Origin of the sequence: Enterobacter cloacae complex sp. SHL018, from assembly GCF_049237905.1 — a bacterium.
Lineage (GTDB): Bacteria > Pseudomonadota > Gammaproteobacteria > Enterobacterales > Enterobacteriaceae > Enterobacter > Enterobacter hormaechei_C.
Genome location: NZ_JBMKJE010000001.1, coordinates 1,649,872 through 1,765,214 on the forward strand (window position 1 = coordinate 1,649,872; position 115,343 = coordinate 1,765,214).

Annotated in this window: 103 protein-coding genes, 2 pseudogenes and 1 riboswitch (1 of these 106 running past the window's edge); of the genes and pseudogenes, 36 read left to right on the forward strand and 69 right to left on the reverse strand. The window is 56.4% G+C overall.

The genetic code is table 11. From position 1 onward, the window contains the following. From ACOTY5_RS08010 to ACOTY5_RS08145, 28 genes are all read right to left on the reverse strand, one after another. Positions 1-3,745, reverse strand: partial view of an RHS repeat-associated core domain-containing protein gene (locus ACOTY5_RS08010; protein ID WP_072044153.1) — the 5' portion only. Its footprint begins 614 nt before the window's first position; only the first 3,745 of its 4,359 coding nucleotides appear in the window; its start codon is at positions 3,743-3,745; its stop codon lies off the left edge, out of view. Positions 3,746-3,748: 3 nt separating this feature from the next. Then, entirely contained in the window at positions 3,749-4,189 is a 441-nt protein-coding gene (locus tag ACOTY5_RS08015; protein ID WP_045142089.1) for a DcrB-related protein, read from the reverse strand. Positions 4,190-4,264: 75 nt separating this feature from the next. After that, on the reverse strand, positions 4,265-6,187 hold the full coding sequence (locus ACOTY5_RS08020; RefSeq protein WP_045142090.1) for a type VI secretion system Vgr family protein: 1,923 nt from the start codon (positions 6,185-6,187) through the stop codon (positions 4,265-4,267). 197 nt (positions 6,188-6,384) lie between these two features. Then, positions 6,385-7,146 (reverse strand): ankyrin repeat domain-containing protein, encoded by a 762-nt coding sequence (locus ACOTY5_RS08025; RefSeq protein ID WP_023303867.1) that lies wholly within the window; start codon positions 7,144-7,146, stop codon positions 6,385-6,387. Continuing rightward, the gene (locus ACOTY5_RS08030; RefSeq protein ID WP_045142091.1) at positions 7,143-8,609 is read right to left on the reverse strand and encodes a hypothetical protein; all 1,467 of its coding nucleotides are present in this window, start codon (positions 8,607-8,609) and stop codon (positions 7,143-7,145) included. The genes ACOTY5_RS08025 and ACOTY5_RS08030 overlap by 4 nt, the downstream gene beginning before the upstream one ends. Before the next feature lie 25 nt (positions 8,610-8,634). Next, positions 8,635-10,068 carry a serine/threonine protein kinase gene (locus ACOTY5_RS08035; protein ID WP_045142092.1) on the reverse strand — a complete coding sequence of 478 codons (1,434 nt, stop codon included), beginning with the start codon at positions 10,066-10,068 and terminating at the stop codon, positions 8,635-8,637. Positions 10,069-10,092: 24 nt separating this feature from the next. Continuing rightward, positions 10,093-12,708, reverse strand: coding sequence for a type VI secretion system ATPase TssH (gene tssH, locus ACOTY5_RS08040; protein WP_045142093.1), 2,616 nt, complete (start codon positions 12,706-12,708; stop codon positions 10,093-10,095). A gap of 38 nt (positions 12,709-12,746) precedes the next feature. Then, a complete protein-coding gene (gene tssG, locus ACOTY5_RS08045; protein ID WP_032653904.1) occupies positions 12,747-13,790 on the reverse strand; it encodes a type VI secretion system baseplate subunit TssG in 1,044 nt (347 codons plus the stop codon). After that, positions 13,787-15,658 carry a type VI secretion system baseplate subunit TssF gene (gene tssF / locus ACOTY5_RS08050; RefSeq protein WP_017384293.1) on the reverse strand — a complete coding sequence of 624 codons (1,872 nt, stop codon included), beginning with the start codon at positions 15,656-15,658 and terminating at the stop codon, positions 13,787-13,789. The genes tssG and tssF overlap by 4 nt, the downstream gene beginning before the upstream one ends. Before the next feature lie 2 nt (positions 15,659-15,660). After that, positions 15,661-16,224: a type VI secretion system baseplate subunit TssE gene (tssE, locus tag ACOTY5_RS08055; protein WP_015570336.1), complete on the reverse strand. Its 564-nt coding sequence runs from the start codon at positions 16,222-16,224 to the stop codon at positions 15,661-15,663. Further along, positions 16,217-17,029, reverse strand: coding sequence for a type VI secretion system accessory protein TagJ (locus ACOTY5_RS08060; RefSeq protein WP_045142094.1), 813 nt, complete (start codon positions 17,027-17,029; stop codon positions 16,217-16,219). The genes tssE and ACOTY5_RS08060 overlap by 8 nt, the downstream gene beginning before the upstream one ends. A gap of 9 nt (positions 17,030-17,038) precedes the next feature. Beyond that, positions 17,039-18,025, reverse strand: a complete 987-nt coding sequence (locus tag ACOTY5_RS08065; protein ID WP_045142095.1) for a hypothetical protein — start codon at positions 18,023-18,025, stop codon at positions 17,039-17,041. 16 nt (positions 18,026-18,041) lie between these two features. After that, positions 18,042-18,839: a PP2C family protein-serine/threonine phosphatase gene (locus ACOTY5_RS08070; RefSeq protein ID WP_003859969.1), complete on the reverse strand. Its 798-nt coding sequence runs from the start codon at positions 18,837-18,839 to the stop codon at positions 18,042-18,044. Next, a complete protein-coding gene (tagH, locus tag ACOTY5_RS08075) occupies positions 18,836-20,611 on the reverse strand; it encodes a type VI secretion system-associated FHA domain protein TagH (protein WP_017384296.1) in 1,776 nt (591 codons plus the stop codon). The genes ACOTY5_RS08070 and tagH overlap by 4 nt, the downstream gene beginning before the upstream one ends. A gap of 90 nt (positions 20,612-20,701) precedes the next feature. Next, complete coding sequence (locus tag ACOTY5_RS08080) at positions 20,702-21,118, reverse strand: hypothetical protein (protein WP_015570334.1); 417 nt, start codon at positions 21,116-21,118, stop codon at positions 20,702-20,704. Next, on the reverse strand, positions 21,112-22,101 hold the full coding sequence (locus tag ACOTY5_RS08085) for a hypothetical protein (RefSeq protein ID WP_045142097.1): 990 nt from the start codon (positions 22,099-22,101) through the stop codon (positions 21,112-21,114). The genes ACOTY5_RS08080 and ACOTY5_RS08085 overlap by 7 nt, the downstream gene beginning before the upstream one ends. A 75-nt stretch (positions 22,102-22,176) precedes the next feature. Then, entirely contained in the window at positions 22,177-22,659 is a 483-nt protein-coding gene (locus tag ACOTY5_RS08090; RefSeq protein ID WP_014884229.1) for an Hcp family type VI secretion system effector, read from the reverse strand. A 180-nt stretch (positions 22,660-22,839) separates the two neighbouring features. Next, positions 22,840-23,265, reverse strand: coding sequence for a T6SS amidase immunity protein Tai4 family protein (locus ACOTY5_RS08095; RefSeq protein WP_017693279.1), 426 nt, complete (start codon positions 23,263-23,265; stop codon positions 22,840-22,842). After that, complete coding sequence (locus tag ACOTY5_RS08100; RefSeq protein ID WP_017384301.1) at positions 23,262-23,768, reverse strand: type VI secretion system amidase effector protein Tae4; 507 nt, start codon at positions 23,766-23,768, stop codon at positions 23,262-23,264. Before ACOTY5_RS08100 ends, ACOTY5_RS08095 begins: the two co-directional genes overlap by 4 nt. 65 nt (positions 23,769-23,833) lie before the next feature. Further along, positions 23,834-25,333 carry a type VI secretion system contractile sheath large subunit gene (gene tssC, locus ACOTY5_RS08105; RefSeq protein ID WP_006810956.1) on the reverse strand — a complete coding sequence of 500 codons (1,500 nt, stop codon included), beginning with the start codon at positions 25,331-25,333 and terminating at the stop codon, positions 23,834-23,836. 3 nt (positions 25,334-25,336) lie between these two features. Next, complete coding sequence (tssB, locus tag ACOTY5_RS08110) at positions 25,337-25,861, reverse strand: type VI secretion system contractile sheath small subunit (RefSeq protein ID WP_008502644.1); 525 nt, start codon at positions 25,859-25,861, stop codon at positions 25,337-25,339. A gap of 75 nt (positions 25,862-25,936) precedes the next feature. After that, positions 25,937-26,953, reverse strand: a complete 1,017-nt coding sequence (gene tssA, locus ACOTY5_RS08115) for a type VI secretion system protein TssA (RefSeq protein ID WP_015570331.1) — start codon at positions 26,951-26,953, stop codon at positions 25,937-25,939. Positions 26,954-26,964: 11 nt separating this feature from the next. Then, positions 26,965-27,681 (reverse strand): type VI secretion system-associated protein TagF, encoded by a 717-nt coding sequence (gene tagF / locus ACOTY5_RS08120; RefSeq protein WP_015570330.1) that lies wholly within the window; start codon positions 27,679-27,681, stop codon positions 26,965-26,967. A gap of 16 nt (positions 27,682-27,697) precedes the next feature. Beyond that, a complete protein-coding gene (gene tssM, locus ACOTY5_RS08125) occupies positions 27,698-31,318 on the reverse strand; it encodes a type VI secretion system membrane subunit TssM (RefSeq protein WP_045142099.1) in 3,621 nt (1,206 codons plus the stop codon). A gap of 2 nt (positions 31,319-31,320) precedes the next feature. Then, the gene (locus ACOTY5_RS08130; RefSeq protein WP_421631891.1) at positions 31,321-32,559 is read right to left on the reverse strand and encodes a DotU family type VI secretion system protein; all 1,239 of its coding nucleotides are present in this window, start codon (positions 32,557-32,559) and stop codon (positions 31,321-31,323) included. Between the two features lie 17 nt (positions 32,560-32,576). Continuing rightward, on the reverse strand, positions 32,577-33,920 hold the full coding sequence (gene tssK, locus ACOTY5_RS08135) for a type VI secretion system baseplate subunit TssK (protein ID WP_015570328.1): 1,344 nt from the start codon (positions 33,918-33,920) through the stop codon (positions 32,577-32,579). A gap of 28 nt (positions 33,921-33,948) precedes the next feature. Next, positions 33,949-34,452, reverse strand: coding sequence for a type VI secretion system lipoprotein TssJ (tssJ, locus tag ACOTY5_RS08140; RefSeq protein ID WP_015570327.1), 504 nt, complete (start codon positions 34,450-34,452; stop codon positions 33,949-33,951). A 23-nt stretch (positions 34,453-34,475) separates the two neighbouring features. After that, complete coding sequence (locus ACOTY5_RS08145) at positions 34,476-34,970, reverse strand: hypothetical protein (RefSeq protein ID WP_006810964.1); 495 nt, start codon at positions 34,968-34,970, stop codon at positions 34,476-34,478. A gap of 847 nt (positions 34,971-35,817) precedes the next feature. On the opposite strand from ACOTY5_RS08145, the gene ACOTY5_RS08150 reads away from it, so the two are divergent. Both ACOTY5_RS08150 and gap read left to right on the forward strand, forming a co-directional pair. Then, positions 35,818-36,798 carry a GlxA family transcriptional regulator gene (locus ACOTY5_RS08150; protein ID WP_045142100.1) on the forward strand — a complete coding sequence of 327 codons (981 nt, stop codon included), beginning with the start codon at positions 35,818-35,820 and terminating at the stop codon, positions 36,796-36,798. Positions 36,799-36,876: 78 nt separating this feature from the next. Beyond that, positions 36,877-37,887, forward strand: coding sequence for a type I glyceraldehyde-3-phosphate dehydrogenase (gene gap / locus ACOTY5_RS08155; RefSeq protein ID WP_015570325.1), 1,011 nt, complete (start codon positions 36,877-36,879; stop codon positions 37,885-37,887). Between the two features lie 87 nt (positions 37,888-37,974). Here the strand turns inward: gap and ACOTY5_RS08160 are convergent, their stop codons facing one another. After that, positions 37,975-39,312 carry a carbohydrate porin gene (locus tag ACOTY5_RS08160; RefSeq protein ID WP_023303875.1) on the reverse strand — a complete coding sequence of 446 codons (1,338 nt, stop codon included), beginning with the start codon at positions 39,310-39,312 and terminating at the stop codon, positions 37,975-37,977. A gap of 437 nt (positions 39,313-39,749) precedes the next feature. Here ACOTY5_RS08160 and ACOTY5_RS08165 point away from each other — a divergent pair, with 437 nt between their 5' ends. Beyond that, positions 39,750-41,432 (forward strand): alpha,alpha-trehalase, encoded by a 1,683-nt coding sequence (locus ACOTY5_RS08165; protein ID WP_017384307.1) that lies wholly within the window; start codon positions 39,750-39,752, stop codon positions 41,430-41,432. 90 nt (positions 41,433-41,522) lie between these two features. Here the strand turns inward: ACOTY5_RS08165 and ACOTY5_RS08170 are convergent, their stop codons facing one another. Continuing rightward, complete coding sequence (locus ACOTY5_RS08170; protein ID WP_045142101.1) at positions 41,523-43,625, reverse strand: TonB-dependent siderophore receptor; 2,103 nt, start codon at positions 43,623-43,625, stop codon at positions 41,523-41,525. Positions 43,626-43,785: 160 nt separating this feature from the next. Here ACOTY5_RS08170 and ycgR point away from each other — a divergent pair, with 160 nt between their 5' ends. Next, positions 43,786-44,517, forward strand: a complete 732-nt coding sequence (gene ycgR / locus ACOTY5_RS08175; protein ID WP_017384309.1) for a flagellar brake protein YcgR — start codon at positions 43,786-43,788, stop codon at positions 44,515-44,517. Between the two features lie 37 nt (positions 44,518-44,554). On the opposite strand, the gene emtA is transcribed toward ycgR, so the two are convergent. Further along, a complete protein-coding gene (gene emtA, locus ACOTY5_RS08180) occupies positions 44,555-45,166 on the reverse strand; it encodes a membrane-bound lytic murein transglycosylase EmtA (protein WP_017384310.1) in 612 nt (203 codons plus the stop codon). Positions 45,167-45,273: 107 nt separating this feature from the next. On the opposite strand from emtA, the gene ldcA reads away from it, so the two are divergent. Both ldcA and ACOTY5_RS08190 read left to right on the forward strand, forming a co-directional pair. After that, the gene (gene ldcA, locus ACOTY5_RS08185; protein WP_032648575.1) at positions 45,274-46,188 is read left to right on the forward strand and encodes a muramoyltetrapeptide carboxypeptidase; all 915 of its coding nucleotides are present in this window, start codon (positions 45,274-45,276) and stop codon (positions 46,186-46,188) included. A 97-nt stretch (positions 46,189-46,285) separates the two neighbouring features. Continuing rightward, positions 46,286-48,019, forward strand: coding sequence for a potassium/proton antiporter (locus ACOTY5_RS08190; protein ID WP_017384312.1), 1,734 nt, complete (start codon positions 46,286-46,288; stop codon positions 48,017-48,019). Here the strand turns inward: ACOTY5_RS08190 and ACOTY5_RS08195 are convergent. From ACOTY5_RS08195 to ACOTY5_RS08205, 3 genes and pseudogenes are all read right to left on the reverse strand, one after another. After that, a pseudogene (locus ACOTY5_RS08195) lies at positions 47,954-48,106 on the reverse strand (hypothetical protein); the annotation flags it as partial. The gene ACOTY5_RS08190 and the pseudogene ACOTY5_RS08195 overlap by 66 nt on opposite strands. A gap of 7 nt (positions 48,107-48,113) precedes the next feature. Continuing rightward, positions 48,114-49,184, reverse strand: coding sequence for a catabolic alanine racemase DadX (dadX, locus tag ACOTY5_RS08200; protein ID WP_015570318.1), 1,071 nt, complete (start codon positions 49,182-49,184; stop codon positions 48,114-48,116). A gap of 9 nt (positions 49,185-49,193) precedes the next feature. Then, the gene (locus ACOTY5_RS08205) at positions 49,194-50,492 is read right to left on the reverse strand and encodes a D-amino acid dehydrogenase (RefSeq protein ID WP_015570317.1); all 1,299 of its coding nucleotides are present in this window, start codon (positions 50,490-50,492) and stop codon (positions 49,194-49,196) included. Positions 50,493-50,813: 321 nt separating this feature from the next. On the opposite strand from ACOTY5_RS08205, the gene ACOTY5_RS08210 reads away from it, so the two are divergent. Then, positions 50,814-52,346 (forward strand): SpoVR family protein, encoded by a 1,533-nt coding sequence (locus ACOTY5_RS08210; RefSeq protein ID WP_017384314.1) that lies wholly within the window; start codon positions 50,814-50,816, stop codon positions 52,344-52,346. 109 nt (positions 52,347-52,455) lie between these two features. Here ACOTY5_RS08210 and fadR read toward each other — a convergent pair whose 3' ends face one another. Then, positions 52,456-53,175: a fatty acid metabolism transcriptional regulator FadR gene (gene fadR, locus ACOTY5_RS08215; protein WP_015570315.1), complete on the reverse strand. Its 720-nt coding sequence runs from the start codon at positions 53,173-53,175 to the stop codon at positions 52,456-52,458. 201 nt (positions 53,176-53,376) lie between these two features. Between fadR and nhaB the strand changes: the two genes are divergently transcribed. After that, positions 53,377-54,915 carry a Na(+)/H(+) antiporter NhaB gene (nhaB, locus tag ACOTY5_RS08220; RefSeq protein WP_017693269.1) on the forward strand — a complete coding sequence of 513 codons (1,539 nt, stop codon included), beginning with the start codon at positions 53,377-53,379 and terminating at the stop codon, positions 54,913-54,915. A gap of 46 nt (positions 54,916-54,961) precedes the next feature. Next, positions 54,962-55,492: a disulfide bond formation protein DsbB gene (dsbB, locus tag ACOTY5_RS08225; RefSeq protein WP_017693268.1), complete on the forward strand. Its 531-nt coding sequence runs from the start codon at positions 54,962-54,964 to the stop codon at positions 55,490-55,492. Positions 55,493-55,591: 99 nt separating this feature from the next. On the opposite strand, the gene ACOTY5_RS08230 is transcribed toward dsbB, so the two are convergent. The 3 genes from ACOTY5_RS08230 to ACOTY5_RS08240 all read right to left on the reverse strand — a co-directional run bounded on the left by ACOTY5_RS08230 (position 55,592) and on the right by ACOTY5_RS08240 (position 57,108). Then, positions 55,592-56,032: a YcgN family cysteine cluster protein gene (locus ACOTY5_RS08230; RefSeq protein ID WP_015570314.1), complete on the reverse strand. Its 441-nt coding sequence runs from the start codon at positions 56,030-56,032 to the stop codon at positions 55,592-55,594. Between the two features lie 93 nt (positions 56,033-56,125). Then, on the reverse strand, positions 56,126-56,785 hold the full coding sequence (locus ACOTY5_RS08235; RefSeq protein ID WP_032619529.1) for a fumarylacetoacetate hydrolase family protein: 660 nt from the start codon (positions 56,783-56,785) through the stop codon (positions 56,126-56,128). 47 nt (positions 56,786-56,832) lie between these two features. Next, the gene (locus ACOTY5_RS08240; protein WP_032653932.1) at positions 56,833-57,108 is read right to left on the reverse strand and encodes a YcgL domain-containing protein; all 276 of its coding nucleotides are present in this window, start codon (positions 57,106-57,108) and stop codon (positions 56,833-56,835) included. Positions 57,109-57,231: 123 nt separating this feature from the next. On the opposite strand from ACOTY5_RS08240, the gene minC reads away from it, so the two are divergent. The 3 genes from minC to minE are packed head-to-tail and all read left to right on the forward strand — an operon-like array spanning position 57,232 to position 59,044. Next, positions 57,232-57,939, forward strand: a complete 708-nt coding sequence (gene minC, locus ACOTY5_RS08245; RefSeq protein ID WP_017384318.1) for a septum site-determining protein MinC — start codon at positions 57,232-57,234, stop codon at positions 57,937-57,939. 22 nt (positions 57,940-57,961) lie between these two features. Then, positions 57,962-58,774 carry a septum site-determining protein MinD gene (gene minD / locus ACOTY5_RS08250; protein WP_003859938.1) on the forward strand — a complete coding sequence of 271 codons (813 nt, stop codon included), beginning with the start codon at positions 57,962-57,964 and terminating at the stop codon, positions 58,772-58,774. 3 nt (positions 58,775-58,777) lie between these two features. Next, positions 58,778-59,044 (forward strand): cell division topological specificity factor MinE, encoded by a 267-nt coding sequence (gene minE, locus ACOTY5_RS08255; protein WP_003859937.1) that lies wholly within the window; start codon positions 58,778-58,780, stop codon positions 59,042-59,044. A gap of 86 nt (positions 59,045-59,130) precedes the next feature. Here the strand turns inward: minE and rnd are convergent, their stop codons facing one another. The 5 genes from rnd to ACOTY5_RS08280 form a co-directional block, all read right to left on the reverse strand. After that, complete coding sequence (gene rnd, locus ACOTY5_RS08260) at positions 59,131-60,246, reverse strand: ribonuclease D (protein ID WP_122959317.1); 1,116 nt, start codon at positions 60,244-60,246, stop codon at positions 59,131-59,133. Between the two features lie 83 nt (positions 60,247-60,329). Continuing rightward, positions 60,330-62,015 carry a long-chain-fatty-acid--CoA ligase FadD gene (fadD, locus tag ACOTY5_RS08265; RefSeq protein ID WP_017693264.1) on the reverse strand — a complete coding sequence of 562 codons (1,686 nt, stop codon included), beginning with the start codon at positions 62,013-62,015 and terminating at the stop codon, positions 60,330-60,332. A 203-nt stretch (positions 62,016-62,218) separates the two neighbouring features. Beyond that, on the reverse strand, positions 62,219-62,800 hold the full coding sequence (locus ACOTY5_RS08270) for a Slp family lipoprotein (RefSeq protein ID WP_015570309.1): 582 nt from the start codon (positions 62,798-62,800) through the stop codon (positions 62,219-62,221). Between the two features lie 37 nt (positions 62,801-62,837). Further along, on the reverse strand, positions 62,838-63,533 hold the full coding sequence (tsaB, locus tag ACOTY5_RS08275; RefSeq protein ID WP_015570308.1) for a tRNA (adenosine(37)-N6)-threonylcarbamoyltransferase complex dimerization subunit type 1 TsaB: 696 nt from the start codon (positions 63,531-63,533) through the stop codon (positions 62,838-62,840). A gap of 66 nt (positions 63,534-63,599) precedes the next feature. Further along, positions 63,600-65,510: an ATP-dependent DNA helicase gene (locus tag ACOTY5_RS08280; protein WP_045142102.1), complete on the reverse strand. Its 1,911-nt coding sequence runs from the start codon at positions 65,508-65,510 to the stop codon at positions 63,600-63,602. Between the two features lie 133 nt (positions 65,511-65,643). Here ACOTY5_RS08280 and ACOTY5_RS08285 point away from each other — a divergent pair, with 133 nt between their 5' ends. Beyond that, on the forward strand, positions 65,644-65,988 hold the full coding sequence (locus ACOTY5_RS08285) for a RidA family protein (RefSeq protein WP_003859927.1): 345 nt from the start codon (positions 65,644-65,646) through the stop codon (positions 65,986-65,988). Positions 65,989-65,993: 5 nt separating this feature from the next. Here ACOTY5_RS08285 and ACOTY5_RS08290 read toward each other — a convergent pair whose 3' ends face one another. Next, on the reverse strand, positions 65,994-66,176 hold the full coding sequence (locus ACOTY5_RS08290) for a YoaH family protein (protein WP_003859925.1): 183 nt from the start codon (positions 66,174-66,176) through the stop codon (positions 65,994-65,996). Between the two features lie 61 nt (positions 66,177-66,237). Here ACOTY5_RS08290 and pabB point away from each other — a divergent pair, with 61 nt between their 5' ends. The 4 genes from pabB to ACOTY5_RS08310 all read left to right on the forward strand — a co-directional run bounded on the left by pabB (position 66,238) and on the right by ACOTY5_RS08310 (position 71,424). Further along, positions 66,238-67,572 carry an aminodeoxychorismate synthase component 1 gene (gene pabB / locus ACOTY5_RS08295; protein ID WP_045142103.1) on the forward strand — a complete coding sequence of 445 codons (1,335 nt, stop codon included), beginning with the start codon at positions 66,238-66,240 and terminating at the stop codon, positions 67,570-67,572. Continuing rightward, positions 67,569-68,147: a CoA pyrophosphatase gene (locus tag ACOTY5_RS08300; protein WP_032671651.1), complete on the forward strand. Its 579-nt coding sequence runs from the start codon at positions 67,569-67,571 to the stop codon at positions 68,145-68,147. Before pabB ends, ACOTY5_RS08300 begins: the two co-directional genes overlap by 4 nt. A gap of 184 nt (positions 68,148-68,331) precedes the next feature. Beyond that, on the forward strand, positions 68,332-69,696 hold the full coding sequence (gene sdaA, locus ACOTY5_RS08305) for an L-serine ammonia-lyase (RefSeq protein ID WP_003859920.1): 1,365 nt from the start codon (positions 68,332-68,334) through the stop codon (positions 69,694-69,696). A gap of 129 nt (positions 69,697-69,825) precedes the next feature. Next, positions 69,826-71,424 carry an EAL domain-containing protein gene (locus tag ACOTY5_RS08310; protein ID WP_015570305.1) on the forward strand — a complete coding sequence of 533 codons (1,599 nt, stop codon included), beginning with the start codon at positions 69,826-69,828 and terminating at the stop codon, positions 71,422-71,424. Between the two features lie 6 nt (positions 71,425-71,430). On the opposite strand, the gene yoaE is transcribed toward ACOTY5_RS08310, so the two are convergent. Both yoaE and ACOTY5_RS08320 read right to left on the reverse strand, forming a co-directional pair. Next, positions 71,431-72,990 (reverse strand): CNNM family cation transport protein YoaE, encoded by a 1,560-nt coding sequence (gene yoaE / locus ACOTY5_RS08315; protein WP_006810992.1) that lies wholly within the window; start codon positions 72,988-72,990, stop codon positions 71,431-71,433. After that, on the reverse strand, positions 72,978-73,187 hold the full coding sequence (locus ACOTY5_RS08320) for a protein YoaL (protein ID WP_077579975.1): 210 nt from the start codon (positions 73,185-73,187) through the stop codon (positions 72,978-72,980). The genes yoaE and ACOTY5_RS08320 overlap by 13 nt, the downstream gene beginning before the upstream one ends. A gap of 265 nt (positions 73,188-73,452) precedes the next feature. Here ACOTY5_RS08320 and manX point away from each other — a divergent pair, with 265 nt between their 5' ends. The 5 genes from manX (at position 73,453) to mntP (ending at position 77,607) form a co-directional block, all read left to right on the forward strand. Further along, entirely contained in the window at positions 73,453-74,415 is a 963-nt protein-coding gene (manX, locus tag ACOTY5_RS08325; RefSeq protein WP_017384327.1) for a PTS mannose transporter subunit IIAB, read from the forward strand. Between the two features lie 47 nt (positions 74,416-74,462). After that, positions 74,463-75,263, forward strand: a complete 801-nt coding sequence (gene manY, locus ACOTY5_RS08330; protein ID WP_032653954.1) for a PTS mannose transporter subunit IIC — start codon at positions 74,463-74,465, stop codon at positions 75,261-75,263. 12 nt (positions 75,264-75,275) lie between these two features. Continuing rightward, positions 75,276-76,127, forward strand: coding sequence for a PTS mannose transporter subunit IID (locus ACOTY5_RS08335; RefSeq protein WP_006810994.1), 852 nt, complete (start codon positions 75,276-75,278; stop codon positions 76,125-76,127). A gap of 54 nt (positions 76,128-76,181) precedes the next feature. Next, complete coding sequence (locus tag ACOTY5_RS08340) at positions 76,182-76,640, forward strand: DUF986 family protein (RefSeq protein WP_015570303.1); 459 nt, start codon at positions 76,182-76,184, stop codon at positions 76,638-76,640. A 198-nt stretch (positions 76,641-76,838) separates the two neighbouring features. Then, positions 76,839-77,039, forward strand: a riboswitch (yybP-ykoY riboswitch). 1 nt (position 77,040) lies between these two features. Continuing rightward, on the forward strand, positions 77,041-77,607 hold the full coding sequence (gene mntP / locus ACOTY5_RS08345) for a manganese efflux pump MntP (RefSeq protein ID WP_023296797.1): 567 nt from the start codon (positions 77,041-77,043) through the stop codon (positions 77,605-77,607). On the opposite strand, the gene rlmA is transcribed toward mntP, so the two are convergent. The 6 genes and pseudogenes from rlmA to mgrB all read right to left on the reverse strand — a co-directional run bounded on the left by rlmA (position 77,604) and on the right by mgrB (position 81,963). Then, the gene (gene rlmA, locus ACOTY5_RS08350) at positions 77,604-78,419 is read right to left on the reverse strand and encodes a 23S rRNA (guanine(745)-N(1))-methyltransferase (protein ID WP_015570301.1); all 816 of its coding nucleotides are present in this window, start codon (positions 78,417-78,419) and stop codon (positions 77,604-77,606) included. The two genes, mntP and rlmA, sit on opposite strands and share 4 nt — an antisense overlap. Before the next feature lie 39 nt (positions 78,420-78,458). Beyond that, positions 78,459-80,204, reverse strand: coding sequence for a peptidoglycan glycosyltransferase FtsI (gene ftsI, locus ACOTY5_RS08355; RefSeq protein WP_045142105.1), 1,746 nt, complete (start codon positions 80,202-80,204; stop codon positions 78,459-78,461). Between the two features lie 217 nt (positions 80,205-80,421). Then, entirely contained in the window at positions 80,422-80,631 is a 210-nt protein-coding gene (cspE, locus tag ACOTY5_RS08360) for a transcription antiterminator/RNA stability regulator CspE (protein WP_001062678.1), read from the reverse strand. A gap of 12 nt (positions 80,632-80,643) precedes the next feature. After that, positions 80,644-80,788, reverse strand: a pseudogene (locus ACOTY5_RS08365) (DUF2627 domain-containing protein). Positions 80,789-81,457: 669 nt separating this feature from the next. Then, positions 81,458-81,745: a YebO family protein gene (locus ACOTY5_RS08370; RefSeq protein ID WP_032648590.1), complete on the reverse strand. Its 288-nt coding sequence runs from the start codon at positions 81,743-81,745 to the stop codon at positions 81,458-81,460. A 74-nt stretch (positions 81,746-81,819) separates the two neighbouring features. Further along, complete coding sequence (gene mgrB / locus ACOTY5_RS08375; protein WP_003859906.1) at positions 81,820-81,963, reverse strand: PhoP/PhoQ regulator MgrB; 144 nt, start codon at positions 81,961-81,963, stop codon at positions 81,820-81,822. 160 nt (positions 81,964-82,123) lie between these two features. Here mgrB and ACOTY5_RS08380 point away from each other — a divergent pair, with 160 nt between their 5' ends. Further along, the gene (locus tag ACOTY5_RS08380; protein ID WP_017384332.1) at positions 82,124-82,363 is read left to right on the forward strand and encodes a YobH family protein; all 240 of its coding nucleotides are present in this window, start codon (positions 82,124-82,126) and stop codon (positions 82,361-82,363) included. A 63-nt stretch (positions 82,364-82,426) separates the two neighbouring features. Here the strand turns inward: ACOTY5_RS08380 and kdgR are convergent, their stop codons facing one another. Beyond that, positions 82,427-83,218 (reverse strand): DNA-binding transcriptional regulator KdgR, encoded by a 792-nt coding sequence (gene kdgR, locus ACOTY5_RS08385; RefSeq protein WP_015570299.1) that lies wholly within the window; start codon positions 83,216-83,218, stop codon positions 82,427-82,429. 178 nt (positions 83,219-83,396) lie between these two features. On the opposite strand from kdgR, the gene ACOTY5_RS08390 reads away from it, so the two are divergent. Next, the gene (locus ACOTY5_RS08390; RefSeq protein ID WP_039270566.1) at positions 83,397-84,770 is read left to right on the forward strand and encodes an MFS transporter; all 1,374 of its coding nucleotides are present in this window, start codon (positions 83,397-83,399) and stop codon (positions 84,768-84,770) included. Positions 84,771-84,821: 51 nt separating this feature from the next. Here ACOTY5_RS08390 and htpX read toward each other — a convergent pair whose 3' ends face one another. The 4 genes from htpX to ACOTY5_RS08410 form a co-directional block, all read right to left on the reverse strand. Then, a complete protein-coding gene (htpX, locus tag ACOTY5_RS08395; protein ID WP_003859899.1) occupies positions 84,822-85,703 on the reverse strand; it encodes a protease HtpX in 882 nt (293 codons plus the stop codon). A gap of 193 nt (positions 85,704-85,896) precedes the next feature. After that, the gene (gene prc, locus ACOTY5_RS08400; RefSeq protein ID WP_015570296.1) at positions 85,897-87,945 is read right to left on the reverse strand and encodes a carboxy terminal-processing peptidase; all 2,049 of its coding nucleotides are present in this window, start codon (positions 87,943-87,945) and stop codon (positions 85,897-85,899) included. 19 nt (positions 87,946-87,964) lie between these two features. Next, positions 87,965-88,651: an RNA chaperone ProQ gene (gene proQ / locus ACOTY5_RS08405; RefSeq protein WP_003859895.1), complete on the reverse strand. Its 687-nt coding sequence runs from the start codon at positions 88,649-88,651 to the stop codon at positions 87,965-87,967. Between the two features lie 96 nt (positions 88,652-88,747). Beyond that, positions 88,748-89,245: a GAF domain-containing protein gene (locus ACOTY5_RS08410; RefSeq protein ID WP_006811006.1), complete on the reverse strand. Its 498-nt coding sequence runs from the start codon at positions 89,243-89,245 to the stop codon at positions 88,748-88,750. A 132-nt stretch (positions 89,246-89,377) separates the two neighbouring features. On the opposite strand from ACOTY5_RS08410, the gene yebS reads away from it, so the two are divergent. From yebS to ACOTY5_RS08430, 4 genes are all read left to right on the forward strand, one after another. Continuing rightward, the gene (gene yebS, locus ACOTY5_RS08415) at positions 89,378-90,661 is read left to right on the forward strand and encodes a membrane integrity lipid transport subunit YebS (RefSeq protein WP_020480541.1); all 1,284 of its coding nucleotides are present in this window, start codon (positions 89,378-89,380) and stop codon (positions 90,659-90,661) included. Then, on the forward strand, positions 90,630-93,263 hold the full coding sequence (locus ACOTY5_RS08420) for a PqiB family protein (RefSeq protein WP_017693254.1): 2,634 nt from the start codon (positions 90,630-90,632) through the stop codon (positions 93,261-93,263). The genes yebS and ACOTY5_RS08420 overlap by 32 nt, the downstream gene beginning before the upstream one ends. A gap of 56 nt (positions 93,264-93,319) precedes the next feature. Beyond that, the gene (rsmF, locus tag ACOTY5_RS08425) at positions 93,320-94,783 is read left to right on the forward strand and encodes a 16S rRNA (cytosine(1407)-C(5))-methyltransferase RsmF (RefSeq protein WP_017693253.1); all 1,464 of its coding nucleotides are present in this window, start codon (positions 93,320-93,322) and stop codon (positions 94,781-94,783) included. A gap of 106 nt (positions 94,784-94,889) precedes the next feature. Next, positions 94,890-95,129: a YebV family protein gene (locus ACOTY5_RS08430; RefSeq protein ID WP_003859885.1), complete on the forward strand. Its 240-nt coding sequence runs from the start codon at positions 94,890-94,892 to the stop codon at positions 95,127-95,129. A gap of 34 nt (positions 95,130-95,163) precedes the next feature. Here the strand turns inward: ACOTY5_RS08430 and pphA are convergent, their stop codons facing one another. Then, a complete protein-coding gene (gene pphA / locus ACOTY5_RS08435; protein WP_017384338.1) occupies positions 95,164-95,808 on the reverse strand; it encodes a protein-serine/threonine phosphatase in 645 nt (214 codons plus the stop codon). A 167-nt stretch (positions 95,809-95,975) separates the two neighbouring features. Between pphA and ACOTY5_RS08440 the strand changes: the two genes are divergently transcribed. Both ACOTY5_RS08440 and ACOTY5_RS08445 read left to right on the forward strand, forming a co-directional pair. Continuing rightward, positions 95,976-96,956, forward strand: a complete 981-nt coding sequence (locus ACOTY5_RS08440; RefSeq protein WP_045142106.1) for a VirK/YbjX family protein — start codon at positions 95,976-95,978, stop codon at positions 96,954-96,956. Between the two features lie 45 nt (positions 96,957-97,001). Further along, positions 97,002-97,199, forward strand: coding sequence for a hypothetical protein (locus tag ACOTY5_RS08445; protein WP_017693250.1), 198 nt, complete (start codon positions 97,002-97,004; stop codon positions 97,197-97,199). Positions 97,200-97,324: 125 nt separating this feature from the next. Here the strand turns inward: ACOTY5_RS08445 and ACOTY5_RS08450 are convergent, their stop codons facing one another. The 3 genes from ACOTY5_RS08450 to yobA are packed head-to-tail and all read right to left on the reverse strand — an operon-like array spanning position 97,325 to position 98,922. Next, the gene (locus tag ACOTY5_RS08450; protein ID WP_003859787.1) at positions 97,325-97,663 is read right to left on the reverse strand and encodes a YebY family protein; all 339 of its coding nucleotides are present in this window, start codon (positions 97,661-97,663) and stop codon (positions 97,325-97,327) included. A gap of 16 nt (positions 97,664-97,679) precedes the next feature. Beyond that, positions 97,680-98,549 (reverse strand): copper homeostasis membrane protein CopD, encoded by an 870-nt coding sequence (gene copD, locus ACOTY5_RS08455; protein ID WP_045142107.1) that lies wholly within the window; start codon positions 98,547-98,549, stop codon positions 97,680-97,682. 1 nt (position 98,550) lies between these two features. After that, a complete protein-coding gene (yobA, locus tag ACOTY5_RS08460; protein WP_045142108.1) occupies positions 98,551-98,922 on the reverse strand; it encodes a CopC domain-containing protein YobA in 372 nt (123 codons plus the stop codon). 137 nt (positions 98,923-99,059) lie between these two features. Between yobA and ACOTY5_RS08465 the strand changes: the two genes are divergently transcribed. The 3 genes from ACOTY5_RS08465 to exoX all read left to right on the forward strand — a co-directional run bounded on the left by ACOTY5_RS08465 (position 99,060) and on the right by exoX (position 100,739). Beyond that, positions 99,060-99,290: a DNA polymerase III subunit theta gene (locus ACOTY5_RS08465; protein WP_003859784.1), complete on the forward strand. Its 231-nt coding sequence runs from the start codon at positions 99,060-99,062 to the stop codon at positions 99,288-99,290. 111 nt (positions 99,291-99,401) lie between these two features. Continuing rightward, positions 99,402-100,052 (forward strand): carbon-nitrogen hydrolase family protein, encoded by a 651-nt coding sequence (locus ACOTY5_RS08470; RefSeq protein WP_045142109.1) that lies wholly within the window; start codon positions 99,402-99,404, stop codon positions 100,050-100,052. A 24-nt stretch (positions 100,053-100,076) separates the two neighbouring features. Next, positions 100,077-100,739, forward strand: coding sequence for an exodeoxyribonuclease X (gene exoX, locus ACOTY5_RS08475; protein WP_039270549.1), 663 nt, complete (start codon positions 100,077-100,079; stop codon positions 100,737-100,739). On the opposite strand, the gene ptrB is transcribed toward exoX, so the two are convergent. Together ptrB and ACOTY5_RS08485 are read right to left on the reverse strand one after the other, a co-directional pair. Beyond that, positions 100,721-102,796 carry an oligopeptidase B gene (ptrB, locus tag ACOTY5_RS08480; RefSeq protein ID WP_017693247.1) on the reverse strand — a complete coding sequence of 692 codons (2,076 nt, stop codon included), beginning with the start codon at positions 102,794-102,796 and terminating at the stop codon, positions 100,721-100,723. The genes exoX and ptrB overlap by 19 nt on opposite strands. 75 nt (positions 102,797-102,871) lie before the next feature. Beyond that, positions 102,872-103,522 carry a tellurite resistance TerB family protein gene (locus ACOTY5_RS08485; RefSeq protein WP_015570286.1) on the reverse strand — a complete coding sequence of 217 codons (651 nt, stop codon included), beginning with the start codon at positions 103,520-103,522 and terminating at the stop codon, positions 102,872-102,874. Positions 103,523-103,693: 171 nt separating this feature from the next. Between ACOTY5_RS08485 and purT the strand changes: the two genes are divergently transcribed. Beyond that, positions 103,694-104,872 (forward strand): formate-dependent phosphoribosylglycinamide formyltransferase, encoded by a 1,179-nt coding sequence (gene purT / locus ACOTY5_RS08490; protein ID WP_015570285.1) that lies wholly within the window; start codon positions 103,694-103,696, stop codon positions 104,870-104,872. Positions 104,873-104,946: 74 nt separating this feature from the next. On the opposite strand, the gene kdgA is transcribed toward purT, so the two are convergent. From kdgA to zwf, 3 genes are all read right to left on the reverse strand, one after another. After that, on the reverse strand, positions 104,947-105,588 hold the full coding sequence (gene kdgA, locus ACOTY5_RS08495) for a bifunctional 4-hydroxy-2-oxoglutarate aldolase/2-dehydro-3-deoxy-phosphogluconate aldolase (RefSeq protein ID WP_003859774.1): 642 nt from the start codon (positions 105,586-105,588) through the stop codon (positions 104,947-104,949). Between the two features lie 39 nt (positions 105,589-105,627). Further along, positions 105,628-107,439: a phosphogluconate dehydratase gene (gene edd, locus ACOTY5_RS08500; protein ID WP_017384346.1), complete on the reverse strand. Its 1,812-nt coding sequence runs from the start codon at positions 107,437-107,439 to the stop codon at positions 105,628-105,630. Between the two features lie 233 nt (positions 107,440-107,672). Next, complete coding sequence (zwf, locus tag ACOTY5_RS08505) at positions 107,673-109,148, reverse strand: glucose-6-phosphate dehydrogenase (protein ID WP_003859771.1); 1,476 nt, start codon at positions 109,146-109,148, stop codon at positions 107,673-107,675. Between the two features lie 356 nt (positions 109,149-109,504). Here zwf and ACOTY5_RS08510 point away from each other — a divergent pair, with 356 nt between their 5' ends. Together ACOTY5_RS08510 and pyk are read left to right on the forward strand one after the other, a co-directional pair. Next, positions 109,505-110,374 (forward strand): MurR/RpiR family transcriptional regulator, encoded by an 870-nt coding sequence (locus ACOTY5_RS08510; RefSeq protein ID WP_003859769.1) that lies wholly within the window; start codon positions 109,505-109,507, stop codon positions 110,372-110,374. Between the two features lie 114 nt (positions 110,375-110,488). Next, complete coding sequence (pyk, locus tag ACOTY5_RS08515; RefSeq protein WP_003859767.1) at positions 110,489-111,931, forward strand: pyruvate kinase; 1,443 nt, start codon at positions 110,489-110,491, stop codon at positions 111,929-111,931. Positions 111,932-111,974: 43 nt separating this feature from the next. Here the strand turns inward: pyk and lpxM are convergent, their stop codons facing one another. From lpxM to znuA, 3 genes are all read right to left on the reverse strand, one after another. Next, positions 111,975-112,946, reverse strand: a complete 972-nt coding sequence (gene lpxM / locus ACOTY5_RS08520; protein ID WP_015570283.1) for a lauroyl-Kdo(2)-lipid IV(A) myristoyltransferase — start codon at positions 112,944-112,946, stop codon at positions 111,975-111,977. 117 nt (positions 112,947-113,063) lie between these two features. Continuing rightward, entirely contained in the window at positions 113,064-114,383 is a 1,320-nt protein-coding gene (gene mepM / locus ACOTY5_RS08525; protein ID WP_003859762.1) for a murein DD-endopeptidase MepM, read from the reverse strand. A 15-nt stretch (positions 114,384-114,398) separates the two neighbouring features. Further along, entirely contained in the window at positions 114,399-115,343 is a 945-nt protein-coding gene (gene znuA / locus ACOTY5_RS08530; protein WP_032103662.1) for a zinc ABC transporter substrate-binding protein ZnuA, read from the reverse strand.

The following is a 115,343-nucleotide window of genomic DNA, read 5'->3' on the forward strand; positions in this document are numbered from 1 at the left end:
TCACCCCTTCCCAGCGTACCTGCCCTTCGATATCCGTCATCCGCTCCGGCGTGCCGTTGGGCTGGCAGTGGAACCAGAAGATCTCCGGGGCATCAACGCCGTCAATACGCGCCAGCGGATCGTAGCTGTCCTGATCGCTGTAGACGTAGGTCAGCGGCACATCCCCGAGCACTTCCTGCAACAGCCGGAACCCTTCCCAGACAAACCGGGTGGTGACCGGCTTGCCGGTCGGCTGCCCAAACAGCATCTGGCGGCGCGTTTTGCTGATGCGTCGCCCGAGCGGGTCATAGCGGAAGCTGACCTGCGTCTGCGGCCTGTTGCGGTCCCGCGGCTGGCTGATGACCTCCGTCAGGCGGTGCTCGCCGTCGTAGCGGTAGTGCCAGCGGGTCTGACCGTTATCCTTCTCCACGGTGCGGCCGTGGATGTCATAGCGCCAGCGAATGCCGTTCAGCTGCGTCAGGCGGTTGTGAGTGACCTTCTCAGCCGAGCCTTCAAGCGGGTTACCGGCTGCATCCCAGCGCCACTGCTCCTGGCCGGGCAGCGTGCCGTCCTGAACCAGCAGACGTCCGGCGCTGTCGTACTGCCAGCGGTACCAGCTGAACGGGTTATCGTCCCGCTCTTCGCGGACCAGATTATTGCGATAGTCGTAATCCCAGCGGCGGGACCATCGGCGCGGCGACGGGCGCTGGGCATTGCCGGTAAAGACGTCCCGGCGATGCAGTCGTCCAAGACGATCGTATTCGCTGCGGGTGGTCAGCAGCCCCTGGGTGCGGCTGGTTTCACGGTGAAGTTCGTCGCGGGTAAAGTCGGAGACCGACAGCTTATCAAGGGCAATGCTGAGCAAATGTCCGCTACCGTAGTAAAACTGCTTCAGCTCCCGGCCATCGGGCAGCGTGACAGAGGTGCGGTTGCCCAGCGCATCATACTCCCACGCCAGCTCCCCGTGATCGCCCGTTTCGCGCGTGACGCGTCCGAGCGCGTCATACTCAAACACCAGCTCCTGCTCTGCCTCGGCGCTCCAGGCATCGGCTGAAAGCGCGGGATGCAGCCCAATCCGACTCAGAAGGCCGGACGGGGTGTAGTGGTAGCGGGTCTGCCCTTCCGGCGTGGTGCGGGCGACCAACTGGCCGCTCGCGCTCCAGGCGAAAGCGTGGGTGATGGCCTCCGGATGACCGGCGGCAAAGGTGCGCGCTATCGTACGCCCGCAGGCATCGTAGCGATACTGCGAGGCCACGCCATCAAGCCCTACCTCTTCCAGCAGTAGCGAGTCCGCACCCCAGCGGAACAGATACGCTTCGCCGTTTTCGTTTTCCAGGGCAATCAGACGCCCGCGGCTGTCCCAGCGGCGGTGCACCTCTTCACCCTGCGTATTACGGGTGGCGGTTAAGCGCCCTGCCTCGTCGTATCTGAACTCGCTCTCTTTCCCGTCGGCGCCCGCATGCTTCACCGGCAGACCACGTTCGTTCCATTTGAGCGACTCGGTCCAACCTTCTGGTCGGTCGAGCTGCACCGGACGCCCCGCGGCGTCGTAGCGGTAACGCGTCTCTTCGCCGTCGGCGCTTATCTCAGCCACCAGCCAGCCCAGCGGATGATAACGGTATTGTGTTACACGGCCCGAACAGTCCGTCGCACGCACCATCTGCCCGGCTTCGTTGTACTCCTGGTAGCGGCTGTTCCCGGCGGCATCAACTTCTTCAACCACCTGACCAAACTCGTCCCGACGCAGCAGCGTGGTCTGCCCCATCGGATCCACCACGCGTTTCAGCCCGTGATGTTCGTCATACAGGAACCGGGTGGCGCTACCGTCGGCTTCGATGATGGACGCCGGAAGCGCACGGTGCTCCAGCCAGGTGGTGGTGCGGGTATTGCCGTCGGCGTCGATCTCCTGCACCCGGTTGCCCATCTCGTCATAGACGAAGGTAACGGCATTACCCAGCGGATCGATGCGACGCGTGAGGAGTTCGTTGTCATCCCACTCGTAGCGCCAGTTCTCACCGCGCTCGTCAACGTAGCGAACAATCAGGTTTTGCGCGTTCCAGTAATGCTTTCGCGTCTGACCGTCGTAGTGATCGACGGTCGTCAGCCCGGCGGCTAAATCGTAGGTAAAGCGACAGCCGTCGCCGGTGCTGGTGCGATTTTCCACCACGCGCCAGTGGTCGAATTTTTGCCAGCGGTATTCGCTCTCCAGCCCGCCCGGCAGACGGTGCCAGACCATCAGGCCATCATCGTTATAACGGTATTCACGGGTTACCACGCCGGAGGCATCCGTTGCGCTGGCCAGCTGGCCGCGCGCGTCGTACCCCCACTGCATCAGCGGCCATGTCTGGTTGCCGTCAAAATGGCTGGCAGCGGTAACGCGCTGCGGGAAACGTTCATCGTCATAGCGCAGGGTGACATCGATCGCTCGCGGCTCATCGTGCAGACCGACCAGCCGCCCGTGCTCATCCCATTCCGTCAGCAACGCGTTGCCGTACTCGTCGCTGAGGGAGGCCAGGCGCAGGATGGAGGGGTTAGCGCGGGTCGGTTTATACAGACGCCACACCGCGCCGTCATCGTCAGCTATCGCCACGTCGCCGCTCTCATTGCGGCGGATAATGATGCCTTCGCTGATGCTGTAAAACGCGCGGTCGACCGGCGGCAGTTCAAAGCTCAGCTCGCGCCCGGTTTCATCGAACCAGGTGGCGTTGTTTTCTTCCAGCGTCAGATAGCTGTCAAAGGTGGTAGCCCAGCCCAGACCAAACAGCCCTTCGCGGGTGGTCAGGCTGTTGTAGCTGCGCTGCCAGCGCAGTGGAAAGCGCCCCGGCAGCGAGAAATCGAGTTCGTCGTCGTCATTCAGCACCTTCACGCCGGTAGCGGCATGAACCGGGTGCGAGGAGCCGAACACGGCGTTGACGGCCATATCAGCCAGCATCCCGCCACCGGCAGCAGCCAGCGCGCAGGGCATGTTTTTCAGGATCTTGCCTGGCCGCCCGCGCAGCAGGGAGAGCGCAATCATCCCCAGCGCCAGACCCGGCGTTTTACCGCTTTTGATATCGCGGACCGTGAGCGTGTCGCCGCCGATGATCACGTTCGGGGATACGTCGTCGGAAACGGTGCCCTCGCAGGTGGTGCGATCTTTTGCGCGCACCGCAGGCTGTCCGTTGATGAAGACGCTTTTCGAGCCTTCCGCCAGATACTGCGGCCCGGAGTGTTTATCACACGCCACCTTGTCTTCTTCCAGCGGCGAGGTCCCAGCGGCGGCAGAGGCGACGCTGGGCTGCCACATCTCGCTGCCGAACTGTCCGGCAGCGGAGAGCAGCATGCCCGCGTAGTCGGCAAAGCTGCCAGGCGACTGCGGCTCAGGGGACGGGGTATCGGCAGGCGTTAACGTCCCGGCTGCGCGTGCAGCGGGAAGTTTATTTGTCAGAACGTTGCTCGAACCGGTGGTGATTTTCCCCGCGGGCGACGGCGGGAAAAGCGCGTTACCCAGCCCTTCAGCGGCGTTGCTGATATCGTCGGTGATCCCGGCGACGTTCGCCAGAACCCCGCCGATAATGCCGCTCAACAGACAGCTGGATCCAATCGCCGCCACGCCTGCCGCTGCGGCCCCGGCTCCCAGCAGTGGGGCCGCGACGGTCGCTGCTGCGCCCACCGCCGCGCCAATCACCGCATAGGCGGCACCTTCCGCCACAATGCTGGTAATATCAGCAAAAATGCTGGAGTGAATAATCTCGTCGCCCTTACGGGCCGCGTTGTTATCGCTCATGCCTTACACATTCCGGTTGTCGTTTAGCGTCAGACTCTGCTTCAGTGCGCTCCAGCGCGCCTCGTCCTCTTCCGTAAAGGCTTTTAAGGCCGAGAGGGTAAAAATCATCAGTACCGGTTTGCCTGGCGTCTGCACGGCCAGCTGTTTTTGCCACAGGCGCTGGCCGTTACGGTCAAAGGTGGTCTCAACTTCTACCCCATCAATGTTGCCGGCAGGCCCGGCTTTTACGTGCTGAAATTCGCTCTGGGCGATCTCACCCATCTGATGACGCAGCACGTCCCACTGGCGGTGAAACTCTTGTTCGTAGTCGCTGCCATCCGGGATAACGCCGCGGCTGACCACCACGGACAGCCCGCTTTCGTCATCGCGAATAATGTTCATGCTGTTGTCCTGCCAGGCGGCAGGAAAAAGGGTAAAGGAACCTTCCTGGAGGGTGTATTTCATCGGTGAACTCGCGTCTAAAATTGCTAAAGGGTTTTACGTGCCGCCACGGACAACCCGGCGGCAGACAGAAAGCGGTTACTCTTCCGGGGGCGTAAATTTCTCCTGCACCGCCGCATCAATATCCCCTTTATGCCCCGATCCCGGCGCCGTTGTGCCCGGCTTGGTGCCCGACGTATTCAGGTGCAGCTTGCCGCCCGTGGTGATATAGCCGTCCCCTTCAACGAAGAAGTTGAACTCTTTGCCGATCAGGTTAATTTTGCCGTTAGCGTTAAGCTCAATAGCACTCTCGCCCGAGACCAGCCGCAGCTTCGTCCCGGAAGCAATAACATACTGCTCTACCGCCGCATCCAGCTTGCCTTTACCCGTCAGGATCTCGGTTCCGCCTTTCACGGCCTGGATCTGATTAGCCTCCACGCGATGCAGCTCATTTTTCTTCACGTAATGGCTGCGTGCGCCGCCAACGCTGTGCGTTTCATCATTCTTGACGCTGGTGTCCAGATTCCGCTCGGCCTGGATCCACACCTGTTCCGCGCCCGCCTTGTCCTCAAAGCGCAGGGCGTTGGCATTGTCGACTGAACCGTCTTTCGTGCGGCTCATAAAGCCCATCTGCGTCGCGGCAGCCGGCAGCGCCCACGGCGGCATGCTTGCTTCGTTGTATACGCGGCCGGTGATAATCGGACGGTCCGGGTCGCCGTTGATAAAGTCCACCACCACCTCATCGCCGACGCGCGGGATTTGCACCCCGCCGTAGCCCTGGCCCGCCCAGGCGCTCGACACGCGCACCCAGCAGGAGCTGGTGTCATCGCCCTTCGCCAGGCGGTCCCAGTGGAACTTCACCTTCACGCGGCCATATTTGTCCGTCCAGATACTCTCCCCCTGCGGTCCCACGACTTTCGCCGTCTGCGGGCCGTAGGTGCGCGGCCACGCCGTGCTCTGCGCCGGACGGTAGGACACCGACGCCGGGATAACGGTGAAATCGGTGCGGTGAATGGTTTCCCCCTCACCGCTCGCGTAGCGGTTCTCCTCGAAGTGGTAACCCGCCGCCGTCACCAGATACTCCCCGTTGTCACTGAAGAACGGCGCGTTGGACAGGGTAAAGATGTGGCCCGGCGCAATGCCCGCCGCCGTGGCCGTCGCCTGAATCTGCTGATGCTCCACCTGCCAGCGCTCCTGACGGATTCGGGCGTAGAACTCCGCATGGCCTGTCTCCACAAAGCGGCCCGGCCAGTCGTACACGTCGATGCTGCCCGGCTTCGGGGACGCCGGGTTCTGCTGCGCCTGGAACAGCCACGCGTTCGGCTTGCGGAAGTCATAGTCGTCGAGGCTGTATATCCCCGGCGTCACGCTGTCCTCCAGTGCCCACTGACTGATGCCCTCTTCATCCGTACTGCCGCCGGACGGCGTCTGGTGGTAAGGAATGACTTCATAGCCGCTGAACGGCTGGTGCTGGGTCGCGGCGTCGGTCAGTACCAGGGTATGCTTGTCGGCCTCGTGGCTGAAGTAGTACGCAATCCCCTCCAGCTCCATCAGGCGGCTGATGAAGTCCAGGCTCGATTCCTGATACTGCACGCAGTAGTCCCACACCCGGTAGCTGCCGGTAAGTTTGTCTTCGAGGTTAACCTGATGCTCACCCAGCAGGGTTTTGACAATCTGCGGTACCGTCTGGCCCTGGAAGATACGCAGGTTACGGTCGCGCTTCATCGGCCACAGGTCCGGCTCCACCGTCAGCTGGTACACCGCGTAGCGGGTGCCCGTCAGCTCCACGGCGCTCACCGCCACGCGCGTCACCTTGCCGTTGATATAGCGGGGGGTGAGCAGGTTCTGCGTGGGGATGGTCACCGTGACCGGCTGGCCCAGCAGCTTGCTGCGGTCAATGCGCGCGTCCGTACCAAGCAGGGTCAGCGTCAGCGCGAACGACTCGGACATCGCCTCACGGCCGGAGAGTTTCCAGAAAAGCAGCCCCTCAACCGGGAGCTGGACGGTAATTCGGTTGAGCATAATCTTTATTCCGTAATGGTTTATGCTGGGAACGTTTATGAACGTAAAGCTAATTTCGACGAGGTGGTTTTGGATTGATGCAATGCTGGGTTGATTTGTCTGGAGGTACGAACTTTCGTTTTTATAAATCCAAAGAGTGCAGGCTAATGGAAACTCCGGAAAAGACCTTATCTCTGGCTTTCATGAAAGTTGAGCAATCACTTAACCGGCGCAGGTGGCCACACGCCCCCTTTCTGAATAAGTTTCTCTTTTATTTCATTTAACTTCTCGTATTGCTCGCTGCCTCTATCAAGTCCACTCAGCGCGTCCGCAAGCGCATTACTCATTGACCAGCCATTTTTAGCCTTAACTGACGGGTCCGCTCCACGATCGAGCAGTAACAAGACATGCTCGTAAGCCTGGTTATCCAGCGCATCAAACACCAGCGTTTTACCCAGTGAATTGGTTGCATTGACGTCAGCTCCGCGATCGAGCATGGCTTCCAGAGTCTCTGTGTTTTTCGCTTTAAGCGACTGGAAGACGATCGGTTCGTGGAAGACCTTATCTTTCACGTTGGGTGAGAGGCCACCGTCCAGCATCGCATCGATCCAATCCGCGCTGTCCCCCTTCAGGGCAAATTCGGCAGGGCTGCTTTTTCCCTGCGGTCGAGGCTGGAGCGGATCTGCGCCGGCCTTAACAAGCAATGTAATCACCTTTAAATGGGGCGATGTTTTTTTATCATTAATCGCGTTGCCGATGGCCCAAAAAAGCAGGGTCATATCCTGCTTTCCCGGTTTATTAAGATCGCTTTCTGGTGCAAGCGTCTTCACCGCGTCGACATCACCTTCTTCAATCGCTTTCGCCAGTTCAAGCTGCTGACCGCTGAAGTAGTCCTGTGGATTAAGGTCCATATCCTGCTTACACCCCTGAATCATGAATAAAAAACATAACGCGACAAAAGCCATCAACCGTTTTTTCACAATCGACTCCCGATTATCGAAATATCCTCGTCCTTCTGTTGCTCTATGCAATCAATCGCCTGATTAATCCCGTGGCGGTCCAGCGCGCTTCCGGTTCCACCGGGAAGATCGTGGGGTATTCCGGCAGCATTAGGGCTCAGCGCAGAGATTTCCTCTTTGAGGATCCACGAAGGGACATGCCCTTTCATCGTTTTCAGATCTTCCCAGGGGTTAACTTCCTGAATCTTCGTCAGCAGTTCACCTTCAACCCGATACGCCTGGATATTATCCGTACTGCCTAATATCTTACCGCCGTATTTTTCTACGGTTCCGGCATTCAGGCCGGCGGCGTTGAACGTCCACCCCGCTTTCCCGCTGCCCATAGAGGTTGCAGAGGCGAGGCCACCGCCAAGGGAATGACCGGCAATATCAATATTCTGGCCTGACCTTGCCAGCTCCTTACCAATACTCACGGCCTTTTTATAATAATCTGAAGCCATACCCATGCCCTGTGAGAAGTTATTCGACCAGTCAGCCCCGTTTACCACCGGCGCCAGCTCCCCTTTGGTCAGTAAAGAGGAGACATTCTCAGACAGAGAGGCGAAACCAGGCTCGCGCGATCCCCTGAATACCAGTGTGGGGTTCATATCTGTACCAAACACTTCCGGCTTCGGTTGATAGACGCGCGCCAGAAAATTGGGGGACGTATCATCGTCAAAGAGCATTGATTTGTTCAGCCCGAACTTTCCTAACAGCGCATCGTCATTACTGATATCCGTCCACCCCTCCGGCACGCCCGGTGTGGTTTCCAGCGGGTTCACGGTCTTATAAATATTTTCCGCAAGCTTCGCTTTTTCCACCGCGATATTATTCGCCGCCAGACGCTTCGCGGCGATCTGGGCATCCGGATAAAGGCTATTACTCCCCTTCGCAATCAGATCTTTACGCGCCTGCCAGCGCTCTGCTTTGGTCATCTTCTGAAGCTGCCCGGCATAGGTTTTACCGTCCTTGCCCGGAGTAGGTTCATCCGGCACCTGTGCCGTTTTAGATTTCACCACCTGTTTTGGCAGTACCGTTGGCGCAGGGCGAGATCCGTACGTTCTCACCATGGTTTCGTAGCGGTCGACAATCATACTCACCGGATACCAGCCCAGGCCGACCAGCGAGGCAGCCTGGAGTTGCCCTTTGGCATTGATATAAAAAATTTCCGTTACTGATGACCAGTCACGAAAACTTTCGTCAATGGCAACCACTCTGCCCATCTCTAAATCCTGCGCGATCAGCGTGCGGGTATCGCGCCCGGACTGATAAGGATTCGCACCGGTGATCGTGCGCAGCAGATCGTAGCGCGTGAAGAGCGAGCGCAGCGAATGGTCGGGAACCGACATAATCCACTGTCCGGCAACGGACGGGCGGATTATTTTCGCAAACAGCGCTGGCGAGACGTTCTCGTGGAACAGATAGACAAACTTGATGTTATACATTCGCTCCGTCCTGTTACCCGCAGGCTTACGGATTCACCAGCCAGGTGCCTGGCTTCGCAATATCCAGCGTCTGGGTACGCGTTCTTCCATTGCCTTCCAGTTCAATGCGGGTCTCGCCCGCAGGCAATTTCAGCGATGCGTAACCGTTATTCCCCGGACGCAGCGCTTTAGACTCGCCGTTCACCTTCAGCGTCTCGCCATCAAGCATGCGAATGTAGACCAACGCGACCGGGCTGGCGTCGACAGGCGGCGCACTCTGCTGCGCCGAAGCAGGTGGCGCAACCGGCTCGCTCACGTCTGCCGTTGCCGGTCTGGTTTCCGCCTGGGCGGAGGTCTCAGCCGGAGGGCTCACGGCAGGCGTTTGCGCCGTCTGCTCTGGCGTTTCCTGACTGTCGCCGCCGAACAGCATCGCACCGGCAACCACCCCAACCAGCACGCCCGCAGCCACCAGCCCCGGAAGCTTGTAACGTCGCCAGTCCAGCGCGGAAGCAGATGTCTCCTCTTCCACCGGCACCAGCATCGTGCCGGTCTTCTTCGCGGTCAGCACCTCGTCGATACCGGCGACGGGCATCTCGATCAGCGCCGCGAACTCCTCAATGGATTGCGGACGGTCTTCCATATGCAGCGCCAGCGCCTTGTCGATGGCCTGTAGCAACGGGATGGAATACCCCTGCGGCATCAGCTCCACCAGCGGTTTGCAGGTGTCCTGAATCGAGCGCACCACGCTGACCGGTGGCGGAGAGCCCACGATGAGGGTGCGCAATACGGCGCCGAGCGCGTAGATATCCGTCCACGGCCCCTGCTCGCTTTCATTGTCGTCGGTATACTGCTCGATAGGCGCGAAGCCCGGACGCAGCATGGTTTCCGTCTCATCCGAGAGATTACCGATGGTGCGGCGCGCCGATCCGAAATCGAGCAGCACCGGCAGGCCGTTATCCTGAATCTGAATGTTATCCAGCGAGATGTCGCGGTGTAGATAACCCTCGTCGTGGATCGTTTTGATGGCGCCGAAGAGCATTGGCAGCATGCGGCGGATCCACGCCTCGTTAATCAGCTCCGGTTTCTCTTCGCGCAGACGCGACAGCGTGGTACCGCTGTAAAACAGCGTCCCCATATAGGCCGTGTCGTTTTGCACCCAGAAACGCAGTACGTGCAGCAGGTTCGGGTGGTTAAAGCGCGCCAGCAGGCGGGCTTCCTGGATGAAGCTGTTCAGACCGGCAGAAAACGCTTTGCCGAAGCGCTCGCTGCGCAGCACCAGCGTCATATCCTCGCCGCGCACGGCGAGGGAGGAAGGCATAAATTCTTTGATAGCGATAGTGCGTTCGAGCTGGTGATCCCAGGCGCGATAGACGATGCCGAATCCGCCGCCGCCAATCACCTCTTTTATCTCAAACTCATTGAAACGGTACCCGACCGGGAGCGCGTTTGGGACAGTCCGATTGTTATCATTATCCGTCATCTTTTACAGTTCTCTTGATGATTATTACGCGGCAAACTGACAGTGGAACTCGCCCTGCTCGCAGGTGACATGCAGACGTCGGTACTGCTCGTCGCTGCGGCTGGCGGTAAGTAAAATCTGGCTCATCTGAGGCAGCAACGTATTGGTCAGAATCGCATCCACCATACGCCCGCCCGACTCAACCTCGGTACAGCGCTGAACAATCTGTTCGACCACGCTGTCGTCAAATTCAGAAATAATGTTGTGATTCTCTTCCAGACGACGCTGAATGCGCCTGAGCTGAAGACGCACAATCTGCCCCAGCATCTCGTCGCTCAGCGGGTAATACGGCACCACCAGCAGGCGGCCCAGCAGCGCAGGCGGGAACACCTCCAGCAGCGGCTGGCGCAGGGCGCCGCTTAACGCGTCAGGCTCCGGCATCAGTTCCGGGTCGGCGCACATGGCTGCGATCAGGTCGGTGCCGACGTTAGAGGTCAGAATAATAATGGTGTTACGGAAATCAATGTGACGCCCTTCGCCGTCCTCCATCCAGCCCTTGTCGAAGACCTGGAAGAAGATCTCGTGCACGTCCGGGTGCGCTTTTTCAATTTCATCCAGCAGCACCACGCTGTAGGGACGGCGGCGCACGGCCTCGGTTAAGACGCCGCCTTCACCATAGCCCACATAGCCCGGAGGCGCACCTTTTAACGTCGAAACGGTGTGCGCTTCCTGGAATTCACTCATGTTGATGGTAATAACGTTCTGCTCGCCGCCGTAAAGCGACTCCGCCAGCGCCAGCGCGGTTTCAGTTTTACCCACGCCGGATGGCCCGCAGAGCATGAATACGCCGACCGGTTTGTTCGGATCGTCAAGCTTCGCCCGCGAGGTTTTTACCCGACGGGCAATCAGATCCAGACCGTGACGCTGACCAATAACCCGCTGGTTCAGCGTGTCGGCCAGGTTCAGCACCGCGTCAATCTCATTTTTCACCATCCGGCCCAGCGGGATCCCGGTCCAGTCTGAGACCACCGCAGCCACCACGTTCTCATCCACCGCGGCAAACAGCAGCGGTTCGTCACCCTGTAAGGTCTTCAGCGCCTGCTGCTGTTCTGCCAGCTGGCCGCGCAGTTCAGCCGTATCCTCATCACCCGCCGCAAACAGCGCGGCACGCAGACGGATAATCTCCTGCACCCGCGTGCGCTCTTCTTCCCAGCGACGGGCCAGAGCTTCGCGCTGGGTTTCGAACGCGTCACGTTCGGCGGTTAAGGCCGCCACACGCGCCGGATCGCCCGCCCCCACGCGCACTTCGCGTTCAGCAATCTCCAGCTCCACGTCCAGGGCCGCCAGGTGACGCAGACAGTCTTCCAGCTGGGCAGGCGGCGCGCTCTGGCTGACGGCCACGCGCGCGCAGGCGGTGTCCAGCAGCGCCACCGCTTTATCCGGCAGCTGACGCGCAGGAATATAGCGATGCGACAGTTTCACCGCCGCGCTGACCGCTTCGTCGAGGAGTAAAACCTGATGATGGGTTTCCAGCGGCGACACGGTGCTGCGCAGCATCAGCACGGCTTTGGCTTCGTCCGGCTCGTGAACCTGTACGGTCTGGAAACGGCGGGTCAGCGCCGGATCTTTCTCAATGTATTTTTTGTATTCCGCCCAGGTGGTCGCGCCGATGGTGCGCAGTTGCCCGCGCGCCAGGGCAGGTTTGAGCAGGTTAGCGGCATCGCCGGTGCCCTGCTGACCGCCAGCGCCAATCAGAGTGTGGATCTCATCGATAAACAGAATAATTGGCGTGGCGCTGGACTGCACCTCGTTAATCAGCGCCTGGAGGCGCGCCTCAAATTCCCCTTTCATGCCCGCGCCGGCCTGAAGCATGCCGATATCCAGCAGCCACAGCTGAACGTTTTGCAGCGGCTCCGGCACGTCGCCGTCAGCGATACGCAGCGCAAGCCCTTCCACCACCGCCGTTTTCCCGACGCCGGCTTCCCCGGTCAGCAGGGGGTTGTTCTGGCGACGACGCATCAGAATATCGACCATCTGGCGGATCTCTTCATCGCGCCCCACCACCGGGTCGATTTTCCCTTCCCGGGCGCGCGCCGTCAGATCCTGACCATACTGCGCCAGCGTGCCCTGCGCAGCCGGTACGGCCCCAGCAAGCGCGTCCGCAGCGGCGGCGGCCTGCTGGCTCTCTTTGCTGCTGGCGCAAATGGCGTCGAACTGCTCGATCAGCACCTCGACGTTAAGACGGGTGAACTGCGCCGAAATGCTTTTCAGCACGTTAGCCAGATTCCACGTTTTCAGTATGCCGATCAGCAAATGGCCGCCGCGGATGCGGCTGACGCCAAACTTCAGCGAGCCGTAGACCCAGGCGCGCTCGACGGCGCTGTCGATATGCTCGGAAAGATCAGACACGGAACTCGCGCCACGCGGCAGGGCATCCAGCGCCGCCACGATATCGCGCGTCAGCTGCTGTTCATCAAGGGCGAAGTGACGAATGACCTGTTGCAGATCGCCATCCTGCTGCTGCATCAGCTGATGCAGCCAGTGCACCAGCTCAACGTACGGGTTGCCGCGCAGCTTACAGAAGGCAGTCGCGCTTTCCAGAGAGGTAAATAACAGCGTATCCAGTTTGCCGAAAAGCACGGCACGGCTAATTTCTGACATGTTAGTTTCCATTAACAATGATTCGGTATACGGAAGGATTATCGCTCTGCGCGATACACCAGATCGCCACGCGGAACAGGCTGAGGCTGAAGGCCGAGCCAGGTGTTGTACCCTAATCGCCCGGCGCTACCGAGCGTGGCGCCCTGCACCGCATCGGCGCGCAGGATCACCCGTGTTTCCCATTCAAATTCCACCCCGGCGTACTGTCGCACCCAGTCGCGCAGCTCGGTCACCCACCCTTCGCCCGGCAGAAAACGGTTGTAGTCGTCTGCGCTCAACGGGCCAATCTCAAGCCGAAATTTATGCTGCACGTCGCGTACCGCAATGCCGAGAAAAGCGGACTCTCCCATGCGCGGCATACGCCGCCCCTCGCCCAGCTGTGCCTGCTCCCGCGTTGAGAGCGGCATCCACTGCGGGACGTTGGCCACCAGCCTGACCGGCACGTTGAAATAGTTGCGCAGGATTTTCTCCAGCCCTTCCGGGTCCCGCCCGTGTCGGGTCAGGTGCCCGGCGTGAGTAAAGCGGGCGTGCGCGCTCAGGCTGCCTTTCGACATCTGGGCAGGCTGCCCCATGCCAATCAGCGATGCCAGATACCCTTCGAAGCGCCTGTTGTCGTTGCGATCCAGTGAAACGGCAGGCTGCGCGTCCGCCCAGGCGCGGTAGAACAGCAGCGTCAGGCGGTGGTGAAAGAGGTCGGCAAACGCGCTGAGGCTGTGATCCTGATGATGATGAATACGCTCGCGGGCATACTCAGTCATGTGCACCGGCAGCGGGCCGTTAGGACCAAACAGGCCGAAGCTCAGTATGGAAACGTCATGCAGTCCGTTCTCTTCCCGCTGCCGGACCTCAGCAACCGTTGACGGCGCAAAGCCCATTGAAGGCTGCTGACCAATACGCAGCGGCTCAAATTTCGGCAGCGGCGCGCGCCCCAGCGGGTAACGCTCACCGCCCTGGGCATCAATGCGTCTTAACAGCTGGAACAGATCGTAGCGCCACGGCGTCTCGCGCACTCCGCGCCAGAACGCATCGGGCAGCGGCGTCAGGCGATGCACGCGCAGCGTTGCAGGGGCAACTTCACTCATACCAGCGCCCTTTTACCCATGCGCGGCACCCAGTAGCCGATTTCACCACGCTGCTGGCTCTTGAGTGTGAACTCCGTAAAACTGTTGATGGAGACCAGGCGGGCAAAAAGGCGTTCCAGCACGCTGCCGAAAAGCCATGGGCTGGCGCCGGAAAAGGCGCGTTCGTCCACCGTCAGGGTGATGCCGATCCCGCGGGCGAACACCACCGGGCCGGGTTCAGGCACGCGACGGTGCACCGGCTCCAGCACGCAGTGACGAACGCCATCCACCTGACGGGCAACCGGCGTCTCGGCAAGGTTGGCGTATAGCCCTAACAGCTGACGCAGCGCGGCTGCGCCCTCTTCGTTTTCGCTGTCCATCAGGCTGAGGTAGTTCATTTGCAGCTGGCTAATGAGCCGCCAGGTGCTGAACCCTTCGGCCAGCGCCGGACGCGGCGGCGTCGGGCCTTTACGCAGGGTTAACGCCTTCACCGGCATGGAGTCGGCCATAATAAACTGCCCAAGCTCCTGCTGGAGCATCAGCGGCAGGTCACGGCTGGTGCACAGCACCTCGGCGGAAATGTAGCGCAAATTCTCCTGCCACGGCGCGTGCTGCGCATCCACCAGCGAGACGAAGACCTCCGAGCCGATATAGCCCGTGCGGGTGCCATAGCGCAGCGCGTGTTCGGAGAGAACGCGCTGCTCACGGCGCAGGGAAAAATAGGCGCCGTAGTTGCCCGCGTCTCCGCTCCAGGTACTCCAGAAAGGACGAAACGTCTGGTCGTCCCGCTGACCATCGGCGCTGGCATAAATTTTTTTCACGGCATAAATTTCATAATCTAGCGGGCGGATGTTATCCACCACCAGGTGGTATTCATGCTGGCTTTCGCTCAGCTTCTGCCGGGCCGCCACTTTCGGGAACAGGTTGATCACCGGCGTGCAGTGCAGCGCCAGGTGGCTGGCATCCACCACGCGCTCCAGCTGATCGTCGCTCTTGTCGAGCAGAATGAAGATATCAAACGCTTTTTCGTCTTCGCAGCGCTGGATCAGCTTGCCCAGCCCGCTCAGGCTGATGAAACGAAAACGCGCCGGGAACGCAAAGTACTCCTGCAACAGGCGATAGCCGTCGAAGTTGCGCAGATCGTCCGGGAGCAGCGCCTGGTCCGCATTAAAGCCTTCCTGACGCAGGGCGTCAGACGACAGCAGCTGGCGCTGGGGCTGCTTGCTGACCGTCTGGCAGACAATACCCGCGTGGTGCTCCATCACCAGCTCCAGCAGCTTCAGCGCCTCGATGTCCGGGCCGCTTAAGAAGAACTCCAGGCGGTCAAAGTCCAGGTGCCCGAGATGCTGCGGGCCATCGCAGGCAATGCGGATCCGTAAGGCGCTGCTGATCCCCCGCTGGCTCAGGCCGAGCTGGGCCAGCGGCAGATCGGCGGGAACGCCGCCCAGCTCGATCCGCTCAATTTTTAACGGCAGCAGGTTCACCTCGTGCGCCGTGGTATAGCTGCACGTAACGCCGGTCTTTTTCAGCGCCAGGCTGTCCATCATGGTGCCGCGCGGCACAATAAAGCCTTTGCTCAGGTCGCCGCGGCTGCTGTCGGGCTGAATTTCAGCGATCGCCATCGACGGCGTAGGCGCCAGATAATTTGGCGCAATCATCTCCAGCATACGCTGTGAAAAGCGCGGAAATTCGGCGTCCATTTTCATCTGCACGCGGGAGGTCAGGAAGGCGAAACCTTCCATCAGGCGCTCAATGTACGGGTCCGCCACTTCGATGCCGCGCATGCCGAGCCGCCCCGCCACTTTCGGGTAGCGCTCGGCGAACTCTGCGCCCATCTCGCGCAGATAGGCCAGTTCACGGTTGTAATATTCGAGCAGTTTGCTTTCCATAATTACCCCGCATCCTTCAGTTCAAAATGGCCGTTCTCAAGATCGACGTCGGTGCGAAAGAGAAATTCCAGCGGATACGGCACGCACCACAGGCGACCTTTGATTTCGATAGACAGAACGTTGTGCAGATCTAACGAGGAGGTATCGGACACGCAGCGAACCTGAAGCCCCTGCGGCAGGATCCGCGGTTCAAAGTTAATAATCGCTTCGGTGAGCTTGCGCTGAATGTCGTGCCATTCAATATCGGACATTCTTTTCCCCGCCAGCGGCGCCACGCCAAAGTTAACGACGGAACGGCTCACCTGCGTCAGCCCGCTCAGATCGCTGGAGGCATCGTGGTTAATGGTATTAAACAACCACTGTAAATCCCGCAGGACGTTACGACGCAGCGCGGCGTGGGTGATCAGATTGCTGTTGGCGGACTCGCGTTTTTTTTCCGGATCGTTATCCGTCAGGCGATCCAGCAGTGAAGGCTGCATTTTGTCGCGCGCCCCCACTTTCTCCTGCCTGCTGCGGGCCTGCCAGCCGCTGCGCAGCAGATCGCCTTCGCCTGCGGGATTACTCATCCGCACCATCCGAGGTAAATGTCACCAGGCTCAGGGTAAGCAGCGGGCTTTCGCTTTGCTCGCTCAGCCAGGCTTTCTGTCCCATGCCTTCATACAGGACGCCGTCATCGTCCAGCGGGAGCCATTCGGTGGTGCGCCCCAGCTTAACGCTGTCTGGCGCCCCGTCAGCAAACGGATAACGCGCCGGGATCTGACACACCTGCTCGGTGCCGTCCGTGAGGCGGACCAGCGCATGACGCCACACCAGATCGGTCACGCTGGCCGGAGCCTGAAAACGGATCGCGTCGATGGCGCAGAACGGCACCCAGAAATAACGGCCATTGACCAGGGTTTCACACACCGGCCCCAGACGGGCATCGCCGTCCATCAGCCATTCAAAGGTGTGGCTCTCTTCATTCTCCAGCGTGACCTGCCCGCGGCTTGCTGGGGCCTGTTCGAGTGCCGCCAGGCGCAGCGTTTGCGCTTGCCCTGCGCTTTCGGTCAGCGCCTGGGCTAACGTCGTCAGCCACGGCCACTGCGCCTCGGGCATTGCCGGTCGTACCTCTCCCGCGAACACGCGCGCACGCTGCTGTTCACCCTGAATGGCCTGCTCCAGCAGCGTTACGGTCGGTTTTGCCTGCGGCTTCAGCGCCAGCCAGCTTTTCAGCTGGGTCAGGGCGCGCGCCCAGTTGCCGCTGAGGATCAGAAACTGCACAAACGCAGCGCGCAGATCGGCATCCGCCGGACGGGCTTTGATATCGGCTTCCAGGCGAAGCAGCGCGTCGCTAATCGACTCCCCCGCCAGACGTTGATAAAGCGTATTCATAGCCCCTCCTTAATTCGCCGCGCGCCAGGCGCCCACTGCCGGATCGCGCAGCTGCGGACGCAGCGTGTCAATCAGAACAACGTTCAGCTCCGCGCCCGGTGCAACCCATGCGTTCCAGATCTTCTTCACCTCTGCGATACGCGCCTGGAGTCTGGCGTCGTCGCTGGCGATCTCACGGGTGATTTCCACCGCCACCGTGCCGTTGCTCTTCCAGCCGTTCAGGGTGCTGTCGTACGGCAGGATCATCCAGCTCTGGTCGCTGTTCGGGGTGCTGAAGACCATGCGTTCTTTGTTGACGGAGGTGATCAGCGCCTTTTCAGGATCGACCGCGTTGTTCAGCCCCATCACCGGGAAGCCGTGAATGTAGGTGACCGGAATCGCTTTCTGCGTCCCGTTACGGTTCTGCGTCACCACGGAGTGGCCGCTGAGCCAGCTGCCGTTGCCGCAGCGGGTGGTGTCGGAATCCGGAATAAACAGCGCTGGCGCGGAGGAACCGCCCTCCCAGAAGGTGCGCAGGTGGCAACCGTCCTGAAGGGTGAACTCCTGCCATGGCGTACGATCTGCCGCCACGGTGTGCGTCTCCGGATTCTGGTCAGGCGGCAGCAGCGCGCCTGAGGTGGGGGTCGTTGCCGCCGCCGTTTCCTGCTGCTTCACCACCAGCGCCCAGTCCTGCGCTTTAGCCGCTGTGCCCCGGGCAAGCGTCGTGCCTTCCGGATCGTTAAGCGTCCAGTTCAGGGTATTCAGCTTGCTGCACTGGTGCTCCAGCAGCGAGCCAAGGCGCGGCACGAAGTTTTCCAGCACCGAAACCTCTTTCTTGCCGTTCGCCACGATACGCAGCGCCACGTCCGCCTTACACCAGCTTTGCGGCGTATTGTCTTTAATGTTGTCGATCCAGATATCCAGCTTCTGCGCAGGAGACTGCACGATGCGGAAGTTTTCAGCCTGTGCGGTGGTCGCCACCGTCAGAAGAGCCAAACCCGATAGCCAAAGTTTCATATCAATCCTTGTGTGTCTAATCAGTTCCGCAGGGAAGAAATTGTGCTGCGTCAGAGAGCGTATGCAGCAAAGTGGTGTCCTGAGGGTTGCCCATCCACACCGCCACGGCGGTATAGTTATCCTGAGCATTGCCCTCCTGTTCGGCATTCTTTTGAATGATTTGGTTCATTAAGGTCAGCCACTCCTGTGGCGTATTGACCATGTGCAGCGACTGCTTCATCTGCTCTTCGCTGACGCCGTGCCAGAAACCGTCGGTGCAGAGCAGGAAGGCATCACCGTCCTCAACCTGCACGACATCGCTGTAGCTCGCTTCCGGTCCGCCATTCTCAATACCCAGCGCCAGATACAGCAGGTTGCTGTTGAGATCGTCGGTCTGATGCCCGGCATCTTTCATCTGCTGGACGAGGCTGTGATCGGTGGTGACATGCCACAGCCAGCCGCGGCGAAACAGGTACAGGCGGCTGTCTCCGGCGTGCGCCCAGTAAGCCAGACGGTAATCCCTGTCGATAAACAGGCTGACCAGCGTGGTGCCCATCCGGCGATAGTCCTGCACGGCCTGTTGTTCGCTGAGGATGGTGCGGTTCGCCGTTTGGACGTAGTCACGAATATGCTGCGCATTCAGGTGCTTGTCGCCGTCAAAGCGGGAAATAATGCTGTTGCGGGCCAGCTCAGCGGCCACCTCGCCGCCCGGCAGGCCCGCGATGCCGTCACAGACGACAAAGCAGGCTGAACGTTCCCCGATGGTTTCTCCCGTCTGATCCTGGTTGCTGGCGCGCGTCCCCTGGCGGGAGAGAGAAGCCGTTGCGATATTCATTTTTCTTCCGATCCGCTTTGTGAGTCTTTGTACTGATTGACCTCCATGTCATAGGCATGGAGGAAGGCTTCGCCAAACAGGGTATGGAAGTCGTCCTCGATCTCGCCCGCCGTCTCGCCATAGCTGCGAACGAAATAATCCCACAGCGCGGCTTTACGGCTGCCCGGCAGCGCCAGGCGTGACGTCATCCCGTTCTGCTTCGCCTGCTCTTCCAGTTGTTCCGGGTTAAAGGATTGCAGCATGGCGGCGATAATGGCGCGGATACCAGAGATCATCCCTAGCTGGTGTGCCTGGAGATCGATCAGCGCATCACGCACCGATTTGGTCGGCGGCATAAAGCCCGGCATCGGCGTGCCGAACATCTGGATCAGCACCGTTTTCCCGGTCGGCAACAGTTTGAACGGGTTGTTCGCATCGTCGAGCACCATGGTCATATCGGCTTTCACCCCACGCTTGAGGATGGAGCGCGAGGAGAGCAGCGCCACGGTCCCCTGCGAGAACATGCCCAGGATCTGCCCCAGCTGACGCATATTTTCCCGGTCGAATTGCGGTACCGGCTGCATTTCGCTCAGGCCCATGCCCTCCAGCAGCGCCTCCAGCAGTTCGCCCTGAAGCACCTCGCCCCGCTCGCCGGTCTGCGCGGAGGCAGCAGGCGATGCAGCGTTTTTAACCGGGTCGATACGCAGGCGGCCTTTAGGCGCCTGCGCGTTGCTGCGCGCCACGGCCTGCGGCGTTGGCATGGTGAAGCCAGCGTAATCGGGGCGCGCGGGCTCCTCTTCCGCGCGCGGCGCGTCCTGTGGTTCAGTCGGTTCCGGATCGAACAGCGGTGAGCTGGCCAGCGCATCCTCTTCCTGTGCGGCTTGCGCTTCAGGCTTTGGCTCCGGCTTATCGGCCACGATTTCATCCGGATGGGTTAACGGCGCGCCGCCCATCAGGCCGAGAGGGTCATCGTGACGCGCGGCAGGTGCGCTCGCCGACCCGCCAAACAGGGCTAACGGATCGAGTTCGTCCGACGCCTCTTCCTTTGGCTGGGCAGGTTTGCTTTCGTCCGGCTGTACCAGCGTTGAAGGGGTGACATCGTCAAAGATGCTCTCTTTTTTAAACAACGCTTCATCGCTAAACAGCGTGTCCGGGTCAACGTTTTTACGTTCAAGCGACGGTTCGGCGTCGTTAAACATTGCCAGCGGATCTTCGGCATTGCGCTCCGGGGCCGCAGGCTGAGAGAACGGATCGTGGGATGCGGCGGGCTGTGGTTTTGCCCGGTTGCTGGAGATGCTGTCGGAGATGGAAAACTCCTGCATCAGGCTGTCCCAGATTTCCGACGGCACGGCCGTAGGTTCAGCTTTTCCACGAGGCGCGGCGCTGGCCGGTTTCGGTTGCGGCGCTGGTGCAGGTGTCGCCACTGGGCGCGCCTGCTGCATGCTGGCCGCCATGCGGCTTACGGGCTGGGTGTCATGAATGAGTTCGCTGACTTCAATGCGATAATCATCAATACCGAGAATATCCCCATCCTGAAGCTCAACCTGACGCCCACGCTCCAGCGGGATATCATTCAGTACCACGCGGGTAACGCTGCCGCGGTTCGTGACGCGGCATTCGCCACTGGCGTCGACGTGAACGATGGCCTGCAAACGCGAGATGGTGCGGTCATTGTCCGGCAGCACCAGATTGTTATCCGTACCGCGCCCAATGGTGCCGCCCGGGGCATAAAAATCACAGCTGCTTTGCGGCGGCTGATGACCGGGTTTCGTAGAAATAATCGTGAATCGCATGGCGTATTCCTGCTGGTATGATTAGCGCTCAAACGCTGCCGCTCTCGGGGGTGAGAACGGCGGGGTTTGGGGGTTAAGGGCTGATTAAAGCTATTTGACTACATTCAGGAAAATAATGCCGATAAGCAGCCATAGCGTAAAAAGTAAGGCCTGAGCTTTATAGCGTCGATGCAGTTTTAATATCCAGCCGATTCTCTCTTCCGGTAAAGCCTGAACGAATTTATAGGCATCGTCCTGAACATTTCTGTCTTTGGTAAATTTCATCTTCACGCCTTTGCGAAGACGAACAAACCAGATTATTTTTTGATAGTTCGCCAGCGAACCAAAAAATGATGCGTAATTTGTCACCAGATCGAGATCGTAGCCTTTTTGCCTATATTCTGAAAGAAGCTGATTATATTCGGCCTCGTGTTTTTTAAAATAACGGGAACTGATGAAGTCCATAATTACGACAAGTAAAAATAAAACAACAATCAGAAATAAAAGAATATTTTCTAAATTCACCATAGCTTATCCATGACATATTCAGTTGCTCCACCGGCAACTTCGCCACCAATGTATCCACCCGCAGCGGCTCCTACCACAGAACACGCGAGCAACCCTACACCACCTGTTGCCACACCCAATGCAACACATACGCCAGCCCCAGCCATGGCGCCATATTTTCCGCCATAAATCCCGCCCGCAAGACTGGCGCCAAATTGACTGTACTTCTTAACGGCGACTTTGGAACAACTCTGCTCTCTACCTACTGTACAGGCATCGTAAACTTCATTGGTTGTGTTTGCACCAGCGAAGCCGATAGCAAGCCATCCTCCCATTTTCAGAAAACGGGCAGCTTTTGAAGCATTGTCTACATATGTTGAATACCCTCGTATCGAGGCAACACCCGCAGTACTCCATTCGTGGACAATTGACCTGCTTGATAAACCTAAAGCGTGCTTGATTTCTTCATAAGGTTTCAGTTTCAGCGTTAGTCTGGACAGCTTATTTAATAAAACGTCCAGCTCAGAAAAAAGTTTTTGCCTTTCAACAAAAAACTGCTGCCCGATCAATGTGCCTTGCGTTCTGTATTGATTTTGATAAGCCAGTTCGATAGCTTTTAATTTCTTTTCTATTTCGCTAAAGTACCTTTCACCTGCATCAGCAACCACCCCGAGAGATTTATCCATAAAATTAGTTAATGCTGCGATGGTACTAAAATGCTTGTTAAAGAAATTAGCTTCATCTGTATTCAGTTCTGCCAATGCTCCATTAACCTTTTGCTTTGCATTTTGTAATTGTTTTAGCTGAACCGCATTTTCAGCACCCGGAGCATTAAGGATCAATATTTGCCCGGGTTTTAACCACCGTGTGTCCCTGTTCACTCGCATAAAATAACGTGCCGCTTCACTGTCTGGTTTATTGAACAGTAGTCTTGCCTGGAAATCTAACGTACCAGCCTGCTGAACAACACAATAACCAGGAGCAACCGTTGATTTTACGCTCATATTGACATCCCTTTGCAAACGAAATTAAGTCTCTATAAATAATGACCGGGGAAAACTCCCCGGTCACGCGCGCAATTACGCTTCTTTGTTTTCTTTGATGTTCCAGCCAGCGCTGCTTTCAGCACCTTTACCACCGGCAGTGGTCTGCTCCCAGTACTGCTGTTTCACTTTCGCAGCCTGGAATGCATAGGTCACGCCAACGGTATCGCCGTTGTCTGCACCCGTGTACTGAACGGAAGTCACGAGAACGTCTTCCAGGGTGATGCGGGTGTATTCAACCTGCTGACCACCCGCTTTGCAGACGGACAGTTCAACTTTGGTCAGGTGTTTACCGCTTGCGCAGTGTTTCAGGATTGCTGTAGTGGATTTGTCGATCAGAGCGTTAACGTGCAGATCGTTAAAGTTCACTTTACCGGCACCGCCGCCACCGCCAACGCTCATATTACCTGGCTGGGACGCGCCCCAGGAGAAGGAGGTAATATCAGTCCAGCCGGTGTGGTTAGAATCTTTAGATTCGCCCGTAACACCCTCGACCTTCAGAAACATATCAATAGCCATAATATCTACTCTTCGTGGATGAACAATATTGCTTTCGAAAAAGCCCTTATATGGCAAACAGGAAAGCATGGGGCTGAATAAAACCGTCCATATTTTACCTCTGCCTCATATCAAACGACCCGTGTCATTTGACAGTCTTACATTCCCCCTGAACGAAAGGAAAGAATGTGAAGTCTTATACTATTGTGGATTATCCTGAATCCAGGTGCGGTCAGGATTTCCGATGATTAATTGAGGAGCAAGTTGATTAAGTTCGTCACTATGATAAAGACGCAGGCAGTTTAAGGTTACGCCTTTTACATCGGGTTTTCTCTCAGAATGAAAGGCATTGGTTGCACCTTTATATTTATTAATAAGAGCATTAATTTTGTCATTGCCATTTTCAATATCGAAAGGCACCCATTCCAGTAATGCGCTACTGCTACGGGCTGCATCCAGAGAAAACTGGCTTTTATCATCTGCAACTTGTGCCAGGCAGCGAGAAAAAACAACGTCTTTAACAACTTGCTTATAAGGCATTTTTTTGACAAACGACACCGGATCGTCAGTTGCATACACAGAGGCGGAACTGGTGAGCAACAGTAGACTAGCAATCATTTTTTTCATGGCAACTCCCAAAAATTAGCTTTGGTCGTCGTGTAATTCGTCTCCGGCGCATTGAAATAACAGTGATCCGAACAGGTTAAACCATTCCAGAATGTTGCATGACCTGCGGCGTCACTCCAGCCCTGTACCTCAAACAGAATTACGCCCTTTTTGTTGGCTAATTGCTCAACGGGTAAGGAAGGATAACTCACGATCATGTCAGGTTTACCCCACTGACGCGTCAACCAGGCAATGACATCCTTTACGCGGTAGAAGTACCATTTATTATCAGCACCGGATACCGTGAGATTTGCAATACGCGGAACGGGATGCCCGGTATAGTTAAGAACATAACTCATCCGTACGGCACAACTATTTGACCACCCGCCCTCATCTGGCGCTATTTCGAAATTGTGCTTAACTTTGCCGCCGATAACTTGCTTAACTTTGCCGATAGAATCATTTGCATCGTAAATACGTGTTGCCGCCGCCCAGGCAGCAACAAACGAAGGTCTCGCGGTCATATTTCCTCTCAAATTTCCATACTATAAAGCTAACGCCGGGCATGGCCCCCCGGCGGCAATTATCATTACGCGTCCTTCGTCTTCAGCGACGGCAGTTTAGATACCAGACGCAGGGAAACGGTCAGACCTTCCAGCTGGTAGTGCGGACGCAGGAAGAACTTCGCGGCGTAGTAGCCCGGGTTGTCTTCGATTTCCTGCACCTGCACTTCCGCCGCCGCCAGCGGTTTTCGGGACTTGGTTTCCTGGGAGGAGTTCGCCGGGTCGCCGTCGACGTAGTTCATTACCCAGTCGTTCAGCCAGCGCTCCATCTCTTCGCGCTCGCGGAAGGAGCCGATTTTGTCGCGCACGATGCACTTCAGGTAGTGAGCAAAACGGCAGCAGGCGAACAGGTACGGCAGACGGGAGGCCAGACGCGCGTTCGCGGTGGCGTCCGGGTCATGATACTCGGCCGGTTTTTGCAGGGACTGCGCGCCGATGAAGGCGGCGAAGTCGGAGTTTTTGCGGTGCACCAGCGGCATAAAGCCGTTTTTCGCCAGTTCCGCTTCACGACGGTCGCTGATGGCGATCTCGGTCGGGCACTTCATGTCCACGCCGCCGTCATCGCTCGGGAAGGTGTGGCACGGCAGGTTTTCCACCGCCCCGCCGGATTCCACGCCGCGAATCGAGGTGCACCAGCCGTACTCTTTAAAGGAGCGGTTGATGTTGGCCGCCATCGCATAGGCAGCGTTTGCCCACGAGTAGCTGTTGTGGTTCGCGCCGTCGGTCTGCTCTTCAAAATCAAAGCTGTCGACCGGGTTGGTGCGAATGCCGTACGGCAGGCGCGACAGGAAGCGCGGCATCACCAGGCCCAGATAGCGGGCATCTTCCGATTCACGCAGTGAACGCCAGGCAGCGTATTCGGTGTTCTGGAAGATTTTGGTCAGATCGCGCGGGTTAGCCAGCTCCTGCCAGGACTCCATCTGCATCACGCCCGGTGCGGTGCCGGTGATGAACGGACAGTGGGCCGCAGAGCCGATGCGCGCCATCTCGCCCAGCAGCTCAACGTCCTGCGGGCTGTGGTCGAAGTAGTAGTCGCCCACGATGCAGCCAAACGGCTCGCCGCCGAACTGGCCGTACTCCTGCTCGTAGATTTTTTTGAAGATCGGGCTCTGGTCCCAGCCCACGCCCTTGTAGCGTTTCAGGGTGCGGCCCAGCTCCTGCTTGGAGATGCTCATAAAGCGGATCTTCAGCATCTCGTCGGTTTCGGTGTTGTTCACCAGGTAGCTCAGGCCGCGCCAGGCGCTCTCCAGCTTCTGGAACTCCTCGTGGTGAATGATCTGGTTCACCTGCTGCGAAAGCTGCTCGTCAATACCGGCAATCAGGTTCTGAATGGTGCGGTAGGTATCGTTTGAGAAGGTCACGGTGTTTTCCAGCGCCTGCTGCGCCAGGGTTTTAACCGCGCTTTCTACGGCAGAGCGCGCCTGATCGGTTTTCGGGCGGAACTCTTTATTCAGCAGCGCGCTGAACTCGTCCTGGCTGAACGCCTGGCCCGCCTGCTGATCGTGTTGTTGAGTCTGGTTGCTCATCGATTATTCCTCGCTACCTTTCGCACTTTCGTCATTTTTTGGCAACTGGCTCAGGGATTTGAGCAGCGTCGGATCCTGGAGAATTTTCGCGATCAGCTCTTCCGCACCGTTTTTACCGTCCATGTAGGTCAGCAGGTTGGAGAGCTGGGTACGGGCTTCCAGCAGCTTGTTCAGCGGCTCTACTTTGCGGGCCACCGCGTCCGGCAGGAAGTCGTCCATGCTGTCGAAGGTCAGATCGACGTTGAGCTTACCTTCGCCGGTCAGGGTGTTATCCACCTGGAACGCCACGCGCGGCTTCAGCGCCTTCATGCGTTCGTCGAAGTTGTCGATGTCGATTTCCAGGAACTTACGCTCGTCGACGGCTGGCAGATTTTCCACCGGCTTGCCAACCAGATCGGCCATAACGCCCATCACAAACGGCAGCTGAATTTTGCGTTCTGCGCCGTAGATCTCTACGTCGTACTCGATCTGCACGCGGGGAGCACGGTTGCGTGCGATGAATTTCTGTCCACTGTTACTCATTGCCATGATGTTCTCCATCAAAGATGCGCGGTGAAGGTGAAACGGCAGACTCCATGCCTGTCGTCATAATGCCAGGACGCGTCATTCGCGGCGTCCAAAGATGTTTTCCAGTTGGTTAACGCCGTCTGGCGCCAGGTCGCGAATAATGTCCATAAAGTTGAGTTCAGACAGCCGCTGCACCCGTTCAATCATCAGCGGTGCGGGATGGCTGGGTTCGTACTGCGCAAAATACTGTTTCGCTTTTTCCAGCATCAGCTGGGCGTCGGCGCGGCTGGTCACCTGCACGCTGCGCCAGTCCGTCACCTGCTGAACGGGCGACGCGGCCACCGGCTGCGGCTCGGCGTGCTGTTCAGCCTGCGCGTCACGGTTCGGCAGCAGCTTGCTGATATCGGTCACCTGACAGGCGCTGGAAACCAGTCCGACGGTTTTCAACAGCTGTTCCATCTCCGGGACGCCACTTTCCCCGAGATAGCCGGTAAGCAGTTCGCGGATGGCCAGCAGGCGTTCGTTGATCACGATTACCGCTTCGGTGCCGGGCTGATCGCCCCGGGCCAGCTCATCGATCAGTCGTGGACGACCGCCCGGATAATCCGGACACTCGGTTTTACTGCCGTCAAGCAGCGCCTGGGCGTCACGGAGCGAAATCTCATCGCCGTTTGAGCGGAGCAGTGAGGCGTTACGCACCGCGACCGTCAGGTCAGATTTATCACTCAGCCCGGCGAGGGCGTTGATGCGGTAGAACGGATCGGTTTCGCCATACTCTTCCAGCAGCGGGTAAAGTTGCTCCCAGTAACGGGACAGGGCTTCCTGCACCAGCAGTAGCCCGTCGGCGTAACCTGCCAGCCCGCGACGACGCGTCCAGGCATGGGTTAACGCCAGCATGACGCGAAGATCTTTGGTGCGACCCAGCAGGCTGGTGGCGAGTTTTTCCACCGTGTTCCAGTCGGCAGGCTCTGCCGGAATGATGGTGTCGCCAAACTGCTGCTCGGCTTTACCCTGACTGGCCTGACCCATGGCCTGGAAATCAGCGTCGTACTCCAGGTTTTCACCGCAGGGGTTATCGGGGCTTATCGGCGCGAGAAATTCATCGATATTCATAAGATCCCTGCTTATTCAAACATAGGCGGGTAAAGACCGTGGCGGCCCGGACGGGCGCCGCCTGCCGGATCGAACAGCAGCGTAAAGAGCTGCCCGGTGAAGTTTCCACTGTGGACGTGTGTGTACAGCGGATAGCCGTCGCAGCGGTTTGTCCACCAGTAGCTGGTCTGGCGCAGCGGATCAAAACACTCCGCCGCCTGCGGCCAGCCCAGCGTGCTCTGACCATCGTCGTCATAGCCAATCACGTCGAGAATGTCGGAACGCTTTTGCGGCTCAACCGGCTGGGGCGCCGGGATGGTCATCAGCATTTCATCCAGCTGGGAGGCAGAATAGCTGTTACGCACCGCGTGCAGCCCCAGACGGCCAAGCTGCTGGTACCAGCTTTCAGCCTGCCCGAGCAGGCGGGATGACCACTCGGCGGGGGTGAAGCTCAGTTGCAGGCATACCGGATAGTGGCGGCCTACGCTGTCACGGCCCGGCAGCAGGCAGCCCATCTGAATCATCTGGCTACCGAGCATCGGCGGGACGACAAAGTTCCACACCGGGGCTTTTGAAAACGGGCGCTCGCCGCTGCGCTGCTCTTCCTGTTGCCAGGCCAGCAGGCCGACCTGGAACCAGTGCGACCACTGGCGTTGCAGGGTATCCGGAAAGCGACGCTGCAAAAAATCTCCGGCGCTGGGTAATTTGCCATACCAGCTATAACGGTTCATCGCAGGGGTATTCGTCATACGGCTGTCCTTGCGGTTATGGGCATGTGAAACGGGGAAGCTGGAACGGGTTGCGGATGCTGTTCGGGGCAAACTCCAGCGTGACCTGATGTCCGTCGACGTTGAAGGTCGCCTGACGGCTCAGGCTACCCGCGCCAGGGCTGGTGCGCGCCTTGTCGAAAAAGCGGTTGAGCGCCCAGGAACCGTTAGTTACCAGCGTTGCGGTGCTGCCATTGGCCAGACCGAGCTGCATACGCACCTGGTTCGTCCCGCCCGGCCCCGGCCAGGTCATGATCTGCACCGCCTGCGGACCGTGGCTGTAGCGCAGCAGCTGGCCGTCCACGTCCAGCGTCAGGTTCAGAATGGTGTTGTCCATCCGCACGGTGCGCACCGTCACCCTGAAGGATGGCGTGGTCGCGCCGTTGGCGAAGAAGGCATCGCGGACAGACTGCGCCTGCTGGAACGGACGCAACAGCCCTTCGCTGCCCGGCAGCGTTTTACCGTCGATGCCCGGCATAAAGCGCCAGTTCGCCTGGGTGGTGTCCACCTTGTTGGTCAGGTTGTCGCGGAAAAAGGTGTCCATCAGTCCGGTGCCCGGCGCGAACATGCGGGCGAGATCGTCCGGCGTCACCTCGGTGCTGGCGCTGCGCACCAGTGGATAACGCCCGGCAATCGCCTGACGGCAGAACCCACCCACTTCCACGTTAATGCGCTTACGCACGTTCTCCAGATCGCGACGCTGGGTGTCGCTGCTGGCGCCGACGGCCATATTGCTGAACATGGTTTGCAGCCCGCCCGGCAGACGTCCCGCGCTGGCTTGCAGGCGGCTGATTGCATCGCCGCCCGGCGCGGGCATACCGCTGTTTGCCGCATCCTGAACGGCGGTCAGGTAGCGATAAAGCTCGTCAACCTGCTTAAGAAAATCGTCAAAGACGATGGTCTTGCCACCCTTCTCCAGCGGCTGCGCCAGCTCAATCATCGGCGCATAGTGGTCAGTCACCAGTTGTTCAGGCGCCTGCGTCACAACCGCGCCCTGCGTCGGGGCGTTGTCACCGTTGCTGAACAGCGCTTCCAGCGTGCGGGTGGCGCGGTTGCTTTGGTCTTCCGCTTTCTGCGCATCTTCCGGCGCTGGCGCAGTGCGCGACAGGGTCAGCACCTTGCTCAGGTTAAGCACCAGACGGCGCAGCGGCGAGTTGGTGCCTGAAAGCAGGCGCGCGGTGTTAATGCGCTGGGAAAGATCGGCGCTGTTGTTGAGCTGAATGTCAGCGAGAAAGCGATCCCAGTTGACGATAAAGTCGCGCATGTAGAGCTGGCGCACGGCGTTATCGATCTGCTGTTTATCTTCCTGGGCGGTGGTTGCTCCCAGTACCCAGGCGTCGTCCTCGTGCAGGGCGGTGGTCACGCTGTCGATCTGGTCGTTGAAGCTCTTCCAGTAGCCGTCCGGCGTATAGAGGCCCGGTACGCCCTCACTCACCGGCTTGCCGCTTTTACGGGAAAACACCAGCTCGCTCTGCGGGCCGCCGAGATCTGAAAGCGAAACCGGCTTCAGGTTTTCATCATGCTCCAGCAGACGTTTCAGGCGGCCATATACGCGTGTTGAGAGCGGCTGCTGGTTGATAAGCGCTCTTTCACGTGCCACCAGATCCTCATCCTGCGCATACGGTGAAGCCTGAATTTTTGGCTCCAGCAGCTGGGTCAGGTGCCATTCCAGCTCCTGAAGCTGCGCCTGCGTCACGTTCTGTGGCAGGTTGCGTTGCAGGTTGAGCATCACCCACGAGTGCAGGAATTTGCCGTCATAGTGCTTCGGCTGGTAGAGCATCTGATAGGCTTTCAGCGCCTCATAGCTGTACTCCACGTCGCTGCCGTTGTCGTTGCGCAGCCAGGTGGTAATGTGCATCGCCACGGCGGGCAGCAGCATCTGATCCAGCGCCTTCTGATACAGAGACTGCGAGGCATCGCTGACGTCATCCCCGCGATAAAGCCCCATGCGGCGGGAAACCGGCGGGTCGTTAACGTCGAAGGCATTGCTTTTCGGCAGATCCACCAGGCTGTTAAGCAGCGGCAGAAGCGCAAACAGATCGCGCTGGGGCTGGTTTTGCAGCGCCTTGCTCTGCTGCTCCAGCATCGGCACTTTTGCGTCCACTTCTTCCAGATAGGCTTTATTTTTGGCGTAGCTGGTCAGCCACAGGCCACCCAGGATCACCAGCAGGGCCAGCAGCGCCGCGTAGCCGGACCACATCACGGCGCGGTTGCGCAGTTCCCACCAGCGGTTTTCCCCGGCGATGCCCGCTTCCTGGAAAATGACGTTTTGCAGCAGGTTTTTAATGAAGAAGCTTTGGCCCTTCGCGCCTGGGATCGGCGCCTCTTTGCTCACCGAATCCCAGCGCGTGCTTTCCCCCCCTTCAGGTAAGGAGAGCGCGCGATTCAGCTCGCCCATCACGCGGTCAAACGGCATCCCTTCCTGAGTGCCACTGGCAAAGTAGATGCCGCGCGGCGAAAATTCGGTTTCGAAGTTTGAACGGGCAAAGACCGTGCTCAGGTAGTCTGCCAGCAGCGGACGCAGCGCGGCGAACTCCTGCGGGAAGAGATAGGCTTCCGCACGGGTTTTGGCGTCATGCTCTTTGAGCATGGTTTCCGGAAGGCCAGCATCCAGACGCTGTTGCAGCAGGGAAAATTCCTGCTGGAAGTTGCCCATCAGGTCGTAATCAGCGTGTTTGGTCTGCTCCCACGGCAGCGTAAAGCCCCAGATCTGGTCGCGCTGGGCTTTGTCGTAATCCGCAAACCAGGCGCGGAAGCCTTTAAGCAGGTCCGCTTTGGTCACCATCACATACACCGGGAAGCGAATACCCAGCTGTTCATGCAGCTCGGAGAGACGCTGGCGCAGGTTGACCGCCTGCTGGCGCGAGGCCTCAGCGGACTGCGAAAGCAGGTCGGAAATGCTGATGGTGATAATCACGCCGTTAATGGGCTGGCGACGGCGGTATTTGCGCAGCAGGTTGATAAATTCCAGCCACTCCCCGGCGTCCTGAACCTGCTCGCTCTCCTGAGTGGTGTAGCGCCCCGCGGTATCCAGCAGAACCGCCTCGTTGGTAAACCACCAGTCACAGTTGCGCGTGCCGCCAATGCCGCGCAGCGCGGTTTTACCGAAGCGATCCGCCAGCGGGAATTGCAGCCCGGAGTTGGCCAGCGCGGTGGTTTTACCTGAACCCGGCGCGCCAATAATGACGTACCACGGCAGCTGATAGAGGTACTGTGTGCTGAAGCGCTGCGTCCACTGCGCGCCATGTCCCGCTTTGCTGAAGTGGGCTTTTTTCAGCATCTGGGCGGCTTCATCGAAACGCCCGGCAAGGATCTGCTCCTCGCTGTTCAGACGTTTCTGCGGATCGGCCGCCTCCGGGCTGGTGGTATTTTCGTTGAGCTTGTCCATCAGCTTACGGTTCAGCCAGGCGTTATACAGCCGCGGCAGAATGTGGCTCTGGGCCCAAATCAGGTAGACCACCGCAATGCTGATGACGCGGTTCTGCTCTGATTCAAGGGGCCGGGTATCCACGATGGACAACAGCGGGCCAATCATCCAGATGACCGCCGCGAGCGCCGTTACGCCCAGGAAGCTCCACAGAATGCGATTGGTCAGTATAGAAAGTAGAGTTGTCAGCATCCTTAGTTTCCTTGCGGCAATCCGTTCAGCTCGGCCTGGGTATTGTCAGGCGATACCAGCAGCGTAATCTCTACGCGGCGGTTACGGGCGCGATTTTCAGGCGTGGTGTTAGGCGCTACCGGGTTGATCTCACCCCGCCCTTCGGCTTTGACGCGCTCAGGCTGTGAGAGGCTACCCTGGAGCTGTTTTTGCACCGAACGGGCGCGCTCAAGCGAGAGTTCATAGTTGGAGGCGAAGCGTGCGCTGCGGATCGGCACGTTGTCGCTGTACCCCACCACCAGAATTTTGCCGCTGACGTTATTCATCGCCTGGGCGATGCGGTCGATGACCGGCTCATAGCGATCGCGCACCACCGTTGAGGCCGAGGCAAAGAGTCCGTCCCCTTTCAGGATCACCACGCTGCGATCCGCCTCATCCTTAACGGCCACCAGACCGGCATCAATTTCTGGTTTCAGGAAGCCGCGCAGGTTCAGCACCGCCGGCAGCTGACGCGCAGGCTGCTGGATCGTGGTTTCCGGCAGTTGGGACTGGTAAATTTTCGCCAGCACCGGGCTGGTGTTATCACCCAGACGCCAGTTCAGCACGATATAGAACAGGCAGGCGATAAAGCCGACCAGCGCCACGCACGCCCAAAGAGGGATCATCGGCCGCCAGAGCTTGCGCAGAACGGGGCGATCTTCCGGGTGCGGCGAGAGCGGCGGCGGGTAGCTGCCGCGCACGCCACGGATCATCTGCCACAGGCGCTGTTTAATGGTTTCAAGCTGGGTCCGGCCATTGTCCAGCACGCGGTAGCGGCCTTCAAAGCCGAGCAGCAGACAGTAGTTGATCATCTCCAGCAGCAGAATGTGTTCGCGCGGATTCTGCGACAGACGCGCCAGCAGCTGGAAAAACTTCTCACCGCCCCAGGTTTCGTTATGAAACGTCACCAGCAGACCATTGCTTGACCAGACGCCGCTGCTTCCCCACGGGGTCAGCGCGGCGGCTTCGTCCAGCGCCGTGCAGAGGCAGTAGCGCGCGCCGACAATCACTTCATACGGTAAGCCCGCCTGCTGGCATCGCACTTCGAAACGGCGAATTTCGTCAATCAGGCGCTGGCGCAGCCCGACCTGATCGTCGTGGGAAACCGAATGACGGATTTGCGGAATCGCATTGAGCAGCGGATTGGCGGCCGCCACCAGCTGATTGTTCCCACTGGCTCCGGTAAACACGGCATCACAGCCGGTATCCTGTCGTTCCTGCATATTAAGCGCTCGCTTTATTATTCTGTCGGGCTACGGATGGCCCAGAACTCCATATCGAGACCCGGGAATTCCCCTGCGAGATGCAGCGCGAATGCCCCGGACTTGTCCATCTCGTGCCACAGTTCGCTGCCCCTCTCGAGCTCGAAATAGCTGTAGCCTGCATGCCACGGGATCTGCGGCGGCGCGACGGGCATTGCCCGAAGCATGATGCCCGGCAGCTGGAGCTGAACCAGATCGCGAATTTTCGACACTGGCGCAACCTTCATCTGGGCAGGGAAATGGGTTTGCAGGTGTTCGCCGGGGACATTGGCTTTTACCGCCAGCACGAAGCCAAATTCGCGGACCATGCTGGTCTCCGGCACGGTGGCGATGTTCAGCCCGTGGGAGCGTTCGTGCAGCGGCAGCTGGATGGCATGATCTTCCATGACCAGCGACAGCCCCTGGCGCAGCATCAGCATCAGTTTGCTGAAGCAAACGGCGAGATCGTCATGGTCGTAGACCGGCAGTATGCTCTCTGCGGTACGCTGCGGCGTCCAGGTGGCGAGCTCCGTGGCAAACGGCAGCCAGCTGCGCCAGAGCGCTTCCGGGTGAAGCAGCGGCAGCGTTTTTAAATGTGAGACGTCGCCAAGGTGGCGGTTGATCAGCGAGAGAAGCGTGAACTCAACCATCTCGGACGTATTGAAACGCCCCGGCTGGCGCAGTCGACCGCCGATCTGCTGGCTACGCTGCACCAGCAAGCCGTGCAGGTCATTGATCATGCCGTACAGCTGCGGGCTGTTATTGGCGTTCAGCATTGGCGGAATGTAGCTGTTATCCAGCCGCACGTGGTTGTCGTTGCGCTTTTCGGTGACGTACGCCACGCCGATGGCGGTCCATTCTGCCGTCAGATCTTTCTCCAGCATCAGGGTCAGACGCAGGCGGCCAAACTGGACCGTCGCCTCCCCGACCGACATGGCGTTGTCGTCTTCCACCTCTTGTTCAAAGGTAATAAAACGCGCCAGAGAAGACTGCTCCTCGCTGAAAATCACCTCTTCACGGCCACCGCGACGAACCGGCAGCGCAAGCACCACCTTTTCATTGGTCAGATTATCGGGGATTTTTAGCGGAGCCGGACCGTTGCGGTCGCTGCGAACCTGGAAAAAGGTGCCGTCAGGCAGCAAACCGCTACAGTAGCTCAGGGCAATACAGCCCTGGCGTAGCATCGCTTCATCCAGCTCAAGGTCGAGAAAGCCCCAGAGATACGATCGCTGCAAGGCCCCCCACTCACGAACGTGGTTGAGGAGGTAGCTTTCTGTCCGCTGAAAATGGTGGGGACGCAGGAACATGCCCTCGGTCCAGACGACCTTTTCTGCTTTCGTCATGATGATCTCTTTCCTGTTATGAAGGGCGTTACTGGCTGATGACCCGGATACCATTTACGTCAAGAAAGACGCTGGCCTGGAGTTCATCTGCGGACCATTTCCAGAACTGGTAAATCGCGTTTTCGCCGGGAACAGGCAAAGGAAGTGAGACGCGCCATTTTTTGCCGTCCAGCGCCTGGTATTCCGCCATCACGCCGATATAGCGCGCTTCCGGTGAGCTTTGTCCGCTCAGGGTTTTCGAAAGCTGGCCCGGCATCAGGAAGAACACATCGCTGTTCAGCAGATTCGCGCCAAGCGTGGCTGACGCGTTGTTCTGTAAGGAGTAGAAGTCACTGGACATGAAATCCGCATCGGATTTCAGCAGCAACACTCTGACCTTAAGCGGCGCAGAATCATTGATTTGAGGATGAGCCTGAAACTGAAGATTGTAGCGGGATGGGTCGCTGTGTGAAGACGACGTACAACCACCGATCAGCGCGAAAATCAACGCAAAAAAAGGGAACCACATCCGATGAAAATTTTTATTATTCATAAAAATATGCTCGTGAAACCCGTTTAGTTCAGGATCCAGGTACCGTTCGCGCTGTCTTTGCAGGCTTTGCTGTTGCCATCGACATCAACACAGGTGGTTTTCTTGCGCGCTTTCGGGCGCAGTGCCTGTTTACGCACGGTGGCTTCGTACTGGTCAGCCTTGATTACGGCACGCATCGGCACATAACCAATCAGCTGTTCACTCCCTTCATCGGCCAGCGCCATCCAGAAATGTTCAACCTGCCCCAGCACGACGTAAGTTTTACCGGTCTCAAGCGTACGGATCACTTTTCCGCCGTAGTCAGGACGGCTCATCAGGGATGCCGGGTACATGGCACGGTACGGTTCATTCACCTGAGTGAACTCCGCCGGAGGGGTAACAGCGTGACGGTGCGTCAGCGTGATGCCATTCACCTGGCTGGTCACAATCGTATCATCGGTGATCGCTGGTTTCTGCGGCGCCTTACAGCCCGCCACCGCCATAACAAACAGAAGTGATAACAATACGCGCAGTTTCATATGCTTTTCCGTAGCGATATTTAGAGGATGAAGAGAGGGGATAAAATTTGACTTAGGTGCTATTGTTAAAATAGTCGGAATATTTTCAGCAGGTAACTATTTTAAGGCATAGCTACCGCACGAACCCGACAGAAATGGGCCCAGCATGCTCCTGACATATTTTGACAAACGGTAGACAAGTTTACATGAGCTTGTCATCAATTCAATATTTCCCACCTGCTTAATGGCGTTTAATGATACGCCCAATGCATTATAGGATTAATCTCATAAAAAATGCGCACTTAGGTAAAATCGTCTTTTTCTTAGACAGATTTCGAGCATAACTCTATGAAAATTAATGGCTAAACAGGAAAAAGAGAACCACTATCATTAACGTAACCCCTTATTATCTCCACTACCATAATTAGTAGAATTTCATTTTTTCTGTGCGCTGCGGGATATATCTGGGATATTTTCATTGTTGCATTCAGAAGATAACTTTTATTGTGCACGAGCGTCCCGCATAAACAAATGGCGGCTAAGAAAATGGCAGAAATTTAATTTCGCGATCCGAAATAACCTGAGCAAAATTCCCCTTGGGGGTTATTTTTTGCACCTAAACAATTAAGCCCGGCTACATCTTTTTGCTCTCTCATCGTTCAGCGCGCTCCCTTGCAGCCCATAAACTGGGGGGTTCAGCGGCGCTGACAGTGAACCTCACGCAAGAAGTTTTACCGTTACTACATATTTATTTTACTTCTTCCCAACATCTGCCGTTCTACTCTTTCACCCGGCACGCCTCATTTGTCTCTTCTACAATGTTCGCCTTCCGCTTGACTTATTTTGTGATAAAGGTACTTTTCAGGACATGAAGAAGATCCTGATTATCGTTCCTGATGGTGGCATGTTGTTTGAAGCCGCCGGTATCGCCGACATTCTGATGCAGGCCAATCGGCTGCACCCGGACGGCCTTGAGCAGCCCCGCTATCGCATCATTATCGCCACCACCCAGCCTCACCTGGTGATCCACGGCCAGTCCGGCTTGAACCTGCTGGCGGACTATCGCCTGCCGGAGCTGGATCCGCGCGAACCGCTGGACACGATCATCATTACCGGTCGCGGCATGAATGAGCAGGAGAGCACCGCCGTGGTGGACTGGCTGCACCTGGCCGCGCCGCATGCGCGCCGCGTCGCCTCTGTCTGCGGCGGGGCCCTGCTGCTGGCACAGGCCGGACTGCTCGATGGGCGCCGGGCAACGACCCACTGGCGGCTTCTGGAAACCCTGAAAACCCGCTATCCTGCGGTCAACGTTGAGGGCGGCCCGCTCTATGTTCAGGATGGCCCCGTCTGGACGTCCGGCGGCGTCAGCTCCGGGTTTGACCTGACGCTGGCGCTGGTGGAGGATGATTACGGCTTCACCCTCGCCCGCAATGTGGCGCAGGATATGGTGATGTACCTGCGTCGGCCTGGCGGCCAGCTACAGTTCAGCCGCTATAATCTGGAGCAGTCCGGCGCGACCGGACCAGTCAGCGAACTGCAAAGCTGGATCCTGCAAAACCTCACCGCAGATTTGTGCGTCGAAAGGCTGGCCGAACGGGTCGCCATGAGCCCGCGCAATTTCACCCGCGTGTTTACGCGTGACGTGGGCGTGCCTCCGGCCCGTTATGTCACCGAAGCGCGTCTGGCCGCCGCCCGACAGCTTCTGGAGCAGACCCAGGATCCGCTTGAGGTCATTGCCGAAAAAAGCGGGTTTGGTACCAGCATCAACCTGCGCCGCGTTTTTGAAAAGCAGCTTCATCTTACGCCGGGCGAATACCGCCAGCGCTTCCACTGCCGCAGAATGGCGTAATATGATCCTTTTTTGTCATTTACGCCATCTGACCTGACGCCTACAGTAACTCCAGACAACACAGATAAGGAGTGCATCATGGTTAAGGTCGGTATTAACGGTTTCGGCCGTATCGGACGTAATGTCCTGCGCGCAGCGCTGGGCAACCCGGATCTCCAGATTGTGGCCATTAACGATCTGACGGACAGTAAAACCCTCGCCCATCTGCTGAAATATGACTCTCTGCTCGGCACGCTGCCGGTGCCTGTGGAAGCGGCGGACGGCGCGCTACAGGTTGACGGGCAACGCATCACCGTATTCAGTGAACGCGACCCGGCAAACATTGCGTGGAAAGACGCAGGCGTTGAGGTGGTAATTGAAGCAACCGGCTTCTTCACCGAACGTGAAAAAGCGGCGGTGCATATCACGAGCGGCGGCGCAAAACGCGTCATTATTTCCGCCCCGGCTAAAAATGATGATCTGACGGTGGTAATGGGTGTGAACCACACGCTGTACGATCCGGCCCAGCATTTTGTGGTCAGCAACGGGAGTTGCACCACTAATGGTCTGGCGCCAGCGGCGCAGGTGCTGCACCAGCAGTTTGGCATTGAGCACGGGCTGATGAACACCACGCATGCCTACACCAACAGCCAGGCGCTGCATGACCAGCCGGAAAAAGATCTGCGCGGCGCGCGCGCGGCAGCATTATCCATTGTGCCTTACTCCAGCGGCGCGGCAAAAGCGCTCGGGAAAGTGATCCCCGAGCTTGACGGTAAACTCACCGGGTATTCTCTGCGCGTGCCGGTTCCGGTGGTGTCGATTGTCGATCTGACGGTGACGCTGAGCCGCAACGTGACCGCCGAAGAGGTGAATGACGCGTTCCGTCAGGCTGCCGCCAGCGGGCCGCTGAAAGGCATCCTGGGCTACAGCGATGAACCGCTGGTCTCCCGTGATTATCAGGGCGACCCGCGCTCATCCATCATCGACGGGCTTTCAACGCTGGTGATTGGCGGGAATATGGTGAAGATCCTGTCGTGGTATGACAACGAGTGGGGCTTCTCGAACCGTCTGGTGGATCTGGCGGTGCTGATGGATAAGAAAGGGTTGTAGCCGATCGTATTGCCGGGTGACGCTTGCGCATACCCGGCCTGCAAAATGGCCCCTCTGCCTGCTAACAGAGGGGCATCATGACACTCTTCAGAAATAATATTTAAACCGCACACGACCGCCATAACGATCGTCGTTCTTATCGCTTCCCTTTTTCGGCGACGCGTTCACCCACGAAGCGTAGGCGCCCAGGTAAATGTTAAAGTTCTTCATCTTCATTACGTTGGGAATAAGGTACGACGCATGGACAGTGTGAATATCATACTCACCCGGATCGGTGATCCAGCAATCATTCTCACACTCTGCGTCAAAGGTTGAAGTGTTAAATTCGTCGATTTCGTTATGCGCATAAATATAGCCCAGCTCAGCGTTACGCCACAGGGCATTGACGCCGGAGGTGAAGTCCGTTTCGTCTGCGGCGTCAAGATACGCTGTGTTGAGATTCACGACTATGCCATCCTCAGGATCGGCTTTCAGACCATCCCAGGTCATGGTGAATCCGTAACCGGTGCGGTCAGACTGATCGACCCAACGACCCGCGTCATCCCGATAGCCATAAGCATTGTTGACCAGATTGGTTTCCATGGCGACGGCCGTTGAGAACGGGCCGTCCTGCCACGAAATAACTGGCCGGACATAGGCGACGTTCTTATCATTTTCCAGTTCCGCGCCATGGTAGCGCTGGTCGACGTACAGATCGCTGCCGTCTTTGAACAGCGTATTCAGCTCGAAATACCAGTTATCCAGCGTTTTACTCATCAGGAAGTTACCGCCGCTGTCGGTACGGCCACGCCCCTCTTTCAGCATATAAATGTAACCATAGCCGTCGCTATAAAGATCGTCCGCTGTATTGCCCGAGTATTCAACAAAGGTATCCTGGTTGAGCGGGAACATATCGTAGGCTTCAAAACGTCCAACTTTAATTTCCCAGTCGTTTTCTGCGCCAAAGAAAAATACCGCATCATCAAGGTACATTTGCCCTGCCAAATCGCCCAGTGGTTGTACAGAAAATCCGGAAAAATGGCCGTTATCCATTTTTCGATAACCATCAAACCCCAGCAAAATACGACCATTAATATCCCACCGTTCTTTATCTCCCGGTGCCCAGTCGCTATTAGCACTTTGCTTAACAGAAGTCAGACTGCCGGTTTTGCTGGCAGCATCCATATTAAATTCCACATCGCCATAAAATTTTATATCTCCAAAGCCCGAAAGCGTCAGCTTCGGTGGTGCGTCTTTATTGACGGGCTCTTCTGACTGGACGACCACGGGAGCAGCCTGCTGACTGGCCGCCTGCTGTTGTTTCAACGCCTCGATTTGCGCCTCCAGTTGCGCCAGTTTTTCATCTACGCTCGTCGCGCTTTGTGCCGCAAAAAGAGAGCCAGAACAGAGTGCCCCCACGAGGACAACCATTTTTTTAAATTGCATAGAATCCATCCTGAAATAAAAGTGAATACCCAAAGTGATGGGCCACTCTATTTCGTCTAAATGCTTTTCGGCAGGCTATTATGTTTTTTGTTATGTCGGTTATGTTTTTTACTTTGTGTGACCTTCACGGAAAGTTATTCGCGGAATGTAATAAAGAAACACAATCCCGCTCACAGAATTAAAAAAGGTTGCAACCCATAAGCCTGGTCAATATTCATGGCGTGCCCTGACAGGATATTTAATTAAAATCATTCCCCAAAAAACATTCCCCGAGTAAATAGTTTTCGGCGCGCTTCTCACGTCCGGGCGCGGCGGTAAATTGTCTGGTAATGCGCAAAATGGGATATCTAACACGCGAAGCGGGCAATATTCGTCTAAGGTTTTCAGGTGATTGACGACAGCGGTGACGCTGCCCAGCGACGAATGGAGATGAACCGATGATAAAAACTCGAATGCTACGCCCTGGCTTGTTACACCTTACGTTGGCAGGCGCCCTACTCGGTGTTACCGCATTTGGTTATGCTGAAGACCAGCCAACGAGCCAGCAAAGCTCACCTGATATTCTCCTTGGCCCCCTCTTTAATGAAGTACAGAGTGCCAAACTGTTCCCGGATCAGAAAACCTTCGCGGATGCCGTTCCCAAAAGCGACCCGCTAACCATCCTGGCGGATTACCGGATGCAGCATACCCAGTCCGGTTTTGACCTGCGCCACTTCGTAGAGATGAACTTTATCCTGCCGAAGGAAGGTGAGAAATACGTTCCCCCTGAAGGCCAGAGCCTGCGCGAACACATAGACGATCTGTGGCCTGTACTGACCCGCACCACTGACAAAGCGAACAAATGGGACTCCCTCCTGCCCCTGCCAAAGCCCTATGTCGTGCCGGGAGGACGCTTCCGCGAAGTCTATTACTGGGACAGCTATTTCACCATGCTGGGGCTGGCCGAGAGCGGCCACTGGGATAAGATCGGCGACATGGTGGACAACTTCGCTTACGAGCTTGATACCTGGGGCCATATCCCTAACGGTAACCGCAGCTACTACCTGAGCCGCTCTCAGCCGCCGTTCTTCTCGCTGATGGTGGAATTGCTGGACACGCATGACAGCGACGCGTTGAAGAAATACCGTCCGCAGATGGAGAAAGAGTACGCTTACTGGATGGAGGGGGCTGATGGGCTCCAGCCTGGTCAGGCGAACAAACGCGTGGTGAAGCTGGATGACGGCTCGATCCTCAACCGCTACTGGGACGATCGGGACACGCCGCGCCCTGAGTCGTGGCTGGATGACGTGACCACCGCCAAAAATAACCCTAACCGTCCGGCCACCGAGATTTACCGCGATCTGCGCTCTGCCGCGGCCTCGGGGTGGGATTTCAGCTCCCGCTGGATGGACGATCCACAGAAGCTGGGTACCATCCGCACCACCAGCATCGTGCCGGTGGATCTGAATGCGCTGATGTTTAAGATGGAAAAACTGCTGGCCCGCGCCAGTCAGGAAGACGGCGATAACGCCAGTGCAAGTAAATATGACGCGCTGGCCTCCGCACGTCAGAAAGCCATGGAAAGCCACCTGTGGAACGATAAAGAGGGCTGGTATGCGGATTACGATCTGAAAACCGGGAAGGTGCGTAATCAGCTGACGGCCGCAGCCCTCTTCCCGCTGTATGTGAAGGCCGCATCACAGGATCGCGCCGATAAAGTGGCCGCAGCCGCGTCGTCACGCCTGCTGAAACCGGGCGGTATTTCTACCACCACCATCAACAGCGGGCAGCAGTGGGATGCGCCGAACGGCTGGGCGCCGTTGCAGTGGGTAGCGGTGGAAGGGTTGCAGAACTATGGTCAGCAGAAAGTGGCGATGGACGTAACCTGGCGTTTCCTGAAAAACGTTCAGCATACCTACGATCGCGAGAAGAAACTGGTTGAGAAGTACGATGTCTCTTCGACCGGTACCGGCGGTGGCGGCGGTGAGTATCCGTTGCAGGACGGTTTCGGCTGGAGTAACGGCGTGACGCTCAGGATGCTGGACATGGTCTGCCCGAAAGAGAAGCCGTGCGACAGCGTACCGGAGAATCAGCCTGCGGCAAACGATGATGTTGCACCTGCGAAACAGGCGGCGCAGTAGCGCCCCTCACCCTGCCCCTCTCCCCGGTGGGGCGAGGGGATGGTTCCGTGCAATAGATTGGCCCGGTAGCGAAGCGCCACCGGGCTTTTTTCAGAAGCTGTAACTCGCCCCGACCTGGAACGTGCGGTCGCGGCCTATCCAGCAGTTGGTCGCGTCATAACAGGTGAGCGTCTCTTTGTTGGTGACGTTCTGCGCGCTCGCTTTCAGCGTCAGCCCCTCCAGCGATGGCGCCAGCTCGCCCATGCGGTAAGATGCCGCCAGATCGTATTGCGTCGTACCGCCCAGCTTGCCTGCGTCGTTGGCTGGCGAGATCTCCATCGGCCCGGTGTAGCGTGCCCCTGCCCCCAGCGTTAACCCTCTCAGCGGTGTGCTGTCAAAGGTGTAATCTCCCCACAGATTAAAGGCGTTCTCAGGGACCTGCGTCGGTCGTTTGCCCTGGTACTTGTCATCTTCGGTATTGATGGCGTGGGTGTAGGCATAGTTGGCAATCAGCGTCAGGTTATCCGTTGGACGACTCATAGCGGAAAGCTCCGCACCTTTCGATTCCACTTCCCCGGTCTGGCGATAGTTGAGGAAGCCCGGATCGCTGGTCACCACATTTTTCTGACGAATGTTAAACACCGAGGCGGTGAAGGTGGTTGCGTAATCCGCCAGCAGGTATTTCACCCCACCCTCCACCTGCTTGCTGGTGGTGGGCTTAACGTCTTTCGCGGTCAACGTGCCCTGCGGCGATACCGGGGCGAACCCTTCCGAATAGCTGATAAACGGCGAGAGACCATTGTCAAAGGCATAAAGCGCGCCCAGTCGCTTAGTGAGGCGATCCTGCGATACCCAGGCTTTGTCACCGTTTTGCAGATAGTTGGTGGTGACAGAACGGTAGTCGTCATAGCGCAGGCTGGCCAGCACGTTCAGCCCGCCAAACGCAATCTGATCCTGGAGGTAATAGCCATTCTGCTGATAGCTGAGACGGTTTTTCTGCGCGGTTTCAAGCCCCAGCGCATCGTTATCGATCTGCGAGTGATCCGGATTACGCATATCGATACCCGGTGTGGACGAGGCGTAACGATAATGGAAGTGAGAGTTCAGCTTCTGGTAGTCAAAGCCCGCCAGCAGATGATGTTTCCAGTCCCCCAGCGCGACGGTTCGGGTGACCTGGTTATCAATGTTGAAGCTCTGTAAATCTTCATCCGTGGTATAGGCGAAGCGGTTAAGCTGGTAGACCTCGCTGCCCGTCCCGGTTGAATAGGCGCTGCGCTGGTGGGTGTCCACGTCAAAGTAGCGCGCTTTCTGGCTAAAGCCCCAGCCACTGTCAAACTCATGTTCAAAGCTGTAGCCCAGCATCCACTGACGCTGCTTAAAGCCGCTCCACTCATCCCCGGCATAGTCACGACGATCGGCGTATTTAGACCGTAGATAGCTTAGCGGCATCGGATCAGACGGCGTCAGGCTCGGCGTATTTTGCGCCAGCGCGTCAATGGTCAGGCGCGTTTTGTCATCCGGCTGCCAGGTCACGGAGGGGGCCACCAGATAGTTTTCATAGCGCGTGGTGTGCGCCTGTTCGTCACTCTCTGTCGCTTTACCCAGCAGGCGATAGTTCCAGTCGCTGGTCGCAATCTGCCCCGTGGAGTCCAGGTACCCCTCTTTCAGATTGCGGTTTCCGGTGTTAAAGCCCAGTTCTGTTTTCGCCTCTTTCTGCGGCTTTTTACTCTGAATATTGACCAGCCCGCCCGGGGAGCCACCGCCATACAGCACGGATGACGGCCCCTTCAGGATATCGACGCTCTCAATCAGCAGCGGATCGATTCGCGCTTTAGTGTTCCCGGTGACGTTATAGGGAAGTTGCAGGCCGTTGTAGAACTCCTGCTCGACGTTGAACCCGCGGATTTTGTACTCGCTCATGTAAGAGGTGCTCCCGCGCACCTCCGTGGAAACGCCCGGCGCATAGCGCAGGATCTCGTTTACCGAACTGGCGTGCCGCTGCTCAATCTCTTTAGCGGCGATGGTGTTGATCACCTGGGGCGTTTTACTTTCCGCGACGGCTGATTTCGTGGCGCTGTTGGTCCAGGCAGGGAGCGCGCTGCCCTGCTCTGTACCGGTCACCACGATGGTGGGTTCTTCTGCAAAAGCCTGTGTTTGCAATGCCAGCGTGACGGCGCCTGCCAACGCGCATAACGCAAAACGTGAGGTGCTCATAGTGTCGTCTTGTTATTAGATGGTATTGGGAACGCCAATTATTATCATTTCCATTAGCAAATCAATATCGGCGGAGAAAAACAGATCGTTTGTATTAAGTTTCATGCCAGCGTGCCGATAACCCAGAGACAGTCTGTCATCTATCGAGGAGCCATCTGGCGTGAGTAGCTACAGTGAGCAGTTCCTGAAACAAAATCCGCTGGCTGTATTAGGGGTATTACGCGACCTGAAAAAGGGCGAGGTGCCGCTGCGCATCAACTGGTCAACCAGCCAGTTTATCAGTAAGATCCTGGACGTGACGGCAGAACACCTGATCGTGGATCTGGGTAGCCAGAGCGAAGAAAACCGTGCCGCGCTCCAGGCAGAAAACCTCTCGGTGATGGCCGAAACGCAGGGGGCTAAAGTCGAGTTTATACTGCCCCGCCTGACCACGATCGCGTACCAGGGTTTGCCTGCGTTTATCGCTCCCCTGCCCGCTAACCTCTGGTTCGTGCAACGCCGCGAGTTTTTTCGCATCAGCGCCCCGCTTCACCCGGCCTATTTCTGTAAGGCAAAAATGCCGGACAAAAAAGAGATCCGCTTTCGTCTCTTCGACCTGTCACTGGGCGGGATGGGCGCGTTAATGGATACGCCGAAGCCGGAAGGACTGGTGGAAGGCATGCGTTTTAGTCAGATTGAGCTGGATATGGGCGGATGGGGACGCTTCTGGTTTGACGCCCAGCTGATTGCCATCAGCGAGCGCAAGGTGGTGGACAGCAAAAACGAAACCATTACCACGCCGCGACTGAGCTTTCGCTTTCTGAATGTCGGGCCAGGCGCCGAACGCGAACTACAGCGCATCATCTTCTCACTGGAGCGTGAAGCGCGGGAACGCGCGAATAAAGTGCGCTGAAAGGCGTCGGGCAGCGTGCAGCCGCCCGACAAAGGCGTTACATGGCGTCCATCGCTTTCTGTACTTTCCAGATATAACGTGGAGCCTGTGCTGACGGATGATTCTTCACAACGTGCTCGAAGAATTCATCTTTATCCATATCGTTAATCTCTTCTATCGCCTCTTTGCGATCGGATGAGAAGGTTCGGAGCAGCGCGCCGGCTCCGTTAACGTACGACACCACCAGCGCATATTGCATCACTTCCGGATCGTCAATCCCCTTCAGAATGCCATGCTCGAGAATGCTCAGGTAAGCGGTTCCCATAGAGATATTACGTTCCGGGTTTTTCAGCTCGCTGGTGGATGGCTGTCCCTTCCAGCCCATGTAGCGATAGACCTCTCTTCCCGCCGTCGAGGCTTTTAATTGCATCAGCCCCACCGCATTCGATTTACTCACCAGCGTCGGGTTGCCACCGGACTCCACGGCAATGATCGCCGTGATCAGACGCGGGCTCACGCCCCAGGCCTTCCCGGCTTGTTCGCTGATCGGCATCCACTGCATGGCCCGCTTTACCGGCACTTCAGGGTTCCAGGGGGGATTTTGATAATCATGTTTTGAACTACAGCCAGCGAGCAGCACAATCAAAAAAGCAAACCATCTCAATTTCACGTCATCTATCCTTATAGCCGGTCATCGCGGTACGTCGCCCCTTGAAGCAGGCGGCGTATAAGCGGCATGATATAGACAATTAGATTCTCATTCAGCAAGGAATTGCCATGCCTCAGTTTCATCTCATCGCACCGTCAGGCTACTGCATCAACCAGGAGGCGGCACAGCGGGGCGTTCAGCGCCTGCTGGAAATGGGCCATCAGGTAGAAAATCAGACAATTATCCCCCGCCGCATGCAGCGTTTTGCTGGTACGGAGGCGCAGAGACTGAGCGATATCAACAGCCTGGCGACGCTGGAAGGTGAAAACACTATTGTGCTGGCCGTGCGCGGCGGCTATGGCGCAAGCCGGCTGCTGGAGAGCATCGACTGGGCCGGGCTGGCCGCGCGCCAGCAGCAGGATCCGCTGTTAATCTGCGGACACAGCGATTTCACGGCGATCCAGCTCGGCCTGCTGGCGTTGCATAACGTCATTACCTTTAGCGGCCCGATGCTGGCCGGCAACTTTGGTGCGCCGGAGCTGGATGCATTTACGCAGGACCATTTCTGGCGCGCCCTGCAAAACCCGACGTTCACCGTCGAGTGGCAAGGCAATGGACCGCACTGGGAATGTGAAGGACAGCTGTGGGGCGGCAACCTCGCGATGCTGGTGTCGCTGATTGGAACGCCGTGGCTGCCGCAGATCACGGACGGCATACTGGTGCTGGAAGATATCAACGAACACCCGTTCCGCGTCGAACGTATGCTGTTGCAGCTGTATCACGCCGGGATCCTGGATCGGCAGTCGGCCATTGTGCTGGGCAGTTTTAGTGGTTCAGCCCCCAACGATTACGATGCGGGCTATTCCCTGGAGACGATGATTGATTTCATTCGTTCCCGGCTGGATATCCCGGTGATCGCCGGTCTGGATTTCGGCCATGAGCAGCAAACCGTTACGCTGCCACTGGGTGCCCAGGCGCACCTTGTACACGATAATTCAGGCAGTCGGTTAACAATCAGCGGTCATCCGGTCTTAAAGGCATAAAAAAGCCGTTATTCCCCCTCAATAAAACGCAGTTAACGTTGTTATTATGTTAGGGTTTTAATAACAGCGTTCACATTGAGGTGGGAGTAAGACGACATTGGGTGCCACAGCGATAATCAGTCTCTTCATTCTGGGTTCCATCCTGGTAACCTTTAGCATTTTATTAAGTTCATTTTCATCGCGTCTTGGCATACCTATTCTTGTCATTTTCCTGGCTATCGGCATGCTTGCCGGGATCGACGGTATCGGCGGTATCCCCTTCGATAATTACCCTTTCGCCTATATGGTGAGTAACCTCGCGCTGGCGGTGATTCTGCTGGACGGCGGAATGCGCACCCAGGCAAGTTCGTTTCGCGTTGCCTTAGGCCCGGCGCTGTCTCTGGCGACCGTCGGCGTGCTGATCACCTCCGGCCTGACCGGCATGATGGCGGCCTGGCTGTTTAACCTCGATATAATGGAAGGCCTGCTGATTGGCGCGATTGTCGGCTCTACCGATGCGGCGGCGGTTTTCTCACTGCTCGGCGGCAAGGGGCTGAACGAACGCGTTGGCTCCACGCTTGAGATTGAATCCGGCAGTAACGATCCGATGGCGGTGTTCCTGACCATTACCCTGATTGAGATGATCCAGCAGCACGAAACCGGCCTGAGCTGGATGTTCGCCTGGCACATCCTCCAGCAGTTTGGCCTCGGGATTATTATTGGTCTCGGCGGCGGTTACCTGTTACAGCATACGATTAACCGTATTACGCTGCCTTCCGGCCTTTACCCGCTGCTGGCCCTGAGCGGTGGGATCCTGATCTTTGCCGTCACCACCGCGCTGGACGGCAGCGGTATTCTGGCGGTTTACCTTTGCGGTTTCCTGTTGGGCAACCGACCGATTCGCAACCGTCACGCCATCTTGCAGAACTTCGACGGTCTGGCCTGGCTGGCGCAGATCGCCATGTTCCTGGTGCTGGGCCTGCTGGTGACGCCGTCGGACCTGCTGCCTATCGCCGTGCCGGCGCTGCTTTTGTCGGCCTGGATGATCTTCTTCGCCCGTCCGCTGTCGGTGTTTGCCGGGCTGCTGCCGTTCCGCGGGTTTAACCTGCGTGAGCGGATATTTATCAGTTGGGTGGGGCTGCGCGGCGCGGTGCCGATTATTCTGGCCGTGTTCCCGATGATGGCCGGGCTGGACAACGCCCGTCTGTTCTTCAACGTCGCCTTCTTCGTGGTGCTGGTGTCGCTGCTGTTCCAGGGGACGTCGCTGGGCTGGGCGGCGAAAAAAGCCAAAGTGGTGGTACCGCCCATTGGCTGGCCGGTCTCCCGCGTGGGGCTGGATATTCACCCTGAGAATCCCTGGGAACAGTTTGTCTACCAGCTAAGCGCCGATAAGTGGTGCGTGGGCGCGTCCCTGCGCGATCTGCATATGCCCGCTGAAACGCGCATTGCCGCCCTGTTCCGGGATAACGCCCTGCTTCACCCGACCGGCAGCACGCGGCTGCGTGAGAACGATATCCTCTGCGTGATTGGCCGCGAGCGCGACCTGCCGGCCCTCGGCAAGCTGTTCAGCCAGTCGCCCCCGGTGGCGCTGGATCAGCGTTTCTTCGGCGATTTTATCCTCGAAGCCAGCGCCCGCTTTGCGGATGTGGCGCTGATTTATGGCCTGGAAGGTGGACTGGAGAATCGCGATAACCAGCAAACCCTGGGTGAGATTATTCAGCAATTATTAGGGGCTGCGCCGGTCGTCGGTGACCAGGTGGAGTTTGCCGGGATGATCTGGACGGTAGCGGAGAAAGAAGATAACGCGGTGCGCAAAGTCGGCGTAAGGCCGATGGAGGAGGAGGCGGAGTAGCTGCTTTTTTGCCGGGTGGCGGCTTCGCCTTACCCGGCCTACAAAACCCCGAACGTAGGCCGGGTAAGCGCTAGCGCCACCCGGCACACACAAGTTACACCGTCACAACAGGCACTCTTGGCGCCAGAGCGCACATCAGTTCATACCCGACGGTGCCCGCCGCAGCGGCCACATCATCAATTTTAACCTCGTTGCCCCACAGCTCAACCGGCGATCCGATGCCCGCCTGGGGACACGGCGTCAAATCGATGGCCAGCATGTCCATGGAGACGGTACCTACCGTGCCGGTGCGCACGCCATCGACCCACACCGGCGTGCCGCTCGGGGCGATGCGCGGATAACCATCTGCATAGCCCCCCGCCACGATACCGATGCGCTGTTCACCTGCTGCCCGATAGCGGCTGCCATAGCCCACCGTATCGCCCGCTTTAAGGGTTTGCACGCCGATAATCTCGCTTCGTAACGTCATCACCGGCTTCAGGCCGCTGTTGGCAATATCCTGCCACTGACCTGAGGGTGACGCGCCGTACAAAACGATCCCTGGACGTACCCAGTTGTAGTGCGCCTCGGGATGCCAGAGCGTTGCCGCTGAGTTCGACAGCGAGCGCGGACAGTCCAGACCTTCTGCCGCCTGCTCAATGCGGACCATGGCATCGGCAATGCCGTCCGGCTTTTCCGCATCGGCGAAGTGCGCCATCAGCGTCATCTCACCGACGTTTTTCAGCGCACGAAGCTGCTGCCAGACCGTATGCACCCGTTCAGGCTGGAAGCCCAGACGGTTCATCCCGCTGTTCACTTTGAGATAGAGATCCAGCGGGGCATGCAGCTTCGCGTCCTGGATGGCCTTGATCTGCCAGTTACTGTGAACGCTGGTCGTCAGGCGGTACTTATCCAGCAGAGGCAGATCCTGCGCATGAAAGAATCCTTCCAGCAGCAGGATCGGTCCTTTCCAGCCGCGCTCGCGCAGCAGGATGGCCTCTTCCAGATTCAGCAAGGCAAAACCATCGGTGCCGCCGAGCGCACTCCAGATACGGTCGATACCATGACCGTAGGCGTTGGCTTTCACCACCGACCAGACACGAGAACCCGGCGCAGCACGGCGAACAATTTGCAGGTTATCCTTCAGCGCCTGCAAATCCAGCTGGGCCAGAATGGGACGGGACATGACGACTCCTTAATTATGCGCGCCGTGCAGGTGTTGTGGACGCGATGGGGTAAACCCTGATTGATAGCGTGCGGCGCTCAAATCGTCAAACGGAATTGCCGGCGTCCTTCCGGAGATCAGGTCGCTCAGCAGCTGGCCCGAACCGCAGGCCATGGTCCAGCCAAGCGTGCCGTGGCCGGTGTTAGTCCACAGATTTTTGTATGGTGTACGGCCCACAATCGGCGTGCCGTCCGGGGTCATTGGGCGCAGGCCGGTCCAGAACGTCGCCTGCTCAATGAAGCCGCCGCGCGGGAAGAGATCGCCCACGACCATCTCCAGCGTTTCACGACGCGGTTTGAGCAGCTCGGTATTGAAGCCCACGATTTCCGCCATGCCCCCGACGCGGATCCGGTTATCGAAGCGGGTGATGGCGATTTTGTAGGTTTCATCAAGAATGGTCGAGACCGGCGCGCCGCTGTCCTCTTTCACAGGAATGGTCAGGGAGTAGCCTTTCAGCGGATAGACCGGGATATCCAGGATGCCTTTCAGCATCGCGGTTGAGTAGGAGCCAAACGCCATCACGTAGGCATCGGCTTTAATTACCTCTTCCCCACACTTCACGCCGTAAATCTTCTCCCCTTCCGACAGCAGTTTGTCGACAGAAGTATTGAAGCGGAATTTCACCCCGGCCTGCTCACACATGCGCGCCAGACGCTGGGTGAAAAGCTGGCAGTCGCCGGTTTCATCGTTCGGTAAACGCAGACCGCCCGTCAGCTTGTGCGCGACCTCGGCAAGCGCTGGCTCCACCTGCGCCAGCTGGCTGGCTTCCAGCAGCTGATACGGTACGCCAGCATCTTCAAGCACGGCGATATCGCGGGTCGCGTTTTCGTACTGTTGCGCGGTACGGAACAGCTGAAGCGTGCCGCCCTGACGCCCTTCATATTCAATGCCCGTTGAGGCACGCAGCGCCTTCAGGCAGTCGCGGCTGTATTCCGCCAGCCGCACCATACGCCCCTTGTTTTCCATATAGTGGCGGGTGTCGCAGTTGCGCAGCATCTGCCACATCCATTTAAGCTGGAACTGCGTGCCGTCAAGACTTATCGCCAACGGCGCATGTCGCTGAAACATCCATTTGATCGCCTTCAGCGGAACGCCCGGGGCCGCCCACGGCGCAGCGTAGCCCGGAGAGATTTGCCCCGCATTCGCCGCACTGGTTTCCAGCGCCGGACCGGATTCGCGATCGATAACGGTAACCTCATGTCCCGCCTGACTCAAATACCAGGCGCTGGTTACGCCAACGACACCACTTCCCAGTATGACAACACGCATAGCCACTCCATTATGAGCAAAAGAACAATCATCTAATTACAGATTGATAACCTAGTTGAAAATATTATTCAACATATGACTTTTTTATGGTGACTCAACTCACATATCCCGCTGTATCAGGGGATGGCGCTTATTTGGGATCTCCTGCTGCGCGTTATTTTTAACCAGTAGAAAATTCTGTGAGCACCGCTTTATTTGCCGTATCGAAAACGCGAAATCGCAAAGAAAAAATTTCTGCGCCCCGCGTATTTGAATGGGGTGATCTATGCTTGAAAGGAGGCTCTCCAGTCAGAGAGAGCGACCAACAACGAGGGCGCGCTAATGGCTACACTAGATTCCATGTCCAGGGACAGCACCCGTCTGAGCGATGGACCCGACTGGACCTTCGAGTTGCTGGATGTCTACCTGGCGGAGATCGACCGGGTGGCCAAACTCTATCGTCTGGATACCTATCCCCATCAGATTGAAGTCATCACCTCGGAACAGATGATGGACGCTTACTCCAGCGTCGGGATGCCAATTAACTATCCGCACTGGTCGTTTGGCAAAAAATTCATTGAAACAGAGCGGCTGTATAAGCACGGGCAGCAGGGACTGGCGTATGAAATCGTCATTAACTCTAACCCGTGTATTGCCTATCTGATGGAGGAGAACACCATTACCATGCAGGCGCTGGTGATGGCGCACGCCTGCTATGGACATAACTCGTTCTTCAAAAATAACTATCTGTTCCGCAGCTGGACGGACGCCAGCTCCATCGTCGATTACCTGATCTTCGCCCGCAAATACATTACCGACTGCGAAGAGCGCTACGGCGTGGACGAGGTGGAGAAGCTGCTGGACTCCTGCCACGCGCTGATGAACTACGGCGTTGATCGTTATAAGCGTCCGCAGAAGATCTCATTGCAGGAAGAGAAAGCCCGGCAGAAGAGCCGCGAGGAGTATCTGCAAAGCCAGGTGAATATGCTGTGGCGCACCCTGCCGAAACGTGAAGAGGAGAAAACCGTCGCCGAGGCGCGTCGCTACCCTTCCGAGCCGCAGGAAAACCTGCTCTACTTTATGGAGAAAAACGCCCCACTGCTGGAGCCGTGGCAGCGTGAGATCCTGCGCATCGTGCGCAAGGTGAGCCAGTATTTCTATCCGCAGAAGCAGACCCAGGTGATGAACGAAGGCTGGGCGACCTTCTGGCACTACACCATTCTTAACCACCTGTACGACGAAGGAAAAGTCACCGAGCGGTTTATGATGGAGTTTCTGCACAGCCACACCAACGTGGTATTCCAGCCGGCATATAACAGCCCGTGGTACAGCGGCATTAACCCGTACGCGCTCGGCTTTGCCATGTTCCAGGATATCAAGCGTATTTGTCAGTCGCCCACCGAAGAGGACAAATACTGGTTCCCGGATATTGCCGGTTCCGACTGGCTGGAAACGCTGCACTTCGCGATGCGTGATTTTAAGGATGAGAGCTTTATCAGCCAGTTCATGTCGCCGAAGATCATGCGTGATTTCCGCTTCTTCACCGTACTGGATGATGACCGCAACAACTACCTGGAGATCTCCGCGATCCACAACGAAGAGGGCTATCGCGAGATCCGCTCGCGCCTGTCATCCCAGTACAACCTGAGTAATCTTGAACCGAACATTCAGGTCTGGAACGTGGATCTGCGCGGCGACCGCTCCCTGACGTTGCGCTATATTCCGCACAACCGCGCGCCGCTGGACAAGGGGCGTAAGGAAGTGCTGAAGCATGTGCATCGCCTGTGGGGATTTGACGTGTTGCTGGAGCAGCAGAACGAAGATGGCAGCGTGGAGCTGCTGGACCGGTGTCCGGCGCGGTTGAATACGCTGTAGTTTGTTGCCGGGTGGCGGCTACGCCTTACCCGGCCTACGGGTTTTGTAGGCCCGGTAAGCAAAGCGCCACCGGGCGAAAAAAAACCTCTCAATCGAGAGGTTTTTTATTTTAGCGACTCTGAATCGCTAAATCACCCGGCAGCGTTTTCTGCATCCGATGCCAGATTTCACCGGAGTCGTGGCCGTAACGACGCACCGTTTCATAGACCTGATCGTGCAGCCCTTCGGTGCAGAGTTTGCTCAGTTTATGGTAGAAGCCGAGCGCCAGGCTGCGGGCTTCAGGGTTAGCAAAATAGTGACGACCAATGCGCGTATATAACCCTTTCATTCCATTCAGGATCAGACCGTAAACCGGATTGCCGGAAGCAAACGCCAGACCGCGGAACACATTGTAATCCAGGGTCGCAAAGGCATCCGCGTGGTCTTCCACCTCATTAGCGGTGGCAAGCACTTTCAGCGCATCTTCAGGATGCTGACGAAACGCGGTGCGGATAAAAATGGTGGCGATGTTGGTGCGCACGGAAAGCAGATTATCAATCAGCTGCGGTACGCTTTCGTGGTCGAGACGCGCCAGCGTTTCCAGAATGTTCAGCCCGGACGTTTCCCAGAAGTTGTTCACCTTAGTGGGTTTGCCATGCTGTATCGTCAACCAGCCATCGCGCGCCAGACGCTGGAGCACTTCTCGCAGCGTGGTACGGGTGACGCCAATCAGTTCAGAGAGTTCGCGTTCAGCAGGTAGAATTGATCCCGCAGGGAAACGATTATTCCAGATGCTTTCAATGATGTACTCTTCCGCGAAACCCGCCGGGCTCTGCGCCTTAATGACCATAGTGAGATTTCCATTACACAGCTTTAGCAAATTGCACTCATCATACCAGAGGCGCGCAGAGGCAGATAGCGCAGCAGAGACAGAAAAGAGGGATCGCCGTTTCATTTTTATGAAATTTACAAATGGCTTAATCCCCCGCTCTGCCGCCATTTTTGCGTATACTGATGTCTTGTCTTATTTGACGGGTAAAGGACGTCTGTCGTGGAAATTTCATTTGGGCGCGCGCTGTGGCGCAACTTTTTAGGTCAGTCACCTGACTGGTACAAACTTACTTTACTGGTATTCCTGGTCGTTAATCCCGTTATCTTTTTGCTGGATCCCTTCGTTGCCGGGTGGATGTTGGTCGCCGAGTTTATCTTTACCCTGGCGATGGCGCTGAAGTGCTATCCGCTGTTGCCCGGCGGGCTGCTGGCGCTGGAAGCCGTGGTCATTGGAATGACCAGCGCGGAGCATGTTAAAAACGAGATAGCGTCGAATCTTGAAGTCCTGCTGCTGCTGATCTTCATGGTGGCGGGGATCTACTTTATGAAGCAGCTTCTGCTGTTTATCTTCACCCGTTTGCTGCTGAGCATTCCGTCGAAAACGCTGCTTTCGCTGGCGTTTTGCCTCGCCGCGGCCTTCCTCTCTGCCTTCCTGGATGCGCTGACGGTCGTTGCGGTGGTGATCAGCGTCGCCGTCGGCTTTTACGGGATTTACCACCGGGTGGCCTCGTCTCGTCCTGGCGATAACTTGCAGGACGACAGCCACGTTGAGGCGCACAACCGCGATGTGCTGGAACAGTTCCGCGCGTTTCTGCGCAGCCTGATGATGCATGCGGGCGTGGGGACGGCGCTGGGCGGCGTGATGACCATGGTCGGGGAGCCGCAAAACCTGATTATCGCCAAAGCGGCTGAATGGCATTTTGGCGAATTTTTCCTGCGCATGGCGCCCGTCAGCGTGCCCGTGCTGGTCTGCGGGTTAGCCACCTGTGTGCTGGTCGAAAAATTCAACCTCTTTGGGTATGGCGCGAAGTTGCCCGATCAGGTCCGCCAGGAGCTGCATAAGTTTGACGAGCAGAGCCGCAAACAACGCACGCGCCAGGAGACGCTGCGCCTGATTGCACAGGGTTTCATCGGCGTGTGGCTTATCGCTGCGCTGGCCTTCCACCTTGCCGAGGTGGGGCTGATTGGCCTGTCGGTAATTATCCTTGCAACCAGCCTGGGCGGCGTTACGGACGAACATGCTATCGGAAAAGCCTTTACCGAAGCGCTGCCGTTTACCGCCCTGCTGGCGGTGTTTTTCGCGGTCGTGGCGGTGATTATTGACCAACATCTGTTCGCGCCGATCATCGCGTTTGTGCTTCAGGCTACGCCAGATTCGCAGCTAACGCTGTTCTATTTGTTTAACGGTCTGTTGTCCTCTATATCCGATAACGTCTTTGTCGGGACGGTATACATCAATGAGGCCAAAGCCGCGATGGAGCAAGGGATTGTCAGCAGTGAACAGTTCGAGCTGCTGGCGGTGGCGATCAACACCGGAACCAACCTCCCCTCCGTGGCAACCCCGAACGGTCAGGCGGCATTCCTCTTCCTGCTGACCTCGGCGCTGGCACCACTCATACGACTTTCTTATGGAAGAATGGTCTGGATGGCGCTGCCGTATACGCTGGTGCTTACCCTGGTTGGTTTGCTGTGCATCAAAATTACTCTCGTTCCCTGTACGCAATGGTTATTGCAAGCAGGTATACTTGCGGCGCATTAAAATTCGTTTACACTGCGCTGTCTAAGCATGTTCCAGGGAAATGATTATGTTGCGATTTTTGAACCAGTGCTCACGCGGTCGCGGAGCGTGGTTGTTGATGGCCCTGACCGCCTTTGCGCTGGAAATGGTCGCGCTGTGGTTTCAGCATGTGATGGGGCTGAAACCTTGCGTACTGTGTATTTATGAGCGTTGTGCTCTGTTCGGCATTATGGGCGCGGGTCTGGTAGGTGCGATTGCACCCAAATCACCGTTACGCTATGCGGCAATTGCCATCTGGCTATACAGCGCCGGGAAAGGGATTGCGCTTGCCTGGGAGCACACCCAGATGCAGCTTCACCCGTCGCCGTTTATGACCTGCGATTTTGCCGCCCGCTTCCCGAGCTGGCTGCCGCTGGATAAATGGCTGCCGCAGGTGTTTGTGGCCTCCGGTGACTGCTCTGTACGCCAGTGGGAGTTCCTGACGCTGGAGATGCCGCAGTGGCTAGTGGGCATTTTTGTCGCCTACTTTGTGGTGGCGCTGCTGGTGCTGATTGCCCAGCCGTTCAAACCAAAGAAACGCGATCTTTTTGGAAGGTAATAGCAAAACGGCAACGTCAGTTTTGTTGGTCGGGTAAGCGCAGCGCCACCCGACAAAATTGCGCACAATAAAAAACCCGCCTCGGCGGGTTTTTTATTATCACCGATTAGGGTGATTCATAATGTGGTCTTCCCAGTCGCGCACCTCGGACTCTTTCACCGCAATATGGCGCACGGAAATACGTTCACCGTGCATCGCCGCTTTCGACCCCGTCAACAGCGGATGCCATGTGGGCAGATCCTTTCCTTCCGCCAGCAGGCGATACGCGCAGGTATGCGGCAGCCACTCAAAGGTCGGCAGATTTTCACGGGTTAACTTGATGCAGTCCGGCTCATATTCGAAACGGCGCTCATAGTTGCGGCACTGGCAGGTTTTGATGTTTAACTGCTTGCAGGCTACGTTGGTGAAATAGATCTCGTCCGAATCTTCATCCATTAGCTTATGCAGGCAGCACTGCCCGCAGCCGTCACACAACGATTCCCACTCCGCGTCGGTCATGTCGTCGAGAGTTTTGCTTTGCCAGAAAGGAATGTCGTTCATCGGGATGTCCACACGTCAAAATAGAGCGCACCTTATAACGAGTCTGGCACGTTGATGCAAGTTTTGCCGCCCTTTTCAGGCGGCAAGGTGCTTTTACAGCACGCGGGTTTTCAGCGACAGGCCGTTAAAACTGACGTCCAGTTCGTCGCCGCTAAGCAGCGGCCCCACACCTTCCGGAGTGCCGGTGAGGATCACGTCGCCAGGTTTCAGGGTGAAGAAGCGGCTCATGTAGGCAATCAGCGGAACGATCTTATGGATCATGTCAGCGGTTGTTCCCTGCTGGCGGATCTCGCCGTTGACCTTCAGGCTGAGGGGCGTGTTCTGCGGGTCGTCGGTAAATTCACTCACCGGAACGAAACCGGAAATCGGGCATGAATTATCAAAACCCTTGGCTTTTTCCCACGGCTGCCCCGCTTTCTTCATTTTGCCCTGGACGTCGCGCAGGGTCAGGTCGAGCGCGACACCGTAACCCGCAATCGCTTTCTCTACGTGTTCTTCAGTGGCCTGGCGCAGCGTCGCGCCGATCAGCACCGCCAGCTCCACTTCATGATGCACCGAGCCCAGTCCCTGCGGCAGAACCAGCGGCTGGCGAATATCGCACAGTGCGGTTTCTGGCTTAATAAACAGAACCGGCTCTTCCGGCACGGCGCTGCCCATCTCCTGAATATGTTTTGCATAGTTGCTGCCCACGCAGACCACTTTGCTGACGGGATAATCCAGTAATGCACCTTGCCAGTTATGATGTTGATACATGGTCGACCCCTAATCGGTTGATGAGTTGTTCCCGGAAGGACCCGGGCTTATTTCTTTCCGCTCACCTCAAGATGCTGTTTTAATAAATTCTCCGGTGGCGGCGGAAGCTGTAAATAATAGCCCTGCTCGATTAACGCCTTTTTGACTTTCTCAAGATCGGCGTTCACCAGCTTCTTACGGCCGTCCAGCGGCAGCAGCATCGCCAGCTGCGGTCGGCCAAAGCTTTTCATTAATTCTTCAGGCACGCGGGAAAAATCGTCTTTCTTTTCGACATAAAGGTAGGTCTGGTCGCGGCTGGTACTTCTGTAGATCACACAAAACATGTTTTTACTCTGAATTAATGGGTGGTTGCTTGCCTCAATATACTCCTGACTATAACATGCCTGATACTCTTCGGAATATCGCGGCGATGTGTTGCGGTTAATAGCAAATTGAGTAAGGCCAGGATGTCAAATACGCCCATCGAGCTTAAAGGCAGTAGCTTCACCTTATCAGTGGTTCATTTGCATGATGCAAAACCCGAGGTTATTCGTCAGGCGTTAGAAGACAAAATCGCGCAGGCTCCCGCTTTTCTTAAGCATGCTCCTGTCGTCGTCAATGTAAGCGACCTTGAGGGGCCGGTTAACTGGAAGCGGCTCCAGCAGGCCGTCGCCTCCACGGGGTTGCGCATCGTGGGTATTAGCGGCTGCAAAGACGCAGAGTTAAAAGCCGAAATTGAACGCGCGGGTTTGCCCTTGTTAAACGAGGGCAAAGAAAAAGCCCCGCGTGCAACGCCTGCAACCGTTCCCGCTCCCCCGCCTCCGGCGCAAAATGTAGCCCCAGTCACAAAAACGCGATTGATTGATCTGCCGGTTCGTTCCGGTCAGCGCATTTATGCGCCAAACTGTGATCTGATTGTTACAAGCCACGTCAGTGCGGGCGCAGAACTGATTGCAGATGGCAATATTCACGTTTACGGTATGATGCGTGGGCGTGCGCTTGCGGGCGCCAGCGGCGATCGAGAAGCACAAATTTTTTGTACTCACCTGACGGCAGAACTGGTGTCTATCGCAGGTGAATATTGGCTGAGCGATAAAATCCCAGCCGAATTTTATGGCAAAGCGGCCCGTCTGCAACTGGCAGATAACGCTTTGACCGTTCAACCGTTAAATTGATCCCTTTTAACAAGGAATTTCTATGGCACGCATTATTGTTGTGACTTCGGGTAAAGGAGGCGTTGGCAAGACCACCTCCAGCGCGGCCATCGCTACTGGTTTGGCCCAGAAGGGAAAGAAAACCGTCGTAATCGACTTCGATATCGGTCTGCGTAACCTGGACCTGATCATGGGTTGCGAGCGTCGCGTGGTGTATGACTTCGTGAACGTCATTCAGGGCGATGCCACCCTTAACCAGGCGCTGATTAAAGATAAGCGTACCGAGAACCTCTACATTCTTCCGGCGTCCCAGACCCGTGATAAAGACGCCCTGACCCGCGAAGGCGTGGAAAAGGTGCTCGACGATCTGAAAAAGATGGAGTTCGACTTCGTGGTCTGCGACTCCCCGGCCGGTATCGAAACCGGGGCTTTGATGGCGCTCTACTTCGCGGATGAAGCCATCATCACCACCAACCCGGAAGTCTCGTCAGTACGTGACTCCGACCGTATTCTCGGCATTCTGGCCTCGAAATCCCGTCGCGCGGAAAATGGCCAGGAGCCAATCAAAGAGCACCTGCTGCTGACCCGCTACAACCCGGGCCGGGTGAACAAAGGTGACATGCTGAGCATGGAAGACGTGCTGGAGATCCTGCGCATCAAACTGGTTGGCGTGATCCCGGAAGATCAGTCCGTGTTGCGCGCCTCTAACCAGGGCGAGCCCGTGATCCTGGATACACAGGCAGACGCAGGTAAAGCGTATGCGGATACCGTTGACCGTCTGCTGGGAGAAGAACGTCCTTTCCGCTTCATTGAAGAAGAGAAGAAAGGTTTCCTCAAACGCCTGTTCGGAGGATAAGTTATGGCATTACTGGACTTTTTTCTCTCGCGGAAAAAAAGCACCGCCAACATCGCAAAAGAACGTCTGCAAATCATTGTGGCGGAACGTCGTCGTAGCGACGCCGAACCGCACTACCTGCCGCAGCTGCGCAAAGACATTCTGGAAGTGATCTGCAAATACGTGCAGATTGACCCGGAAATGGTCACCGTTCAGCTGGAGCAAAAAGACGGGGATATTTCGATTCTGGAGCTGAACGTGACGCTTCCGGAAGCGGAAGAGTCGCGTTAATCCGTTTGTGGTTTTGTAGGCCGGGTAAGCATCGCGCCGCCCGGCAATTTCCCCGGTGGCGCTGCGCTTACCGGGGCTACAATTCTTTAGCGCGGATACCCTTCCAGCAGGGTATTCAGGCGTTCGGCCATCAGTTCCCCCCGCCATCCGGCGACCAGTTCCGGTAAACCATTTTGCGGTTTCAACTTCCAGTGCCAGTTCAGCAGCTGGTTAATCTGACGACGTGAAGCCAGCAGTTCGGCACTCAGTTTGCTTTCCCCCGCCACCGTCTGCACCAGCGCTTTGATATCTTTGAACGCCTTGCGGTAGCCCGGCATATCCATCAGGTTAAGCAGCGGTTCTGGCAGTGCGTCCTCTGGCAGCTGCTGAGCTTTCTCTACCAGCGCGAGCAGCGTTTTACCGTGGAAACGGATCTCACTTCCGGAAAGGCCAATGCTGTCCAGTTCACCAAGGCTGCCCGGCATATAGCGCGCCACCGCCCACAGGTGTTCTTCACGCACCACGAAGTTAACCGCCAGATCGCGCTCACGCGCTTTACGCAGACGCCAGTCAGCCAGCAGTTGCAGACAGGCCAGCTGGCGGGTGCGCAGCTGCCAGGCGTTGGTGATGTCACGCCAGGCTTCTTTCGGATCAACCACTTCCTGACGACGCTGCTGCGTCATGCGGCACTCGTCCAGTGCGGCAGACAGCCAACCGGACGCCTCAGCCTCTTTCATGAGCTGGCCGGCAATCGGTAGCAGGTAAAAGACGTCTGCCGCGGCGTATTCAAGCTGACGCGCCGTCAGCGGACGCGCGAGCCAGTCGGTACGCGATTCGCTCTTATCCAGCGTCAGACCGGTGTACTCTTCCACCATCGCGGCGAAGCCCCAGGAGAGCGGACGACCGCTGAACGCCGCGAGGATCTGGGTATCAATCAGCGGCTGCGGCATGATGCCAAAGGTGTTGAGAAAGACTTCCAGATCTTCACTGCCCGCGTGCAGATATTTGGTCACGGCGGTATCCAGCAACAGCTCGCGCATTGGCGCCCAGTCGGTAATGCCGAGGGGGTCAATCAACGACACGTGTTTGCCGTCATACATCTGAATCAGACCCAGCTGCGGATAGTACGTTCGGGTGCGGACAAATTCCGTATCCAGGGCGATAGCGGGAAATTCACGCGTCACCTCGCACAGCGAAGCCAGCTCGTCGTTGGTAGTGATCATCTGGTAATTCAAATCGGACTCTCTTTTGTTTGCGCCCATAAAAAACGCCGGCTTAACCGGCGTCTGGGCGATTAACGTGAAGCTCAGGCCTTATTGTCCACTTTGGCACGGGCTTCGTCACGTAATTCTCGTCGTAATATCTTCCCGACGTTGGATTTCGGCAGCTCATCCCGGAATTCCACCAGCTTCGGCACTTTATAGCCCGTCAGCTGACGGCGACAAAACGTTATCAGCGCATCCTCGGTAAGAGAAGGATCTTTCTTGACCACAAATATCTTCACCGCTTCACCGCTGCTGCCGGAAGGAACGCCCACCGCCGCCACTTCCAGCACGCCGCTGTGCTGCATCACCACGTCTTCGATTTCGTTCGGATAGACGTTGAACCCTGACACCAGGATCATATCTTTCTTGCGATCGACGATGCGCAGGAAGCCTTCGTCATCCATCACCGCGATGTCGCCCGTGTGCAGCCAGCCGTCTTTGATGATCTCATCCGTGGCATCCGGACGTTGCCAGTAGCCCAGCATCACCTGCGGCCCTCTGACGCACAGCTCTCCTGGCTCACCGTGAGGCACTTCGTTATCCTCATCATCCACCAGTTTTGCTTCCGTCGACGGGACCGGCAGACCGATACTGCCGCTGTGATAGTCGATATCATGCGGGTTAACGCTGACCAGCGGGGCGCACTCCGTCAGGCCATAGCCTTCCAGCAGATATTGCCCGGTGAGTTTCACCCAGCGCTCGGCAACCGCCTGCTGAACTGGCATCCCGCCACCCGCAGAGAGGTGCAGCGTGGAGAAATCGAGCTGCTGGAACTCTTTATTGTTAAGCAGCGCGTTAAACAGGGTGTTCACGCCAGTCATGGCGGTGAACGGGTATTTCGCCAGCTCTTTGACCAGCCCCGGAATGTCGCGCGGGTTGGTGATCAATACGTTTTGACCGCCAAGCTCAATAAACAGCAGGCAGTTCATGGTCAGCGCAAAAATGTGATACAGCGGAAGCGCGGTGATCACCAGCTCCTTGCCCGGGTGCAGCAGCGGCCCGTAGGTGGCATTAACCTGCTCAAGGTTCGCCAGCATATTTCGGTGGGTCAGCATCGCCCCTTTCGCCACGCCGGTGGTACCGCCCGTGTATTGCAGAAATGCCAGATCCTCGGACACGATCTCCGGCTTCACGTACTGCATCCGGTAGCCCGCATGCAGGGCGCGGCGGAAAGAGATGGCATCCGGCAGGTGGTATTTCGGCACCAGCCGCTTAACGTATTTAACGACAAAGTTGACCAGCGTACCTTTCGCGGTAGAGAGCTGGTCGCCCATGCGCGTCAGGATGACGTGTTTAACCTGGGTTCTTTCAACGACTTTTTCCAGCGTGTGGGCAAAGTTGGAGACAATCACAATCGCCGCCGCGCCGCTGTCATTCAACTGATGTTCCAGCTCGCGCGGGGTATAGAGCGGGTTAACGTTAACCACGATCATCCCTGCCCTGAGGATCCCGAACAGCGCCACCGGGTATTGCAGCAGGTTTGGCATCATCAGCGCGACGCGATCCCCTTTCTGCAAGCCCAACCCTTCCTGTAAATAGGCTGCAAACGCCCGGCTGCGCTCTTCCAGCTTACGGAAGGTCATCACTTCGCCCATATTCACAAATGCAGGCTGGTCAGCGTAACGCCGTACCGAGTGTTCAAATAATTCAATCAGGGATTGATAACGGTCAGGATTGATCTCCGCAGGGACATCCGCGGGATAACGGTTAAGCCAAACCTTTTTCAATGCATCACCTCTGAAATGAGTGTTCGTCGTCATCACAGCCCCGATAATAAACAGTTTGTTAACATTATATTAACTCAGCGTACCAGTTTATTAATTGTTCAGATTGCAGGTTGCGAAGCGCGTCACTCTTTTTTTTCGTTTTATCCGTAAAAAAACAGAGACAGCGGCTGAGCCGCTGTCTCTTTCCTAACAATAACAGTAAGTTACTCAGTTACGATTGTTTGAACCTGTGCAGGGCCTGGATTGTACCAACCCCAGCCACCGTAGCCGTAACGATACGGATGCGGTCCCCACATCCACGGATCGATTGGCTGTGGCGGCATCACCACCTGCTGGGCGATACGCCAGCGTTTGTAGCCGTTCACCTGCATGGTCATAAATTTGTATGGCGTATTGCCGATTTTCCCCGCCACCGAACCGGTAATCGGCCCGACGACGGTTACCAGCTGCCCGCGGAAATCTACCGGATCGAGGAAGCCGCTGACGTCAGCGTAGATCCGCCCGCGCGAGGCTTCACCCAGAACAGGCCGCGCGCCGTCGTCCAGCGGGACAGTGGCAATCTCCAGCCGGGTTTTCCCCTGCTGGTTTAACACTTCAACCACCTTGCCGCCAAACCGCGCTTCCTGCCCGACATACAACTCCGGGGCATTCATCACGCGTACCAGATCCTGCTGTGGCGTCGGGCTGGTGCCCTTGATCGCATCAGGAACGGTGACGCACCCGCTCAGTGCTATGGCAACCGCGCCTGCCATAAGAAAGCGTACAACTTTAGTCTGAACCGCCATGATGCGACTCCTTTTTCTCAGTTCCTGTTACTGAGATTCACTCGCGGCCAGGAAGTTTCTTCCACGCGACGGTGTTTCGTAAATAAACCGGTTCAGCATGTTCAACCGCCACGGTTTTTCCTGCGGCAAGCAGCTGACAGGCAATCGGCAGCATATCTTCTGCGGCGGGCAGGAGCATGTTACCGTCCACCAGCGTAAGGCCGGTGTCCTTCGCCATCTCAGGCCATGCCGGCCAGCCGGTTCCGACCGTCGCCCACTCACCGGAGAGCTGCTTCAGGCGCCCGGTGACGGCTTCAGGTTTAAGCACCGCTTCCGTCTCTTCGCCGTGCCAGACGCCGTTTTCGTCACGGGTGTACTCCGCCCAGTAGACTTCCCCCATGCGGGCATCAATCGCAGCCAGCACGCGGGTGGCGCCGGTCATGCGCCAGGCGCCCTGAGCCATGGTCGCAAGCGTTGAGACGCCGATCATCGGCAGGTCAGCGCCCAGCGCCAGCCCCTGCGCAATGCCAATCCCGATACGTACGCCCGTAAAGCTGCCCGGACCACGGCCGTAGGCCAGCGCGTCGAGGTCAGTCAGGGCGGTGTTGCCCTCGGTTAAAATGGTTTTTACCAGGGGCAGAATACGTTGGGTGTGTTCCCGTGGGCACTCTTCGAAATGAGCAAAAGTCGTACCGTCGTTCCACAGGGCAACGGAACAGGCCTCTGTCGCGGTATCAATAGCCAGAATTCGCATCAGTCGTCGCGCTCTCGCAATGGTCAGTCACAAAATGGCGCGCATCTTAACACACTCCGGGAAGAATTACTCCGCCGTCGGGTTCGCCAGGAAGCGGACCGCGCGTTTAATATCCCGCGTGCGCGGCGCGGGCGGCAGGCTGGCGAGGAAGGTGGCGCCGTAGGGACGCATCACCAGGCGGTTGTCGCAGATCACCAGCACCCCGCGGTCGGTGACGTCGCGGATCAGTCGCCCTACCCCCTGTTTAAGCGTGATGACCGCGTCCGGCAGCTGGACGTCGTCGAACGGATCGCCCCCGCGCAGACGGCAATCCTCCATGCGCGCTTTCAGGAGCGGATCGTCCGGCGATGTGAACGGCAGCTTATCGATAATCACCAGCGAGAGCGTATCGCCGCGCACGTCCACCCCTTCCCAGAAGCTGCTGGTCGCCACCAGCAGGGCATTACCGGCGCTGACAAACTGCTGGAGCAGCTGGCCTTTGCTGGTTTCCCCCTGCAACAGCACCGGTAGCGTCATGGTGGCGCGGAACTGCTCGGCCAGATCGCGCATCATGGCGTGTGAGGTGCAGAGCATAAAGCAGCGCCCGTTGTTGGCCTCAATCATCGGCTTCAGCATGGCCGCCAGATGGCGCGCCGCGCCCGGCTGGTTAGGCAGCGGCAGATTGCGCGGCACGCACAGCAGCGCCTGTTTCTCATAGTCGAACGGGCTCGGCAGAAGCAGGGATTCCGCCTGCTCAATGCCGAGGCGCTCGGTAAAGTGGTGCAGATCGTCATTGACCGACAGCGTGGCCGAGGTAAAGACCCAGGTGCCGGGCTTTTGCGCCATCACCTCTTTGAATTTATCAGCAACGGTCAGCGGCGTGAGCGCCAGGGTGAAGTGGCGCGAGGTACATTCGTACCAGTAGCTATAGCCCGGCTGGTTGATCTCTTTCAGCCGCTTCAGCCGCCCACGGTAGAGCGTGGCGCGCTCGAAAGCGGCGTCCAGCAGCGCTGAACGTCCGAGGGACAGCTTCGCCACGTCGTAACAGAGTTCAAGGGCATCATCGAGCAGCAGCAGCGCGCGCTGGATATTTTTGTCTGCGAGCAGTTCGCGCAGGTTGCCGCGATAGCCCGGCTCGCCAAGCTGTAAGCGGAAATCCTGTGCGCATTGCGCCAGGCGGTCCGCGCACTTCTGCAACTGCTGGGTATCTTTGAGTTCGGTGCGATAGGCAATGGTAATATCTTTCGACAGATCCTGAAGCTGACGGCTGGAGAGCGACTGACCAAAATACTGGCTGGCGATGTCCGGTAGCTGATGGGCTTCATCGAAGATCATCACCTCCGCCTCCGGGATCAGCTCGCCGAAACCACTGTCCTTGACCACCATATCCGCAAGAAACAGGTGATGGTTCACCACCACCACGTCGGCGTCCATCGCGGTTTTACGCGCTTTCACCACAAAACAGTCTTTATACAGCGGGCAGTCGCTGCCGAGGCAGTTGTCATTGGTGCTGGTCACCAGCGGCCAGGCTGGGGAGTCTTCCGGCACGCTCGCGCAGGTGCTGATGTCCCCCTCCTCCGTCTGGTTGGCCCAGGCGCGCAGGACGATCACATCGCTCAGGGTTTGTACCGGCAGGTCGCCGCCCGCCAGCGCCTGCTGTTCAAGACGCTCCAGACACAGGTAGTTAGAACGCCCTTTCAGCAAGGCCAGACGCCCTTTATATTTCAGCGCTTTCGCCACCGTGGGTAAGTCGCGGCTGTAGAGCTGATCCTGGAGCGCTTTTGATCCCGTAGAGATGATCACCTTCTTTTTCGCCCGCAGCGCAGGAGCGAGGTAAGCGTAGGTTTTCCCCGTACCGGTACCGGCCTCCACGACCAGCGGCTGCGCCTTGTCGATAGCGTGCGCGACAGCATGCGCCATCTGACGTTGGGGTTCGCGCGGTTTAAAGCCGGGAATAGCCTGTGCTAACTGACCTTCTGGGGAAAAATCGTCTGCCACGGTGTTCTCTCACTGTATTTTTGCACAGGGATTATGTCAGCCCCTTCTCTCCGGTGCCACCCCAAATAGTGACGACGGCGGAACATTATGGCAGTCTTGCCGCCTGACGACGAAAGATAACGAGGATACGTTTATGACAATTACGCGCATTGATGCCGAAGCCCGCTGGTCTGATGTGGTTATTCACAACCAGACGCTGTACTACACCGGCGTCCCTGCCAACCTGGACGCCGACGCCTTCGAACAGACCGCGAACACCCTGGCGCAGATCGACGCCGTACTGGAAAAACAGGGCAGCGATAAATCCCGCATTCTGGATGCGACGATTTTTCTGGCGAATAAAGACGATTTTGCGGCGATGAATAAAGCCTGGGATGCGTGGGTCGTGGCGGGTCACGCGCCTGTACGCTGCACCGTACAGGCCACGCTGATGAAACCGGAATATAAGGTTGAGATCAAGATTATCGCGGCAGTGTAAGCCGGTTATTCTTCATCTTCATCCTCAAAGCGCGCCACGATCCGCTCGCCGGTATGGGTGGCGCGAAGTTCTTCCGCGACCTGGGAAATTGCCTGTCCGCTGCTCATCCCCTGGGACATCAGCTCCTGAATACGTTCAACGGCTTTCTGCTGTTGGTCATGGCTGAGAGAAGGTAAACCTGCAAACATCGTTAACTCCTGCTAAATTATTCGCGCTAATTATTTCACGCTGCCCGGTAGTATGCCATACATGAACATGCGCTTCCCCACTGTTATGACCTTGCCCTGGCGTGCAGACGCCGCCGAGTTCTGGTTTGCCCGTCTGAGCCACCTTCCTTTTGCCATGCTGCTGCACTCCGGCCATGCGAATCACCCCTACAGCCGCTTTGATATTCTGGTGGCCGACCCGGTTAAAACGCTGACGACCGATGCGCTGTCGCCAACGGACGATCCGCTGATGCGGCTTCAGAACGAGATCCAGGCTCTGGGCTTATCTGCCACACCGGATCCGGATCTGCCTTTCCAGGGGGGCGCGCTGGGCCTGTTTGGTTACGATCTGGGTCGCCGTTTCGAAACGCTGCCCGAGCATGCGCAGGCGGATATTTCCCTGCCGGATATGGCGGTGGGGCTGTATGACTGGGCGCTGATCGTGGATCACCGTAAGCAGACGGTTTCCCTGCTGAGCCACCGGGACGTGCAGGCGCGTCTGGCCTGGCTTGAGGCGCAACGGCCCGCTGCCCCGGAACGCTTTATGCTGACCTCCGGCTGGCGCTCGAACATGAGCGCGGAGGAATACGCGGAAAAATTCTCCCGCGTGCAGGCGTATCTTCACAGCGGCGACTGTTATCAGGTCAACCTTGCCCAGCGTTTCCAGGCGGCGTACGAGGGAGACGAATGGCAGGCTTTTACCCGCCTCAATGCCAGCAATAAGGCCCCGTTCAGCGCATTTTTACGCCTTGAACACGGCGCCATCCTCAGCCTTTCGCCTGAGCGTTTTATTCACCTGGCTGACGGTATGATTCAGACCCGCCCGATAAAGGGCACCCTGCCGCGCCTTGCCAACCCCGACGCCGACCGCCAGCAGGCGAAGACGCTGGCAGCTTCGCCGAAAGATCGCGCTGAAAACCTGATGATTGTCGATCTGATGCGCAATGATATTGGCCGCGTCGCCGAGCCGGGCAGCGTGCGCGTGCCGGAGCTGTTCGTCGTGGAGCCATTCCCGGCGGTGCATCATCTGGTCAGCACCATCACCGCACGCCTGCCAGCCTCACGAACCGCCTGCGATCTGCTCCGCGCCGCGTTTCCGGGCGGCTCCATCACCGGCGCGCCGAAGGTCCGGGCGATGGAGATCATCGACGAACTGGAACCGCATCGGCGCAACGCCTGGTGCGGCAGCATCGGCTATGTGAGCCTCTGCGGCACCATGGATACCAGCATCACTATTCGCACCCTGACGGCCTGCGACGGTAACCTGTACTGTTCCGCAGGCGGTGGCATTGTGGCCGACAGCCAGGCGGAGGCGGAATATCAGGAAACCTTTGATAAAGTGAATCGTATCCTGAAACAACTGGAGAACTCACGGTGAAGAAAGACAACCTGACGCTGGATGATTTTCTGTCGCGCTTTCAGCTTCTGCGGCCCCAGGTTAACCGCGCCACGCTGAATCAACGTCAGGCGGCGGTGCTGATCCCGGTCGTGCGTCGTGAGCAGCCGGGTCTGTTGCTTACCCAGCGCTCACCGCATATGCGAAAACACGCCGGTCAGGTTGCGTTCCCGGGCGGCGCGGTGGACAGCACCGATGCATCCCTGATTGCCGCCGCGCTGCGCGAAGCGCATGAGGAAGTGGCGATCCCCCCGGAGACGGTCGAGGTGATCGGCGTGCTGCCGCCAGTAGACAGCGTAACCGGTTTTCAGGTCACGCCGGTCGTCGGCATTATTCCGCCCGATCTTCAGTATCACGCCAGCGTCGATGAAGTTTCAGCGGTATTCGAAATGCCGCTGGAAGAGGCCCTTCGTCTGGGTCGCTATCACCCGCTGGATATTCACCGCCGCGGACACGATCATCGGGTCTGGCTGTCGTGGTATCAGCATTATTTTGTCTGGGGCATGACGGCAGGCATCATTCGTGAGCTGGCCCTGCAAATCGGCCTGAAGCCTTGACTATACTTTACATTCCACCCTTTTCTGGCAGGTTTGCGATCGGCGTCGCGCTATTAGCAAAACCATCGTTAACCATTAGTTTAATTCATGTGAATAGTTAAGCCGTGGTTGGTGTTCCCTCTTACACTATGCGCAGTTATAACATCGTTACTGGAACCCCAGTAACCCTGTCAGGAGTGTGAAAGTGATTAGTATATTCGACATGTTCAAAGTGGGGATTGGTCCATCTTCTTCCCACACTGTAGGGCCGATGAAGGCCGGTAAACAGTTCGTCGATGATCTGGTCGAAAAAGGATTACTGGAAAGCGTTACCCGTGTCGCCGTAGACGTTTACGGTTCACTGTCATTAACGGGTAAAGGCCACCACACCGATATCGCCATTATTATGGGTCTGGCGGGCAATATGCCGGACACAGTTGATATTGATGCCATTCCGGCATTTATCCGCGACGTGGAAACGCGCGGTCGTTTGCTGCTGGCTAACGGCCAGCACGAAGTGGACTTCCCGCAGGATGACGGGATGCGTTTTCGTAGCGACAACCTGCCGCTGCATGAAAACGGCATGACCATCCACGCCTGGAGTGGCGAAAAAGAGATCTACAGCAAAACTTACTACTCCATCGGCGGCGGCTTTATCGTTGACGAAGAACACTTTGGTAAAGAGAGCGCGGGCGACGTCAATGTGCCCTATCCGTTTAAATCGGCCACCGAGATGCTGGGCTACTGCAAAGAGACCGGTCTGTCCCTGTCAGGCATGGTGATGCAGAACGAACTGGCGCTGCACAGCAAGAAAGAGATCGAAGACTATTTTGCTAACGTGTGGCAAACCATGCGCGCCTGTATTGACCGCGGGATGAACACCGAGGGTGTTCTGCCTGGGCCACTGCGCGTGCCGCGTCGTGCCTCTGCTCTGCGCCGCATGCTGGTCACTACCGACAAGTTCTCCAATGACCCAATGAACGTGGTCGACTGGGTGAACATGTTTGCCCTCGCGGTTAACGAAGAGAACGCAGCGGGTGGTCGCGTCGTGACGGCGCCAACCAACGGCGCGTGCGGTATCGTTCCGGCGGTGCTGGCCTATTACGATCACTTTATTGAGCCCGTGACGCCGGACATCTATATCCGCTATTTCCTCGCGGCAGGTGCTATCGGCGCGCTGTACAAAATGAATGCGTCCATCTCTGGTGCCGAAGTAGGCTGTCAGGGTGAAGTGGGCGTGGCCTGCTCTATGGCAGCAGCGGGTCTGGCGGAACTGCTGGGCGCCAGCCCTGAGCAGGTGTGCGTGGCGGCGGAAATCGGTATGGAGCACAACCTCGGTCTGACCTGTGACCCGGTTGCCGGCCAGGTGCAGGTGCCGTGCATTGAGCGTAACGCCATCGCCTCCGTCAAAGCGATCAACGCCTCACGTATGGCGATGCGCCGTACCAGCGAGCCACGCGTGTCGCTGGATAAGGTTATTGAAACTATGTACGAAACCGGCAAGGACATGAACGCGAAGTACCGTGAGACCTCGCGCGGCGGTCTGGCCATTAAGGTGCAGTGCGACTAAGCCTTCCTTTCGCCCATCTGCAACGGATGGGCGAATTTTCCCCTCTCGTCTCGTCGCTTCACGTATTCCCCACTACACTGTCACTGTTGCGTCTGGCTTTTCCGGCCGGTGCTTAACAGGCGACCGTTCATGCAAACTGCACAAACGATCATTAAAGACTATCGCCGAAAACGCGTTATCGTCTGTGTCACGGTTGCGCTCGTTACGCTCGTCCTGACGCTGGGTATTCGCTTTATTTCACAGCGCAACATAAATCAGGATCGGATCCACGACTTTACCCACCACACCGTGCGTGCGCTTGATAAGGTGCTTCTTTCGTTAGAGGCCCAGCGGGAAACGCTACTTTCACTGGTTGGCATACCCTGTTCCGAAGCAAATCTGATCCTGCGAAAACAGGCGGCGATCCTCCAGACCGTACGCTCCATCGCCCTCATTCAAGACGGAATACTGTATTGCTCAAGCGTCTTTGGCAGCCGTAATGTGCCCGTCAGTGAGTTTGTGCCGGAGCTGCCGGTCAGTGAATCCAGGCTGTTGCTGCTGACCGATCGGTGGCTGGTAAAAGGCAGCCCGGTACTGATTCAGTGGTCTCCCCTCGCGAGCGACGGCAACGACGGGGTGATGGAGGTGGTGAATATCGATCTCATCACTAAAATGATTCTCGAGCCGCAGCGGCCGCAGATCACCGACGTTGTCCTGAGAGTAGGAGATAACTTCCTCCGCGACGGGCAACAGGTGACGACTACGCCGACCTTCGATGAAAACGCCTCCCTGCTGGAACAATCGTCACAGCATTACCCTTTCAGCGTCACGGTGAGCGGCCCCGGGCCTGGCGAAATGGCGTTAAAGAATCTGCCCACCCAGTTGCCGCTGGCGTTAATGCTCAGCTTACTGATGGGCTATATCGCCTGGCTCGCCACCGCGCGGCGCATCAGTTTCACCTGGGAAATCAATATGGGAATTGCGGCCAGGGAGTTTGAGCTCTTCTGCCAGCCGCTGGTGAATGCCCGCACCCGGGAATGCGTCGGCGTCGAGATCCTCCTGCGCTGGAACAACCCGCGTCAGGGATGGATTTCGCCCGATGTCTTTATCCCTCTGGCCGAAGAACATAACCTGATTGTTCCGCTTACCCGCTACGTCATCAGCGAAACGGTGCGGCAGATAGGCTATTTCCCGGCCTCGCGCGATTTCCATATCGGCATTAACGTGGCCGCCAGCCATTTTCGCCGCGCTGCGCTGATCCAGGATCTCAACCGCATCTGGTTTAACGCCAGCCCTGTTCAACAGTTGATCGTGGAGTTAACCGAACGCGATGCGTTGCTGGATGTGGATTACCGCATAGTGCGGGAGCTGCACCGCAAAGGGGTGAAACTTGCGATTGATGATTTTGGTACCGGCAACAGCTCACTTTCATGGCTAGAAAAACTGCATCCGGATGTGCTGAAAATTGATAAATCCTTCACCACCGCGATCGGCACCGACGCCGTGAACTCAACGGTAACGGATATTATTATTGCGCTGGGTCAGCGGCTGAATATTGAACTGGTTGCGGAAGGGGTGGAAACCGAGGAGCAGTCACGCTACCTGCGCCGTCACAGCGTACATATTTTGCAGGGGTACTTGTATGCGCGGCCAATGCCGCTGCGCGAGTTTCCGAAATGGCTGGCGGAAAGTCACTCTCCGCCAGCCCGTCACAACGGACACATCGTGCCCTTACTGCCGTTACGCTAGATAGCGTTACTCTTCTTCGTCGTGTGCAGAGTGCTCTTTAACAATACGCACCATATCAACGCGATAGTCGTTGGCTTCGACGATGGTAATTTGCAGCGGCGGCAGCTCCAGCACATCACCAATACGCGGGATCTGCCCGTTAACGGCAATCACCAGCCCCGCGACGGTGGCAATGTCTTCATCATCATTGACCACGTTTTCGACGCCCAGCGTGTGCGAGAGCGCGTGCAGGTCGGTGGTGCCTTTCACCAGCCAGCCGTCACCGTCGGCAACGATTTCCGGGGTTTCATCCGCATCAGGGAATTCACCGGCAATGGCTTCCAGCACGTCCAGCGGCGTCACCAGGCCCTGTACCACACCAAATTCATTGGTGACGATAACAAAGCTCCCGCGGGCACGACGCAATACGCCCAGCAGGTTGATCGGATCCAGCGTCTCCGGTACCACGATGGCGGGCGACGCGGCCGCTACGGCCTCGACGTTAACGCCCTCTTCCAGCGCCACCAGCATCTCTTTCGCGCGTACCACACCGATAATCTCATCCAGCTCACCCCGGCAGACCGGGAACAGGCTGTGTGGCGAGGAGAGCAGCTGCTGACGAATTTCGTCGACGCTCAGGTTGGCGTCCACCCAGCTGATCTCACCGCGCGGCGTCATAATGCCGCGCAGGGAGCGGGAAGCCAGCGAAAGCACGCCGTTGATCATGTAGCGTTCTTCTTCCACAAACGCGCCTTCCGGCACCGGAACCGGGTTACGGTTCTCGTTATCAGCCTGCACGTTGACCTGACGACGTCCGCCCATCAGTCGCAGAATCGCATCTGCGGTACGGGCTCGCAGCGGCTGATTCGACTGCTGCTTAATAAAGTTACGGCGCGCAATCTGGTTAAACAGCTCGATCAGAATCGAGAAGCCAATCGCGGCGTACAGGTAGCCTTTCGGAATATGGAAGCCAAACCCTTCTGCCACCAGGCTCAGACCAATCATCAGCAGGAAGCTCAGACACAGCACAACGACCGTCGGATGCTGGTTGACGAAACGCGTCAGCGGTTTTGACGCCAGCAGCATTACCGCCATCGCAATCACCACCGCCGCCATCATCACCGGCAGATGGTTCACCATGCCGACTGCCGTAATCACCGCATCCAGAGAGAAGACCGCATCAAGCACCACAATCTGGAGAACAACCACCCAGAAGCTGGCGTAACCCTTACCGTGACCATCATCGTGCTGCCGGTTCTCCAGCCGTTCATGCAGCTCTGTTGTGGCTTTGAACAGCAGGAACAGTCCCCCCACCAGCATGATTAAATCGCGGCCGGAGAAGGTGAAATCCATGACGGTGAACAGCGGCTTCGTCAGGGTAACCATCCACGAGATCACAGACAGCAAGCCCAGACGCATGATCAGCGCCAGCGAGAGGCCGATCAGACGGGCTTTATCACGCTGTTTCGGCGGCAGCTTATCCGCGAGGATGGCGATAAACACCAGGTTATCAATACCGAGAACGATCTCCAGCACGACCAGCGTAAGCAAGCCTACCCAGATTGACGGGTCCATTAAGAATTCCATGACACGCTCCTGCTAAAGGAATGACAAAACGGTGCCCCGCTAATTTCGGGCATTTCAAAGGGAATGAGAGTCGATGCGTGGCGAAGATCGCCGATGAATAAGGCGCGGAATGGCCTGGAAGATGACTGACGTCGGTGACGGTCCATATAGTGGGCTGTAGCCCTATACTCCTGAATAATTAAACGGACGCTAAACATATCAGAGACAATTGGTTTTTAGCAAAGATTTACGTTCCTTTGCAAACTTCTGTAACACACGCGGATTAACTTAAAGAAAAATCTGTAAGGCGTAGCTAAATTACGGATCTTCATCACATAAATTATTTTTTCACTATCTAAAATAATTCGCGGAAGTCTTAGTTTTTTGAACTCTAACCCTTATCTGAATCGATTCGGTTCGCCAATACGATTCTCAGTACGCCTGCCTGGCAGACGTATACATGATAATAAAAGGAGGTAGCAAGTGACCATTGCTATTGTCATAGGCACACATGGTTGGGCTGCGGAGCAGTTACTCAAAACGGCAGAAATGCTGTTGGGCGAGCAGGAAAACGTCGGCTGGATCGATTTCGTTCCCGGTGAAAATGCCGAGACGCTGATTGAAAAATACACTGCTCAGCTTGAGAAGCTGGATACCAGCAAAGGCGTGCTGTTTCTCGTGGATACATGGGGCGGCAGCCCGTTCAACGCTGCCAGCCGCATTGTCGTCGATAAAGAGCATTATGAAGTCGTCGCCGGGGTGAATATCCCGATGTTGGTGGAAACCTTCATGGCGCGTGACGACAACCCAGGTTTTGATGAACTGGTGGCACTGGCGGTGGAAACCGGTCGCGAAGGCGTGAAGGCGCTGAAAGCGCAGCCGGTTGAAAAACCGGCCCCTGCCCCTGCTGCACCAAGGGCGGCAGCACCGGCGAAGCCAATGGGTCCGAACGATTACATGGTTATCGGCCTTGCGCGTATTGATGACCGTCTGATCCACGGCCAGGTGGCAACACGCTGGACCAAAGAGACCAACGTACAACGCATCATCGTGGTCAGTGACGAAGTGGCCGCCGACACTGTCCGTAAAACCCTTCTTACCCAGGTTGCACCGCCGGGCGTCACCGCGCACGTCGTGGATGTCGCCAAAATGATCCGCGTTTACAACAACCCGAAATATGCGGGTGAGCGCGTGATGCTTCTCTTCACCAACCCGACAGACGTCGAACGCATTGTTGAAGGCGGCGTGAAAATCACCTCCGTTAACATTGGCGGTATGGCATTCCGTCAGGGCAAAACGCAGGTCAACAACGCGATTTCAGTGGATGCGAAAGATATCGAGGCCTTCAACAAACTGAATGCACGCGGTATCGAACTGGAAGCCCGTAAGGTTTCCACGGACCAGAAACTGAAAATGATGGATTTGATCGGCAAAGTGGGGAAATAAGCCCGGGCCGGTTTTTCATATAGAGCTTATGTAATAGGAGAAGTGCAATGGAGATTACTACTCTTCAGATTGTGCTGGTGTTCATCGTCGCATGTATTGCGGGTATGGAGTCCGTACTTGATGAATTTCAGTTCCACCGCCCTCTGGTGGCCTGTACGTTGATTGGCGCCGTTCTCGGTGACATGAAAACCGGTATCATCATCGGTGGTACTTTGGAAATGATCGCCCTCGGCTGGATGAACATCGGTGCGGCAGTTGCGCCAGATGCCGCGCTGGCGTCCATTATTTCAACCGTTCTGGTTATCGCTGGTCATCAGAGTATTGGTGCCGGTATCGCGCTGGCCATCCCGCTGGCCGCAGCGGGTCAGGTGCTGACCATTATCGTCCGTACTATTACCGTTGCCTTCCAGCACGCGGCGGATAAGGCGGCCGAAAACGGCAACCTCACCGCGCTCTCCTGGATCCACGTTTCTTCCCTGTTCCTGCAAGCAATGCGTATCGCAATCCCTGCGGTTATCGTGGCGATTTCTGTCGGTACCAGCGAAGTTCAGGGCATGCTGAATGCGATCCCTGAAGTGGTTACCAGCGGTCTGAATATCGCCGGGGGTATGATCGTGGTGGTCGGTTATGCGATGGTCATCAACATGATGCGCGCGGGCTACCTGATGCCATTCTTCTACCTCGGCTTCGTTACCGCTGCGTTCACCAACTTCAACCTGGTTGCGCTGGGTGTGATTGGTGCGGTGATGGCGATTCTTTATATCCAGCTCAGCCCGAAATACAACCGTGTCGCGGGTGCCCCTGCGCAGGCTGCTGGTAGCAACGATCTCGATAACGAACTGGACTAACAGGTGAGCGAAATGGTTGATATGACAAAAACTACCACTGAGAAAAAACTCACTCCGGGTGATATTCGTGGCGTGTTCATCCGTTCTAACCTGTTTCAGGGTTCATGGAACTTCGAACGTATGCAGGCGCTCGGCTTCTGCTTCTCCATGGTGCCGGCCATCAAACGCCTGTATCCGGAAAACAACGAAGCACGCCGTCAGGCAATTAAGCGTCACCTGGAATTCTTCAACACCCATCCTTATGTTGCGGCGCCTGTTCTGGGCGTGACGCTGGCAATGGAAGAGCAGCGTGCGAACGGGGCTGAAATCGACGATGGTGCCATCAACGGTATCAAAGTTGGTCTGATGGGGCCGCTGGCAGGCGTGGGCGACCCGATCTTCTGGGGTACCGTGCGGCCGGTCTTTGCGGCGCTGGGCGCCGGGATCGCCATGAGCGGCAGCCTGCTCGGTCCTCTGCTGTTCTTCATCCTGTTCAACGCGGTGCGTCTGCTGACCCGTTACTACGGCGTGGCGTACGGTTATCGTAAAGGGGTGGATATCGTTAAGGATATGGGCGGCGGCTTCCTGCAAAAACTGACTGAGGGGGCGTCAATCCTCGGCCTGTTTGTAATGGGGGCGCTGGTTAACAAGTGGACGCACGTGAACATCCCGCTGGTGGTATCGACGATCACTGGTCAGGATGGTCAGACGCGCGTTACCACCGTGCAGACGATTCTGGACCAGCTGATGCCGGGCCTGGTACCGCTGCTGTTAACCTTCGCCTGTATGTGGCTGCTGCGTAAGAAAGTGAACCCGCTGTGGATCATCGTTGGCTTCTTCGTCATCGGTATCGCGGGCTACGCCGTCGGCCTGCTGGGTCTGTAATAAAATGCGTTACCGACCGGGGGCTTGCCCCCGGTCTTTTTATCTGGAGGATGAATGACTGTCACGGACACCGTACTGGTTTTATTTATTGTTGCCCTTCTGGCTTACGCGATCTATGACGAGTTCATTATGCCTCGCCGCCACGGCGAGACGCTGCTGACCCTTCCCCTCTTACGCCGTGGACGCATTGATGCGTTTATCTTCGCCGGTCTGGTAGTCATCCTGATTTACAATAATGTGACCAGCCACGGCGCAATATTAACCACATGGTTATTATGTGCGCTGGCATTAATGGCGATTTACCTGTTCTGGATCCGCTCGCCAAAACTCATTTTTAAAAAACACGGATTCTTCTTCGCCAATGTCTGGATAGAATATAACCGTATTAAAGAGATGAATTTATCCGAAGACGGGGTTCTGGTGATGCAATTAGAACAACGCCGCCTGCTCATCCGGGTCAAAAATATTGATGACCTGGAAAAGATCTACAAATTACTCGTTAAAACTCAATGAGTTAATATTATAGCATCGGCTATATATTGCATTATTCTTAAACCAGCAATATAGCCGGTGCTATATCTCCTCTGTTAATTGCCTTATATTTGTTAACGATATTTTCACGCATAAATCTAAATGAAAATCGTTATCAATATAGTGGCTATATAAAGCCATCTTCGTTGTTGTTTTATATTCTCAAAATATGTTAAGGTTGCGCCCGTCGTTGGGGAGTAGCCGATTTCCTGCCTGCGGGAAATGTACGTGTCAACATACTCGTTGAAAAACGTGGCGCGTACGGATCGTTTTCAGCACACTGACTGTGCCAAAAGCGATCAGGCGAGACCATAGATACATCAACTGCTGTTTACTGGGGGCAGTGATGTGTCATATGGATATCCCCGGTCTGGACGCTCTTATGAATATCTCCGCTACGATCCTTCTGGCTTTTGGCATGTCCATGGACGCATTTGCCGCCTCTATTGGTAAAGGTGCCACCCTCCATAAACCTAAATTTTCCGACGCCCTGCGTACCGGTCTCATCTTTGGTGCTATCGAAACGCTGACGCCGCTTATCGGCTGGGGTCTGGGGATGCTCGCCAGCCAGTTCGTGCTGGAGTGGAATCACTGGATTGCTTTCGTGCTGCTGGTGTTCCTCGGCGGACGCATGGTGATTGAAGGCTTTCGTGGTAACGGCGATGAAGATGATGCGCCGCTGCAACGCCACGGCTTCTGGCTTCTGGTGACAACCGCCATCGCAACCAGCCTGGATGCAATGGCCGTGGGTGTCGGTCTGGCGTTTTTGCAGGTCAATATTATCGCCACCGCGCTGGCGATTGGCTGCGCCACGCTGATCATGTCAACGCTGGGGATGATGGTGGGTCGGTTCATTGGCCCGCTGTTAGGCAAACGAGCCGAAATTCTGGGCGGTATCGTGTTGATCGGGATTGGTGCCCAAATCCTTTGGGCACACTTCGCGGGTTAACCTTCGCGCTGCCAGCAATGGATGCTGAAATCCGTCTGGCAGCGAAATTCTGTCTGCGCTGCCAGCGTTTCCCACACCTCTGGTTTTGCCCGCCACGCAAACGGCGTCATTTGCAGTAACGCCACTGCTTCACTTCCCTGCAACGTCATTTCATACGCTACCGACTGCGCCTGCTTTAACGCAAAGCCCGCCAGCTGTTCAGAGTGCGGCGCATGCAGGTGAACTTCATCATAGATCAGCCCTTTTAGCTCCAGCAGATGACGCGGCCCTGGCGTGACGGTGATAACCCAGCCGCCAGGCTTAACGACGCGCGCCAGCTCCTCTGCCTTGCACGGCGCATAGATACGCACCACGGCGTCCATACTCGCTTCCTCAAACGGCAGGCGGTGGCTGGAGGCCACGCAGAACGTTACCGCTGAGTAGCGTTTGGCTGCCGCACGGATAGCCACTTTCGACACGTCCAGCCCGAAAGTTTCGGCACCCTTCTCAGCCGCCACGTCAGCAAACGTGGCGGTGTAGTAACCTTCGCCGCAGCCGATATCCAGCATGGCGGATGCGCCTTCTGTCAGATATTGACGGAGTAAGGCGACAACGGCATCCCTGAGCGGTTGATAGTGCCCGGCATCGAGAAACGCCCGGCGCGCCTGCATCATCTCCGCGCTGTCACCCGGGTCCCGGGAGCGCTTGTGTTGTACCGGCAGAAGATTTACATAGCCCTCTTTCGCCCGGTCAAACTGATGTCCCTGTGGACAGATAAACGTTTTCTCCGCGCGCGTCAGCGGCGCGTGGCAAAGGGGACAACTGAAAGACATGACAGCTCCAGGGCGTAAACCAAAAGGCGAAGTGTACCGCTATTCGCCAGGGTTATAAACGGCTGGGTGACGCATCACGATCAGATGGTCAGAATCTGCCGGCAGCCCGTCTGGCTTCACGTTTTCCAGGCGCAGGACGTTACCCATAATTTCGCTGAACACGGGCGCAGAAACGGCCCCGCCATAGTAGGCACCGTTTTGCGGATCGTTGATCACCACCACCAGCGCGAAACGGGGATCGCTGGCAGGCGCAACGCCTGCGGTATAGGCGACGTATTTATCCACATACTTACCATGTTCATCGATTTTTTTGGCCGTCCCGGTTTTTATCGCCACGCGATAGTTACGCACCGCCGCTTTGACCCCGCCACCGCCGGGTAACGCAACGCTCTCCATCATATGTTCCACCTCGTGAACAATTTCCTCGGGCATCACCCGCTTGCCAATCACCGGCGGGTCAATACGGGTGATGGACAGAGGCCGTTCAATGCCGTAGCTGCCGATGGTGGCATACACATGCGCCAGCTGGAGGGGAGTTACCATCAGGCCATACCCAAAGGCAAAGGTCGCCCGATCTAACTGACTCCAGAATTTTCGCTGCGGCAGTAAACCTGCGCTTTCTCCCGTTAAACCAAGCCCGGTACTCTCGCCAAAACCAAAGTTTTTATAGGTATCCAGTAACCGTTGCACGGGCATCGCCAGCGAAAGACGGGATACGCCTGTGTCGCTAGATTTTTGCAAAATCCCGGTCATCGTCAGCTCGGGGTAGTAGCCCACATCACGAATACGATGACCATCAATGGTGTAGGGATGCGTATCTATCACGCTGTCAGGCTGTACCAGCCCCTGCTGTAGCGCCGTCATCAGCACCAGAGGCTTAACGGTCGAGCCAGGTTCAAAGGTGTCGCTGATCGCGCGATTGCGAAAATCATCCTGCGTTGCCCCTTCCCGGTTGTTGGGGTTGAAGTCGGGGAAGCTCGCCATCGCCAGAATTTCGCCCGTTCGGATATTAATCAGCACCGACGCGCCTGACTCGGCTTTGTTCCACGCCACGGCATTATCCAGCGCGTCTTCGGTGATAGTTTGCAGGCGTTCATCAATACTAAGCTGAATATTATGTGCAGGTACGGGAGCCACCTCCGTAAGGTTCTCCACCACATGTCCGTAGCGATCTTTCCTGACCAGCCGCACGCCTGCCTTCCCGGTAAGCTGCGTGTTAAAGCTTTTCTCGACGCCCTCAATGCCCTGACCATCAATATTGGTGAAGCCAATCAGGTTCGCCGCCACGTGCCCGGCAGGATAAAAGCGGCGGGACTCATCGCGAAGGTTGATGCCGGGGAGACGCAGCTTATCGATCCACTTTGCCTGGGCGGGATCAACCTGACGGGCCAGGTAAATAAATCGCCCGTGCGGGTTACTGTTAATTCGCGATGCGAGCGTGCTCAGAGAAAGGTGTAAGGCATTTGCCAGGGCCTGCCAGCGCGAGTCAAAACCGATCCCCCCTTTTTCCAGCACTGTTTTGGGATCGGCCCAGACGGCCTGGACGGGTACGCTCACCGCAAGGGGTCGCCCTTCACGGTCAACAATCATCCCACGCGGGGCGTCTATCGCCACTTCGCGCAGGGAGCGCATATCCTCCTGCTTCACCAGATTATCCGGTTTGATAATTTGTAGCCACGCTACGCGGCCCAGCAGAAACGCAAGGCTACAAAAGATGGCGAGACACAGAAGTGCAAAACGTGCCGGAGTAAAATTTCCGGTGGTGGTTATTGTCTTTTTTTTCACCTTAACCCCAGGGCTGTTAATCAACGCCCTGATTTAACGAGAAAAGCGGATAATAAGGCGGGAAAACAATGCTAATAATCTCGCGGGTTTGCAACAAGATAATAACAGAGGAAGATTACGTAATATTTTGAAAAATAAGCGTATAAAAAAAGCCCCGCATCGGCGAGGCTTATGTCTGAGATCGAAGCGCTGAGCGCTTCAGTCAGCAGTGATTCGATCAGATAGCAGTTACGTTAACCGCAGCTGGGCCTTTCTGGCCATCCTGAATTTCGAACTCAACGTTCTGGCCTTCAGCCAGAGTTTTGAAGCCGTTACCCTGGATTGCAGAGAAGTGTACAAACACGTCTTTGCTGCCGTCAGCAGGAGTAATGAAACCAAAACCTTTAGACTCGTTGAACCACTTAACTTGACCTTTAATCTTTGCCATTTGCAAAATTCCTTAGAGTGTTTTCTTAGCCCGCGGGCTTTGACATAGATAAAACTGAGACATTACTGCTTGAGGCACTAATATAAGGTTCGGCAGAGAAGCGGTATTCAACGACAACGTGTTTACTCAGGACTTCTTTACTGAAAATGCCACACATAAACAGAACTGTACCTCGTTTGACCCAAAACGTGTTATCACACACAACGTTTAATATGGCAAGCCATTTTTAAACGTGTCTCGATCCGCCGCACAAATTCAGACGTTACTCCATAACAATCTGCACAGTTATGCGAATTGTCAAATGAAGCACCACCTGACCTCACTGCCCGCAGGGTGCGTTGACGCGCCCTGTAATCAAAGACTTTTTAAACATAGCTCAATCATTTCAAAGCGTCCATCCCAATCCCAGAATTTCTTTAGAGGAATGACTGAGTTAGAACATTTTGTGAAAAGTTATGCTGAAAACATTGCAACGCACCAACATGTGTCAGGGAATATACGATGTTAATTACATTTTGCTAACTGTATTAAAAACCACCATTTAATAAGTGTTATTCTGCACCAAAATAATGAAATTTTTATGACTCTGCCTCAAAACAAGGCAAGCAAAACGTTTCGATAAAAATAAAACACTTCAGGAAAGATAAAGCACACTATTTATTCAACGAAACTGAATTTGTTAAATAAGGATAAATATTCACCAGTTTTCAGTGTGCTAAAACATGAGTTAACTGCTGCTTAATTAAATGCCGGGAAGTTGTGGGATGCATTTGATAAGGGAGGGGATTTACGCCGTACGTCAGGCCACCTCCCCGCTCCGGGCAGACTATCGTTCAGCTACCAGGCGAATGAAGTCTTCCTCGTCTTGTTGTTGAGCAACAGCGTCCTTCGGTACCGCTTTCTCCTCCGGCTCGTTGGCTTCGCACAAACGACGCAGCAGCGCAGTCTGCCGTTTCTGCTGATCGAGCAATGCTTCCAGCAGCTCAATCTGCTCATTTGTGCGGGAGCTGGCGCGGTTAACGAAAAACCACAGCACCAGCCCAACGACCAGCACCAACAAAGACATTACCAGGGATGCAATGCTCAGCAGCCCCGAATTCAGTAACTCACCCATTTCACCACCTCAGTAAAAACCGCCATTTTACCACTGCCGCCGCGTAAGGACATCACTCAGCGTAAAAATGGTCTCTACCAGGGGATAAACTTATTGATTGAACAAATGCCGCTAAAGAACTGTACATCCTGATCGCACATCACATTGATAGTCTGCGTCCACAGCACCACGCATGCTATCAACACTATAATCAGAATTACCCAGCGTATTTTTTTCACTCCACACTCCGTCTTATGACCTGATACAGCCAGGTTATCACGGTTATCTTAAACAGGGGCTAACTGTACCTTCAACAGACGCTTTTCGGAATCGTGCACTTGTTTCACTGCGTAAAGCCGTTACGCTTACTCTATGACAACAAAGAAAAAAGAGGCAACGATGCGTTTACTTATTCGTACAGTAATTGTACTGGCCATTGTCTGGATCGGCCTGTTATTAAGTGGGTACGGCGTATTAATGGGGAGCAAAGAAAATGCCGCGGGTCTGGGTATCCAGTGTAAATATCTTACCGCCCAGGGGATAAGCACGGCTCAGTACATCCATTCCGACAGCGGGATCATCGGGTTAACCAACTGTCCTGTGCTGCGTAAATCATCTGTTGTGGTTGATAACGGTTAATCAGCGCTGAACTTCGCTTACAGAAACGCCGCAAAAGTGCGGCGTTTTTATTGGTGGCGTCGATCAGAACGGATAATCGTTATAGCCCATCTGCTCTGAAATTTTGCGCGCTGCGGTATGCAGAATCGCCACATATTCATGAAGACGCTCTTCAGAGAAACGCAGCGTTGGGAACGAAATGCTCAGGCCCGCAATGACAACGCCGAAGCGGTCAAACACCGGCACACCGATGCAACGCAGCCCCTCTTCCTGCTCTTCGTTATCTTCCCCGTAACCCTGCTCACGCACTTTATCCAGCACGCTCAGCAGTTCTTCCGTACTGGTAATCGTGCGGTCGGTGCTGCGTTTGTACTCCACCCCGTCAAGGATTTGCTTCACCTCTTCGCGATCGCGCCAGGCCAGCAGTACTTTACCAATTGCGGTGCTGTACAGCGGGTTACGACGACCAATGCGTGAATACATGCGCAGGTTGTACATGGAGTCAATTTTGTGGATGTAAACAATGCTGTCTTCATCCAGCGCACCGAGGTGAATTGTCTCTTTCGTCAGTCGTGAAAGTTCACGCATCTGAATGTCAGCGCTGCGGATCAGATCCACGTTCTGCAAGGCGCGGGCGCCCAGTTCAAACAGTTTCAGGGTCAGAGAATATTTTTCTGATTCTCCTTCCTGCGCGACATAACCCAATGATTTCATCGTCTGCAAAAAGCGATAAACGGTGCTTTTCGACATCATCACACGCTGCGACAACTCTGTAATACCAATTTCACGCTCTTCTCCGAGCGCCTGCAAGATGCCAAACACCTTCAGCACGGAAGAAACAGAATCTGGCTGCTTATCCAAATCTGCGATTGCCATTTATCACCTCATGGAGAGTGTTTTATAAAAATCAGAACCGGTTTTTATTATAAATTCGTGTGATGCGTGCTGCAATCTATCTGGGTTTACTTCGTTACAAATCTGCGACATAAAACCGAAATAACGATGCTAAAATAGTTACTCTGAAAATAATTTCACGCTGAGTCATTCTTTCCCCATGCAAAAAAACGTTTCTGATGGCCTGCCCTTACCGCAGCGGTACGGGGCAATTGCCACTATTGTCATCGGTATTTCGATGGCTGTCCTTGACGGTGCGATTGCCAACGTGGCTCTTCCTACCATTGCCAAAGACCTTAATGCTTCGCCGGCAAGCTCCATCTGGATTGTGAACGCGTACCAGATAGCGATTGTGATTTCCCTTCTGTCACTCTCTTTCCTGGGCGATATGTTTGGTTATCGCCGGGTTTACCAGTGCGGGCTGGTGGTCTTTACCCTCACCTCGCTCTTCTGTGCCCTTTCAGATTCACTGCACACCCTTACGCTGGCGCGTATCGCGCAGGGCTTTGGCGGCGCGGCGCTAATGAGCGTGAACACGGCCCTGATACGGCTTATTTATCCTCAACGCCACCTGGGGCGCGGCATGGGCATTAACTCCTTTATTGTGGCCGTGTCGTCCGCAGCCGGCCCAACGATTGCCGCCGCCATCCTGTCCGTTGCCTCGTGGCAGTGGCTGTTTGCCATTAACGTGCCGCTGGGCATTGTGGCGATCTTCTTCGCCCTGCGCTATCTTCCGGAAAATGGTCCGAAAAGCACCATGCCACGTTTCGATCTGCCCAGCGCCGTGATGAACGCGCTGACTTTTGGCCTGCTGATTACCGCGCTGAGCGGATTTGCGCAGGGACAGTCTCTGTCGCTCATTGCCGCAGAAATCGTTGCCATGCTTATCATCGGCTTTTTCTTTGTTCGACGTCAGCTGGCGCTGCCCGTGCCGTTACTGCCGGTGGATTTGCTGCGTATTCCGCTGTTTTCGCTATCCATTTGTACCTCCATTTGCTCGTTCTGCGCCCAGATGCTGGCGCTGGTTGCACTGCCGTTCTTTTTGCAGAGCGTGATTGGCCGTTCAGAAGTGGAGACAGGCTTGCTGCTCACGCCCTGGCCGCTGGCAACCATGGTGATGGCCCCGCTGGCCGGTTACCTTATTGAGCGCGTCCATGCCGGGCTTCTGGGGGCGATTGGGCTGGTTGTCATGGCGGTGGGACTGTTTTCGCTGGCGCTCCTGCCCGCCTCGCCGGGGGATCTGGATATTATCTGGCGCATGATCCTGTGCGGGGCCGGTTTTGGTCTGTTCCAGTCCCCTAATAACCACACGATTATCACCTCTGCCCCACGTCATCGCAGCGGTGGCGCCAGCGGGATGCTGGGCACGGCAAGACTGTTAGGGCAAAGCACCGGGGCCGCACTGGTGGCGTTGATGTTTAACCTTGCCGGGCAGAATGCGACACACGTTGCGCTGATTACCGCAGGGACCCTGGCGACCCTCGCGGCTGTCATTAGCGGCCTTCGCGTCACCCAGCCAAAGGCGCAGGCATAAAAAAACCGGGCGGAGAATGGCTCCAGCCCGGTTCTTTTCAACCCGATTACGTTACTTCAGGTATTCGCCGCTACGCAGCGCTTCAATACGTTTATCCAGCGGCGGGTGAGACATAAACAGCTCGCTCAGCGACTTTGATTTGCCGTTGATGCAGAAGGCCATCATGCTGTTTGCTTCCTGCGGCTCGTAGCTGGTTTTAAGACGTTGCAGCGCAGCAATCATCTTTTCACGACCCACCAGTTTCGCGGAACCGGCATCCGCGTGGAACTCACGATGACGGGAGAACCACATGGTAATGATGCTTGCCAGGATACCGAACACCAGCTCCAGCACCATTGAAACAGCAAAATAGATTAGCGGGTTGCCGTTGCTCTCTTCACCCTCATCACGGTTGCCCCCCATAAACCCGGCAGCAATCTGTGCCAGAATACGAGAAATAAAGATAACGAAGGTGTTCACCACGCCCTGGATCAGGGTCATGGTGACCATATCGCCATTGGCGATATGGCTGATCTCGTGAGCAATAACCGCTTCCGCTTCGTCACGACTCATGTTTTGCAGCAGACCGGTACTGACGGCCACCAGGGACGCGTCACGACGCGCACCGGTAGCAAACGCGTTAATATCCGGCGCGTGGTAGATGGCTACCTGCGGCATGGCAATGCCCGCCTGCTTTGACTGCTGAGCAACCGTGCTCATCAGCCACTGCTCCATATCGTTACGCGGTTGCTCAATAACTTCACCGCCCACAGATTTCAATGCCATCCACTTCGACATCAGCAGTGAAATGAAAGAGCCACCGAAACCAAACAGCAGCGCCATAATCAACAGACCCTGAACGCTGCTCGACTGAATTCCCGTCAGGCTTAGCACCAGCCCGAATACCACCATCACCGCCAGGTTGGTGAGCAGGAAGAGCGCGATTCGCATCATAATATTCTTTTAACCTCAGTTTAACAAAACGCACTATGCGATTACCCACATCGTATGGGTATTACGGCTATTTTCAAGCATCCAGACGGCGTAAGTCACCAGAAAGACACAACTTTACACAATTGGAAATCCGCCTGACGGAAGGAGGAGGTACATAAAGAAACAGGCACAATTTCTTGTGCCTGTTGGGGGATTATTTTGTCGGAGCAGGTTGCAGAGCGGGTTTCTCTTTTTCCAGCTTCGCGAGATCAAGCGCGATATGCACCGTCTCGTCCAGATACGGATCGGGCTCCTGGTAATCCTTAGGCAGATCGTCCAGTTTTTTGAGCAGAGGCTTGCCTTCACGTTTGAAGCGATCGTTGATACGCGCCAGACGTGTCGCGTCATCTTCATTGTTCTCTTTCTCACGCTGGGCGTAGTTCAGAGACACAATGTTCCGTTTCGCTTTCAAAGCGTTGAAACGCGCGATGTCCTTCATGATGTACTGGAATTCCGGATCCTTCCCGATGCGATCGTTGTGATTTTTCAGCAGTTCCGGTCCGAACTGTTTCATATCACCCGATTTCACGAATGTCGCGGCATCAATGCTATCCCACGGCAGCGCGTTATCTTCAAACTTCTCGCCCGTTTCCGTCTCTTCGGTACCTGTCGGCATCATGATATCCGGCGTCACGCCTTTGCGCTGCGTACTGCCGCCGTTGACGCGGTAAAACTTCTGAATGGTGTACTGTACTGAGCCCAGCGCAGGCCACTCAGGGCGCAGCATCTGGTCGTAAATACGGTTCAGAGAGCGGTACTGCTGAACGGTGCCCTTGCCAAACGTCGGTTCGCCGACGATTAATGCCCGGCCGTAATCCTGCATGGCAGCAGCGAAGATTTCCGATGCAGAGGCGCTGAAGCGATCGACAAGCACCACCAGCGGACCCTTATAGTAGACCACACCATCGGTATCGGCATCTTCACGCACTTTACCGTTGTTATCGCGCACCTGTACCACCGGGCCAGACGGGATAAACAGCCCGGAAAGCGAGACGGCCTCGGTCAATGCCCCGCCGCCGTTGCTGCGCAGGTCAATGATCACGCTGCTGACATTCTGCTTTTCAAGCTTCTGGAGCTGCACTTTCACATCATCGGTCAGGCCGACGTAGAAACCTGGGATATCCAGAACGCCAACCTTCTCTTTACCCACGGTTTTCACCGACATTTTCACCGCGCGATCTTCCAGACGGATACGCTCACGGGTCAGAGTAACGATACGGGTTTTGGTCCCCTTACCGGCTGGCAGGATCTCCAGGCGAACTTTGCTGCCCTTCGGCCCTTTGATCAGCGCAACAACATCATCAAGACGCCAGCCAATCACGTCCACCATGCTCTTTCCGGTTTGCCCCACACCGACAATACGGTCGCCTACGCTGATCGCTTTGCTTTTCGACGCAGGGCCACCGGCCACCATGGAGTTGATTACGGTGTAGTCATCGTCCATCTGAAGCACAGCACCGATACCTTCCAGAGACAGGCTCATTTCGGTATTGAACTGTTCGGTGTTACGTGGAGAGAGATAATTAGTGTGCGGATCAATTTCATGCGCAAACGCGGTCATCGCCAGCGAGAAAACATCTTCACTGTTGGTCTGCGCCAGACGACGAATAGCGAATTTGTATCGACGATTTAACGTCTCACGGATCTCTTTCTCGTCTTTGCCTGTAAGCTTGAGGCTCAGTTCGTCATATTTGACTTTTCCGTCCCACAGCGCATTCAGTTCAGCCTCGTCTTTCGGCCATGGCGCTTTGCTGCGGTCCAGATTAAAGGTGTCGTTGCCGGTGAAGTCCATCGGACGTTCCAGCACTTTCAGCGCGTATTGATAACGCTCAAAACGGCGCTTTTGCGATAAGTTGTACAGATCGTAGAACAGATCGAGCTTTCCGGAGCGCAGCTCATCACCCACTTCGGATTTGCGTTTAGCGAACTGTTCGACATCGCTGGCCAGCAGTACGTTATGGCTGTAATCCAGCAAGTTCAGATAACGGTCAAAGATTTTGGCCGAAAAGGCCTGATCGAGATCGAACTGACGATAGTGCGAACGAGTAAAGCGCGACGTCACGCGCTCACTCACCGTCGCGTGCTGAGTCTCTTCCTTGAGAACCGGAATTTGATCAACACGCGTAATATCGTCCACAGCGAAAGCATGGCCTGTTATAGCAAACAGGCCAGCCAGCGCGGTGAGCTTAAAAAAAGTGTTCATGCCAGGCTCGGCCTCCGTTTCAGAACAACAAGTGTTCTGCGCGTACAATCATTGACATACCAGAAGTCAGCTGTACACGAACGCCATCTTTGGTGATTTCCAGTACGGTGGCGTCCATCGCGTTGTTACCCGCTTTCACCTTCAGAGACTGACCTACGCTCAGCGCATTGATGTCAGAAACTGGGGTGTGACGCGGCTCTTCGCGCGGCGCACGTGGGGCTTTAGCTGCGGGTTTGTCAGCACGCGGTTTGCGATCGTTATTTTCAGTACGACGCGGTGCCGGGCGCGGTTTACGCTCGCGACGAGGGGCGTCTTCCTGACCGTTTGCCGCTGCGGCTTCGCGTTTTTTCGCCTGCTGTTCCGCACGCTGTGCCTGCACGCGAGCTTTGGCTTCTTCAAGCTGCTTACGCGCATGTTCTACGTGCTGCTCGTCCAGCTCACCGCACGGGTTGCCGTCAAGGTCGACACGGGTCGCACCCGGCTTGATACCGTACAGGTAACGCCAGCTCGAGGTATAAAGGCGCAAGGCAGAACGAAGCTGCGTTTTGCTGAGGTTCATCTCCCCCTCAACGCGCGCGACCAGATCCTGAAAGATACCGACTTTCAGAGGACGCGCTTCACCTTCAGCGCTGAAGCACTGCGGGAAACGCTCGGCCAGAAATGCGATAACTTCTTTACTGCTATTCAACTTAGGTTGATTTTCCATGAAATTTCCTGATTACAACGGACGTTGCCAACAAGCGCAGGCATGAACAGGCGACATTATAATGACGCTATCAGTAAATGCTACGTTATCCGTTGATTATCCTGCGACGCTCGCAAAGAATTTATGATAATCGGTCTCTGCCAGAACATTTTCCAGGTTTGCGGCCAGCGCGCGCAGCCCCTGCTCATCCTCGGCAGTAAAGCGGCTGAAGACCGTGCTGTCGATATCCAGAACGCCAATAATCTGATTTTTAACCACCAGCGGCAGTACGATTTCAGAATTGCTGCTGGCATCGCAGGCAATGTGGCCGTCAAACGCATGAACATCTTCGACACGCTGAACCTGACGGGTCGCCACTGCGGTACCGCACACGCCACGACCTACCGGGATGCGTACGCAGGCGAGTTTACCCTGGAAAGGCCCGAGCACCAGCGTGTCACCTTCCAGCAGATAAAAGCCTGCCCAGTTCACGTCAGAAAGGCGTTCGAACAGTAACGCACTGGTATTTGCCAGAGTGGCTAAGAAACTGGTTTCCCCTGCCATTAATGCCTTAAAATCGCGATTCAGATCCGCGTAGAATTCTGTTTTGTTCATTATTCAATCACTTAGTTATCTTACATAGTTACCGCATAGCCTATTAAAATAAGCATTAAATGCGCTCATGCTCAAGATGAATCCGTTCATGAGTTATTATAACTTTCAACAATACTAATCTGTGTGCGACTGATGGCCCTAAAAACACCCCAAATTACGCCGACACGAAAGATCGTTGTCCGTACGGTAAGCCAGGCTCTGCCCCGTGCACATTATCAGCGTTGTCCCCAGTGCGATACGCTTTTTATGTTGCCGAAGATGAAATCGCACCAAAGTGCTTTTTGTCCATGCTGCGATGCCAAAATCCGCGATGGCCGGGACTGGTCATTGACGCGTCTGGCGGCAATGGCGGTCACCATGCTGCTGCTGATGCCCTTCGCCTGGACCGAGCCGCTGTTAAAGCTCTACCTGCTTGGCGTGCGTATTGACGCTAACGTGTTGCAGGGGATCTGGCAGATGACGCGCCAGGGCGATCCGCTTACGGCCGCCATGGTGCTGTTCTGCGTCGTCGGCGCGCCGTTGGTGCTGGTCGCGGCAATTGCCTACCTGTGGTTTGGCAACATTCTGGGGATGAACCTGCGCCCTGTCCTGCTCATGCTGGAAAAGCTCAAGGAGTGGGTGATGCTGGACATCTATCTGGTAGGCATTGGCGTGGCCTCCATCAAGGTGCAGGATTATGCGTTTTTACAACCCGGCATTGGCCTTTTCGCGTTTATTTCACTGGTCCTGCTGAGTATTTTGACCCTGATTCATCTGAATGTTGAACAGCTTTGGGAGCGATTTTACCCGCAGCGCCCCGCGACCCGGCCTGATGAAAACCTGCGCGTCTGCCTGGGCTGCCATTACACCGGTTTTCCGGATAAACGCGGGAGGTGCCCACGCTGCCACATTCCGTTAAGATTGCGACGCAACAACAGCCTGCAAAAGTGCTGGGCGGCGCTAATCGCCTCCCTGGTATTTTTGTTCCCGGCCAACATGCTGCCGATCTCCGTAATTTATGTGAACGGCGCCCGTCAGGAAGATACTATCCTTTCGGGGATTATCTCTCTGGCGCACAGTAACGTGGGGGTCGCCGCCATTGTTTTCATCGCCAGTATTCTGGTGCCCTTTACCAAAGTGGTGGTGATGTTTACGCTGCTTATTAGCATTCACTTTAAATGCGAACAAGGACTACGCACCCGCATCCTGCTTCTGCGATTTGTGACCTGGATTGGTCGCTGGTCGATGTTGGATCTGTTCGTGATTTCGCTGATGATGTCGCTCATCAATCGCGATCAGTTACTTGCTTTTACCATGGGACCCGCAGCTTTTTATTTCGGCTCTGCGGTGATATTGACTATTCTTGCAGTGGAATGGCTGGACAGCCGCTTACTTTGGGACGCACATGAGTCAGGAAACGCCCGCTTCGCCGACTGAAGCGAGAATTAAAACAAAACGCCGCATTTCGCCATTCTGGTTGCTGCCTGTTATCGCGCTGATGATCGCAGGCTGGCTTATCTGGACGAGCTATGAAGATCGCGGAAGTACCATCACGATTGATTTCCAGTCTGCGGACGGCATTGTCGCCGGACGTACCCCCGTTCGCTTCCAGGGGGTGGAAGTGGGTACCGTGCAGGATATTTCCCTTGGCAAAGGGCTGAACAAAATCCAGGTCCGGGCGAGCATTAAGTCTGATATGCAGGATGCCCTGCGTGCCGAAACGCAGTTCTGGCTGGTCACGCCTAAAGCCTCCCTGGCCGGCGTTTCCGGGCTGGATGCGCTTGTGGGCGGTAACTATATCGGCATGATGCCCGGCAAAGGTGAGCCACAGGATCACTTTGTTGCGCTGGATACCCAGCCGAAATATCGGCTGAATAACGGCGATTTGATGATCCATCTCCGCGCGCCGGATTTGGGCTCGCTGAACAGTGGTTCTCTGGTCTATTTCCGCAAAATTCCGGTAGGCCGCGTTTACGACTACGCCATTAACCCGAACAAAGATGGCGTGACCATTGATGTACTCATCGAGCGCCGTTTTACCAACCTGGTGAAAAAAGGCAGCCGCTTCTGGAACGTCTCAGGCGTCGATGCTGACCTGAGCTTAAGCGGTGCGAAAGTGAAGCTTGAGAGCCTGGCGGCGCTGGTGAATGGCGCTATCGCCTTCGACTCACCTGCTAACTCCAGCCCTGCCGCCGCAGAAGATACCTTTGGCCTGTACGCCGACCTGGCGCACAGCCAGCGCGGTGTCATCGTCAAGCTGACCCTGCCGGATGCCAAAGGCCTGAAAGCCGGTTCGACCCCGCTGATGTACCAGGGTTTAGAGGTCGGGCAACTGACAAAATTAACCCTCAATGCGGGCGGTTCCGTTACCGGCGAAATGACGGTGGATCCGAGTGTGGTGGATCTCCTGCGGGAAAAAACGCGCATTGAACTGCGTAATCCGAAGCTCTCCCTCAGCGACGCCAGCATCAGTTCTCTGCTGACGGGAAGCACCTTTGAGCTGATCCCCGGCGAAGGTGCGCCGAACAAAAACTTTGTTATCGCGCCGGCGGATAAAGCCCTGCTGCAAAAACCGGGCGTGTTGACGGTTACGCTGAATGCGCCGGAAAGCTACGGTATCGAAGCCGGGCAACCGCTGATCCTGCACGGTGTGCAGGTGGGCCAGGTCCTCGAACGTAAGCTGTCGGAAAAAGGGGTCTCCTTCTCCGCCGCCATCGATCCGCAGTACGGCAACCTGGTCCACGGCGACAGTAAATTTGTGGTTAACAGTCGGGTCGACGTGAAGGTGGGTCTGGACGGGGTTGAGTTCCTCGGCGCCAGCGCCAGTGAGTGGGTTAACGGCGGGATCCGCATTCTGCCGGGCAGCAAAGGTGCGCTGCGCGAAAGCTATCCGCTGTTCGCCAATCTGGACAAAGCCATTGAAAATAGCCTTGGCGACCTGCCAACCACCACGCTGACCTTAAGCGCTGAAACGCTGCCGGATGTCCAGGCAGGCTCCGTCGTGCTTTACCGTAAGTTTGAGGTGGGGGAAGTGATCACCGTTCGTCCTCGTGCGGACGCGTTTGATATCGAACTGCATATCAAGCCGGAGTACCGCAAGCTGCTCACGCCAAACAGCGTGTTCTGGGCTGAGGGTGGCGCGAAAGTGCAGCTCAACGGCAGCGGGCTGACCGTACAGGCATCGCCTCTCTCCCGTGCCCTGCGCGGTGCGATCAGCTTCGATAACCTGAGCGGCGCGGGCGGCAACATGCGTAAAGGTGACAAGCGGATCCTCTTCCCGTCCGAAACCGCGGCGCGCGCGGTCGGGGGGCAGATTACCCTGCACACCTTTGATGCCGGTAAACTGGCAGAAGGCATGCCCATCCGCTATCTCGGCATTGATATCGGGCAGGTCCAGAAGCTGACGCTGATCACCGCACGCAATGAAGTGCAGGCGACCGCCGTGCTTTATCCGGAATATGTGCAGACGTTTGCCCGGGCAGGCTCGCGCTTCTCGGTAGTTACGCCGCAAATTTCTGCCGCAGGGGTTGAGCATCTCGATACCATACTTCAGCCGTACATTAACGTTGAACCGGGTCGCGGCAACGCACGTCGTGAATTTGAGTTGCAGGAGGCCACCATCACCGACTCCCGTTACCTGGACGGTCTGAGCATTGTGGTTGAAGTGCCGGAAGCCGGTTCGCTGGGCATCGGTACGCCGGTCCTGTTCCGCGGCATTGAAGTAGGGACAGTAACAAGCCTGACGCTGGGTAATCTGTCCGATCGCGTGATGGTCGGCCTGCGCATCAGCCAGCGTTATCAGCATCTGGTGCGCAACAACTCGGTGTTCTGGCTCGCTTCAGGCTACTCGCTGGACTTCGGCCTGACCGGTGGCGTGGTCAAAACGGGGACCTTTAATCAGTTCATTCGCGGCGGCATTGCCTTCGCGACGCCGCCTGGCACGCCTCTGGCACCTAAGGCGCAGGCAGGTAAACACTTCCTGCTGCTGGAAAGTGAACCGAAAGAGTGGCGCGAATGGGGAACGGCGCTGCCGCGTTAATCTCGCAGGCTCCGGTGTCAACGCGCCGGAGCCTTTATGTTACACTGCGCGCCTGAATGTTTCCCTGTGGTGTGCCCGTGGCTCAAAACTCCGTATTTCTTCCCGAACAATTCCTCGCACAGATGCGCGAGGCGCTTCCAGCTCATCTCTCTTTCGACGATTTCGTTGCCGCCTGCCAGCGCCCTTTGCGCCGGAGTATTCGCGTCAATACGCTGAAAATCAGCGTCGGGGCGTTTCTGGATCTCGTCTCCCCCTACGGCTGGCAATTAACGCCAGTGCCGTGGTGTGAAGAGGGTTTCTGGATCGAACGGGATGACGAGGAGAGCCTGCCGCTCGGCAGCACCGCCGAGCACCTGAGCGGGCTGTTTTATATTCAAGAAGCCAGCTCCATGCTGCCGGTTGCTGCGCTGTTTGCCGACGGGAACCAGCCTGAGCGGGTTATGGATGTCGCGGCGGCGCCGGGCTCTAAAACCACGCAGATTGCCGCCCGGATGAACAACCGCGGCGCGATCCTCGCCAACGAATTTTCCGCCAGCCGCGTTAAAGTCCTGCATGCCAATATCAGCCGCTGCGGGATCCACAACGTCGCGTTAACGCACTTCGATGGTCGCGTGTTTGGCGCTGCCCTGCCGGAAGCCTTTGATGCCATCCTGCTCGACGCGCCCTGCTCCGGCGAAGGCGTGGTGCGTAAAGATCCTGATGCGTTAAAAAACTGGTCCGTTGAAAGCAACCTGGAGATCGCCGCCACGCAGCGCGAACTGATCGACAGCGCGTTTCATGCCCTGCGCCCAGGCGGGACGCTGGTTTACTCTACCTGCACGCTGAATCGCGATGAAAACGAGGACGTCTGCCTGTGGCTCAAGCAACGCTATGCGGATGCCGTCGAGTTTCTGCCGCTGGACACCCTCTTCGACTCGGCCAGTCATGCGGCCACGCCTGAAGGCTTCCTGCATGTCTTCCCGCAGATTTACGATTGCGAAGGCTTCTTTGTTGCCCGTCTGCGTAAAACCCGCGCCGTCGATCCCTTGCCTGCCCCTAAGTTTAAGGTCGGCAACTTCCCGTTCACGCCGGTCAAAGGCCGTGAGGCGGCACAGGCGCAAGCGGCTGCGAGCAAAGTCGGCCTGCACTGGGATGAGAGCCTGCGCCTCTGGATGCGTGACAAAGAGCTGTGGCTGTTCCCGGTCAACATCGAACCGCTGATTGGTAAGGTGCGTTTCTCCCGCCTCGGTATTCGCCTGGCGGAGATCCACAACAAAGGCTATCGCTGGCAGCACGAAGCGGTCATTGCGCTGGCCGGCAGTGAGAACACCTTTGCCCTGACGCATCAGGAAGCGGAAGAGTGGTATCGCGGTCGTGACGTTTACCCGGAAGACGGCCCGTCACAGGATGAAGTCATCGTGACGTATCAGGGCTATCCGCTGGGGCTGGCGAAAAAAGTCGGCTCGCGGCTGAAAAACAGCTATCCGCGCGAACTGGTACGCGATGGCCGCCTGTTTACCGGTAACAACCGCAGCGCCTGAAAAAAAGCGCATTTTTTTACTGGCGATTTCGCTCTCCTTGTCTAGGATCAAAAATGGGTGACTGCACTTGTCATACCAGGTTTTGGGCAACAAACCGGAGAGCATTATGACGAAAACCAGCGTACGCATTGGCGCTTTTGAAATCGACGACGCTGAATTGCGCGGCGAATCACAAGGCGAACGAACGTTAAGTATTCCCTGCAAATCCGATCCGGATTTGTGCATGCAGCTGGACGCCTGGGATGCAGATACCAGCGTCCCGGCGATCCTTGATGGGGAACATTCCGTTCTGTACCGTGAGCATTACGACAGTAAAACCGATGCCTGGGTCTTGCGTCTTGCCTGACCCAAAGAGAACCCGCCCGAAGGCGGGTTATTTATTACTGAAGCTGCGCCAGCGTCAGAAAGCCCCCGAATACTGCCCCCGTATCAATGTAGTGCAGATTGTTAAAATCGTAGCGTTTGTCCACAGGCGTATGTCCAAACCAGAAGTGATCCGCACCGCTAATGCCCTGCCCTTTGCCCACCATAAAACCCATTAGCCGGTCGCGATCCCACAGCACGCGCTGGGCATCCACCGGCTTATGCCAGCCATATTCGGCGGAGGGATAATCCGCATGAGCAATCACGTTCAGACCGTTTTTGCAGGTTATTTCAATAATGTGCGGTAAGTCCCGACACGCATCGAGTAAACCCTTCGCCTGTTTTTGTTGAGCGTCCTTAAGCCCGGTAAACCAGTTACCGCCATTTATCGACCAGAGACTAAAATCATTATTTTCAAGCGCATCTAACGCCATTTGCTCGTGATTACCGCGTACCGCATAAAACCAGTTTTCCTGCATCAGCTGTAAACATTTTACGCTGTCAGGCCCGCGATCGATAATATCCCCCACCGAGATCAGCAGATCCGTATCAGGATTAAAATGCCGTCGTTTCAGCTCATCTATAAGCCACTGATAGCAACCATGAATATCGCTGACAACCCAGACATGACGCCAGTGTTCTCCCTCTATTTTCTGATACATAACGCCTCCTGTAAGAAGTATAGCTGCCACAGAAAATGTCATGAGCTGGCGTTGGATTTTGCGAATCCAAACAAACCATAAACCAGCCGGAAATAAAGATCGCTGCGCTATTAATCCCTTATTCCCTGGCCTTTAAAATAGAGCGGAATAAAAAGAGGGATTTTCACGTGTCAAACATACACCTGCAAAACGATGTTTTTTATCCGCATCGCACAAATATTATTTCTGAACTGGTGAGAGGAAAACGCGTTCCCGGCCCAATCTGGCACAAACGTGATTACCGGTTAAAGTTCCTACTGCGCTCGCTTTTATTCTGGTCCTCCACCCATCGCATGCTGGAGGCCCTGTCCGGGCGCGATGATTTCGACAGGCTGCTCACCTCTCAAATTACCTTGCCGAGCAAAACTCACCGCCAGTATCTGATGCGCGGCCTGAACTCAAACGATCGGGCCGATGCTATCATCAGCCACTATCAGTGGATTGATAGTCTGAAAAACATCGCCCTCGCCCACGCGCTGACCAGCCCGCAAGAGGTGCCGGTTGTCCGGTTCGAGGCAAAAAACGGCGAAATCTATACCGTCCACGCCTCGTCCGCAGGTAAGGCCGAACGCGAAGGCGAAAGCACGCTTTGGCTGCACGACAATGACAATACGCTGCTTGCCAGCCTGACGTTCTGTGTCGCACGCAGTAACGGCCGTACGGTGCTGGTGATCGGCGGCCTTCAGGGTCCACGTCGTCATGTTTCACGGGAGGTGATTAAGCAGGCTACCCGTGCCTGCCATGGGCTTTTCCCGAAACGCGTGCTGATGGAGGTGATCTTCCAGCTTGCCTCACGCTCGAACATTAGTGCGATTTTTGCCGTCAGCGATGAAGGCCATGTTTTCCGCGCGCTGCGCTACCGTCTGAGCAAAGGCCGTCATTTTCACGCCAGCTACGACGAGTTCTGGGAAGGCCTGAACGGAAAGAAACTCTCCCCCTTCTGCTGGCAGTTGCCGCTTCAGATGGAACGTAAAGTACTGGAGGAGATTGCCAGCAAAAAACGCGCCGAATACCGTCGCCGCTTTGCGTTACTTGATGATATTGCGGCTTCCGTACATGCGCGCATTGATCCCGCAGTCTTCTCAGGCAAAATACAAACAAAAATTTAACAAAACAGCCAAAAAGGACTGGACTTACGCCTGCCGGGTTGTGGTATGTTTGAAGCAGGCGCACAGGAAGTGAACCTTCTGCTGAGACGAAAACCGGATTTTATCGTTTATTTTCAAGCAGATAAAAAGAGACCGAATACGATTCCTGTATTCGGTCCAGGGAAATGGCTCTTGGGAGAGAGCCGTGCGCTAAAAGTTGGCATTAATGCAGGCTCAATCGCCTTGCCCTTTAAGAATAGATGACGACGTCAGGTTTTCCAGTCCACAGTAAAAGTGGTCTGAAAAAAAGCGTCAGAACATCACTAAATGTGAAAAGCCGCAGAGCTTTTACAAGCACCTGCGGTTTTTTTTTACTGGAAACCTGACGGCTAGCAGAGCTTTTCAGCGCGCTCAATAAACGGTGCCAGACTCTTCTTCTGCCCGGGGTTTGCCGGGTCATCTACCTGGATCACGCTGACAGGCTGTCCGTTACTTTTCCCGCTGGCAACCTGCTGCTCCGCCACGTCATTTAACGGATACTGCACGAGCGTACTGGGATTGATGACATACAGCGCGTTACCGGGACGGCAGGTAAGCATGACTTCTTCACGATTAAATGCCCAGTTGTCCTTACCCACTTCAAACCGGCTGACAGTGATGACCTGCGGCGCGGCTAACGCACTGCTGGCACAGGTGAGAAGTAAAAGAGAAAGCAGTGTCTTTTTCATATGTTATTTAACCTTGTCAGAAGGGTTCCCAGGTCGCGAACAGGCTGACGGCGGCCAGTACCAGCGCGCCCAGCACCACCTCTGCCTGTGTCATCCTGATAAAAATCTGTTGTTCCCGCCCGGCCTCCGGGCGAAAGCGTGGCACAAGAAAATACCGATTCGCCAGCGCAATTGCCACCATCATCATGACCAGCGCACATTTGAACAACAACAGCTGGACATAAGGCGCCTGCCACGGCACGTTTATGCCAACAATAAAGAGCGTATTGATTATCCCGGTCAGCAGCACGCCTGCCACGGCGTAATGCCCCACGCGGGAGAAGCGCATCATGGTAAAGATAGCGGCTGGCTGCCAGCGGCCTTTCGCCAGACGCATGCAAAACAGCAGCGGCAGTAAACCACCCACCCAGGTCGCGGCGCAGAGCAGGTGAAGCGCATGGTTGAGACGATGCAACGCTCCCGGTGCGCCACCGTTCATCGCGGCATGTCCCACGCCCGCCAGCAGCACCAGCTGCCCCATCGCGAGCAGTAACAGCCGTGAGCCTTTTTGCGGGGTAAGCCATGCAGCGCCCGCCGTCACAACGGCCAGCACCATTTGCCACAACCAGACGCCGCCAAATTGCGTTCCCAGCACGCTGCGCCAGACCGCCGGACGAATGACATCGCCCCAGCCGTTGCCCATCAACCCACTTTGCAGGCCAAACATCAGCAGAGCCGCTATCAGGCTGATTAAGGCCGCGAGTTTCTGCTGCCGCTGGAAACGCCGGGCCATGAGGCGCTGCAACGAAGACGGCGCAAACCAGACGCTGTAAAGCGCGTTGCCGAAAAGCAGCATCAGCGCAGCAAAATGGATAAAGCGTAACGCGACGTAGCTCAGGGTCAGCATGCTATTTCACGCTAAAGTGATAGCTGCCTTTGGTTTTGTGGCCATCCACGGAGACCACATGCCAGTCCACCGTGTAGGTGCCGGACGTCAACGGTTTCTCAAGAGGAACAATCAGCTTTGCGTTATCCTTCTCGTCACGCTTCACCGCGCCGGTCTGGATCTTGTGCTGCTGCGCGTCCGTCACCACCACGCCGCTGAAGGCAGACTCAATGCCTTCCGAGAAGTTCAGGGTAATGACCTCTGGTGCCACCGCAACGGTATTTTCCTGCGGGGATTGCTGCTTAAGATGCGCATGGGCCAGAACTGAGGGCGTGATGGCTGAAGAGAGCAGAAAGACCAGCGCGCACGCGACACGGGAAGGGGTAAAATGCATCACAATCATTCCTTTTCGTTATGCCTGAATGCTAAAGAATAACTCTGTATAATTAACGAGTCGAGGAACATCCTTTGCTCCCTTGTCATCGTTGAACAATCGCGGTAACGTTGCCGCCGCAGAAAAAGGAGAAGGAAATGAACGTTAACCTGGCCGCCCTTCCTCAGGACGAGATGGACAAAGTGAATGTCGATCTCGCCGCCGCGGGGGTCGCATTCAAAGAGCGTTACAACATGCCCGTCGTGGCTGAAGTGGTAGAGCGTGAACAACCCGCACATCTGCGCGACTGGTTTCGCGAACGTCTCATTGCGCATCGCCTCGCCTCCGTCAATCTCTCGCGCCTGCCGTACGAACCTAAAGTTAAATAAGCTTAACGTCTCGTTACACTTCCTTACGCGTTATGTGGCAGGATAAGAAAACCCTGATAAATTTAGGTGTAATCTTAAAATCCCAGCGACTTAGTGTATAAGGAAGTCACGATGTCACGATGGAATATTGCCGCGGCTCAGTATGCCCCGCGGCACAACTGTGTTGATGAGCACGTAAAACATCACCTGCACTTTATTGCCGAGGCTGCCTGGCATGGGTGCGATTTGATCGTCTTTCCGGAGCTTTCGCTTACCGGTCCAGGCGGAACATCCTTACCCCCACCCCCTGACGATTTGCAGCTTGCCCCCCTCCTTCACGCCGTCCAGTCACGTTTCATCACGGTGATTGCTGGTATTACGCTCCAGCAACACGGCCAGCCCCAGAAAGGACTCGCGCTTTTCACCCCTAACCTGTCGACCATTCGGCGTTATCCGCAGGGCAACGGTGCGGGTGTTATTCCTGGCGATAAACGGTTAACCATCGTGGATAACCAGGCTGACGCCCCGGAACTGGACCCGGAGGCAACGCTGTTCACCAGCAGCCTGGCCGTGGGCGAGCATCGCTGGCGGCAATCCATCGGTTCGTTACAACGCTTCGCGCACAAGTACGCCATCGCGGTATTAATGGCGAACGCGCGCGGCGGTAGCGCGTTATGGGATGAAAAAGGTCAGCTGATCGTACGTGCCGATAAGGGAGAACTGCTGCTAACCGGTTCTTTAGGCCAACAGGGTTGGCAAGGCGATATCATTCCATTAGGCTAGGCATTTTTGGATCAGGAGCGATCAATGCTGCGCGTTATCGATACCGAAACCTGTGATTTGCAGGGTGGAATTGTGGAAGTCGCTTCTGTCGACGTGATTGATGGAAAGATAATCAACCCCATGAGCCATCTGGTGCGCCCGGATCGTCCCATCAGTGCGCAGGCGATGGCGATACATCGCATTACGGAATCGATGGTGGCGGACAAGCCGTGGATTGAAGAGATCATCCCTCTATACCACGGTAGCCAGTGGTATGTGGCCCATAACGCCAGCTTTGACCGCCGCGTGCTGCCGGAGATGCCCGGCGAATGGATTTGCACTATGAAGCTGGCGCGCCGTCTCTGGCCGGGGATCAAATACAGCAATATGGCGCTGTATAAGTCGCGCAAACTCAGTGTGCGGACGCCGGAAGGGCTGCATCATCACCGCGCTCTTTACGACTGCTACATCACCGCAGCGCTCCTGATTGATATCATGAATACTTCCGGCTGGACGCCAGACGATATGGCGACCATTACCGGGCGCCCCGCGCTACTGACCACCTTTACGTTCGGAAAATATCGCGGGAAGCCAGTATCGGAAGTGGCGGACAAAGATCCGGGCTATCTGCGCTGGCTGTACAACAACCTCGACAGAATGAGCCCGGAACTGCGCCTGACGCTGAAGCATTATTTAGGCGAAGCCTGAGTCCCCGCCCGGCCTGGCAGCGTATCCTGCGCCAGGCCAATCAAAAAGGCGTACTCCAGCGCCACCCCTTCATAGGATTTAAATCGCCCTGATTTCCCTCCGTGCCCCGAGTCCATATCGGTACACAGCAGCAGCAAATTATCGTCAGTTTTCAGCTCACGCAACTTCGCCACCCATTTCGCGGGCTCCCAGTACTGTACCTGAGAATCGTGCAGGCCGGTGGTCACCAGCATATGCGGATAGGCTTTCGCCTCGACGTTATCGTACGGGCTGTACTCTTTCATGTAGCGATAATAGGTTTCATCCTGCGGGTTCCCCCACTCCTCAAACTCCCCGGTGGTCAGTGGAATGGACTCATCCAGCATGGTCGTCACCACGTCCACAAACGGCACCTGGGCGATAACGCCTTTAAACAGTTCAGGCCGCTGGTTGATCACGGCGCCCATAAGCATGCCCCCGGCGCTGCCCCCCATGCCAAAGCAGAGCTGCGGATCGCCATAACCCTGCGCGATCAGCGCATCGCAAACATCAAGGTAGTCATTAAAGGTATTTTTCTTTTTGAGAAATTTTCCGTCTTCATACCAGTGCTGACCCAGCTCGCCGCCGCCGCGAATATGGGCAATCGCATAAACAAAACCGCGGTCGAGCAGGCTCAGCCTGCTGCTGCTGAAATCGGCGTCCATGCTGGATCCATAGGAGCCATAGCCATAGACGAGGATGGGGTTTTTACCTTTGTTGAAGTGCGCCTTGTGATAGACGAGCGACACTGGGACTTCAACGCCGTCGCGTGCGGTCACCCACAGGTGCTCACTGCGATAATTTTCCGACTCAAAACCCCGGACCTCAGCCTGTTTAATCACCTGACGCTGCCCGGTGTCCATATCCAGTTCAAACAACGTATCCGGGGTGGTCATCGACGAATAGCCGTATCGCAGGCGGGACGATTCCGGTTCCGGGTTAAAGCCGATCCACGTTACGTAAGCCGGGTCATCGAACGCAATGCCCACCACTTCGCGGGTTTTGCGGTTGATTTGGCGGATACTGGTCAGTCCGCGCTGACGCTCTTCCACCACCAGCCAGTCGGTAAACAGGGTGAACCCCTCCAGCATCACCTGATCGCGCGCGGGAATTAACACTTCCCATTTGCGTTCATCGCGCACTTTGGTTTTATAAAGGCCAAAGTTTTTGCCCTCGCGGTTCGAACGCAGGTAAAAGCTGTGCTGGAAGTGATCCAGGCTGTACTCATGATCTTTACGGCGCGGCAGGAAGCACAGAGGCTGCGCATCCGGCAGCTCTGCATCCAGCAGCAGCACTTCTGAGGTGGTGGCGCTGGAGAGGAAAATGATCACGTAGTGGCGAGACGACGTTTTGTGCAGGCTGACATAGAACGTCTCATCTTTTTCCTCATACACCAGTTCATCGTCGGCGGAATCGGTCCCCACCGTATGACGCCAGACCTGATAAGGCAGCAGCGTTGAGACATGCTTTTTAACGTAGTAGACCGTTTCTGAATCGTTACCCCAGACGAAATCGGGGGAGACATTATCCAGCATTTCGGGATACCAGTTTCCCGTTTCAAGATTGCGGAAACGCAAACCGTACTGGCGGCGGGAGAGGTAATCCTCAGCCAGCGCCATAATGGCGTTATCGGGGGAAATGGACATGCCGCCCAGCGTATAAAACTCACTGTGGGCAGCACGTTTGTTGGCATCCAGCAGGATCTCCCATTCATCCCACTCGGCGCTCAGCACAGACTGGCGCTGGTAGATGGGATATTCGTTTCCCGGCTCATAAATATGGCGATAGCGATAACCGTTTTTGCACCACGGGGCAGAGACATCACGCTGGGGGATACGCTGCACCATTTCCTTCAGAAGTTGATCCTGAAGCGCCTGCTGGCTGGCCATGACCTGGCGGCCATAGTCGTTTTCCTCGTGCAGATAGTCCAGCACCTCTGGCCGGGAACGAGAATCGTCCCGCAGCCAGTAGTAGTTATCGATACGCGTATCGCCATGCGTGGTGATCGCATAAGGAGTACGTCGGGCTTTTGGAGGCATGGCATTCTTACTTTTTCGTTTTACATCCTATAAGGTTGGCAAAACACGCGTATGATGCAAGCGAAACATGGCCTTCTAGCCCACGAGGGTCTGCTTCTGCTGCTGAATATCCTGCTCAATTCCCTCACGAACGTCCTGTGGGATCTTCAGCGCATCGCCCAGGGCGTTCAGGTAGCTGCGCTCCATAAAGTGATCGATATCGATGGCGGCACAGCTCAGAAAATAGAGTTCCAGCGCCTCTTCTTCGTTTTTCACGCTTTGCGCCAGACGCTGCGGGTCAAGCGGCTGTTCGATGGCCTGCGCCACCAGCGCCCTGCCCTGCTCCTCAACGCCCGCTTCCCGCATCTGCTGTTCAATTGCGGCACGTTCACTGGCATCAATATGCCCGTCGCTCTTGGCCGCAAAGACCAGGGCGAGGATCAACCGCTCGGTGCGTAAATCTAACGGCGATACCTGCTTCCCGTACTGCGGTTCATCCTGATGCGCGCTGCGCACCTTGTCTTTGTATTTGTTCCATAAGACGGAGCCTGCAATAGCCCCTCCGCCCGCCAGCAGCGCGCCGGTACCGTATTTGGTAAGCAGTTTCCGCGATGATTTATTGGCAACCAGCAAACCGGCCAGCCCGCCGAGCGCACCCGGCACCAGCAGCTTGCTCAGACCCTGCTCGCCGGACGACGAGCCTTTTTGTCCCAACAGGGATTGCAGTTGATTCATCCAGCCTGACATATTTTTCCTCACGTAACAGTGCGTAACCTTCACAGCCTAAGCGAGCGGGTGTCAGGAAATGTCTGTCAGTGCTAAAGAAGCGCAAATTTCCCTGCTGTCCGGTTATCCCCATACAAGACAGACGCAAACGTTTTCGTTTATACTGCCCGCATCTTTTTCAGGGGGATTTTTATGACTCGTTTAGGAACCGCGCTGCGTCCCGCCGCGACGCGCGTCATGCTGTTGGGATCGGGTGAACTGGGTAAAGAAGTGGCCATTGAATGCCAGCGTTTAGGTGTGGAAGTAATTGCGGTGGACCGTTACGCGAATGCGCCCGCCATGCACGTCGCGCATCGCTCGCACGTCATCGATATGCTTGACGGTAATGCGCTGCGGGGGTTAATTGCCGACGAAAAACCGGATTTCGTGGTACCTGAAATTGAGGCCATTGCCACTGAGATGTTGATTGCCCTTGAACAGGAAGGCCAGCGCGTGGTGCCCTGCGCCACTGCGGCAAAACTGACCATGAACCGGGAAGGCATTCGTCGCCTGGCGGCAGAAGAATTACAGCTCCCGACCTCCAGCTACCGTTTTGCCGGGGATAAAGCTGCGTTTCTCCAGGCCGTAGAGGAGATTGGCTACCCGTGCATCATTAAGCCGGTAATGAGCTCCTCCGGCAAAGGGCAGAGCTTTATCCGCGACAGCAGCACGCTGGACAACGCCTGGGACTATGCCCAGCAGGGCGGCCGAGCCGGGGCCGGGCGCGTCATCGTGGAAGGCGTGGTGAAGTTTGATTTTGAAATTACCCTGCTCACCGTCAGCGCCGTGGATGGCGTTTATTTCTGCGACCCGATTGGTCATCGCCAGGAAGACGGCGATTATCGTGAATCCTGGCAGCCGCAGCAGATGAGCGCGCTGGCGCTGGCACGCGCACAGGAGATCGCCCGCAAGACGGTGCTGGCGCTGGGCGGCTACGGCCTGTTCGGCGTGGAATTGTTTGTTTGCGGCGACGAGGTGATCTTCAGCGAAGTCTCCCCTCGTCCGCACGATACCGGGATGGTTACGCTGATTTCACAGGATCTCTCCGAGTTCGCGCTGCACGTACGCGCTTTCCTCGGCCTGCCGGTTGGCGGCATCCGTCAGTACGGCCCGGCAGCCTCGGCGGTGATCCTGCCGCAGCTGACCAGCCAGAATGTCACCTTTGATAACGTCGAAGGTGCGGTTGGCGCAGGCTTGCAGGTCCGGCTGTTCGGCAAACCGGAGATCGACGGAAGCCGTCGTCTGGGCGTGGCATTAGCGACCGGGGAAAATGTGGACGAAGCCGTCGCGAGAGCAAAAAGAGCTGCTGCGAACGTCAGCGTAGCAGGATAAAAAAACGGGCCGAAAGGCCCGTTTTAACTGTCTGGCTGGCCGGGTAAGGCGCAGCCGCCACCCGGCAAACAAACTTACTGTTTCGCGCCTTCTACCGCTTCGCGAGCCAGTTTAGTGATGCGATCCCAGTCGCCTGCTTCCAGCGCATCCGCCGGAACCAGCCAGGAGCCGCCGATGCACAGCACGCTTTTCAGCGCCAGATAGTCACGGTAGTTGGCCGGAGAGATGCCGCCCGTTGGGCAGAAACGCACCTGGGAGAATGGGCCCGCAATGGCCTGCAACGCTTTGGTGCCGCCGTTCGCTTCAGCCGGGAAGAATTTGAACTCTTTCAGGCCGTAGTCCATGCCCAGCATCAGTTCAGAAACGGTGCTGATACCCGGGATCAGCGGAATAGAACCTTCGGTTGCGGCTTTCAGTAGCGGCTCAGTCAGCCCCGGGCTGATGGCAAACTGTGCGCCCGCTTCGGTCACTTCCGCCAGCTGCTGCGCATTCAGAACCGTACCGGCACCAATGATCGCTTCCGGCACTTCTTTGGCGATAGCACGGATCGCATCCATCGCACAGGCGGTACGCAGGGTCACTTCCAGAACGCGAACGCCACCCGCAACCAGTGCCTTCGCCATTGGGACAGCGTGCTCCAGTTTGTTTACCACAATAACCGGCACGACAGGGCCAGTGGTCAGGATTGCTTCTGCACTTGTTTTCCAGTTTTTCATCAGAGTTTTCTCTCGCCAGATCGTTAAAATCAAGTCGTCTTAAAACGTAATACAGGTTGCGCCCTGCTCCGCACCGGAGAGTTTCTCACGCAACGCACCAAACATTTCGCGTCCGGTACCCACGCGTGACGCGCTCAGGTCAGGAATATGTGGCTGACGCGCCGCCAGCTCTGCTTCATCCACCAGCAGGGTTAACTCGCCTGTCTGACCGTTAACGCGGATCATGTCACCATCACGCACTTTCGCCAGCAGGCCGCCGTCGTAGGCTTCCGGGGTGACATGAATCGCTGAAGGCACTTTACCGGATGCCCCTGAAAGGCGTCCATCGGTTACCAGTGCGATTTTGAAACGGCGGTCCAATAATACACCAAGCGGCGGCATAAGTTTATGTAATTCTGGCATCCCGTTCGCTTTTGGTCCCTGATGACGCACCACGACCACACAGTCTTTATCAAGCAGACCCGCGTCAAAGGCAGGTAAAACGTCGTGCTGGCTTTCAAACACCACCGCCGGGGCTTCAATAACCTGATTCTCTTCCGGCACGGCAGAGGTTTTCATCACGGCACGTCCAAGGTTACCGCTCAGCACTTTGGTGCCGCCGTGAGGAGAGAACGGCTGTTCGAAGGTTGCGATAACCTGAGGATCGAGCGAGTCGCTCGCCCCTTCGCGCCAGTCCAGCTCACCGTTGTTCAGCCAGGGTTCAAGGGTATAGCGATGCAGGCCAAAGCCCGCCACCGTGTTGACATCCTCATGCAGCAGGCCGCCTTTCAGCAGCTCGCGCATCAGCACCGGCACGCCGCCCGCGGCCTGGAAGTGGTTGATGTCCGCCGGACCGTTCGGGTACAGACGCGCCATCAGCGGTACCACGGAGGAGATATCGGAGAAGTCATCCCAGTTGATCAGAATGCCCGCCGCGCGCGCCATCGCGACAAGGTGCATGGTATGGTTGGTTGAACCGCCGGTCGCCAGCAGGGCGACAATCCCGTTTACGATGACTTTTTCATCCACCATTTTGCCCATTGGCATCCACTCGTTGCCGTTACCGGTCAGGCGCGTCACCTGACGGGCTGCGGCTTCGGTCAGCGCTTTACGCAGTGGCGCATCCGGCTGGATGAACGACGAGCCCGGCAGCTGCATACCCATAAACTCCACCACCATCTGGTTGGTGTTGGCCGTACCGTAGAACGTACAGGTGCCCGGCGCATGATAGGACGCGGCTTCCGCTTCCAGCAGTGCCTGACGGTCCGCTTTTCCTTCGGCATACAGCTGGCGGATACGGACTTTTTCCTTGTTTGGCAGACCGCTAGCCATCGGGCCTGACGGCACAAAAATCGCTGGCAGATGGCCAAACGACAGCGCGGCCATCACCAGCCCCGGGACGATTTTGTCGCACACGCCCAGATAGAGCGCGCCATCAAACATGTTGTGAGAGAGGCCCACTGCCGCCGACATGGCGATCACTTCGCGGCTCAGCAAGGACAGCTCCATACCGTCCTGGCCCTGGGTTACGCCATCACACATGGCCGGCACGCCGCCTGCAACCTGGCCCACCGCGTTCACGCTGTGCAGCGCATTGCGGATGATAGCCGGGTAGGCCTCATACGGCTGGTGGGCTGAAAGCATGTCGTTATAGGAGGTAATGATGGCGATATTGTTACGCAACATGCTTTTCAGCGCGTCTTTATCACCAGGCTGGCAGGCCGCAAAGCCGTGGGCCAGATTCCCGCAGGCCAGCTGAGAGCGATGGACAGTTTCACTCTTCGCCTGTTCGATGCGGGCAAGGTAGGCAGCACGGGTCTCTTTCGAGCGTTCAACGATGCGTTGTGTTACGCGTAACAATGTCGGATTCATAAAAGCTCCTCTAATTTATCTGTCCAGGCTCGGGAGTTTACACAGTTTCTGACGGTTGTTAACAACGCTGAAACGCCTGATATCCGGAGCACAGGGGCAAAATGTCTGAAGGGAGTGTAATAAAAAAAGCTCCGCGGGTGAATCCACGCGGAGCTTAAAAGATAAAAATTATGCCACTTGCTGTGTTAGATCATGTTACCGGTAAAATAACACCTTTGGGCTAGAGAAGGTGGTTATTCAAACTCGTTCCAGGAGCGGCCATCACGGGTGATCATCGCAACGGAGGCGACAGGTCCCCAGGTTCCCGCCTGATACGGTTTTGGCGCGTCCTGATCGGCTGCCCACGCTTCGGTGATAGAGTCGACCCACTTCCACGCCTCTTCCACTTCATCGCGGCGGACGAACAGCGCCTGGATACCACGCATGGTTTCCAGCAGCAGACGCTCGTAAGCATCGGCGAGATGCGTCTGGTTGAAGGTTTCAGAGTAGCTCAGGTCCAGCTTGGTAGTTTGCAGGTTGTGTTTGTGATCAAGACCCGGCACTTTGTTGAGGATCTGAATATCCACACCCTCGTCCGGTTGCAGACGGATGGTCAGTTTGTTCTGCGGCAGTTCCTGCCAGGATTCTTTGAACAGGTTCAGTTCCGGATTTTTGAAGTAGACCACCACTTCGGAGCATTTTGCCGGCAGACGTTTCCCGGTACGCAGGTAGAACGGCACACCGGCCCAGCGCCAGTCGTCGATATCCACGCGGATCGCCACAAACGTCTCGGTGTTGCTGGACTTGTTCGCGCCCTCTTCTTCCAGATAGCCAGGAACTTTTTTCCCCTGGGCAAAACCTGCGGTGTACTGGCCGCGCACGGTTTTCTCACGCACGTTGGAGCGGTCAATACGGCGCAGTGATTTCAGCACTTTCACTTTGGCGTCACGAATGCTGTCGGCCGTCAGATCTGACGGTGGAGACATGGCAATCATGCACAGAATTTGCAGCAGATGGTTCTGGATCATGTCCCGCATCTGGCCGGCCTGGTCGAAGTAGCCCCAACGGCCTTCGATGCCCACCTCTTCCGCCACGGTAATTTCCACGTGGTCGATAGTGCGGTTGTCCCAGTTGTTCACGAACAGGGAGTTGGCAAAACGCAGCGCCAGCAGGTTCAGTACCGTCTCTTTGCCCAGATAGTGGTCAATACGGTAAACCTGACACTCCTCAAAGAACTCGCCCACCTGGTCGTTGATTTCACGCGAGGTCGCCAGCGACGTACCCAGCGGTTTCTCCATCACCACGCGCGCCGGTTTGGCGTTCAGCTTCGCCTCGCCCAGACCTTTGCAGATGGCGCCGAAGGTGCTTGGCGGCATCGCGAAATAGTTAATAGTGACACGATTTTCCTGGTCAAGCATTTCACCCAGACGGGTAAAGGCGCCTACATCGTTGACGTCCAGGTTGCAGAAATCGAGACGCCCGCTCAGCTTATCCCAAAGGCTTTCATCGATTTTCTCTTTCATGAACGTTTCGAGCGCCTCGCGCACGACTTTGGTATAAGCCTCCTTATCCCAGTCTGCGCGCCCTACCCCAAGGATTCGGGTGTCGGGATGGATCTGGCCCGCTTTTTCGAGCTGATACAGGGAAGGCAGCAATTTTCGGCGTGCAAGATCGCCTTTCGCGCCGAAAATGACCAGGTCACATGCCTGGGCTGTTTGCGTTACCGCCATGTCATTCTCCTCAGTTAGATCGCCTGGTACTCTGCCAGGTATCGTTGTAATTTTATTACAATGCACTGTACTGCTTTTACGCGTTTCCTGAAACCATTAGCGCTTAACGTCGCGTGCGATACGGTGATTTTTCGTCGCCCGGGCCATTACGCCCGTCTGATGACGCAACAAACGTCGATTCTTTGCGCAACAGGGTCAGAGCAAAACCCGACGTCGATCAAGTAATGAAAAAAAACAACAACATTTCTTGTCGACGATTACCCTTTCGGGAGTCCCGGGGGTAATATCGGCTAAATCGAATCAAGATTTCATCTCTTTATGAAATCGTTTATGCCCTCATGAGCGTCTTGTTAACAATGAACATGCTGGAAAAAATCCAGTTTCAACTGGAACACCTTAGCAAATCCGAGCGCAAAGTGGCTGAAGTTATTCTCGCCGCGCCCGCTCAGGCGATTCATTCAAGCATCGCCGCTCTGGCACAGGAATCGGGCGTCAGCGAACCGACGGTCAATCGATTCTGTCGTAGTCTGGACACGCGCGGCTTTCCTGATTTTAAACTGCATCTGGCCCAAAGTCTGGCAAACGGCACCCCGTATGTTAATCGCAATGTAGATGAAGACGACAGCGTTGATGCTTACACCGCAAAAATATTTGAATCGGCTATGGCCACGCTCGACCACGTTCGCCAGTCTCTGGACATGAGTTCAGTGAATCGCGCGGTCGATCTTCTCACGCAGGCCAAACGGATTGCCTTCTTTGGCCTTGGCTCGTCCGCCGCCGTGGCGCATGACGCCATGAATAAGTTCTTTCGCTTTAACGTGCCGGTGATTTACTCCGATGACATTGTGCTGCAACGCATGAGCTGTATGAATTGTAGTGAAGATGATGTCGTGGTACTCATCTCCCATACGGGCCGCACCAAGAGCCAGGTGGAGCTGGCGCAGCTCGCGCGTGACAACGATGCGATGGTCATCGCCCTGACGACGGCAGGTACGCCGCTGGCCCGGGAAGCGACGCTCGCCATTACCCTGGACGTACCGGAGGACACCGACATGTACATGCCGATGGTCTCCCGCCTGGCGCAGTTGACGGTCATCGACGTGCTGGCGACCGGTTTTACCTTACGCCGGGGCGCAAAATTCCGGGATAACTTGAAGCGGGTCAAGGAAGCCCTGAAAGAATCGCGTTTTGATAAAGAATTGCTTATAAAGAGCGATGTTCCCTAATAACTACGATGTACGATTTACGGCATTCGGTCCCCTCGCTACTGCCTTGCGATAGATGAAGGCCGATTCTATGTTCACGCAACACCAAAGTTGTTTCAGTCAACGGAGTATTACATGTCCAGAAGGCTTCGCAGAACCAAGATCGTCACCACCTTAGGCCCGGCCACCGACCGCGATAATAACCTCGAAAAGATTATCGCCGCGGGTGCCAACGTGGTGCGCATGAACTTCTCTCACGGTACGCCAGAAGACCATAAATTACGTGCCGACAAAGTGCGTGAAATCGCAGCTAAACTGGGCCGCCATGTTGCTATCCTCGGTGACCTGCAAGGTCCAAAAATCCGCGTATCGACCTTTAAAGAAGGCAAAGTCTTCCTCAACATCGGCGATAAATTCCTGCTGGATGCCAACCTGAGCAAAGGCGAAGGCGATAAGGAAAAAGTGGGTATCGACTACAAAGGTCTGCCTGCTGACGTTGTGCCTGGCGACATCCTGCTGCTGGACGACGGACGCGTACAGCTGAAAGTGCTGGAAGTTCAGGGTATGAAGGTATTCACCGAAGTGACCGTCGGCGGCCCGCTCTCCAACAACAAAGGCATCAACAAACTCGGCGGTGGCCTGTCTGCCGAAGCGCTGACCGATAAAGACAAAGCGGATATCGTGACCGCAGCGCAGATCGGCGTGGATTACCTGGCCGTCTCCTTCCCGCGCTGCGGCGAAGATCTGAACTATGCTCGCCGCCTGGCGCGCGATGCAGGCTGCGATGCGAAAATCGTTGCGAAAGTGGAACGCGCTGAAGCGGTCTGCGATCAGGACGCGATGGACGACGTGATCCTGGCGTCTGACGTGGTGATGGTTGCCCGTGGTGACCTGGGCGTGGAAATTGGCGACCCTGAACTGGTCGGTATCCAGAAAGCGCTGATCCGTCGCGCGCGTCAGCTGAACCGCGCGGTGATCACCGCCACCCAGATGATGGAATCCATGATCACCAACCCAATGCCAACCCGTGCGGAAGTCATGGACGTGGCGAACGCCGTGCTGGATGGTACCGATGCGGTGATGCTGTCAGCGGAAACCGCAGCGGGCCAGTATCCGGCGGAAACCGTGGCCGCCATGGCGCGCGTCTGCCTGGGTGCGGAGAAGATCCCAAGCATTAACGTCTCCAAGCACCGCCTGGATATCCAGTTCGACAATGTGGAAGAAGCGATTGCGATGTCCGCGATGTACGCAGCCAACCACCTGAAAGGGGTCACGGCGATCATCACCATGACCGAATCTGGCCGTACCGCGTTAATGACGTCCCGTATCAGCTCCGGTCTGCCGATCTTCGCCATGTCCCGTCACGAGCGTACGCTGAACCTGACGGCGCTGTATCGCGGCGTGACGCCAGTATACTTCGACAGCACCAACGACGGCGTGGCCGCCGCGCACGATGCCGTGAACCTGCTGCGCGACAAAGGTTATCTGGTATCCGGTGATATCGTTATCGTGACGCAGGGTGATGTGATGAGCACCATCGGCTCAACCAATACCACCCGCGTACTGACCGTAGAGTAAGCTCCGATCCCCTCTCCCCTAAGGGGAGAGGGGTGAAGGTTTCCTATTTCTTCGGGAAAAGCTCTTTACGCTTGTACGGCTCTGTTTCGCCAGGTTTACGCGTTTTGAGCAGCTTCAGGATCCACGTATATTGCTCCTTATGCGGCCCCACCAGCACTTCCACCTCTTCATTCATGCGGCGTGCGATGGTGTGATCGTCTGCGGTCAGCAGATCGTCCATCGGCGGACGTACCTCAATGCTCAGGCGATGCGTTTTACCGTCATAAACCGGGAACAGTGGGATCACGCGGGCGCGGCAGACTTTCATCAGGCGACCAATCGCGGGTAGCGTGGCTTTATAGGTTGCGAAGAAATCGACAAACTCGCTGTGTTCCGGGCCGTGGTCCTGATCGGGCAGATAGTAGCCCCAGTAACCCTGACGTACCGACTGAATGAAAGGCTTAATGCCATCGTTTCGGGCGTGCAAACGCCCGCCAAAGCGACGGCGCACGGTATTCCAGACGAAGTCGTAGATTTTGTTTCCCTGATTATGGAACATCGCCGCCATTTTCTGGCCCTGCGACGCCATTAACATCGCCGGAATGTCTACCCCCCAGCCGTGCGGCACCAGGAAAATCACCTTTTCATCATTGCGACGCATCTCGTCGATGATCTCCAGCCCTTTCCAGTCAACGCGTTCGACGATCTTCTCCGGCCCTTTCAGCGCCAGTTCCGCCATCATCGCCATGGCCTGTGGCGCGGTGGTATACATGTCATCAATGATTGCTTCGCGTTCGGCGTCGCTTTTATCCGGAAAACAGTACAACAGATTTATTTGCGCGCGGCGGCGTGCGCTTTTACCTAAGCGCCCTGCCAGGCGCCCCACTTTGCCGAGCACCGGATCGCGGAGGGAAGCAGGTAGCAACGCCATGCCAGCAAACGCGTATACGCCAAGCCAGGCGCCCCAGTTACGCGGGTGGCGAAAAGATTTTTCAAACTCGGGAATGTACTCAATATTGTTTTTTTTGGTTTCCATGCGGGTTCCAGGGTCTGGTGACGCAAAAATATATTCGGATAGTGTAGCGAGGCTGCCGCCCGCGCACAAAAGAAAAAGCCGGCGCATACTGACGCCGGCTTTTTAAATCAGGAGAGCTTAGTCGAAGCGCAGCTGCGGCATCACCTCTTTCACCTGCGCCAGGTAATCTTTGCGATCTTTGCCGGTCAGCCCTTCGGTGCGCGGCAGTTTTGCCGTCAGCGGGTTAACCGCCTGCTGGTTGATCCACACTTCGTAGTGCAGGTGCGGCCCCGTCGACCGGCCGGTGTTACCGGACAGCGCGATGCGATCGCCACGTTTCACTTTCTGGCCCGGTTTGACCAGCAGTTTACGCAGGTGCATGTAGCGGGTGGTGTACGTACGACCGTGACGAATAGCAACGTAGTAGCCAGCAGCACCGCTGCGTTTCGCCATGACCACTTCACCATCCCCTACCGCCAGCACTGGCGTGCCCTGCGGCATGGCGAAGTCAACGCCACGGTGCGGCGCTACGCGGCCAGTTACCGGGTTCAGACGACGCGGGTTAAAGTTGGAGGAGACGCGGAACTGTTTCGCCGTTGGGAAACGCAGGAAGCCTTTTGCCAGACCCGTACCGCTGCGGTCATAGAACTTACCGTCTTCCGCGCGAATAGCGTAGTAGTCTTTGCCGTCTGAACGCAGACGAACGCCCACCAGCTGGCTCTGCTCGCGCTTACCGTCCAGCATTTCGCGGGACATCAGGACAGAGAACTGATCGCCTTTTTTCAGTTTGCGGAAATCCATCTGCCACTGCATGGCTTTGATCACCGAGCTGATTTCAGCGCTGGTCAGGCCGGCATCGCGTGCGCTGGAAACAAAGCTGCCGCCGACGGTCCCTTTCATGACGCTGTTAACCCAGTCGCCCTGCTGCAATTCGCTGGTCATTTTGAAACCGTTTGCAGTGCGATCGTAGGTGCGGGTTTCGCGACGGGACATCTCCCAGGTCAGACGTTGCAGATCGCCGTCGGGCGTTAGGGTCCAGGAAAGCTGCTGACCAATTTTCAGGTTACGCAGCTCTTTATCGGATGCGGCGAGCTGGCTGATGTTGCCCATGTCGATACCGTACTGGTTCAGGACGCTGCTCAGCGTATCGCCAGTAGAAACAACATATTCATGAATGCCGGCTTCATTCTGGATCTTGTCATCCAGCTCATCCTGGGGAATCGCTTCATCTTCCTGAGCGGCCTGATCGATAGGCTCGCTGGCCTCAGGCAGCAGAGAGCGGATCTCGCTCTTCTCCAGTTCGATGGTTTTAATAATTGGGGCGGAACTCGGGTGGTAAACATAGGGCCGCCAGACGGCGACCGCTAATGTGAGAACTGTAAGCGACCCCAGCATAACGCGGTGGGGTCGAGGCAGATTGTTAAATGCCAGGGCGACAGAGCGGGCTATCTGTTGCACGTATTCACTTCCTCGTTAATCTCCTTTCAGGCAGCTCGCATACTGATTCGCCAGTTGGCTGAGGAACTGCGAATAGCTCGCTTTGCTCAACTGGATGTTCGTACCTAGCGGGTCAAGGGTTCCCATGCGCACGGATGTTCCCCTGGCCACGGCTTCTACGACCGCTGGCCTGAACTGTGGCTCAGCAAAAACGCATGTCGCTTTTTGCTCAACCAACTGTGTTCTGATTTCATGTAAACGCTGCGCACCAGGCTGAATTTCAGGGTTGACGGTAAAATGCCCCAGCGGGGTCAGACCGTAATGTTTCTCGTAATACCCGTAGGCATCATGAAAAACGAAGTACCCTTTTCCTTTAAGCGGTGCGAGCTCGTTACCCACCTGTTTGTCGGTTGCGGCTAATTGAGCCTCAAAATCCTTCAGGTTGGCGTCGAGTTTGATTCGACTTTGCGGCATAAGTTCCACTAATTTGTCGTGGATTGCAACCGCTGTAAGCCGCGCTATCTCTGGGGAGAGCCAGAGATGCATGTTGTATTCGCCGTGATGGTGATGGTCGTCACCTTTTTCACCGTGAGCATGGTCGTGGTCGTGTTCGTCACCCTCGTCCTCAGCTCCTTTCATGAGTAACGGTTTCACGCCGGACAGCCCGGCAATCGTCACCTGTTTCTCAGCGGGAAGCTGACTGGCTGACTTCTGCATGAACGCTTCCATCTCAGGACCAATCCAGACGACTAAGTCCGCGTTCTGTAAACGTTTTACATCAGATGGACGCAGGGAATAATCATGCTCGGAAGCACCATCAGGCAGCAGAACCTGGGTCTCAGTGACCCCATCCGCGATGGCAGAGGCGATAAACCCAAGCGGTTTAAGCGAAGCGACAACGGCGGCGTTAACATCTTGTGCTGTTGTACCCCAAAGAGCAGCGGATAAAGCTGCGAAAAGAAGCGTATTTTTCTGTAACAT

Bases quoted from the DNA above. Each gene is read 5' to 3' on its own strand.
- ACOTY5_RS08015 (WP_045142089.1), bottom strand. From the start codon at position 4,189: ATGAAATACACCCTCCAGGAAGGTTCCTTTACCCTTTTTCCTGCCGCC.
- ACOTY5_RS08020 (WP_045142090.1), bottom strand. From the start codon at position 6,187: ATGCTCAACCGAATTACCGTCCAGCTCCCGGTTGAGGGGCTGCTTTTC.
- ACOTY5_RS08030 (WP_045142091.1), bottom strand. From the start codon at position 8,609: ATGTATAACATCAAGTTTGTCTATCTGTTCCACGAGAACGTCTCGCCA.
- ACOTY5_RS08035 (WP_045142092.1), bottom strand. From the start codon at position 10,068: ATGACGGATAATGATAACAATCGGACTGTCCCAAACGCGCTCCCGGTC.
- tssH (WP_045142093.1), bottom strand. From the start codon at position 12,708: ATGTCAGAAATTAGCCGTGCCGTGCTTTTCGGCAAACTGGATACGCTG.
- tssG (WP_032653904.1), bottom strand. From the start codon at position 13,790: ATGAGTGAAGTTGCCCCTGCAACGCTGCGCGTGCATCGCCTGACGCCG.
- tssF (WP_017384293.1), bottom strand. From the start codon at position 15,658: ATGGAAAGCAAACTGCTCGAATATTACAACCGTGAACTGGCCTATCTG.
- tssE (WP_015570336.1), bottom strand. From the start codon at position 16,224: ATGAGTAATCCCGCAGGCGAAGGCGATCTGCTGCGCAGCGGCTGGCAG.
- ACOTY5_RS08060 (WP_045142094.1), bottom strand. From the start codon at position 17,029: ATGAATACGCTTTATCAACGTCTGGCGGGGGAGTCGATTAGCGACGCG.
- ACOTY5_RS08065 (WP_045142095.1), bottom strand. From the start codon at position 18,025: ATGAAACTTTGGCTATCGGGTTTGGCTCTTCTGACGGTGGCGACCACC.
- ACOTY5_RS08070 (WP_003859969.1), bottom strand. From the start codon at position 18,839: ATGAATATCGCAACGGCTTCTCTCTCCCGCCAGGGGACGCGCGCCAGC.
- tagH (WP_017384296.1), bottom strand. From the start codon at position 20,611: ATGCGATTCACGATTATTTCTACGAAACCCGGTCATCAGCCGCCGCAA.
- ACOTY5_RS08080 (WP_015570334.1), bottom strand. From the start codon at position 21,118: ATGGTGAATTTAGAAAATATTCTTTTATTTCTGATTGTTGTTTTATTT.
- ACOTY5_RS08085 (WP_045142097.1), bottom strand. From the start codon at position 22,101: ATGAGCGTAAAATCAACGGTTGCTCCTGGTTATTGTGTTGTTCAGCAG.
- ACOTY5_RS08090 (WP_014884229.1), bottom strand. From the start codon at position 22,659: ATGGCTATTGATATGTTTCTGAAGGTCGAGGGTGTTACGGGCGAATCT.
- ACOTY5_RS08095 (WP_017693279.1), bottom strand. From the start codon at position 23,265: ATGAAAAAAATGATTGCTAGTCTACTGTTGCTCACCAGTTCCGCCTCT.
- ACOTY5_RS08100 (WP_017384301.1), bottom strand. From the start codon at position 23,768: ATGACCGCGAGACCTTCGTTTGTTGCTGCCTGGGCGGCGGCAACACGT.
- tssC (WP_006810956.1), bottom strand. From the start codon at position 25,333: ATGAGCAACCAGACTCAACAACACGATCAGCAGGCGGGCCAGGCGTTC.
- tssB (WP_008502644.1), bottom strand. From the start codon at position 25,861: ATGGCAATGAGTAACAGTGGACAGAAATTCATCGCACGCAACCGTGCT.
- tssA (WP_015570331.1), bottom strand. From the start codon at position 26,953: ATGAATATCGATGAATTTCTCGCGCCGATAAGCCCCGATAACCCCTGC.
- tagF (WP_015570330.1), bottom strand. From the start codon at position 27,681: ATGACGAATACCCCTGCGATGAACCGTTATAGCTGGTATGGCAAATTA.
- tssM (WP_045142099.1), bottom strand. From the start codon at position 31,318: ATGCTGACAACTCTACTTTCTATACTGACCAATCGCATTCTGTGGAGC.
- ACOTY5_RS08130 (WP_421631891.1), bottom strand. From the start codon at position 32,559: ATGCAGGAACGACAGGATACCGGCTGTGATGCCGTGTTTACCGGAGCC.
- tssK (WP_015570328.1), bottom strand. From the start codon at position 33,920: ATGACGAAAGCAGAAAAGGTCGTCTGGACCGAGGGCATGTTCCTGCGT.
- tssJ (WP_015570327.1), bottom strand. From the start codon at position 34,452: ATGAATAATAAAAATTTTCATCGGATGTGGTTCCCTTTTTTTGCGTTG.
- ACOTY5_RS08145 (WP_006810964.1), bottom strand. From the start codon at position 34,970: ATGAAACTGCGCGTATTGTTATCACTTCTGTTTGTTATGGCGGTGGCG.
- ACOTY5_RS08150 (WP_045142100.1), top strand. From the start codon at position 35,818: ATGAAGAAGATCCTGATTATCGTTCCTGATGGTGGCATGTTGTTTGAA.
- gap (WP_015570325.1), top strand. From the start codon at position 36,877: ATGGTTAAGGTCGGTATTAACGGTTTCGGCCGTATCGGACGTAATGTC.
- ACOTY5_RS08160 (WP_023303875.1), bottom strand. From the start codon at position 39,312: ATGCAATTTAAAAAAATGGTTGTCCTCGTGGGGGCACTCTGTTCTGGC.
- ACOTY5_RS08165 (WP_017384307.1), top strand. From the start codon at position 39,750: ATGATAAAAACTCGAATGCTACGCCCTGGCTTGTTACACCTTACGTTG.
- ACOTY5_RS08170 (WP_045142101.1), bottom strand. From the start codon at position 43,625: ATGAGCACCTCACGTTTTGCGTTATGCGCGTTGGCAGGCGCCGTCACG.
- ldcA (WP_032648575.1), top strand. From the start codon at position 45,274: ATGCCTCAGTTTCATCTCATCGCACCGTCAGGCTACTGCATCAACCAG.
- dadX (WP_015570318.1), bottom strand. From the start codon at position 49,184: ATGTCCCGTCCCATTCTGGCCCAGCTGGATTTGCAGGCGCTGAAGGAT.
- ACOTY5_RS08205 (WP_015570317.1), bottom strand. From the start codon at position 50,492: ATGCGTGTTGTCATACTGGGAAGTGGTGTCGTTGGCGTAACCAGCGCC.
- ACOTY5_RS08210 (WP_017384314.1), top strand. From the start codon at position 50,814: ATGGCTACACTAGATTCCATGTCCAGGGACAGCACCCGTCTGAGCGAT.
- fadR (WP_015570315.1), bottom strand. From the start codon at position 53,175: ATGGTCATTAAGGCGCAGAGCCCGGCGGGTTTCGCGGAAGAGTACATC.
- dsbB (WP_017693268.1), top strand. From the start codon at position 54,962: ATGTTGCGATTTTTGAACCAGTGCTCACGCGGTCGCGGAGCGTGGTTG.
- ACOTY5_RS08230 (WP_015570314.1), bottom strand. From the start codon at position 56,032: ATGAACGACATTCCTTTCTGGCAAAGCAAAACTCTCGACGACATGACC.
- ACOTY5_RS08235 (WP_032619529.1), bottom strand. From the start codon at position 56,785: ATGTATCAACATCATAACTGGCAAGGTGCATTACTGGATTATCCCGTC.
- ACOTY5_RS08240 (WP_032653932.1), bottom strand. From the start codon at position 57,108: ATGTTTTGTGTGATCTACAGAAGTACCAGCCGCGACCAGACCTACCTT.
- minC (WP_017384318.1), top strand. From the start codon at position 57,232: ATGTCAAATACGCCCATCGAGCTTAAAGGCAGTAGCTTCACCTTATCA.
- minD (WP_003859938.1), top strand. From the start codon at position 57,962: ATGGCACGCATTATTGTTGTGACTTCGGGTAAAGGAGGCGTTGGCAAG.
- minE (WP_003859937.1), top strand. From the start codon at position 58,778: ATGGCATTACTGGACTTTTTTCTCTCGCGGAAAAAAAGCACCGCCAAC.
- rnd (WP_122959317.1), bottom strand. From the start codon at position 60,246: ATGATCACTACCAACGACGAGCTGGCTTCGCTGTGCGAGGTGACGCGT.
- ACOTY5_RS08270 (WP_015570309.1), bottom strand. From the start codon at position 62,800: ATGGCGGTTCAGACTAAAGTTGTACGCTTTCTTATGGCAGGCGCGGTT.
- tsaB (WP_015570308.1), bottom strand. From the start codon at position 63,533: ATGCGAATTCTGGCTATTGATACCGCGACAGAGGCCTGTTCCGTTGCC.
- ACOTY5_RS08285 (WP_003859927.1), top strand. From the start codon at position 65,644: ATGACAATTACGCGCATTGATGCCGAAGCCCGCTGGTCTGATGTGGTT.
- ACOTY5_RS08290 (WP_003859925.1), bottom strand. From the start codon at position 66,176: ATGTTTGCAGGTTTACCTTCTCTCAGCCATGACCAACAGCAGAAAGCC.
- pabB (WP_045142103.1), top strand. From the start codon at position 66,238: ATGAACATGCGCTTCCCCACTGTTATGACCTTGCCCTGGCGTGCAGAC.
- ACOTY5_RS08310 (WP_015570305.1), top strand. From the start codon at position 69,826: ATGCAAACTGCACAAACGATCATTAAAGACTATCGCCGAAAACGCGTT.
- yoaE (WP_006810992.1), bottom strand. From the start codon at position 72,990: ATGGAATTCTTAATGGACCCGTCAATCTGGGTAGGCTTGCTTACGCTG.
- ACOTY5_RS08320 (WP_077579975.1), bottom strand. From the start codon at position 73,187: ATGTTTAGCGTCCGTTTAATTATTCAGGAGTATAGGGCTACAGCCCAC.
- manY (WP_032653954.1), top strand. From the start codon at position 74,463: ATGGAGATTACTACTCTTCAGATTGTGCTGGTGTTCATCGTCGCATGT.
- ACOTY5_RS08335 (WP_006810994.1), top strand. From the start codon at position 75,276: ATGGTTGATATGACAAAAACTACCACTGAGAAAAAACTCACTCCGGGT.
- ACOTY5_RS08340 (WP_015570303.1), top strand. From the start codon at position 76,182: ATGACTGTCACGGACACCGTACTGGTTTTATTTATTGTTGCCCTTCTG.
- mntP (WP_023296797.1), top strand. From the start codon at position 77,041: ATGAATATCTCCGCTACGATCCTTCTGGCTTTTGGCATGTCCATGGAC.
- rlmA (WP_015570301.1), bottom strand. From the start codon at position 78,419: ATGTCTTTCAGTTGTCCCCTTTGCCACGCGCCGCTGACGCGCGCGGAG.
- cspE (WP_001062678.1), bottom strand. From the start codon at position 80,631: ATGGCAAAGATTAAAGGTCAAGTTAAGTGGTTCAACGAGTCTAAAGGT.
- ACOTY5_RS08370 (WP_032648590.1), bottom strand. From the start codon at position 81,745: ATGGGTGAGTTACTGAATTCGGGGCTGCTGAGCATTGCATCCCTGGTA.
- ACOTY5_RS08380 (WP_017384332.1), top strand. From the start codon at position 82,124: ATGCGTTTACTTATTCGTACAGTAATTGTACTGGCCATTGTCTGGATC.
- kdgR (WP_015570299.1), bottom strand. From the start codon at position 83,218: ATGGCAATCGCAGATTTGGATAAGCAGCCAGATTCTGTTTCTTCCGTG.
- ACOTY5_RS08390 (WP_039270566.1), top strand. From the start codon at position 83,397: ATGCAAAAAAACGTTTCTGATGGCCTGCCCTTACCGCAGCGGTACGGG.
- htpX (WP_003859899.1), bottom strand. From the start codon at position 85,703: ATGATGCGAATCGCGCTCTTCCTGCTCACCAACCTGGCGGTGATGGTG.
- prc (WP_015570296.1), bottom strand. From the start codon at position 87,945: ATGAACACTTTTTTTAAGCTCACCGCGCTGGCTGGCCTGTTTGCTATA.
- proQ (WP_003859895.1), bottom strand. From the start codon at position 88,651: ATGGAAAATCAACCTAAGTTGAATAGCAGTAAAGAAGTTATCGCATTT.
- ACOTY5_RS08410 (WP_006811006.1), bottom strand. From the start codon at position 89,245: ATGAACAAAACAGAATTCTACGCGGATCTGAATCGCGATTTTAAGGCA.
- yebS (WP_020480541.1), top strand. From the start codon at position 89,378: ATGGCCCTAAAAACACCCCAAATTACGCCGACACGAAAGATCGTTGTC.
- ACOTY5_RS08420 (WP_017693254.1), top strand. From the start codon at position 90,630: ATGAGTCAGGAAACGCCCGCTTCGCCGACTGAAGCGAGAATTAAAACA.
- rsmF (WP_017693253.1), top strand. From the start codon at position 93,320: ATGTTTCCCTGTGGTGTGCCCGTGGCTCAAAACTCCGTATTTCTTCCC.
- ACOTY5_RS08430 (WP_003859885.1), top strand. From the start codon at position 94,890: ATGACGAAAACCAGCGTACGCATTGGCGCTTTTGAAATCGACGACGCT.
- pphA (WP_017384338.1), bottom strand. From the start codon at position 95,808: ATGTATCAGAAAATAGAGGGAGAACACTGGCGTCATGTCTGGGTTGTC.
- ACOTY5_RS08445 (WP_017693250.1), top strand. From the start codon at position 97,002: ATGTTTGAAGCAGGCGCACAGGAAGTGAACCTTCTGCTGAGACGAAAA.
- ACOTY5_RS08450 (WP_003859787.1), bottom strand. From the start codon at position 97,663: ATGAAAAAGACACTGCTTTCTCTTTTACTTCTCACCTGTGCCAGCAGT.
- copD (WP_045142107.1), bottom strand. From the start codon at position 98,549: ATGCTGACCCTGAGCTACGTCGCGTTACGCTTTATCCATTTTGCTGCG.
- yobA (WP_045142108.1), bottom strand. From the start codon at position 98,922: ATGCATTTTACCCCTTCCCGTGTCGCGTGCGCGCTGGTCTTTCTGCTC.
- ACOTY5_RS08465 (WP_003859784.1), top strand. From the start codon at position 99,060: ATGAACGTTAACCTGGCCGCCCTTCCTCAGGACGAGATGGACAAAGTG.
- ACOTY5_RS08470 (WP_045142109.1), top strand. From the start codon at position 99,402: ATGTCACGATGGAATATTGCCGCGGCTCAGTATGCCCCGCGGCACAAC.
- exoX (WP_039270549.1), top strand. From the start codon at position 100,077: ATGCTGCGCGTTATCGATACCGAAACCTGTGATTTGCAGGGTGGAATT.
- ptrB (WP_017693247.1), bottom strand. From the start codon at position 102,796: ATGCCTCCAAAAGCCCGACGTACTCCTTATGCGATCACCACGCATGGC.
- ACOTY5_RS08485 (WP_015570286.1), bottom strand. From the start codon at position 103,522: ATGTCAGGCTGGATGAATCAACTGCAATCCCTGTTGGGACAAAAAGGC.
- purT (WP_015570285.1), top strand. From the start codon at position 103,694: ATGACTCGTTTAGGAACCGCGCTGCGTCCCGCCGCGACGCGCGTCATG.
- kdgA (WP_003859774.1), bottom strand. From the start codon at position 105,588: ATGAAAAACTGGAAAACAAGTGCAGAAGCAATCCTGACCACTGGCCCT.
- edd (WP_017384346.1), bottom strand. From the start codon at position 107,439: ATGAATCCGACATTGTTACGCGTAACACAACGCATCGTTGAACGCTCG.
- zwf (WP_003859771.1), bottom strand. From the start codon at position 109,148: ATGGCGGTAACGCAAACAGCCCAGGCATGTGACCTGGTCATTTTCGGC.
- ACOTY5_RS08510 (WP_003859769.1), top strand. From the start codon at position 109,505: ATGAACATGCTGGAAAAAATCCAGTTTCAACTGGAACACCTTAGCAAA.
- pyk (WP_003859767.1), top strand. From the start codon at position 110,489: ATGTCCAGAAGGCTTCGCAGAACCAAGATCGTCACCACCTTAGGCCCG.
- lpxM (WP_015570283.1), bottom strand. From the start codon at position 112,946: ATGGAAACCAAAAAAAACAATATTGAGTACATTCCCGAGTTTGAAAAA.
- znuA (WP_032103662.1), bottom strand. From the start codon at position 115,343: ATGTTACAGAAAAATACGCTTCTTTTCGCAGCTTTATCCGCTGCTCTT.